Genomic DNA, 114,722 nt, shown 5'->3' on the forward strand with positions numbered 1-114,722 from the left:
GACGTGGTCAACATCTTCGGCGCCAGCATCACCAAGCTGCAGATCCTGATCGTGGTGATGTGCCTGGCCATCATGGCCGGCCTGCTGTTGATGGTGGAAAAGACCAAGCTGGGCCGCGCGATGCGCGCCACCAGCCAGAACCCGGCGGTGGCCGGCCTGATGGGGGTCAACGTCAACACCATCATCTCCGCCACCTTCGTCATCGGCTCCGCGCTGGGCGCGATCGCGGGGGTGATGGTCGCCACCAACTATGAACAGGCCCATTACTACATGGGCTTCATGATCGGCCTGAAAGCCTTCACCGCCGCGGTGCTGGGCGGCATCGGCAATCTGGGCGGCGCGGTGGCTGGCGGCATCCTGCTTGGCATCATCGAAAGCCTGGGCGCCGGCTACATCGGCACGCTGACCGGCGGTTTTCTCGGCTCCAACTACCAGGACATCATCGCCTTCATGGTGCTGATCGCGGTGTTGATCTTCCGTCCGTCCGGCCTGCTGGGCGAAAAAATGGCCGACCGCGCCTGATGCGAGGGAGAGACATCATGAATCTGGATACCAACAAGAAAATGGGCCTGTTCGCCCTCAGCGCCGTCGCGCTGCTGGTGCTGCCCTTTGTCGTCGGCGGCGCGCTGGGCAACTCCTGGGTGCGCATCGTCGACTTCGCCCTGCTGTACGTGATGCTGGCGCTGGGGCTGAACATCGTGGTGGGCTTCGCCGGCCTGCTCGACCTGGGCTTCATCGCCTTCTACGCGATCGGCGCCTACACCTACGCGCTGCTCAGCTCGCCGCATTTCGACATCCACTGGCTGTTCTTCCTGACCATTCCGCTGGGGGCGGCCTTCGCCTCGCTGGGCGGGGTGCTGCTGGGCACGCCGGTGCTGAGGCTGAAGGGCGACTATCTGGCCATCGTGACGCTGGGCTTCGGCGAGATCGTGCGCATCTTCATGAACAACCTGAACTCGCCGGTCAACATCACCAACGGCCCGCAAGGCGTCAACCTGATCGATCCGATCCATGTCGGCGGCGTCAGCCTGGGCCAGACCATAGAGCTGTTCGGCGTCAGCTTCCACAGCGTCTACCTGTACTACTACTTGTTCCTGGCGCTGACCATCGCGGTGGTGATCATGGTCTGGCGGCTGCAGCATTCCCGCATCGGCCGCGCCTGGGTGGCGCTGCGCGAGGACGACATCGCCGCCGCGGCGATGGGCATCAACATCCGCAACATCAAGCTGTTGGCCTTCGGCCTGGGCGCCTTGTCCGGCGGCGTGGCCGGCGGTCTGTTCGCCTCCTTCCAGGGCTTCGTGTCGCCGGAATCGTTCAGCCTGCTGGAGTCCATCATGATCCTGGCGATGATCGTGCTGGGCGGAATGGGCCACATTCCGGGCGTGATCCTCGGCGCGGTGGTGTTGACCATCGCCCCGGAAATCCTGCGCGACGTGATCGGCCCGCTGCAGATGAAAACCTTCGGCCGGATGCTGATCGATCCGGAAAACGCCCGCATGCTGCTGTTCGGCTTGGCCATGGTGGTGATGATGCTGGTCCGCCCGGAAGGGATGTGGCCGTCCAAGCGCCGCAAGGCTGAGTTCCAGCACGTCAAAGATGAAGCGGCTGCGCAGAAAGGTTAATGATGGCTGATGTTTTGCTGAAAATCGAAGGCATACACAAACGCTTTGGCGGCCTGCACGCGTTGAGCGACGTCGGGTTGACCATCAACAAGGGCGAGATCTACGGTCTGATCGGGCCGAACGGCGCTGGCAAGACCACACTGTTCAACGTGTTGACCGGCCTCTATGTGCCGGACGAAGGCAGATTCGAGTTCGCCGGCCACAATCTGTTCCAGCAGAAGCCGCACGTGGTGGTGGCGGCGGGTATCGCCCGCACCTTCCAGAACATCCGGCTGTTCGCCGAGATGACCGCGTTGGAAAACGTGATGGTAGGCCGCCATATCCGCTCCAAGGCGGGCGCGCTGGGCGCGGTGCTGCGCGACCCGGGCACCATGGCCGAGGAGCGTTCGATCGAGGCCAAGGCCTGGGAGCTGCTGGAGTACGTCGGCATCGCCGACGTGGCCCACGAACGCGCCCGCAACCTGTCCTACGGCCACCAGCGCCGGCTGGAGATCGCCCGCGCGCTGGCCACCGAACCCAAGCTGCTGGCACTGGACGAACCGGCGGCCGGCATGAACCCGCGCGAAACCGAAGAGCTCAAGCAACTGATGAGCAAGATCCGCGACGGCGGCGTCACGGTGCTGCTTATCGAGCACGACGTCAAGCTGATGATGGGGTTGTGCGACCGCATCGCGGTGCTGGACTATGGCAAGAAGATTGCCGAAGGCGTGCCGGAGGAAGTACGCAAAAACCCCAAAGTGATCGAAGCCTATCTGGGAGCGGCCCACGCATGAGCATTCTGGAAGTCAAAAACCTGCAAGTGGCCTACGGCGGCATTCAGGCGGTAAAAGGGATAGATTTTCACATTGAACAGGGCGAGCTGGTGACGCTGATCGGCGCCAACGGCGCCGGCAAGACCACCACGCTGAAAACCCTGGTGGGCATGGTGAAGAAGTCCGGTGGCAGCATCGTTTACGACGGCAAGGACGTGGCCTCCATCCCGTCCTACGACTTCGTCCGCCACGGCCTGGCGATGGTGCCGGAAGGCCGCGGCGTGTTCGCCAAGCTGACGGTGGAGGAAAACTTGCAGATGGGCGCCTACTACCGCGACGACAAGGTGGCCATCCAGAGCGAGATCGAGCACGTCTATGAGCTGTTCCCGCGCCTGAAGGAGCGCCGGCTGCAACTGGCCGGCACCTTGTCCGGCGGCGAGCAGCAGATGGTGGCGATGGGGCGGGCGATGCTGTCCAAGCCCAAGCTCTTGCTGCTGGACGAGCCTTCGATGGGTCTTGCGCCCATCATCGTCGAGAAGATCTTCGAGATCATCCAGATGGTGGCCAAGCAGGGCGTGACCATGCTCTTGGTGGAGCAGAACGCCAAGCTGGCGCTGGAGGTGTCGCAGCGCGGCTACGTGATGGAAAGCGGCCGCATCACCATGAGCGGCGACGCCAAGGAACTGCTCAACGACGAGAGGGTGCGCAACGCCTATCTGGGCGAGTAAGGCGTGCTGTGTTGCCATGCAATCCCCCGTCGGCTCTGGCCGACGGGGGATTTTTCTTGGCTGGATGGCAAGGAGAGGCGGCGCATCCGAACCGCGCGCGGTCGGATGCGAGCTTAGATCCCCAGCGGCTTCAGCATCTTTTCCAGCGTGCCGTCGCGTTGCATCGCATCCAGGCCGCGGTTGAAGGCCTGGATGCGCTTTTCTCCCTCCGCCTGGTTCCGGGCGATGCCCAGGCGCATCGGATAGGTGACGACCGCTGGCGGCAGCCATTCCAATTTTTCGGCCAGCGCGGCCAAGTTGCCGCGCAGCAGGTAGTTGGCGACGCCGTGGTCTATCAGCGCCAGGTCGATGTGGCGGGCGGCCAGCTTGGCGAGGTTGCTGGCGTCGCTCAAGGTTTCGTCGGTTTTCAGCCGCGCCTGTTCAAATGCCTCCGGATTGGCGTAGCCGCGCACCGTGCCTATGGTATAGGGCTTGAGGTCGCTCAGGCGCTGGTAGCGGATGGCGTCGCCGCTGCGTTTGAAGAGGCCGATATGGTTGTCGAGGAAAGGCTTGGAAAACAGGAAGCGCTGTTTGCGCTCAGCGGTTTCCCACAGGCCGATGATGCCGTCCAGCTGTCCGCTGCCGGCCTCGCTCATGGCGCGCGACCATGGCAGGTAGACGATTTTCGTTTGCAAGCCGGCGCGCTGGAAAGCCTCGCTGACGATGGCGACGGCCAGGCCGCCGCCGGGCAGGCGGGGAGACATATAGGGCGGGTATTCGGTGGCGCCCAGCACGATGGCGCCGGCGCGCGCCGCGCCGGCGCAGAAGGACAGCGAAATCACAAGCATGAGCGCGTATTTCCAGCTGGCCATTGCTTCTCCCATGGTCGCCGCCGCGCGGGCGGCCGCCGTCTGCCGTCATTCGAGTATAACGACAAACCTCCGCTGCGCGCACCGGGCCGGCTGGTCTTGTTCTGGGCGGCGCGCACCGCATCGCCCGCGAATTTCCGCCACTGGCGGCAAGTGCTGGGTTGCGGTGCTTGCAAATGGCGGGCCGTGCGGACACGCTTCCGATTTTGTTCGCAGCTGGTCGGCTGCATGGCGCCGCCAGGCGCTTCGCCGGACGCCGCGGACCCGCCGTGCAGGGTGTGGCGGCCGCGCATACGATGAAATGCTGATGCTTTCCGGCCGGCGTGGACGTTTGGCAAGCGTTTGACGAAAGGGCAGCCGCATGCGTTGCCGATTGAGTAAAGATGCTTCCTTCGCTAAATTCAAGACATACCCTCCTACAGCGCAGATCGCCATGAGTCGCTTGATCCTGCTGTTCGCCGCGCTGTTCGTCGTATGGATGCTACCGGCCGAGGCGGCGCGCTTGCCGGCGCTGGATATCCTGACCGAGGATGACCCGCCGCTTACCTTCAGCCAGAACGGCAAGCCATCCGGGCTGGTGGTCGAGGTGGTGCAGGAAATCCAGCGCCGCGTCGGCAGCCGCGATCCCATCTCCGTGATGCCCTGGGCTCGCGGCTACCGGCTGGCGCAAATTCAGGAAAACACCGCGCTGTTCAATACCAACCGGATAGGCGAGCGCGAGCATCTGTTCAAATGGGTGGGACCGGTCACCACGACCCTGGGCAGCTTCTTCGTCCGCAGCGACAGCAAGCTCAAGCTGGTTTCGCTGGACGATGCCAGAAAACTCAGCCAGATTCTGGTGGTGCGCGACTGGTATCTGCAGCTGATGTTGTCGGCGCAGGGATTTTCAAATCTCAGCGCCATCGCCACCCCCAACCAAATGGTGTCGATGCTGATGCACGGGCGGGCCGAGGTCATCGCCAGCGAGAACACCACCATGCCGACGCAATTGAGGCAGCTGGGCTATCAGCCCTCCGATGTGCACAAGGCTTACACCTTCGTCTACACCTCGGGCTATATCGCGTTTTCGCTCAAGACGTCGGATGCCGTGGTCAAGGCCTGGCAGCACGCGTTGGACGATATGAAACGGGATGGCAGCTTCGCCGCGATCTACCGCCGCTGGCTGCCCGGCGAACCTATGCCGGGCATGACCGCCAACCCGGACGAAAAAGTGAAGTAAGGGTTCGCCGTCGCTGCCGTTGCGCCGAGCGGGACGCCATTCCATTCGACAAGGGAGAAACATGTTCAGCCTCACTGTTTTGTGGCACCGCCTGCTGGGCGCGCTGTTGCTGCCGCCGCTGTTGAACCTACTGCCCATCGTGCTGGGCGCGGTGCTGGTGCGGCGCTGGCAGAGGATGGGCCGGCTGCTGCTGGCGTTCGGCGTGGTGCTGACTTACCTGCTTTCCATTCCGCAGACCGCCATCTGGCTGGCGCGGGATCTGGAGCGCTATCCAGTGATCCGCACCGCCGACTTGCAGGCGGTGGACGCCATCGTGGTGCTGGCCGGCGGCAAAAGGCCGGCGGCGGAGTATGGCGGCAATGCTCCGGGAAGCGACACGCTGGTCCGCTTGCGCTATGGCGCGTATCTGGCGCGCAATAGCGGCAAGCCGGTGCTGGTGACGGGAGGTTCTCCGGTGGGCGGGGAGTCGGAGGGCGCGGTGATGGCGAGCGCCATGCGTGACGATTACGGCATCCGGCCGCGCTGGGTGGAAAGCCGCTCCAACACCACGCTGGAGAACGCGCAATTTTCTGCCCAGATGCTGAAGGCGGCGGGCGTGCGGCGCATCGCCCTGGTCAGTCAAGGCTGGCATCTGGCGCGCGCGGTGCCTTTCTTCGAGCAGCAGGGCCTGCAGGTGCTGCCGGCCCCCACCAGCCTGATCCGCTATGATGGCGAGGGGGTATTTCTTTACATCCCCGCCAGCGGCGCCATGGCAGAGTGCCGCACCCTGCTGAGCGAACGGCTGAGCCGGCTGTTCTACCGCATCCGGCCGGCGGGTTGAGCTGCCGGGCGGCTTTGCCGCCATTGGCACAGCATGGCCAGCGCGGCGGCAAGCGCCAGCACCATCCCAAGTTGCTGCGCCAGACCGGCCAGCGCCAGGCCCAGGCTCAGCAGCAGGTAATAACCCAGGCCGAACAGCGCGCCGGCGCTGCCGGCCGCCGCGCGGTAGTTTTGCAGCGCCTGGCTCAGCACATTGGGAATGGCGATGCCGAAGGCGACCACCACGCCCATCATCGGCAGCAATAGCCACGCCGACCCGCCTATCGCCCAGACCGCGCAGCCGGACAAGAGCGCCAGCCGGCAGGCCATCCTGATCAGCCGTTGCGGCTGCCAGCCCTGTTGCAGCAAACGCCGGTTGAGCAGGCTGCCCAGCAGCGTGGCCAGCGCCAGCGTCGCGCCGGACCAGCCGAACTGCCGCGCGTTCCAGCCCAATTGGGCAAACAGGAAGGGCGCCAGACTGTAGTAGCTGAACAGCATGGTGTTGAACAGCGCCACCAAGCCGGCGTTGCGCCACAGGCTCGCATCGCGCAGCATTTGCCCCGCCAGCGGCAGCAGCGGGCTGTTATCGGTTTGCGCCGGGCGGGTTTCGCCCAGCTTGCGCCAGCATAGTCCCCACAGCAGCAGCGCCAGCATCAGCAGCGCGCAGAATACGCCCTGGTGGCCGTAGCGCTCGGCCAGCAGGCCGCCGCTGAAGAGGCCGAGCACCGGGCTGAGCGCCAGCGCCGCTCCCATCAGCGCAAACACCCGCGCCAAGGCTTGCTGCTTGTAGCTGTCGCGCAGCATGGTCTGGGTGACGACCGAGCCTACTGCCGCGCCCAGCGCGGAAACAACCCGCGCCAGCAGCAGCTGTTCGAAATCGGCGGCGCACATGGCCAGCGCGGCGCCGGCGCCGTAGCACAACAGGCCCAGCAGCATCGCCGGGCGGCGGCCCAGGATGTCGCTCAGCCGTCCCCACAACACCACGCCGCCGGCAAACGCCAGGAAGTAGATCGACAAGGTCTGCGCGGCGCGCGCCTCGCTTACCGAGAAATGGCTGGCGATGCCCGGCAGCGCCGGGCTGTAGATGGTTTCCACCAGCTGGGGAAACATCATCAGGGCGATCAGCAGCCACAATGGCGTGGATGGCTTGTTCATAAGATTTTCCTCTTCGATAGCTGATCGACAGTCTAGAGAGGAGGAATTTGTCTGATTACAATGTAAGAAACTTTAAATAGCAAAAATCGGACAAATGGCCCACATCCGCGCGGAGCATGAATTCAACGCCGACAGTCTGGAAGGCCCGGTGATCGGCATTGCCGCCGACATGGGCCGGCACGATTCCGGCCGCCATCTGCATCGCCGCCACCAACTGCTGTTCGCCGCCGCCGGCTGCATCATCATCGAGCTGGAGAAGACGCTGTGCCTGCTGCCGCCCACCCGCGCCGCCTGGATACCGGCCGGCACGCCCCACCGCGCGCTTATGCGCGGCGTGGTAGCCTACCGTTCCTTGTACTTCTCCGCTGATTTGCCGTTCTTTGCACCGCCCTTGCAGGTAGTGGCGGTGAATCCGCTGCTGCGTGAGGTGATAGAGCGGATGGCGTTCTGGGAGTGGGACCGGCCGGAACCGCAGCAGCGCAGCCTGCTGCAGGTGTTCGGCGAGGAAATGCAGGTGGCGCGGCGGGAAAGCTGGCAATTGCCGTTTCCCGTGGACGCGCGGCTGGGCGCGTGGCTGCGGGAGGTGAGGGATGGTGCCTTACCGCCTCGCTTGCGGCAGTTGACCGGCAGAATCGGCGCCTGCGAGCGCACCATCAGCCGGCTGTTTCTGCGCGAAACCGGCATGTCATACCAGGCCTGGCGCCAGCAGTGGCGTTTGTTGCGGGCGATGGAGCGGCTGGCGGAGGGCGGCGGCCTGAGCCGGGTGGCGCAGGAGCTGGAGTTCGCCAGCGACAGCGCCTTCATCGCCTTCTTCCGCCAGCACACCGGGCAGACCCCCTGGCGTTATCTGCAGGGCGGCGACGGATTGCCGCCGCCCGATCCTTGTCAATCCAGCGTGTCCAGGTAGTCGCGCGCCGGCCAGCCGGCGCTCTGCCGCCAGGGCAGCGGCGTGGATGGGGTCAGCGCCTGCGGCGTGACGCGTATGGTTTCACGCTGGCGGCTATCGGCCGAGCGTACTTCTATTTCCAGCGGCATCTGCCAGCGCCGGCTCCAGCGCAGCGTCTTGCCGCCCTCGGCGCTGGCCTTGCGGTATAGGGTGATGTCGGCGCTTTCCCGCCGGCGGGCAAAGCCCTTTAGCCGGGCGAGATCCACCAGCTGGCTGGCTTGCGGCCAGGAGCCGTTGAAGCCGACATCGCTCCATTCGCGCGGCGCCACCTGGATTCTCTCTTTCCTGCCGGAGTGGATGAATTCCAGTTGCGGCTGTCGCTTGCTGTCCAGCCAGACATGGCGAGGCGCGGCGGCGTAATCCAGATGCTGGTGGCCATCGTCGTCATGGCTTGCCTGGCCGGCGTTCAGGCGCTCGCGCCAGACATGTCCGCCCTGGCGTATCCATTTTTCGCTGTAGCGAGCGGTTTTTTCCACGCCGTCGGCGCCTAGGCTGACGGTTTCGTAACGCACCACCGCCTGCAGGTCGGGTGTCGCGGCCAGGGCTGCGGAGGCCAGCGCCGGCAGGGTGCAGATCAACAGGGTTTTCATTGGCGTTCCATTCGGCGAAAGGCAAAACCGCGCAGCCTGGCGGCCGCGCGGCGGCTGCGGGATGGCTTACAGGCCCAGCGCGCTCTTGAGCAGGCCGAATACCCGGGTATTGTCCATCACGCCCTTGAAGCCCTGGCTGCCGGCTCCGCCCGACATCAGCATCACGTCGCCGCCGCCATGGGTTTCGCTGGACAGGCGGATGCCGGTTTCCTGCTGATAGTCGTCGCCGGTGGCGGCGGCCGAGTCCACCGAAACGCGGCTGGGCTTGCGGTTGGGGCCATTGCCGAACACCAGGGTGGTGTAGACCGCGCCGTCGGCGTCCCTGGCCTCCTTGCCGTCCACATAGCTGCGCGAGACGTCGTGGATGGGATTGCCGCGCTTGGCGTAGCCGTTGATGGCGAGGGTGTGGTCGTGATCGGCGGTGACCACGATCAGGGTGTTGGACAGGTCCGCCTTGGCGAGCGCGGTCTTGATCGCCTCGTCGAAGGCGATGGTGTCGGCCAGCGCGCGCTTGGCGTTGGTGCCGTGCAGCGCGTGGTCGATGCGGCCGCCTTCCACCATCAGCACATAGCCCTTGCCGTTTTGCGACAGCAGGTCCATCGCCTTGGCGGTCATCTGGGCCAGGCTGGGCTGGTCAGCCTTGTTCCTCACCCGGTCCAGCTCGTATTCCAGATGGTCCTTGCCGAAGATGCCCACCAGCTTGCCGCCTGCCTTGGGGTTGAACGCCGCCAGTTCGCTGCCGGTCTGCGCCAGCTGGTAGCCCTGCCGCTGGAATTCCCGCAGCAGGTCGCGGCCGTCGGCGCGCTTGCCGCCCTGCGCTTTGGGCAGGAAGAACTTGGCGCCTCCGCCCATCAGCACGTCCAGGCCGCCGCCTAGCCGCGGGTTGTAGCCGGCGCCGCCCGGCACCGCCTGGGCGGCGATATCGGCTTCGGCGTCGCGGTGGCAGACGTGGGCGTAAGTGGCGGCCGGGGTGGCGTGGGTGACGCGGGTGGTGGTGACCGCGCCTATCGCCTTGCCCTGGGCCTTGGCCAGCTCCAGCAGGGTGGCGGCCGGCTGGCCGTTGAGCGCGCCGCAGTTGCCGCCGCCGTCGCTGTCGGGTTCGATGGCGCGGGTGTCGGCGCTCATGGATATCACTTCGTTGTTCATCTTGACGCCGGTCATATAGGCCGACATCGACGGCGCGCTGTCTGTGGTCTGGGCGTCGAGGGAGAAGGTCTTGACGCGCGCGGTGCGGCCAAGCGTCTCCATATTGAGCTTGCCGCCCTCGCCGTATTGGTAAATGCGCGCGGCGGTGACGGCGGCGGGACCCATGCCGTCGCCCAGAAAGAAGATCACGTTTTTCGCTTCGCCGGCGGCGCGCGCCGGAGCGGCTTGCAGCGCGGCCAGAAGGGCGGCTGCCAGCAGCGGTTTCATCACGGTTTGCATTGCTGTTTTCCTTGTTGTGCTTACAGGCCGGCGGCCTTCTTGACCAGGCCGAACACTTCTATGTTTTCCAGGAAGCCGTGGATGCTGTCGGCGCCCTGGCCGATGGCGCCGATGTAGACGTCGGCGCCGCCGTGGGTTTCGCCACCCGCCGGCATGCGTATCGCCGCCTCCTGGTGGTATTCATCGGCTGAAACGGCGTCGTCGGTCAGCGCCGCCGCGGCGCTGCGCTTGCCGGCGACGCGGTTTTCGCCGTTGCCGAAGCCGATGATGGTGTAGGGCATGCCGTCCAGGTCGGTCAGGCTCTTGCCGCTGACGTAGTCCTTGGCCAGGCCCAGCACGCCGGGATTGCCGGGCGCGGTCTTGCCGGTGCGCTTGGCGTAGCCGTTGAGCACCAGGGTGTGGTCGTGGTCGGCGGTGACGACGATCAGGGTGTTCTTCAGGCCGGGGTCGCGCTGCTGCATCGCGTCGATGGCGGCCTTGATCGCCTGGTCGAAAGCCACTGTGTCCTGCAAGGCTTTCTTGGCGATGGTTTCGTGCAACGCGTGGTCGATGCGGCCGCCTTCCACCATCAGGAAGAAGCCCTGCTTGCCCTGGCGGTTCGACAGCATGGCGATCGCCTTGCCGGTCATTTCGGCCAGGCTGGGCTCCTTGCGGCTGTCGCGGTCCAGGTCGTAGCTCATGTGGCTGCCGCTGAACAGGCCGACCGCGCGTTGCGTCTTGGCCGGGTCGATGGCGTCGAAGCCGGCCTTGTCTACGGCATAGCCGTAGCCGCTGGCTTTCAGTTCCGCCACCAGGTCGCGGCCGTCGGCGCGCTTGCCGCCGGCGGCCTTGGGCAGGAAGAACTGGCGGCCGCCGCCGAACACCACGTCCACGCCGTCCTTCAGGGCGCCGTTGTAGAGCGCGCCGCCGGGCACCAGCTGGGCGGCGATGTCGGCCTCGGCATCGCGGTGGCAGACATGGGCGTATGTGGCGGCAGGGGTGGCGTGGGTGACGCGGGTGGTGGTGACCACGCCGGTGGCCTTGTTGGCGGCCTTGGCCAGCTCCAGCAAGGTGGATGCCGGCTTGCCGTTGCCGGCGCCGCAATCGGAAACGAGGTCGGCGGTGGGGGGCTTGGCGACGGTGTCGGCGGACATCGAGATGACTTCGTTGTTCATCTTGACGCCGGTCATGTAGGCCGACATCGACGGCGCGCTGTCGGTGACCTGGGCGTCGTTGGAGAAGGTCTTGACGAAGCCGGATTCCGGCAGGGTGTCCATCGTCAGCTGGCCGTCTTCGCCCACGGCGTAGATGCGGGCGGCGGTGGTGGTGGCGATGCCCATGCCGTCGCCAAGGAAGAAGATCACGTTCTTGGCGGTGGCTGCGACGGGCGGGCGGTTTTCGGCGTTGTCCTGCGGACGGTTGAGGCCGCCTCCGCCGCCGCTATTGCAGGCGCTGACGCCCATTGCCATGAGCAGGCTGATGCTGAGACTGAAAGTGCGCATTTGAATAACCTTTTTTATTGAAAAATGCGCACAAATATTATTTTTTGAAGGTTTCTGCTCAAATACCTTAATATTAAGTTTTTTGGAATAAACAGTTAAATGTCATCTTGGCCGCGGTCAGCATTTCCACAGGTGGGCGAGGAAGGACACCCGCACCTTGGCATCGCCGGCGGGGCAGGGGGCGGTGACTTTCAGGCCGGGCTTGCCGGTGTCGCGCAGCAGCGGTTCGCCATAGGGCGGGCCGTCGGCGCGGCGGATGGCGGCGACTATCGGTTCGCTGGGCTTGGCGCCGGCGGAGATCACCACGCAGATCTCCTCGCTGGCGATGCGCACGAAGCTGCCGGGCGGGTAGATGCCCAGCATTTTGATCAGCATGGTGGTGAAGGATTGATCGAACTCGGTGTCCTTGCGCTGGAAGATGTGGCCCAGCGCTGCGGCGGGCAGCAAGGCCGAGCGGTAGCGTCGCGGCAGCAGCTTGGCGCAGGTGATGTCGGCCAGATGCAGCAGGTGGGCCGGCGGCAGGATCTGCTCCCTCGGCAGGCCGAAGGGGTAGCCGGTGCCTTGCCAGGACTCGTGATGGGTCTGCACCAGCGTGTGCCACAGCTGGTCTTCCACCCCGGCCTCGCGCAGGATGGCCGAACTCATGATGGGATGGTCGAGTATCGCCTGCCTCTGCGTGGTGTTGAGACGGTCCTGCTGGGAGAACAGCTCGTTCTGCAGCTCTATCTGGGAGATGTTCATCGTCAGCGCGGCGCAGATCAGCGTTTCGCGGTGGCGCGGCGGCAGCGGAATCTGGCGGGTGAGAATGGCCAGCAGCGCCGCGGTGTGCAATGAGTGGGCGACGCTGTATTCGGCGAACGGCACCAGGAAGATCGACGCGGTCAGCGCGTCAGGGTATTTTTCCGCCAGTTGGATCAGCGTCTGGGCGATCTCCATCACCTTGGCTTCCAGGCCGGGGGTGGCCAGCGCGTAATACAGCATGCTGCGCACCCGCTGCTGCAGGAAAGAGATGTCCTCGAACAGCGAGTGTTTCCGGCTGTCGTTGAGATTGGGCTTGTCTACCGGCTTGGCCGGGGAGCGGCCTTCGGCGAAACCCATGCTCAGCAGCTTCTGCTTCAGTTCCGGCGTCAGCACGTAATGGCCGCGCTTGAGCAGCAGAAAGCCGTTTTTGGAATAGACGTCCACCGGCAATTCCTTGCCGATGGACACCATGGCCGAATACACCTTGGCCGGTTTTTTGGTGGAGTCCACTGTCATGATGGTGGCCGCTTGCGGCGTCAATATTTACAGAATGATAATCTATTGTCATCGCAAGTTGGCAGTTTTCACCATCTATCTGGGCAACTCGCTCCAGACTTTCAACAGCCGCTTCACCGAGACCGGGTACGGTGTCTTCAATTCCTGGGCGAACAGGCCGACGCGCAGCTCCTCGAGCTGCCAGCGGAAGTCCAACAGCGCCTGGCTGGCTTCGCCGCTGTCCTGCTGTTCGGCGACGCGGGCTTCCCATTTCTGCCATAGGTCGCGGATCTCGGCGCCGCGCTGGCCGTCGCGTTGCGGGTTGGCCGGCTGCTTGTCCATGCGCAGGCTCATCGCGCGCATATAGCGCGGCAGGTTCGGCAACTGGCTCCACGGCGTGGCGGCGAGAAAGCCCTTGTAGACCAGGCGCTCCAGCTGCTGTTTCAGCTCGAAGCCCAGCTTGTGCTTTTGCAATTTGATGGTCAGCGGGCCGTACTCGCCGGCGATCTGGTTCAGGTATTGCGTCACCGCCTGGTTTACCGCCGGCAGCCGGGTGCGGGCGCGGTTCTTCTGCTCGTTGAACGCCTTTTCATTGCGCGGCAGCGCGTCCTCGCCGATGAAGGCGCGATCGCAGATGCAGGCGATGGCATCCAGCATCAGCTCGTCGACATTGGCCACCGCGCGCAGCTGCAGGCCGATCTGGGTGATGCCGGGCAGGCCCTTGCCCAATTGCTTCATCTGCTCCTTCAGCTGCAGCTGCAACAGCCGCACCACGCCCTGGCGGTGGTGGCGTTCCGCCGCCAGCTGGGTGTCGAACAGCCGGATCGCCACCTTGTCGTCCTCCAGCGTCAGCGCCGGATAGCCGGTGAGCTGCTGGCGACCGCGGGCGAACTGTATGCTTTCCGGCAGTTCGCCGAAGTCCCAGGCCTTGACGTCGTCGCGCTCGAAGTCGGCGCTGGTGTCGCGGAAGGTGAGCTGCGCCGCCTGGCCGAACTGCTTCTGCAGCGCGGCCAGATCCCGGCCCAGGCCGATTTCCTGCTTGCCGTCGTCTATCACGCGGAAGTTGAACTGCAGGTGTTCCGGCAACTCCTGCTTGTTGAAATCATCGACGTCCACCTTGACGCCGCCGGTTTCGCGCAGGATGAAGCGCGCCAGCTGCGGCGCGATCGGCTGCTGCATGTCCGGATTCGAGCTGAGGAAGCGGGTGACGAAGTCCGGCACCGGCACGCAACAGCGGCGGATCTGCTTGGGCAGGCCCTTGATCAGCTGCTGCAGCTTTTCGCGCGCCATGCCCGGCACCAGCCATTCGAACGGCGCCGGGGTCAGGCGGTTGAGAATGGCCAGCGGCACGTCCATGGTGACGCCGTCCAGCGGGTGCTTGGGCTCGAAGCGGTAGCGCAGCTTAAGCTTGCCGTCTTCCAGCTCCAGCCATTCCGGAAACTGGTTTTCCGTCACGTGCTGCGCGGCGTGGCGCATCAGCTCCTCGCGCGTCAGGTGCAAGAGCTTGGGTTCGGCCTTCTCCGCCTCTTTGCGCCAGGCTTCGAAGCTGGCGGCGTCCACCACCTCGGCCGGAATGCGCTCGCTGTAGAAGCCGTACAGCGCCTCCTCGTCCACCAGCACGTCCTGGCGGCGCGCCTTGTGCTCCAGCTGCTCCACTTCGCGGATCAGCTGCTGGTTGCGCTGGAAGAAGGGCGCGTTGCTGACGTAGTCCATATTCACCAGCGCGCCGCGGATGAACAGCTCGCGCGCCTCCTCCGGCGCGATGCGGCCATAGCTGACGGCGCGGCGCGGAATCAGCGTCAGTCCATACAGCGTCACGCGCTCGCTGGCGACGACTTCGCCGCGCGCCTTTTCCCAATGCGGTTCGAAGTAGTGATATTTGACCAGGTGCGGCGCCAGCTTCTCCACCCACTCCGGCTCGATCTTGGCCACGCAGCGCGCGTACAGCTTGGTGGTTTCCACCAGTTCCGCCGCCACCAGCCATTTTGGCTTGGCCTTTTTCAGGCCGGAGCCGGGGAAAACGTGGAAGTTGACGCCGCGGGTGCCCTGGTAGTCGTCGCCTTCCTGGTTCTTCATGCCGATGTTGCCGATCAGGCCGGTCACCAGCGCCTTGTGCAGATTCTCATACGCCACCGCGTCCAGCTGCAGGCGTTTTTTCTGCGTCATCTGCGCGTCCGGCTGCTCGGCGTCGGCGTGCGCCTGGTCGCGCTTGATCAGCCCCAGCTCGCTGGCGATCTCGGCCAGTTGCGCGTGCAGTTCGCGCCATTCGCGCAGCCGCAGGTAGGACAGGAAGTGCTCGTGGCAGGCGTTCACCAGCAGGCGGTTGGACTTCTTGTGCTTGAGCGCGTCGGAGAAGAAATCCCACAGGTGCAGGAAGGACAGGAAGTCGGACTTCTCGTCGTTGAAGCGCGCCTGGGCGCGTTCGGCGGCCTCGCGCGCTTCGAACGGCCGCTCGCGCGGGTCTTGTATCGACAGCGCGGCGGCGATGATCAGCACTTCGCGCACGCAGCCGAAGTCGCGGCCGGCGAGCAGCAGGCGGCCCACTTTCGGATCCACCGGGATGCGCGCCAGTTCCTTGCCGACGGCGGTGAGCTCGCCCTTGTCGTCCACCGCGCCCAGTTCGGTCAGCACCTGGTAGCCGTCGGCGATCAGGCGGCTGGACGGCGCTTCCAGGAAGGGGAAGGCATCAACTTTGCCCAGCCGCAGCGCGGCCATGCGCAAGATCACGGCCGCCAGGTTGGAGCGGACGATTTCGGGATCGGTGAACGGCGGGCGGGCGTTGAAGTCGTCCTCGGCGTACAGGCGCACGCAGATGCCTGCGGCCACCCGGCCGCAACGGCCGGAACGCTGGCGCGCGGCGGCCTGCGAAATCTTCTCGATCTGCAGCTGCTCCACTTTGGCGCGCGGGCTGTAGCGGTTCAGGCGCGCGAGGCCGGTGTCGATCACGTACTTGATGCCGGGCACCGTCAGCGAAGTCTCGGCCACGTTGGTGGCCAGCACGATGCGCCGTCCGCCGGACGGCTTGAAGATCTTTTGCTGGTCTTCGTTCGACAGGCGGGCGAACAAGGGCAGGATTTCATAGCCGCGGATGCCGGACTTGCGCAGCTTCTCCGCGGTTTCGCGGATTTCGCGCTCGCCGGGCAGGAACACCAGCATGTCGCCGGGGCCCTGGCGCGACAGCTCGTCCACCGCGTCGACGATGGCGTCCTCCATCTCCATCTCGCGCTCGTCCTCGTCGCGCTGCTTCAGCGGCCGGTAGCGCACTTCCACCGGGAAGGTGCGGCCGGATACCTCGATCACCGGCGCGCCGTCGAAATGGCGGGCGAAGCGGTCGGCGTCGATGGTGGCGGAGGTGATGATGACTTTCAGGTCAGGCCGGCGCGGCAACAGCTGCTTCAGATAGCCCAGCAGAAAGTCGATGTTGAGGCTGCGCTCGTGCGCCTCGTCGATGATGATGGTGTCGTAGGCTTCCAGATGGCGGTCGGTCTGCGTCTCCGCCAGCATGATGCCGTCGGTCATCAGCTTGATGACCGATTTCTCGGACAGCTTGTCGGTGAAGCGGATCTTGAAGCCGACGTGTTCGCCCAGTTGCGAACCCAGCTCCTGCGCGATGCGCGTCGCCACCGAGCGCGCCGCCAGCCTCCTGGGCTGGGTGTGGCCGATCAGGCCGAACACGCCGCGGCCCAATTCCAGGCAGATCTTGGGAATCTGCGTGGTTTTGCCTGAGCCGGTCTCGCCGCAGATGATCACCACCTGGTTTTTGTCTATCGCCTCTTTGATGTCGGGGAGCTTCTGATTGACCGGCAGCGCGTCGTCGAACTCGGGCTTGGGCAGATGGGCGCGGCGGGCGTCGGCGCGCGCGCGCGAGCGTTCCACCTGGGCGGAGATATCCTCCAGCAGCTTGTCGGCGGGCTGATTGCGCTTCAGGCGGTCGGCGGCGTCGGCCAGCTTGCGGCGCAGGATGTGGCGGTCGCGGATCAGACAGCAGGACAAGGCGGATTTGAGTTCGGCAAGGCGAGTGGCGGGTGTCATCGGCGAAAGAGCGAGGGATTGCAGGAAAGCGCAGATTATAGCAGAGCCGGCGGCGGCGGCTTGCAATCAGGCGTCCGCGTGAAAGTTATATATAACAAAATTCAAGTGGCTAGCCATTCAACATCGCCGGGGCGCTCGCCCCGGCATGTTCCATCAGAACGCGTAGGACAGGCCCACCCCGGCGCTCAGCCGGAAACGGGTGCCGCCCAGATCGTGGCCCAGCTTCTGCTGCGCGGCCGCCAGATCCTGAGCGTTGACGCCGGCTGCTGGATTCAGCGTCGCCTTGCCGCCAAACTGGAGCTGCGCGCCCAGGTCGGTGGTGACGCGCCAGGCCGATGCGCCCGGCACGGCGAAGTCCCAGCCGACGCCAAGATAAGCCCCCAGTTGCTGGTATTCCATCTTGCCGGTCAGCGGCCCGGTGGCGGACGCGGCATAACTATTGCCGCCTAGCGTGTAGTTGCCCGCGCCATTGGCGGCGAAGTTCAGATCTTCCCGGGGTTTGCCGGACAGCGTCAGGCCGCCGCTCAGTCTGAAGCCGCTGTCGCTGACCGGGCGCCAATCCAGGCTGGCCGCCAATCCGGGGTTGGGCTTGGACTTCAGCTGGTATGGCGTGCCGTCCAGCATCTTGTCTTGCTTGTAGCGAAAGGTGTCGGCAACGCCCAGGCGCAGCGTCAGGCCGTTGTCCAGGGAGCGGCCGACTCCTAGCTCCACGCCGGTGCCCAGTTTGGCGTAGCCGAAGGTGTCGTCGGCGCGCGCGGCTGTCAGGTGCAGCATGGCCAGCGCGCCGCAGGCCGTCATCGCGAATTTAGCTTTCATGGCAATCCTCATCGTTGATTGAAGGCTCAGGCGAGCCGGGTATTCGCATTGTCGCGGCAGGCCATGCTGTCCGCATGTGCCGAAAGATAGAGACGGCGGCCATGACTAACGGCACTCCCGGCGCGCTGCGGCGAGCGGCAGACTTCTTGCCAATACAAGCGGGAGAGCGGGATGCTGGAAGGGTTGAGATGGGCGGCGTGGCCGTTGGCGCATGGTTGGGCCAGGCCGGGATTCTGCATGAAGAGCGCATGCTGCATGACATATGCCTTGTGCTACGCTGGCGCATGTTGCGCGGCATGGGCCGCGCTTTTCATCTTGACGCGAAAAAACGTCTTCTCCATGCGACCTTATCTCCATGCCATCGGCTCCGGTCCCGCCTGGTTCAGGCGCGCGCTGCTGCTGGCTTGCGCGCTGATGCTGGCGGCTGGCGTAGCCGATTTATGGCCCCTGCCCGAAGCGGCGCTGCGCGAGCAGGCCGCTGCCTGGCTGTGGCCGGCCCGGCTGAGCCATGGCCTGCGGGCTTGGCTGAGCTTGCGCGACGCGGCTCTGCTGGCATTCGCGGCGCTGATGCTGCTATTCATGCTGGCGCTGTGGCGCTGCTTGTCCAAAGAGGCGCCGCCATGGCGATGGTGGCCATGGCTGGCCGCGCAGATGCTGATCGCGGCAGTGCTGGAACCGTGGACCGAACCTGGCCTCGGCTATCTGGTGGCGGCCGAATTGGCTTTCCTGTTGCCTTGGCGCGGAGCGGCTGCAGGCGCGCTGCTGCAGGCGGGCTTGATCGATGCGGCCTTGCTGCCGTACCTGGCGCGAGTGGGTGACGGCCATCCGGCCTGCAATATCGCCGGCGCGTTGCCGCCGCCGTTCTGGACGGTGGCCGCGCTGGACTGGCTGCAAGGATTGGTCTTCCAGGCTTTCGCCTTTTGCGTAGGTTACGGCTGGTCGGAAGCGCTGCGCGGCCGGCATCGGCAAGCGCAGGCCAATGCCGAGCTGCAGGCGACGCAATTGCTGCTGACCGAGGCGGTGCGCGAGGCCGAGCGCGCGCGCATTGCCGAAGGACTGGGGCGGCTGGCGGCGGATCAGTTGGCGGCCTTGCAGCTGCAGCTGAGATTGGCTGAGGCGAAGCTGGGCGGCGAGGCGGACGAGCGGATAGCCGCCGCGCGCGCGGGGGCGAACCGGCTGCTTGAGGAACTGCGGGGCGCCAGCCGCGTGGAAGCTGCGGCGAGCATGGATTTGCGGGCGGCGCTGAATACCTTGTGCCGCGGCATCCCCATGCCGCTGGTCAGATTGGATATGGAGGATAAGTTGACGCTGAACGAGCCGGCGCTGGCGCACGCGATTTTTCGCAGCGTACAGGAAGCCTTGAGCAATGCGCTGCGGCATTCCGGCGCCGCGCGCGCGGTGGTGAGGCTGGAGCGATCGGGCGCCGGCGTGGCGGTGACGGTCAGCGATAACGGCAAGGGGCTGGCTGCGCCGGAGGCGAACCAGGCGGGCAATGGGCTGACCGGCATGCGCGAACGGGTGGAGGAGCGGGGCGGCACGCTGGACATCCTGTCGCCGGCATCCGGCGGCTGTTGTCTGCGCATCTGGCTGCCGCTTTCGTCGGAGGCATCATGAGCGGGAAGATGACGCCGTCGCCGTTGGCCCTGTTCCGGGTGGTTGGCTTGGCCGCTTGTCTGGCTTTGGCGCTGCAGCAGATCGCCATCCTGCTGCCCATCAGCCAGGCCGGATTACTCCATTTGCGCGAACGACTGCCGCTGTTGGCGGGACCGGCCATCGGCCTGGGCGGGGTAGTGGCGGCCTACGGCTTGGGTTTTGCGCTGTTTGGCTGGGCCTTGTGGCGGGCTAATGCGGTCGGCCCGAGCGCGCCAGGGTCGAGGGCGAAAGCCGGCCTGGTGGTTTTGCAAATCGCGCTGGCCCTGCTGACGAGCGACAAGCTGCTGTTGCTGACCGCCGCCGAACTCGCGCTATTGTTTCCGCTGCGCGCTGCCTGGCTTGGCTTGGCCGGGCAGGTGGCGGCGGCGCTGCTGGCGTGCGCCTGGCAGATTCCGCGCCTGCCCGCGAATGAACTGATGTGCAATGTCAGCGGTTCCAATGTTCAAGCCTCGCCGTTGGAGCAGCGACGTTGGCTGCTTTGGCAGGATGCCGTCGTCGGCGGCGGTTTTCAGGTGCTGACCTTCGGCATTGGTTGCCTGGGCGCGGCGGAACGCCGCCGCCGCGCGCAACTGGAGGCGACTCGCGCCAGCCTGCTCGCCGTCCGGCAACTGCTGGCCGGCGCGGCCGGCAACGGCGAGCGGGTGAGGGTGGCCCGGGAATTGCATGATGGCATCGGCCATCATTTGTCCGCCTTGAATCTGCAACTCGAGCTGCTGTTGCGGCGGGGGGCTGGCGAGGCCGATGCGGCGCTGCGCGCGGCGCAGCAGGCTGCGCGGCAGATGCTGGCCGAGGTGAGGACGCTGGTGGGAGTGGAGCGGCGGCAACAGCAAGCGCCGTTGGCGGAGGCGCTGCGCTTGTTGTGCGCGGGCGTCCGGCCGCAAGCGGAGCTGGTACTGGAGCCGACGCCGGCGCTGACAGACGATGCGGCCTGGCGGGCACTCGCCGTGGCTCGCGAGGCGTTGGACCGCGCAGGCGGTCGGTCTTGCCGCTTGTGGCTGCGGGGGCTGGGCGAGGGCGGCGCGGAGTTGTGTTTGTCGATGGAGGGCGAAGGCGAGTGGACGACTGTGTGGCGGGAGGCTGCAAGATGATACGCGTCGGACTGGTTGACGATCAGATGCTGGTGCGCAGCGGCATCCGCGGTTTGCTGGAGCTGACCGGAGACATCCGCGTGGCGCTGGAGGCGGCGGATGGGATGGAGGCGCTGGGCTTGCTGCTGGAAGAGGTGCCCGATGTGCTGCTGCTGGACGTGCGGATGCCGGGCATGTCCGGCATCGAGCTATTGCAGGCCTTGCAGGCGCGCGGCGGCATGCCGCCGACCTTGCTGCTGACCACGTTCGACGACGACGAGGCGCTGTTGGCCGGCATGCGCTTGGGCGCGCGCGGCTTCCTGTTGAAGGATATTTCGCTGGAGCGGCTGGCGCAGGCGATCAGGAGGGTAGCGGCGGGGGAAACCTTGTTCCGCCCGGGGCTGACCGAACGGGTGCTGGATGGCGTGCGCGGCGGCGGCGCGGCCTTTCCGTCACTGGACCTGCCGGAGAGGCTGACCGGCCGCGAGGTGGAAGTGTTGGCGCTGATGGCGGGCGGCTTCAATAACCGGGAGATTGCCGAGGCGTTGGGGCCGAGCGAAGGCACGATCAAGAATCACGTCTCCAGCATCCTGTCCAAGCTCGGTGTCCGCGACCGGGTGCGCGCGGTGTTGCGCGCGCTGGAGCTGGGCTACATCTGAGCCCAGCCCGCCTTCCGTTTCAGCTCCAGCTCGGATCGCGCCGCTCTGAGGCCTGCGTGCTGGCCGGCTCCTGCCGGCTCACCGCCTGATGCAGCTTCTCCATCTGCGCGTCCAGCCGGCGGATGGCCTCGGCGATGTTCTGGGTTTCGCCGGACAGGCTGCGAGTGGATTCGCCGACGGCTACGATGTCGCCGGCGAATTGCGAGAAGCCCTGGTTCTGGCTGGCTTCCGCCTGCGACACCTGGCCCAGCAGGCCGGCCAGCTCGCCGGTTTCGCGGATGATGCCGGAGAGTTTGTGTTGCGCGTCCTGGGCGTTGTCGCGGCCGGCCTGCATCTGGCGGCTGCCGTCGCGCATCGCCACCAGCGCCTGGTTGGTGCCGTCGACTATCACCTTGATCTTGCTTTCGATGTCCTGGGTGGCGTTCTGAGTGCGCTCCGCGAGCTTTCTCACCTCGTCGGCCACCACCGCGAAGCCGCGGCCCAGCTCGCCGGCGCGCGCGGCCTCGATGGCCGCGTTCAGCGCCAATAGATTGGTCTGGTCGGCGATGTCGCGGATCAGCTGCACGATGCCGCTGACTTCGGCGCTGCGTTGGCCCAGTTCCTCCAGCCGGCCGGCGGCGCGGCCTATCACTTCGCCGGCTCGGCCCAGTTGCGTCACCGCCTGGTCCATCGCCTCGCCGCCGGCCAGCGCCGCGCTGCCGGCGGTTTGCGCCAGCTGGGTGGCGGTGGTGGACTGCTCGGCGTTCTGGCTGGTGACTACCGCCATCTGCTGCGCCACCACCACCATGTCTTCCGAGCGCCCGCGCTGCTCGGCCATGGTGAGAGCCATGCTGCCGGTGCTGTCGGCGATCTGGCGGCTGGCGCTGGAGGCGTCGCGGATGGAGCGGCTGATCTGCTCCATCATCCGCGACAGCGCCTGGCTGGCGCGTTCGGCGTCCTGGCGCGCGCTTTCCAGTTTTTCAAAGCTCTTGCTCTTGGCCTTGTCGAAGGCCAGCGCCAAGACCAGCACCACCAGCGACAGGCCGGCCAGCGACTTGGCCTGCAGCTTGGGCAACTCGTCGTGGGGCAGCGGGCTGGGCGGAATGCCGCCGGGCGTCGACGACAGCCACATCACGACGCCGACGGCGATCAGCGACATCGCCAGCCAGAACATGCCGGAGCGGCGGGTGCCGATGAATACTGCGGTGAAGGGGATGGCGGCGAACCACATCAGGCTGGTGGACAGGATGCCGCCGTTGACATACACCATCCAGCACACCATCGCGTACATGCAGCTGGTGATGAATTCGGCGGTGAAGCGCACCGCGCCGCTGAGCCTGAGCAGCAGCGGGCCGCACAAGAGGCCCAGCCCGCCCAGCGCGATGCCCTCGGCCATCGGGTAATGGCCCAGCATCAGGTATTCGACGGCAAACAAGGGCGCCATCAGGCCTGCGAGCAGGCCGACGCCCACTACGGTGCGGGCGCGTATCGCCTGCTCCGGTGCCTGGCGCACTGCGTCAGGCATGAACCATTCTGTGATGGCCTGTATCGACATGGATTCCCCTCCAAGGATGTCCCAGATTGAATCGCCCTGATTTGTAAGGTTTTATTGACCGGGCGTGATGGCAGCCACTTTAAAACAAATGTTTGATCAGCGGCAATATGCACATCGGGTCCGGCATGAGAAAAATTGCCGGGAGGCGCGGGACGGAGCGGGATGCCGGCGCAAAGTCCGGTTGCTGCAGGATATGAAAAATGCCGCTCGCGGCAAGCGCGAGCGGCATCGGCCAGCAGCAGGGGCGGGATCAGCCTTGCTGTTCGGCTTGCAGCGCGGTCAGGGCGATGGTGTAGACGATGTCGTCCACCAGCGCGCCGCGCGACAGATCGTTCACCGGCTTTCTCAGGCCCTGCAGCATCGGGCCCACCGACACTACGTTGGCGGAGCGCTGCACCGCCTTGTAGGTGGTATTGCCGGTGTTAAGATCCGGGAACACGAACACGGTGGCGCGGCCGGCCACCTGGCTGTCCGGCGCCTTCTGGCGGCCGACCGATTCAACCGACGCCGCGTCATACTGCATCGGGCCGTCTATCAGCAGGTCCGGACGCTTTTCGCGCGCGATGCGGGTGGCTTCGCGCACTTTTTCCACGTCGCTGCCGCTGCCGGAGGAGCCGGTGGAGTAGGAGATCATCGCCACGCGCGGGGTGATGCCGAAGGCAGTAGCCGAGTCCGCCGACTGGATGGCGATGTCGGCCAACTGTTCTGCGGTCGGGTCCGGGTTCACCGCGCAGTCGCCGTAGACGTACACCTGCTCCGGCATCAGCATGAAGAACACGCTGGAGACAATGCTGGAGCCCGGAGCGGTCTTGATCAGTTGCAGCGCCGGGCGGATGGTGTTGGCGGTGGTGTGCACCGCGCCCGACACCAGGCCGTCGACTTCGTTCAACGCCAGCATCATGGTGCCCAGCACCACGGTGTCTTCCAGTTGCGCCTGCGCCATCGGCGCGTTCAGGCCTTTGCCCTTGCGCAACTCCACCATCGGGTCGACGTACTGGCCGCGGATTTCGTTGGGGTCCAGAATCTCGACCGACGCCGGCAGAACTACGCCCTGGGCCTCGGCCACTTGCAGGATTTCGGCGCGGTTGCCCAGCAGCACGCAGCGGGCGATGCCCTTTTCCTGGCAGATGGCGGCGGCCTGGATGGTGCGCGGCTCGTTGCCTTCCGGCAGCACGATGCGCTTGTTGGCCTTGCGCGCCTTCTCCATAAGCTGGAAGCGGAAGGCCGGCGGCGGCAGGCGGATTTCGCGCGGCTCGCCTACGCGTTCTTTCAACGAGGACACGTCCAGATGCTCGGCGACGTGTTCGATCACCTTTTCCATCCGCTCCAGGTCGTCGGACGGCACTTGCGGGCTCATCGCGGTCAGCGCGCTGCTGGTGTCCATGGTATTCATCGCCGTGGCCATCACCGGCAGGCCGCCGGTGAAAGCCTGATGGCACAGTTGCTGGATGCGCGGATCGGGCTCGGAGTCGCAGGTGAGCAGCAGGCCGGCCAGCGGCACGCCGTTCATCGCCGCCATCGAGGTGGCCATCACCACGTCTTCGCGTTCTCCCGGGGTGATGATCAGCGCGCCCGGCTTCAGCAATGACACGATGTTCGGCGCGGTGCGGGCAGTCACCACCATGCTGCGCACGCGGCGGCTGGACTGCTGGCCGGCGTGCAGCACGCGGGCGTTCAGCTGGCGCGCCACGTCCAGCGCGCGCGGCGCCAGCAAGTCGGGCTGGTGCGGGATCACGCCCAGCAGCGGCAGGCCGGCCTTCTTCAGGCTGCCGACCTGCTGGATTTCTCCGGCCAGTTGCTTGCGGTCCGCGCCCTGCGGCGCGTGGTTGAGGATGTAGCCGGCGACGGCCTGGGCGCCGAATGCCTGGATGCTCATCTCCAGCTGTTCGGCGATCTCGGCGGCGCTGTGGCCGCTGGCGGAGCTGACCAGCACAGTCTGCGCCTGCAGGTTGCGCGCGATCTTGGTGTTGAGGAAGGTGGAGAAAACCTGCTTCTGGTCGGGTACCAGGCCCTCCACTATCACCACGTCGACATTCTGCGAAGCTTGCTGGTACAGGCTGACCACTTCTTCCATCAGTTGGTCCACCTGGCCTTGCGACAGCAGGTGCTCGACGCGCTCCATGCTGATCGGCTGCGGCGGATTCAGGCGGCAGATGGCGTGGGCGAAGTGGGTGGAGCGTTCCGCTTCGTCGCCATGGGTGCCCTGGGCGATGGGCTTGAGGAAGCCGACGCGCAGGCCGGCCTGCTCCAGCGAGCGGATCGCGCCCAGCGACACCGAGGTCAGGCCGGCGTTGAAGCCGGTCGGGGCAAGGAAAAACGTTTGCATCTTGATTACCTTCGTGCGGCTCAGGCGCCCAGGCCCACCAGGCGGGCGGTGTCCTGCGCGATCATCAGTTCTTCATCGGTGTTGATCACCAGCGCCGGCACGGAGTCTGCGGTGGTGATGCGGCCGGCGTTGCCGCGGATGCAGGCCCGGTTGGCGTCGTCGTCCAGTTTCAGGCCCAGGAAGCCCAGCTGCTTGATCACCGCTTCGCGCAGGAAGGACGAGTTCTCGCCGATGCCGCCGGTGAACAGCAACGCGTCCAGGCGGCCCAGCGCCACGGTCAGCGCGGCGATGTGCTTGGCCAGGCGGTAGGCGAACACTTCCAGCGCGACGATGGCGCCCTGATGGCCGTTCTGCGCGGCTTCTTCCAGCTCGCGGCAGTCGTTGGACAACTCGGACAGGCCCAGCAGGCCGGATTTCTTGTTCAACAGGTCGGTGACGCCGTTGATGTCCAGGCCCAGCTCGGAAGCCAGGTAGCTGAAGATGTTGCCGTCGATGTCGCCGGAGCGGGTGCCCATCACCAGGCCTTCCAGCGGGGTCAGGCCCATGGTGGTGTCCACGCCCTTGCCGCCCAGAATGGCGGTGGCCGAGGCGCCGTTGCCCAGGTGGGCGCAGACCATCGCGGTTTCTTCCAGCGGCTTGCCCAGCATCTTGGCGGCCTCGGCGGCCACGTAGCGGTAGCTGGTGCCGTGGAAGCCGTAGCGGCGCACGTTGTGCTCGCGGTACAGCGACATCGGCACCGCGTACAGATAGGCCTTGCGCGGCATGGTCTGGTGGAAGGAGGTGTCGAACACCACGGTCTGCGGCAGGCCGGGGAACTGTTCGATGGCGGTGCGGATGCCCAGCAGGTGGGCCGGGTTGTGCAGCGGCGCCAGTTTGGCGCAGCGTTCTATCTCGGCGATCACTTCATCGGTGATCAGCGCCGATTCCTTGAAGACCTCGCCGCCGTGCACCACGCGGTGGCCGATGGCCTTGACGCTGTCCAGCAGCGACAGCTGCTGCAGCTTTTCCAGGATGGCGTGCATGGCGCCGGAGTGGTTGCCTTCCTGCAACGCCAGGGTGTCCTTGGCGCCGTTGAACTTGAAGCTGATGTAGGCGTCGGCCAGGCCAAGCTTTTCCGCCAGGCCGGTCAGGCAGGCTTGGTGGTTCTGGCTGTCGATCAGCGCGAATTTCAGGGAAGAGCTACCGCAATTGATGACGAGGATGCTGGAATTCATAGGTTTGAACATGTAATTTGAAAAAAACGGATGAAATCGGTGAAAAAATCCATGGTGACGCGTTTGCGCTCAATTAACTGCCGCAGACTGCCGGCTTGCCAGAGGGCGCTCCGGCGGCGGCCTTCTTACCGTGTGGTAGCGTATCGTGGCCGGTTTGGCTAGCCTGACTTGTATGGACGCGCCATGGCGGCTTTGCGCCACCGGCCGCATCGCATCAAGGGCTTAGCCTGTCTGGCGCGGTGCGCGGACTCCGCCTTGCCGCTTGCCAGCCAGCTTGTGATGGAATTTTGACAGTCGATGGTGCGATGACATGGGCGGAGTATACCACCATAAATTAATGACTTCTAATGTTGCGGCGCACTCAAAGTGGCAAGTCTTTGATTTGCATTAACTGTCATGCGGATTGTTTGCAATAAGAGGGCTTGGCGGCGATATCCCCCCATCGGAGGGGGCTTGGCTCCGATTGTCACGAAGAATTAACGCTTGCCCCGGGGGAGGGGGGAGGGCATAATTCCGCCCTCGTAATGCAAGGTTCGGCCTTGTTTTGATTGATTGTTTTTGATAGTCCCGCAAACTCGTCTCAAGCGAGATTCGGCTGGTCTTATATCTTCTTCCACGGAGGTGTGGGAATAATGTCTGATCTGGCTTCCGCGCAGCTGCTTCAAGCATCTGCAGCTCAGCTACCCATTCATACCTATTTCGATCCCGCGTTCTACGCCAGGGAACAAGAGCTTTTGTTCGCCGATGCGCCCCAATACTACGGCCACGAGCTGATGGTGCCCAATGCCGGCGACTATCACACGCTGGATTGGCTGGGACACGGCAAGATGCTCAAGAACGTCGGCGGCGAGGTCAAGCTGATCTCCAATGTCTGCCGCCACCGTCAGGCCGTCATCTATAAGGGCCGCGGCAACGGCAACCATATCGTCTGCAATCTGCACGGCTGGACCTACGATGCCGAAGGCACGCTGGTGGGCGCGCCGCATTTTCCGGAAACGCCGTGCCTGAAGCTCAACCAGACCGAGCTGACGCGCTGGAACGGCCTGCTGTTCGACGCCCGCCGCAATGTGATGGAGGACCTGGCCAGGCTTGGCGTGGCCAAGCACATGACTTTCGACGGCTACGCCTTCCACTCGACGCAAAGCGCCGATTACGACTTCAACTGGAAGACCTTCATCGAAGTCTATTCGGAGGACTACCACGTCGATCCCTTCCACCCCGGCCTCGGCAATTTCGTCGATTGCGGCGACCTGAAGTGGGAGTGGGGCGAGAGCTACCATGTGCAGACTGTGGGGGTGAAAAATCGCCTGGCGCGCGCCGGCTCCAGGGTATACGGCAAGTGGCACGAGGAAGTGCGCCGCCGCTACGCCGAGATGCAGCCGGAGTTCGGCGCGATCTGGCTGACCTACTACCCCAACATCATGGTGGAGTGGTATCCGCACGTGCTGGTGGTGAGCGTGGTGATTCCGCGCGGCCCGGAGAAGTGCACGGTGATCACCGAGTTTTACTACCCGGAAGACGTGGTGTGGTTCGAACCGGAGTTCGTCGAAGCCGAGCAGGCCGCCTATTTCGAAACCGCCAAGGAAGACGACGAAATCTGCATCCGTATGCACGAGGGCCGCAAGGCGCTGTGGATGAGCGGCGTCAGCGAGGTGGGGCCGTATCAGTCGCCCACCGAGGAGGGCATGCAGCATTTCCACGAGTACTATCGCCGCAAGATGGGTTCGGCATTGGCTGGTTAAAGCGGCCAGTTGAATGCCATAATGCCGGGGCGCGGGATTCCGCGCCTTTTTTTATTCTCTCAACGGCCAAGGCGATGTCCGCAATTTCTCGCATGGTTCTTTTGGGCGTGCTGCTGCTGGGCAGTTCCACCGCGCTGGCGGCAAGCTATGCCGACCCGGTGAGCAAGGTGCGCTTCACCCTGCCGCCGGGCTGGAAAGTGCGCCCTAGCGTCACCGACGGCGTGCGCGCGCTGCGCGTGGTGCCGCCCAAGGCGGATCAGCGCGAGCGCGCCGCCATCGAGGTGCTGATCGGCGTGCGCAGGCCCAGGCGGAACGACACATTGCCCAGGTTGGCGGCGATGTTCCGCAGCGAGGACGGCGACCGCGAGGCGGCCAACTTCGTTCGCGTCAACAGCAAGGCGGGCCGGCTGGTGACCGAGTACCGCGATGGCCGTTTCGTCTCCAACCGGCTGTGGATCGTGCGGCATAATCTGCACGTGATCCAACTGGTGGACAAGAACCGGCTGCTGGAGGCGCGCTGCACCGCCAACGCGTCCGAATTCAAGACCTATCGCCGCCAGATGGAAGCCATCTGCCTGAGCGTGGCCTTGGCCAGGAAGTGAAGTCATCGATTTCCCCTCGCGGGATGTGAAGCAAAGGCAATGATGTGGTAACGCAGGATAGTCAGGGCGGGTTCCGGATGGGATCGGGCTGGATGGTGGTGGCGGCGGCGTTGTTCGCCTTGATGGGCTTGTTCGTCAAGCTGGGCGCGCGGCATTTCTCTTCGACCGAGCTGGTGTTCTGGCGTACGCTGATCGGCGCCGTGGCCTTGGGCGGGGCGGCCTTGTGGCGGCGCGAGCGCTTCCCCACGCCGCTGCTGCGCTACCACCTGCAGCGCGGAGTGATAGGCTATGTGTCGCTGCTGCTATCGTTTTACGCCATCGCCCATCTGCCGTTGGCGACGGCGACGACCTTGACCTACACCTCGCCGATGTTTCTGGCGCTGTTGTCGGTTCTGCTGCTGAAGGAGAAACTGCCGTCGCGCGCGGTGGCAGGCCTGGCGCTGGGCTTTGCCGGCGTGGCGTTGCTGCTGCGTCCCACGCTGTCCGGCGAGGTGTGGTTCGCCGGCTTGATGGGGCTGGCTTCCGGCTTTCTGGCCGGCTGGTCCTACCTGCATGTGCGGGAACTGGGCCGGCAGGGCGAGGCGGAGTGGCGGGTGGTCTTCTATTTCGCGCTGATCTCCACGCTGGGCGGCTTGTTGTTGATGCTGCTGGAGCGGTGGCATCCGGTAACCGCGGACAATGTCGGTCTGCTGCTGGGGCTGGGGGTGACCGCCACGTTGGCGCAGTTGGCGATGACTCGGGCTTACAAGGTTGGACGCAAGCTCACGGCTGCCAACCTGTCCTACCTTACCGTGGTGTTCTCCAGCCTGATCGGCGTCTGGATGTGGAATGATGCGCTGTCGCCGTCGTCTTTGCTGGCGATGGCCTTGATTGTAGTCAGCGGAATGTTGGCCGGCCGGCGCTAGAATACAGGCATGATGGACATAACAATCTGAAGGGAGAAGTGGATGATCTCGATTCGCGAGCAGGATTATGGCCTGGACGTGGCCTTGTTCAATGAATTCACCCTGGCGGATTTCCAGCTGCTGGAACAGGCGCTGCTCAAGCGGCTGGACGAGCGCGCCAAGCCCGATATCCTGCTGGACCTGTCCGAGCTGAAGGACTTCACGCTGGACATGGCGATGGAGGAGGTGAGGTTCATGCGCGCGCATGAGGAGAAAATGGGGCGCGTGGCGATCGTGGTGGGCGATGTCTGGATCAGGCTGGCCACCCATATCGCCAGCCTGCTGTCGCACACCCATGTCCAGTATTTCGACCTGATAGAAGAGGCGCAGGCCTGGCTGGCAAGGCCGGTTGCCGCTTGATTTTGGCGCGGATGGCGCTACAGTAGCGGTTTTTGTTCAACTCGAAAGAATAAGAACCGATGTTGAAAAGCCTTTCCAGCCGCCTGGCGGCTGAACTTGCCGTCCGCGAGGCCCAGGTGGCCGCCACCATCGAACTGATAGACGGCGGCGCCACCGTTCCCTTCATCGCCCGTTACCGCAAGGAAGTCACCGGCGGCCTGGACGATACCCAGTTGCGCAATCTGGCGGAACGCTTGGTCTACCTGCGCGAGCTGGACGACCGCCGTGTCAGCATTCTCAAGAGCATCGCCGAGCAGGGCAAGCTGACGCCCGAGCTGGAAGCGGCCCTCTACGCCAGCGACAACAAGACCACGCTGGAAGATATCTACCTCCCCTACAAGCCCAAACGCCGCACCAAGGCGCAGATCGCCCGCGAAGCTGGCCTGGAGCCTTTGGCCGACAGCCTGCTGGCCGACTCGTCGCAAGATCCGGCCGCGCTGGCCGAAGGCTACGTCAACGCCGAGGCCGGCATAGCGGACGTCAAGGCCGCGCAGGATGGCGCGCGCGCCATCCTGATGGAGCGCTTCGCCGAGGATGCCGAACTGCTGGGCCGTTTGCGCAAGAAGCTATGGAGCGAAGGCGAGCTGGCGGCGACGGTGGTCGCCGGAAAGGAAGCCGACGGCGCCAAGTTCTCCGATTATTTCGATCACCGCGAACATATCCAATCCATCCCCTCGCACCGCGCACTGGCATTGCTGCGGGGCCGCAACGAGGGTGTGTTGAACGTCGCGCTCAAATACCAGCCCGACGAAACTCCTATCACCGAGCGTTCCGGCTATGAGCTGCTGATCGCCGACCGCTTCAACATCAAGGACGCCGGCCGTGCCGCCGACAAGTGGCTGCTGGACGGCGTGCGCCTGGCCTGGCGCGCCAAGATCTTCCTGTCGCTGGAGCTGGAGCTGGTGTCGCGGCTGAAGGAAGCGGCGGACGCCGAGGCGATCAAGGTTTTCGCCGCCAATCTGCACGATTTGCTGCTGGCCGCGCCGGCTGGCCGGCGCGCTACCCTGGGTCTGGACCCGGGCCTGCGCACCGGCTGCAAGGTGGCGGTGGTGGACGATACCGGCAAGGTGCTGGACACCACCGCCATCTATCCGCACGAGCCGCGTCGCGAGTGGGACAAGTCCATCGCCATCCTCGGCGCGCTGTGCGTGCGCCACAAGGTGGACCTGATTGCCATCGGCAACGGCACCGCCAGCCGCGAAACCGACAAGCTGGCGCAGGACCTGATCAAGGCTTTTCCGCAGTTGGGGATGACCAAGATCGTGGTGTCGGAAGCCGGCGCGTCGGTTTACTCCGCGTCGGAGCTGGCCGCCAAGGAATTCCCGGACATGGACGTCAGCCTGCGCGGCGCGGTGTCCATCGCTCGCCGCCTGCAGGACCCGCTGGCCGAGCTGGTGAAGATCGATCCCAAATCCATCGGCGTCGGCCAGTACCAGCACGACGTCAACCAGAGCCAGCTGGCGCGCGCGCTGGACGGCGTGGTGGAAGATTGCGTCAACGCCGTCGGTGTGGACGTCAACACCGCCTCGGTGCCGCTGTTGGCCCGCATCTCGGGCCTCAACTCCACACTTGCCGCCAATATCGTGTCCTACCGCGACCAGAACGGCGCGTTCAAGAACCGCAAGCAACTATTGAAAGTGCCGCGACTGGGCGACAAGACGTATGAGCAGGCAGCCGGCTTCCTGCGCATCGCCGGCGGCGACAACCCGCTGGATGCGTCGTCGGTACACCCGGAAGCCTACCCGGTGGTGGAACAGATCGTCCTCAAGAGCGGCCGCGAGATGAAGTCGCTGATCGGCGACTCGGCCTTCCTCAAGTCGGTGCGGGCAACGGACTACACCGACGAGCGCTTCGGTCTGCCTACCGTGATGGATATCCTGAAAGAACTGGACAAGCCGGGCCGCGACCCGCGTCCGGAATTCAAGACCGCCACCTTCCAGGATGGTATCGAGGACATCAAGCATCTGCAGCCGGGCATGGTCCTGGAAGGAGTGGTGACCAACGTCGCCAATTTCGGCGCCTTCGTCGACATCGGCGTGCACCAGGACGGCCTGGTGCATATCTCGGCGTTGTCCAACAAGTTCATCGACGATCCGCGCAAGGTGGTCAAGGCCGGCGATGTGGTCAAGGTCAAAGTGCTGGAAGTGGATGTGGCGCGCAAGCGCATCGCACTGACCATGCGGCTGGATGACGAGGTGGGTGCGAGTTCGTCCCGCGGCCCGCGCAGCGATGCGCGCCCATCGGGAGGCCAGCGCCAACGCGGCCAGCAGGGCGCGCCGGCGGGCGATACCGCGATGGCGGCGGCGTTCGCTAGGCTTAAGAAGAACTGAGCGCGCATACTATATAGAGCGTTTGAAACAGGCCGGCGGCAACGCCGGCCTGTTTTTCATGGCACGGGCGGCAAGGTTTTGCGCCGGCGCGGGGTTGTTGTGGCCGGGTTGTAAAACACCCCGTCTTCATATCTTCTTTTTCATCAGTTGCTTGCGTGGTCTTGGCGGCTGGTCGGCCCGCCGTTGCTCGCTTTTTTGCGAAAAGGTGTTGACGAGGATAGGGCGCGGCGGTATAGTTCGCCTCCTCAGCTGACGCAGCGAACGAAACAAGCCGAACGAAACAGGTTCCGGCGGTGTTCGAAGCGGCCGGCACTGCTCTTTAACAGAACGAATAACCGATAGGTGTAAGTGCTTGGCGAAAGCCAAAAACTTGCACTGCAAGAGACAAGAAATACTTGTTTTATTTCTTTGAACTTGCGTGCCAGAAAATTTGCTATGAGATTGAACTGAAGAGTTTGATCCTGGCTCAGATTGAACGCTGGCGGCATGCTTTACACATGCAAGTCGAACGGTAACAGGGAGCTTGCTCCGCTGACGAGTGGCGAACGGGTGAGTAACGCATCGGAATGTACCGTGTAATGGGGGATAGCTCGGCGAAAGCCGGATTAATACCGCATACGCCCTGAGGGGGAAAGTGGGGGACCGTAAGGCCTCACGTTATACGAGCAGCCGATGTCTGATTAGCTAGTTGGTGAGGTAAGAGCTCACCAAGGCGACGATCAGTAGCGGGTCTGAGAGGATGATCCGCCACACTGGGACTGAGACACGGCCCAGACTCCTACGGGAGGCAGCAGTGGGGAATTTTGGACAATGGGCGCAAGCCTGATCCAGCCATGCCGCGTGTCTGAAGAAGGCCTTCGGGTTGTAAAGGACTTTTGTTCGGGAGGAAATCCCGCTGGTTAATACCTGGCGGGGATGACAGTACCGGAAGAATAAGCACCGGCTAACTACGTGCCAGCAGCCGCGGTAATACGTAGGGTGCAAGCGTTAATCGGAATTACTGGGCGTAAAGCGTGCGCAGGCGGTTTTGCAAGTCTGATGTGAAAGCCCCGGGCTCAACCTGGGAACGGCATTGGAGACTGCAAGACTAGAGTGCGTCAGAGGGGGGTAGAATTCCGCGTGTAGCAGTGAAATGCGTAGAGATGCGGAGGAATACCGATGGCGAAGGCAGCCCCCTGGGATGACACTGACGCTCATGCACGAAAGCGTGGGGAGCAAACAGGATTAGATACCCTGGTAGTCCACGCCCTAAACGATGTCAATTAGCTGTTGGGGGTTTGAATCCTTGGTAGCGTAGCTAACGCGTGAAATTGACCGCCTGGGGAGTACGGCCGCAAGGTTAAAACTCAAAGGAATTGACGGGGACCCGCACAAGCGGTGGATGATGTGGATTAATTCGATGCAACGCGAAAAACCTTACCTGCTCTTGACATGTACGGAACTTGCCAGAGATGGCTTGGTGCCCGAAAGGGAGCCGTAACACAGGTGCTGCATGGCTGTCGTCAGCTCGTGTCGTGAGATGTTGGGTTAAGTCCCGCAACGAGCGCAACCCTTGTCATTAGTTGCCATCATTAAGTTGGGCACTCTAATGAGACTGCCGGTGACAAACCGGAGGAAGGTGGGGATGACGTCAAGTCCTCATGGCCCTTATGAGCAGGGCTTCACACGTCATACAATGGTCGGTACAGAGGGTCGCTAAGCCGCGAGGTGGTGCCAATCTCATAAAACCGATCGTAGTCCGGATCGCACTCTGCAACTCGAGTGCGTGAAGTCGGAATCGCTAGTAATCGCAGATCAGCATGCTGCGGTGAATACGTTCCCGGGTCTTGTACACACCGCCCGTCACACCATGGGAGTGAGTTTCACCAGAAGTGGGTAGGCTAACCGTAAGGAGGCCGCTTACCACGGTGGGATTCATGACTGGGGTGAAGTCGTAACAAGGTAGCCGTAGGGGAACCTGCGGCTGGATCACCTCCTTTCTAGAGAAGGCGATCGTCAAGTACTTACAGCCTATCGGTTATTCTGTTAAGGGCAGCCAGCTCCTTGTGGGGCTGGCGTAGAAGTTTACTGGGTTTGTAGCTCAGCTGGTTAGAGCACTGTGTTGATAACGCAGGGGTCGTAGGTTCGAGTCCTACCAGACCCACCAGTTGGGGGATTAGCTCAGTTGGGAGAGCACCTGCTTTGCAAGCAGGGGGTCGTCGGTTCGATCCCGTCATCCTCCACCACAACTCAAACACAAGCGAACTCGGAAGAGTTTGGTTCTGTTTGCGTTGTAATTTTAACGCCCGATCTTTAACAAACTGAAGAAGCCGAATATATAAGACGGCGAAATGAAAGCGTAGAGTTAATTCTGTACGCAGACAAATCGTCATCTTGGGTATTTGATTGTATCTAAGGCTGCGTCGCCATATCAAAAGGGGCGGTGCAGTCGTCGCACAAACACGCTCTGTCATGAAGTGACGTAGGTTACTGAAATGATAGGGTCAAGCGACTAAGTGCATCTGGTGGATGCCTTGGCGATCACAGGCGATGAAGGACGTGTAAGCCTGCGAAAAGCGTGGGGGAGCTGGCAATAGAGCTTTGATCCCACGATATCCGAATGGGGAAACCCGGCCCTTAGGGGTCATCCCGTGCTGAATACATAGGCACGAGGAAGCGAACTCAGCGAACTGAAACATCTAAGTAGCTGAAGGAAAAGAAATCAACCGAGATTCCGTAAGTAGTGGCGAGCGAACGCGGAACAGCCTGTATGTGATAGAGATTGAGTTAGTGGAAGGTTCATGGAAAGGACCGCCGTAGTGGGTGATAGCCCCGTACACGAAAACGCATTCTTGGTACTAAGCATACGAAAAGTAGGGCGGGACACGCGAAATCCTGTTTGAAGATGGGGGGACCATCCTCCAAGGCTAAATACTCGTGATCGACCGATAGTGAACCAGTACCGTGAGGGAAAGGCGAAAAGAACCCCGGGAGGGGAGTGAAATAGAACCTGAAACCGGATGCATACAAACAGTGGGAGCGGACTTGTTCCGTGACTGCGTACCTTTTGTATAATGGGTCAGCGACTTACATTCAGTGGCAAGCTTAACCGAATAGGGGAGGCGTAGGGAAACCGAGTCCGAATAGGGCGAATCAGTCGCTGGGTGTAGACCCGAAACCGAGTGATCTATCCATGGCCAGGATGAAGGTGCGGTAACACGCACTGGAGGTCCGAACCCACTAGTGTTGCAAAACTAGGGGATGAGCTGTGGATAGGGGTGAAAGGCTAAACAAACTCGGAGATAGCTGGTTCTCCCCGAAAACTATTTAGGTAGTGCCTCATGTATCACTTCCGGGGGTAAAGCACTGTTATGGCTAGGGGGTCATTGCGATTTACCAAACCATGGCAAACTCTGAATACCGGAAAGTGCCAGCATGGGAGACAGACAGTGGGTGCTAACGTCCATTGTCAAGAGGGAAACAACCCAGACCGCCAGCTAAGGTCCCAAATGATCAGTTAAGTGGTAAACGAAGTGGGAAGGCATAGACAGCCAGGATGTTGGCTTAGAAGCAGCCATCATTTAAAGAAAGCGTAATAGCTCACTGGTCGAGTCGTCCTGCGCGGAAGATGTAACGGGGCTCAAACTGATAACCGAAGCTGCGGATGGGCACAGTCAAATGTGTCCGTGGTAGGGGAGCGTTCTGTAGGTCTGTGAAGGTGTGTCGAGAGGCATGCTGGAGATATCAGAAGTGCGAATGCTGACATGAGTAGCGATAAAGCGGGTGAAAAGCCCGCTCGCCGAAAGCCCAAGGTTTCCTACGCAACGTTCATCGGCGTAGGGTGAGTCGGCCCCTAAGGCGAGGCTGAAAAGCGTAGTCGATGGGAAACGGGTTAAAATTCCCGTACTTTTGTGTAGTGCGATGTGGGGACGGAGAAGGTTAGGTCAGCAGACTGTTGGAATAGTCTGTTCAAGCCGGTAGGTGTGAAGAGTAGGCAAATCCGCTCTTCTTTAACACCGAGACGTGATAACGAGGGTCTACGGACCTGAAGTGACTGATACCACGCTTCCAGGAAAAGCCACTAAGCTTCAGCTACACAAGAACCGTACCGCAAACCGACACAGGTGGGCAGGATGAGAATTCTAAGGCGCTTGAGAGAACTCAGGAGAAGGAACTCGGCAAATTGATACCGTAACTTCGGGAGAAGGTATGCCTGTTGTGGTGTAAGACTTCGCGTCTGAAGCTATGACAGGTCGCAGAGAATCGGTGGCTGCGACTGTTTAACAAAAACACAGCACTGTGCCAACACGAAAGTGGACGTATACGGTGTGACGCCTGCCCGGTGCCGGAAGGTTAAGTGATGGGGTGCAAGCTCTTGATCGAAGCCCCGGTAAACGGCGGCCGTAACTATAACGGTCCTAAGGTAGCGAAATTCCTTGTCGGGTAAGTTCCGACCCGCACGAATGGCGTAACGATGGCCACACTGTCTCCTCCTGAGACTCAGCGAAGTTGAAGTGTTTGTGAAGATGCAATCTACCCGCTGCTAGACGGAAAGACCCCGTGAACCTTTACTGTAGCTTTGCATTGGACTTTGAAGTGGTTTGTGTAGGATAGGTGGGAGGCTATGAAGCCTGGACGCTAGTTCAGGTGGAGCCAACCTTGAAATACCACCCTGACCCCTTTGAGGTTCTAACCTTGGTCCGTGATCCGGATTGGGGACAGTGCATGGTAGGCAGTTTGACTGGGGCGGTCTCCTCCCAAAGTGTAACGGAGGAGTTCGAAGGTTACCTAGGTACGGTCGGAAATCGTGCTGATAGTGCAATGGCAAAAGGTAGCTTAACTGCGAGACCGACAAGTCGAGCAGGTGCGAAAGCAGGACATAGTGATCCGGTGGTTCTGTATGGAAGGGCCATCGCTCAACGGATAAAAGGTACTCCGGGGATAACAGGCTGATACCGCCCAAGAGTTCACATCGACGGCGGTGTTTGGCACCTCGATGTCGGCTCATCACATCCTGGGGCTGTAGCCGGTCCCAAGGGTATGGCTGTTCGCCATTTAAAGTGGTACGTGAGCTGGGTTCAAAACGTCGTGAGACAGTTTGGTCCCTATCTGCAGTGGGCGTTGGAAGTTTGACGGGGGCTGCTCCTAGTACGAGAGGACCGGAGTGGACGAACCTCTGGTGTACCGGTTGTCACGCCAGTGGCATCGCCGGGTAGCTAAGTTCGGAAGAGATAACCGCTGAAAGCATCTAAGCGGGAAACTCGCCTGAAGATGAGACTTCCCTGGAGGCTAGACCTCCCTGAAGAGTCGTTCGAGACCAGGACGTTGATAGGTCGGGTGTGGAAGCGCTGTGAGGCGTGAAGCTAACCGATACTAATTGCTCGTGAGGCTTGATCCTATCATTTGAGTGGCTTGGGAAACTGAGTGACGAAGATGGAGTGTGAGTGCGACACAATTGAGTACCCGAAAAAATATTCAGAACGCGTTGAGAGACGAGTTCAGGCTTCTTGAGTTTGTACCAGTTTATGTCTGGTGGCCATAGCGAGGTGGTCCCACGCCTTCCCATCCCGAACAGGACCGTGAAACGCCTTAGCGCCGATGATAGTGTGGCATTCGCCATGTGAAAGTAGGACACCGCCAGACGCCCAATTTCTAACGCCAAGTCGATGACTTGGCGTTGCGCTTCGAAAGAAGCCGAAAGCATTACGCAGTAGCGTTACCGTTTTATCTGGTGACAATAGCGAGATGGTACCACGCCTTCCCATTCCGAACAGGACCGTGAAACATCTTAGCGCCGATGATAGTGTGGCATTCGCCATGTGAAAGTAGGACATCGCCAGATTCCCCATTCAAGCCCCAGGCAATCGCCTGGGGCTTTTGGCGTTTTTGTCGTTCCAGTGTCGGTTTGTCGCATTCTGCATGGCGGAAATTTTATGCTCAGACCAAATTGGCTAGGGCGGTTTGTCTTTTTCAGACAGTATTCATTCGCTATCAAATTTTCATACCTTACCTGGCGAAATGGCGAGGCAGGTCTCTGTACTCTGGCTGTACAGGCTTCTGTTGATTTCCATATGCGGCGGGGGTGAATAAGGCATGGTGGGGGTTAGGCTGCAGCCCTTGCGCACGCTGATTTTGATAGCGGTTAAGTGCTAAAGAATATTTTATATTGTCCAACAAGATTGATCGTCCTTGTATACAATAGTCCGCTCACCCGGACGCGAGGCCGGGACTGCAAACAATATTCGGAGAAACCCATGCAATTTGAAGCCTTTGCTCATCATCAGACAGCTTTGCGCGATGCGATCACCGCCGCCTATCGGCGCGACGAGCGCGAGTGCGTGCAAGCCTTGCTGTCGCAGGCGGCGATGAGTCCGGAACAGGTGAAGTCGGTGCAGGAGCTGGCGCGCCGTTTGGTGACCGAGGTGCGTCGCGAACGCACCCGAGCCAGCGGTGTGGATGCTTTGATGCACGAGTTCTCTCTGGACAGCAGCGAAGGAATTGCATTGATGTGCCTGGCCGAAGCCCTGCTGCGCATCCCCGACCGCGCCACCGCGGATAAGCTGATCCGCGACAAGATTTCCCGCGGCGACTGGAAAGCCCACCTGGGCAACAGCTCGTCGCTGTTCGTCAATGCCGCCGCCTGGGGCCTGCTGGTGACCGGCAAACTGGTCGCTTCGCATAGCGCCAACGGCCTGTCTTCGGCTATGACCCGCTTGATCGCCAAGGGCGGCGAACCGCTGATCCGCAAGGGCGTGGACATGGCGATGCGCATGCTGGGCAAGCAGTTCGTCACCGGCGAAACCATAGAGCAGGCCTTGGCCAACGGCCGCGAGCGCGAAGCGCGCGGCTACCGCTTCAGCTACGACATGCTGGGCGAGGCGGCGATGACCGAGGCCGACGCGCAGCGCTACTTGAAAGACTACGTCACAGCCATCCACGCCATCGGCAAGGAGTCCAGCGGCCGCGGCATCTACGAAGGCCCTGGCATTTCGGTGAAATTGTCGGCCATCCATCCACGCTACAGCCGCCTCAAGCACGAGCGGATGATGACCGAGCTGCTGCCGCGCCTGAAGGATCTATTCCTGCTGGCCAAGCAATACAATATCGGCCTGAATATCGACGCCGAAGAAGCCGACCGCCTGGAAATTTCGATGGACCTGGTGGAGGCGCTGGCCAATGATCCCGATTTGAAAGACTTCGAAGGCATAGGCATCGTGGTGCAGGCTTACCAGAAGCGCTGTCCGTTTGTGATCGATTTCCTGATCGATCTGGCGCGCCGCACCGGCCACCGCTTCATGGTGCGGCTGGTGAAGGGCGCTTATTGGGACGCCGAGATCAAGCGCGCCCAGGTGGACGGCCTGCCGGGCTACCCGGTATATACCCGCAAGGTGTATACCGACGTGTCCTACCTTGCCTGCGCCAAGAAGCTGCTGGCCGCGCAGGACGCCATTTACCCGCAGTTCGCCACCCACAATGCCTACAGCCTGTCCGCGATCTACAATTTGGCTACCGGCCTGGATTATGAGTTCCAGTGCCTGCACGGCATGGGCGAGACCCTGTACGACCAGGTGGTGGGCAAAGCCAAGCTGGGCAAGGCCTGCCGCATCTACGCGCCGGTGGGTTCGCACGAAACGCTGCTGGCCTACCTAGTGCGCCGCCTGCTGGAAAACGGCGCCAACTCCTCCTTCGTCAACCGCATCGTTGACGAGAGCGTGTCGATTGAGGAACTGGTGACCGACCCGGTGGCCGAGGCGGCCAGCCATGCCGGCATGCCGCACGGCAAGATCGCGCTGCCAGACGAACTGTACGGCGCCGGCCGCCACAACTCCAAGGGCCTGGACCTGTCCAGCGAGCATGTGCTGGCCACGTTGCAACTGGGCCTGCAGGCATCCGAGCAGCAACGCTGGGCAGCCTTCCCGATGCTGGGCGATGGCGACATTGCCGATGGCCAGCTTCAGGAAGTGCGCAACCCGGCCGACCACAGCGACATCGTCGGCAAGGTGATAGAAGCCACTGCCGCCGACGTGGAGCGCGCCCTTGCGCAATCGGCAAGCTATGCCTCTGTCTGGGCCGCGACTCCGGTGGCGGAGCGCGCCGCCTGCCTGAACCGCATGGCTGATCTGATGGAAAGCCATATGCCGGCTCTGATGGGCCTGGCGGTGCGCGAGGCCGGCAAGACGCTGAACAACGCCATCGCCGAAGTGCGCGAGGCGGTAGACTTTTGCCGCTATTACGCCGCGCAGATCATTGCTGAGTTCGACAACGCCAGCCACCAGCCGCTGGGTCCGGTGGTGTGCATCAGTCCATGGAACTTCCCGCTGGCGATCTTCATCGGCGAAGTGGCGGCGTCGCTGGCCGCCGGCAACACCGTGCTGGCCAAGCCTGCCGAGCAGACCAGCCTGATCGCCGCCTACGCCGTGCGCCTGCTGCACCAGGCCGGCGTGCCGCGCGCGGCGCTGCAGTTGTTGCCGGGCCGCGGCGAAGTGGTGGGAGCGGCGTTGACCGGCGATGCGCGCATCCAGGGCGTGATCTTCACCGGCTCCACCGAGGTGGCGCAGATCATCAACCGCACGCTGGCCAAGCGCGGCGAAGACACCGTGCTGGTGGCGGAAACCGGCGGCATGAACGCGATGATCATGGACAGCTCGGCGCTGCCGGAGCAGGTGGTGGCCGATGTGCTCAGTTCGGCGTTTGATTCCGCCGGCCAGCGCTGTTCGGCGCTGCGCGTGCTGTATCTGCAGCACGACATCGCCGACAAGGTGATCGCGATGATCAAGGGCGCGATGGACGAATTGACCGTGGGCAACCCGGCCAAGCTCACCACCGACGTCGGCCCGGTGATAGACGCCGAGGCGCAGGCCGGCCTGCTGGCGCACATCGACAAGATGAAGCAGAGCGCGCGAGCGGTGCACCAGACCCGGCTGTCCGCTGAATGCGAGGGCGGCACTTTCGTGGCGCCGACGCTGTTCGAGATCGACAACCTGTCCGAACTGAAGCGCGAAGTGTTCGGCCCGGTGCTGCACGTGTTGCGCTTCGCCGCCGGCGACATCGACAAGGTGGTGGCCGAGATCAACGCCACCGGCTATGGCCTGACCCATGGCATACACAGCCGCATCGACGAAACCATCGCCGATATCTGTGCGCGCATCAAGGTGGGCAATGTTTACGTCAACCGCAACATTGTCGGCGCGGTGGTGGGCGTGCAGCCGTTCGGCGGCGAAGGCAAGTCCGGCACCGGCCCCAAGGCCGGCGGCCCGTTCTACCTGTACCGCCTGAGCCGCGCCGCCTGGCAGCCCAGCCTGGCGGCCGACAAGCAGGATGCCAAGCTGGACGCCCTGGATGCATTGGCTGCCGCTGCCAAGGCGCAAGGCCTGGCGCTGGATGCGTTTATCGCCACAGTCCGCAAGGACAGTCCGCTGGCGCACGGCGTCAGCCTGCCGGGACCGACCGGCGAGAACAACACGCTGCAGTTCGCCGCGCGCGGCAAGGTGGGCTGCGTGGCGCCGGATGAGGCGGCTTTGGCCGAGCAGCTGGCGGCGGCGTTCGCCGGCGGCAACCGCGCGGTGGTGGCCAGGGGCGGCGCGGGCGACAAGCTGGCGTCGCTGCTTGCCGGCCATGTCGAGCTGGCGGCTGACGTGCTGGCGGCCGACGTCGACGCGGTGCTGTTTGCCGGAGAGGGCGAGCAGGATGCCCGCCGCAGGCTGGCGGACCGCGACGGCGCGCTGGTGCCGCTGATCCTGCGCGACGCGCGAGGCTACAATATTCACCGGCTGGTGGTGGAGCGCGCGGTCAGCGTCAACACCACGGCGGCGGGCGGCAACGCCAGCCTGATGAGCATGAGCGAATAATCAACTTGCCAGGCTCTGGCCGCGTTGAAATAATGCGGCCAGAGTTTTTACTTTAAGAGCAAGACTGGAGCCGGCCGTTGGCTGGTTGTGTTGAAGCAAGAGAGGAACTTAAAAGATGCAAGTATCCAAGCTGTCTACCCTGACTCTGGCGGTTGCCGCCGCTGTTGCCCTGTCCGCCTGCGGCAAGAAGGAAGAAGCCGCTCCGGCAGGCGCCGCTTCGGCTCCGGCCCAGGCGAGCGCTGGCGGCGACGTGATCAAGATCGGCTTCGCCGCGCCGTTGACCGGCCCGCAGTCGCACTACGGCGAGGAATACAAGAACGGCGTGACCCTGGCGATCGAAGACGCCAACGCCGACAAGCCGACCATCGCCGGCAAGCCGGTCACCTTCGAACTGGATGCCCAGGACGACCAGGCTGATCCGAAAACCGCCACCCAGCTGGCGCAGAAGTTCGTCGACGAGAAAGTCGCCGGCATCATCGGCCACTTCAATTCCGGCACCGCGATCCCGGCCTCCAAAATCTACTCCGACGCCGGCATCCCGATGATCGCGATGGCCACCTCGCCGGTATTCACTGCGCAAGGCTTCAAGAACACCTTCCGTTCGATGACCTCCGACACCCAGCAGGGCGGCGTGATGGGCAAGTTCGTGGTGCAGAACCTGAAGGCGAAGAAGATCGTCATCGTCGACGACCGCACCGCCTACGGCCAGGGCCTGGCCGACGAATTCGAGAAGTCGGCCCGCGCCGCCGGCGGCGAGGTGGTGAAGCGCGAATTCACCAATGACAAGGCCACCGACTTCACCGCCATCCTCACCTCGATCAAAGGCGTGAGCCCGGATGCGGTGTTCTACGGCGGCGCCGACGCGCAGTCCGCGCCGATGACCAAGCAGATGAAGCGCCTGGGCATCAAGGCTCCGCTGATCTCCGGCGAAATGACCAAGACCCCGACCTTCCTGCAGCTGGCGGGCAAAGAAGCCGACGGCACCATCGCTTCGCTGGCCGGCCTGCCGCTGGAGCAGATGCCAGGCGGCAAGGATTACGAATCGCGCTACAAGGCCCGCTTCAAGTCCGACGTGGCCACCTACTCGCCGTACGGCTACGACGCCACCCGCACGCTGATCCAGGCAATGAAGGACGCCAACTCGGCCGATCCCAAGGTCTACCTGCCGGTGCTGGCCAAGATCACCCACCATGGCGTGACCTCCGGCAATTGGACCTATGATGACAAGGGCGACCTGAAAGACGGCGGCATCACCGTCTACAAGGTGGAAAACGGCCAGTGGAAAGTGCTGGAAACCGTCGGCGGCGGCGCGGCCAAGGACGCATCCGCAGCCAAGTAATCCGGGTTTTGTCCGGCAAGGAAACGGCGCGAGAGCTCGCGCCGTTTTTGCGTCTGCCGCCGGCGGGCGCAAAGCCGCAGACAGATGGCTCGGGACGCGTTAGCATGCCGGCGTGAGCAATATTAGCCGGGAATGTTTGTGACTCAAGAAGCAAAACAAAGCGCGCTGCCTTCGCCCTGCATAGGCGTGTGCCGGCTGGACGACGGCGGGCAGGTCTGTACCGGCTGCCGCCGCACGCTGGGCGAGATCGCCGGCTGGTCGGCCTTCAGCGCGGATCAAAAGAAGCAGGTGTGGGAACGGCTGCTGGCCTTGCCTATGCCGGTGCAGGCCAAGACCTGTCCGCGCTGCGGCAACGGCTTTACCTGCGGCGCCGGCGGCGAGGCGGGCGGCTGCTGGTGCGCCGACCTGCCGCGGCAGCTGTCGCCCAGCGAGGCTGCCAGCGATTGTCTGTGCCCGGCGTGCCTGCAGAAGCAATTGCGCGCTGGCGTCTGATGGATGGCTTGCCTGCGGCTGAAGCCTGCTGCGGGCATTTTCCCCGGTTCCAAGCTTGATGCCGCAAGCGGCTGGACATGGCAGCGCGCGGTTTGGCGGGCTGGAGAGCATCGCCGGCGCGGCACCGGCCGCGCTGTCACTGGCAAAGGAGGCGACATGTTCGAGCAGGATGTGGTGCGTTACCAGGTGGAGGACGGCATTGTCCGGATTGTGCTGAACCGGCCGGATTGCCTGAATGCGATGAACCGGCCGCTGCTGCGCCAGTTGCTGGCCGCGCTGGAGTTGGCGGCGGTGGACGAGGCGGCCAGGGCGGTGATCATCACCGGCCATGGCCGGGCGTTTTCAGCCGGGGCGGATATCCGTTTTCTCAATCTGGCTGCGCCGGCCGAAGTGCGGGAGCTGGCGCGGCTGGCGGTGGCGGTGACCAGTCGGATCGAGACGCTGGGCAAGGTGGTGCTGGCCGCGGTCAATGGGGACGCGCTGGGCGGCGGGCTGGAGATCGCCGAGGCCTGCACGCTGCGGCTGGCGGCCGAGGATGCGCGCTTCGGCCACCCGGAGGTGAGCATAGGCGCGGTGGCCGGTTTTGGCGGCACCACCCGGCTGCCGCGGCTGATAGGCAAGGGCCGCGCGGCGGAGTTGCTGTTGACCGGCAGACTGATGGACGCCGAAGAGGCCTGCCGACTGGGCCTGGTCAACCGGGTGGTGGCGCCGCAGGATTTGCCGGCGGAGTCGGAAAAGCTGCTGCGCGGAATATTGGCCCAGTCGCCGACGGCGGTGCGGCTGAGCTGGGAGGCGATCCATCGCGGTCTCAGTCTGACGGAGGACGAGTCGGCGCGGCTGGGCGCCGATTACTTCGGCCTGGCGGCGCAGTCCGAAGACTTCCGCATCGGCACCCGCGCCTTTCTCGACAAGCAGACGCCAAGCTTCAAGGGCCGTTGAGCCCGAGGGGAGATGAAGCCAGGCGTCACGCTATTGACCCCGGGCGACGTCTATTTGGCCTGTTGCGTTTTTACCGCGAGGGGCTGGAGAGTGAAGGCATCGTGGGTACAGAGTTCGAGCATGGCGCAGCGGTGTTTTTCCAGCTGGCCGCCGGATTGCGGCTGACGCTGTATCCGAGGAGCCGAGTGGCGCACGATTGTGGATTGCCGCAGGATGCCGGCGGTGCTATAGAGGGCGCTTCCCGGAAAATACGCGCTAGGAGACCGCCATGACCGCTAAAACCATCATGATCCAAGGCACCACCTCGGACGCCGGCAAGAGCACGCTGGTCACCGGCCTGTGCCGCTTGCTGGCGCGACGAGGCGTGCGGGTGGCGCCGTTCAAGCCGCAGAACATGGCGCTCAATAGCGCAGTGACGGCGGACGGCGGCGAGATCGGCCGCTCGCAGGTGGTGCAGGCGTTGGCCTGCGGCGTGGAGCCGCATACCGACATGAACCCGGTGCTGCTCAAGCCCAATGGCAGCACCGGCTCGCAAATCGTCATCCAAGGCCGCGCCATCGGCAATATGGAGGCCAAAAGCTATCACGACTTCAAACCCAAAGCGATGCAGGCGGTGTTGGAGTCGCACCGGCGGCTGGCCGAACAGTACCAGTGCGTGGTGGCGGAGGGCGCCGGCAGCCCGGCCGAGATCAATCTGCGCGACGGCGACATCGCCAATATGGGTTTCGCCGAGGCGGTGGACTGCCCGGTGATCCTGGTGGCCGACATCGAGCGCGGCGGCGTGTTCGCCCACCTGGTGGGCACGCTGGAATTGTTGTCCGCCAGTGAGCAAGACCGGGTGGCAGGCCTGGTGATCAACCGCTTCCGCGGCGACGTCAAACTATTGCAGTCGGGCATCGATTGGCTGCAGCAGCGCACCGGCAAACCGGTGCTGGGCGTGCTGCCCTATCTGCACGGCCTGCATATCGAAGCCGAGGACAGCCTGCGCCTGGACCTGCCATCCCGCGCCAAGGCCGATGGCCGGAGCCTCAGGGTGGCGGTGCCCGCCATGCCGTGCATCAGCAACCATACCGATTTCGATCCGCTAAGGCTGCATCCGCAGGTGGAGCTGCTGCTGGTGAAGGCCGGCGAGCCGGTTCCGCCGGCCGACCTGATCATCCTGCCCGGCAGCAAAAGCGTGATGGCCGATCTGGCCTGGCTGCGCCATTACGGCTGGGAGGAGGCGATCCGCCGCCACCTGCGCTACGGCGGCAAGCTGCTGGGCATCTGCGGCGGCCTGCAGATGCTGGGCGAGAAGCTGCACGATCCGGACGGGCTGGAGGGCGAGGCCGGCAGCTGCGACGGCCTGGGATGGCTGCCGATGGAAACCACGCTGGCGGCGCAGAAGCGCCTCGCCCGCAGGCGCGGCAGGCTGGCATTGGACGGGGCCGCCGTCGCCGGCTACGAAATCCACATGGGGGTCACCCGCGGCCCGGCGTTGCAACGTCCGGCGCTGACGTTCGACGATTGCGTTGCGGATGGCGCGCTGTCCGACGACGGCCAGATCATGGCCAGCTATCTGCACGGCCTGTTCGACCATCCCGAAGCCTGCCGCGCCATCCTGCGCTGGGCCGGCCTGGCCGAGCCGGAAGCGCTGGACTACCCGGCGCTGCGCGAGGCGCACATCAACCAGCTGGCGGACATGCTGGAAAAACATCTGGACCTGGAGCCGCTCAAAGACTGTTTGCCGCCGCAAGCGCTGGGCTGAGCTGCGTCAGAAATACTCGATCCCGGCCTGGGGAGGCGAGTCCGGCCTTTGTCGGATGAAGTCCTCAAGCTGCTGCGCCGGCAGCGGCCGGCACAGCAGGTAGCCCTGCACCACGTCGACATGGATGCTGGTGAGGAAAGTCAGCTGCTGCTGGGTTTCCACGCCTTCGGCCACCACCTGCAGGCCCATGCGGTGGGCGAGGTAGGCGATGGTGTCGCACAGCGCGGTGTCCTTCTCGTCGCTGGAGATGTTCTTGATGAAGGACTGGTCTATCTTCAGCGTGTCCAGCGGGAGGCGGGTGAGGTAGGCCAGCGATGAGTGGCCGGTGCCGAAGTCGTCTATCGAGCTGTGTATGCCCATGGCGCGGAATTGCTGCATCATCCGGATCGATTGCTGCGGCGACAGCATGGTGCAGGACTCGGTGATTTCCAGTTCCAGCTTGTGCGCCGGCACGCCGGTCTCCTTCAGCACGCCGGCGACGAAGTCCGGCAGATCCTGATCGGTGAACTGGGCCACGCTCAGGTTCACCGCCATGCGCAGGTCGATGTTTTTTTCCTGCCAGATATTCAGCTGGCGGCAGGCTTCCTGCAGCACCCAGCGGCCCAGCGGCAGGATCAGGCCGGACTGTTCCGCGATGGGGATGAAGTTGGCCGGCGAAATCATGCCCTTTTGCGGGTGCTGCCAGCGCACCAGCGCTTCCACGCCCACCACCTGTCCGGTGGAGAGCGCTATCTGCGGCTGGTAGTGCAGCACCAGCTGATCTTTTGCTATGGCGTCGCGCAGCTCCTTTTCCAGTTCCACCCGCTCCCGCATTTGCTGGCCGAGCGCGGCTTCGTATATCTGCAGCCGGCGTATGCCGCGCTGCTTGGCCTGGAATAGGGCCATGTCGGCGTTGCACAGCAGCTCCTGGCCGGTGTCGCCATGCTCCGGACCCAGGCTGACGCCTATGCTGGCGCTGAGATTCAGCATCATTTCATCGATGGTGAAGGGTTCGGCCAGGACGGCCAGCATCCGGGCTGCGGAGTCCTCGGCCGTTTCGCGATCCTGGATGTCGGTGAGCAGCACCACGAATTCGATGCCGCCCTGGCGCGCGACATGGCCGCCGGCGCCCACCAGCCGCTTCAAGCGCTCGGCCACGTCGCACAGCAGCAGGTCGCCGACGCGGTTGCCGTAGACATCGTTGATGAATTTGAAATCGCCCAGATCGACCAGCAGCACGGCGAAGGCCGGCAGCCCGGCTTCCTTGTGGATGGCGGTCAGCGTGTCGAGCTTTTCCAACAAGCCGCTCTGGTTGAGCAGGCCGGTCAGCATGTCGAAATAGGCCAGATGGTTGATCTTTTCCTGCGCGGCGAGACGGGCGGAAATGTCGATGTAGCTGACTCGGAGCAGACGGCCGGTTTCGCTGGGCAGCTTGCTCAGCCTCACTTCGCAGGGAATGGTGGTGCCGTCGGGCCGGGCAATGATGCGTTCGAATATCTGCACTTCGCCCTGTATCGCCCGGGAGCCGTGCAGGCGCACGCTTTCCGGCGTGGGCAGGCCATCCGGCTGTTCCGTCGAGTACAAGGCCACCGGCGTCATGCCTATCAGGGTCTGCAGCGATCGTCCGGTCAGGATTTCCGCCTGGCGGTTGGCGTCGACGAACAGGCTGGTGTCCAGGTCGTACACCATGATGGCTTCCGGCGCCTGTTCGATCAGTGAGCGGAAGCGCTGCTCGCTCAGGCGCAGCGACTCGGTTTTTTCGTCCACCAGCTTGCTCAGGCGCTTTTTCAGCCGGGCCAGGTCCAGGTGGGTATTGACGCGCGCCAGCAGCTCGTTGCGTTCGAACGGCTTGATGATGAAGTCGACCGCGCCGGCGGCGAAACCGTCCACCTTGGTCTGGGTATCGGTTATCGAACTGAGGAACAGCACGGGGATATCCCGGGTGCGCGAGTTGACCTTGAGCTGGCGGCATACCTCCAGCCCATCCATGTCCGGCATGCTGAAGTCCAGCAGGATCAGGTCCGGAGGATGCTTGCGCACCGACTCCAGCGCCTCGGTCCCGCTTTGCGCGGAGCTGACCTGATAGCCCTCGGTGGATAACAATGCCAAGAGCATCATCAGGGTTGTCATGGTGTCGTCTACCACCAGAATTTCGCCTGGCACCGGCATCCGTCCCCTCCATTAATTGCGGTTCTTACCGCCTCCTCCAGTCTAGTTTGTTTTTGAGGTCTTAGTAGTTTCGCTAATTGTCTAAACTGCAACATCAATATCCAGTTGTCGGCTCCATTGGAGGGAAGGCATGAAACTCACTGTCGGCAAGAATATGGCGCTGTTGGTGGCCACGGCTCTGTTGGGGCTGGCCCTGTTGACCGGTTTGGAGCAGTTTCTGATGGAGCGGGTCTACGATGGCGCCAATTTCGGCAATGTCAACGCCGTGCCCAGCCTGAGGGTGCTTGGGAATTTGCGGCGCAGTTTTCAGGAGCTTTGCGTCCAGGCCAGCCGCCACGTCTATGCCACCGACAAGAAAGATCGGACTCAGGTCGAGCTGCAGATCCAGATCGCCAGGAACAATGTCAGCAAGGCAATCCGCAATTACGAAATCGATGGCTGTTTCGGCACCAACTGTTTCGCCGATGAAACCGACAAGACCGATCTGGAGAAGGAAAAGCCGGTGTGGGCGCAGTATCAGGCCAGGCTTGACGCCATGCTGGCTGAGGCTGGCAAGGACGGACAGGACATGGTCAAGGCGCGCGACATGGTATTGGCGATGGATCCGCTATCCGACCAGATGCTGAAGCTGATAGACGAGCATATCGACTACAACATTTTGATCGCCAAGAAATTTTCCGACGAGGCGGTGGCGACCAAGCGCAACGCCATCCAGCTGACGCTGGTGATCTGCGCCATCATGCTGGGGGTCATCGCGCTGCTGGGCTACTGGACCAGCCGCTCCATCCTGGGCCAATTGGGCGGCGAGCCCAGCGAGGCGGCCCTGATCGCCGCCAAGCTGGCGGAGGGCGATCTGTCCAGCGAGATCACGCTCAAGCCCGGCGATACCAACAGCCTGATGGCCAGGATCAAGATCCTGATGGAAACGCTGGAGCAACTGGCCAACCGCGCCTACGCCATCGGCCAGGGCGACCTGAGCGAGGAAGTGAAGCTGGTGTCGCAAAAGGACAGGCTGGGCATCGCCATCAACGAGATGATACGCATGCTGCGCGGCGCCCGCGCCGAGGACGAACGCCGCAACTGGCTGAAGGACGGCTACAGCCAGATATCCACCGCGCTGACCGGCGATCTGACCACCGAGCAGTTGGCCGATTCCGCCATCGGCATGATAGGCCGCTATCTGGATGCCGGCCGCGGCGTGTTCTACCTGTACCAGGAGGCCGAGCAGGCGCTGGTGCTGATCGGCAGCTATATGTATACCGAACGCAATCACATCGGCGCCAGCTTCGCGCTGGGCGAGGGCGCGGTGGGGCAGGTGGCGCGCGAGCGAAAGCCCATCATCCTGGAGGTGGCGGCGGAGGAGGTGGCCCCCATCATTACCGGCACCATGATGGCGCTGCCGCGCTACACCTATACCTATCCGCTGCTGCATGAAAAGGAGCTGGTCGGCGTGATCGAGCTGTCCAGTTTCGAGCGTTTCGACGACAAGAAGCAGGAATTCCTGGCCAATGTGGGCGGCATGCTGGCGTCTTTCCTGTTTGTCGCCGAGCAGCGCGTCCATATTCGCAAGCTGCTGGTCGCCAGCGAGGCGTCGGAGAAGGAAATGCGCCAGCAGAGCGAACAGCTGCGCGAGAGCAACGCCAGGATGGAGGAGCAGCAGCAGCAGTTGCAGCAGCAAGCCGAGGAGATGCAGCAGACCAACGCCCAGATGGAGGAGGCGCAGCAACTCTTGCGCCAGCAGACCGAGGAGCTGCAGCAGACCAATGCGCAGATGGAGGAGTCGCAGCAGCAGCTGGAGCAGCAGAATCTGGAGCTGGAGACCTCGCGCCGCCAGCAGGAAGCCAAGGCCAAGCAGCTGGATCAGGCCAGCCAGTACAAGTCGGAGTTCCTCGCCAATATGTCGCACGAGCTGCGCACGCCGCTCAACTCCATCATCCTGCTGTCGAAGATGATGGTCAGCGACGAAGACGGCAAGGTCGCAGGCGAGGCGCTGAAGTGGGCGCAGGTGATACACCGCTCCGGCGAGGACCTGCTGCGCCTGATCAACGACGTGCTGGACCTGTCCAAGGTGGAGGCGGGCCGCATGGATGTGCACCTGTCGCCGGTGCGCAGCAAAGACTTGTGCAGCGAACTGCAGGGCATGTTCGAGCATGTGGCTCGCGACAAGGGCCTGAGTTTCGTCGTCGAGGACGCGCTGCAGCGCGAATTCGTCTCCGATCCCGACAAGCTGTCGCAGATCCTGCGCAATCTGCTGACCAACGCCATCAAGTTCACCCGCAAGGGCAGCGTCACCTTCAGCCTGAGCCATCATCCGGACCAGCCGATGCCCATCCGGCTGAGCGTGCGCGACACCGGCATCGGCATACCGGAGGAAAAGCGCAACGTGATCTTCGAGGCCTTCCAGCAGGCGGACGGCTCCACCTCGCGCGAGTTCGGCGGCACCGGCCTGGGCCTGACCATCAGCCTGCGCTTCGCCCAAATGCTGGGCGGCACCATCGAGTTGCAGAGCGTGCCGGGCGAGGGCAGCGAATTCATCGTGCTGCTGCCAGACGCCGTAGAGGCCGCCGAAGCGCCGGCGCGCCGCCCGTCCGAAGCGCGCGCGTCCCTGGACGCGCCTAGGGACGATAGGGAGACGGTGCGCTCCGGCGACCGCATCATCTTGCTGATAGACGACGACCCAGTATTCGGCCAGATGCTGGTGAGCATGAACCGGAGGTTGGGCTACAAGACCCTGGTGGCCCATGACGGGGCCAGCGGGCTGGCGCTGGCCGGCCAGTACCGTCCGCACGGCATCCTGCTGGACCTGGGGCTGCCGGACATGGACGGCAGCCAGGTGCTGCACGAGATCAAGACCCGTCCCGCGCTAGCCAATCTGCCTGTGTACATCGTCTCCGCGCGCGACCGCGACGAGGCGCTGCTGCAACAGGGCGCCATCGGTTTCCTCAGCAAGCCCGCCGACGACCATCTGTTGGCGGCGGCGGAGGCGACGCTGATCCGCGCGGTGGGCAGCAAAGGCGGCGAGCGCATCCTGGTGGTGGAGAATGGCGGCATCGATGGCGCGGAAGTGCAGTCGCTGCTCGGCAAGGGCGGCGGCGCCGTCGTGGCTGCCGCGCCCGGCGCCGACTGGGCGTCGCTGTTGCGGCAGGAACCCTGCCAGCTGGCCATCGTCGATCTGGGAGCGGACCCGGTGGCCGACGCGCTGGCGATCGCGGCGGCGCTGCGCGAAGCCGATCCCGCCATTTCGCTGGTGTTCTACACCGGCAGCCATCCCAGCGACGAGGAGGAGGCGGCGCTGCGCGCCTATTCCGATTGCGTGATCGTCAAGACGCCGCAGGCCGGCCAGCGGTTGATGGAGAATGTGGAACGCTTTTTGCAGGACGTGCCCAGGCAGCATGCGGCGCTGAAGACGCCGCCGGCCAGCGGCGACGGCAAGTTGTTGTCCGGCCGGCAGATACTGGTGGTGGATGACGATCCGCGCAATCTGTTCGTGATCACCGCCGCGTTGGAGCGGCACGGCGCCAAGCTGTTTTCCGCTGTCAACGGTCGGCGCGCGCTGGAATTCCTGCCGCAGCAAAAGGTGGATCTGGTGCTGATGGACATCATGATGCCGGAAATGGACGGCTACCAGGCGATCGCCGCCATCCGCGCCGATCCTGCCCTGGCCGGCATTCCGGTGGTGGCGATCACCGCCAAGGCCTTGCCGGCGGAGCGGGAAAAGATACTGGCTACCGGCGCCGACGACTACCTGTCCAAACCGGTGGATTACGATGTGCTGGTCGCCAGGGTGGCGCAGTGGTGCGGGGGGCGGAAGGCATGAGCGTCAATGTTCAGCGGCAGGGGGAGCTGTGCCGGGTGGCCATCTTGGGCAAGCTGGGCGCCGCCGAGGACCGCGCCGCCTTGCTGGAGCTGCTGCGCGGCGCGCCGGAGGACATGCTGGAGCTGAGCTTCTACGATGCCGATCTGCTGGCGGCGGAGCTGATGGTGGCGTTTGCCGCCAGGCTGGACGCGGGAGGGCGCTTGAAGATCATCGCCTATCACGCGTTGCTGGCGCATAGCCTGATGCGGCTGGGCTTGCCGGTGAGCCAAGTGTCCAGCCAGCCGCCGGCCTCCGAGGAGAGGCCACCGCTGCGGGCGCTGGCCTTGGCCGGCTCCGCGTTGAGCCTGGAGCGCATCCTGAGCATCGTCGAGCATCTGCCGCTGTCGGACGCGGTGGTGTTCGTCGCCCAGCATGTGCAGGAAAACCAGATCAATCTGCTGGATCAGCTATTGAAGACACGCACCGAGTACAGCGTGCTGATGCCGCAGCACATGGAGCCGGTGCGGCCCGGCACGCTGTACGTGGCGCCGCCCGGCCACCACATGCGGGTGGCGCATGGTTTTGTCTACCTGACCCGCGACCGGCAGATCCAGTTTGCCCGTCCGTCGATAGACGCGTTGTTCGAATCGCTGGCCGGCGAGTACGGCGACGGCGTGCTGGCGGTGCTGCTGTGCGGCTATGGCCATGACGGTGTCGACGGCTGCGCCGCATTGCGCGCCGCCGGCTCCTGCGTGATCGTCGAGGACGGCGACGAATGCGCGCCGGCGCGGGTGATGCCGGATGCCGCCCGCAACGCCAGCCATTACGATTTCATCATGAAGCTGCCGGCCATCGCCAGCGCCGTGGTTGCGACGATGGCCGGCGATGAGGCCAGGCCGGAGGGGAAACTGCTGGAGCTGTTCCTGCAGGCGCTGGTCAGCCATTACGGCTACGATTTCCGCCATTACCAGCGCGAAAGCCTGCAACGGCGCATCCTCAACCTGATGACGCAGTTCAATCTGCGCAATTTCGCCGAGTTTCAGCGCGCGGTGCTGTCCGACGCCGCGCTGTTCGAGCGGCTGTGCGCCGAGCTACCGGTGGGCGTCACCAGTTTTTTCCGCCATCCGGCGCAGCTCAGGCAGCTGCGCGAGGAGGTTCTGCCTTATCTGGCCAGCTTCCCGATGATCAAGCTGTGGTCGGCCGGCTGCTCCACCGGCGAAGAGGCGTATTCGCTGGCCATCATACTGGACGAGCTGGGCCTGTTGGACCGCAGCCACCTGTTCGCCACCGACCTCAATCCCTATCTGCTGGAGCTGGGCTCCAGCGGCTTGTTCCCCAGCGGTCCGCTGGCTGTCAATCGCGAGCATTACCTGGCCAGCGGCGGTCCCCGCTTGTTCGATGCCTACCTGTCCGGCAACGGGCGGTTTCTGGCGATAGACGACAGATTGCGGCAGCGCATCCTGTTCCACCGCCATTCGCTGACGGACGAGGGCATCTTCAACGAATTTCAGCTGATCCTGTGCCGCAATGTATTGATCTATTTCGATGCAGAGCTGCAGCGCCAGGTGCTGCGCCGCTTCGCCCGCTCGCTGCACGCCGAGGGCTTCCTGGCGCTGGGGCCGCAGGACGGGTTGCACCGGCTGGCGCTGGACGAAGGTTTTGAGCCCTGCCGCAGCGGCAGCTACATCTACCGCGTCAGCCGGAGCGCCGCGGCATGAGCGGGCCATTTGCCATCCTGGTGGTGGACGACAATGAAAGCAACCGGGTCACGCTTCGGGCGCTGCTGTCCCGCCTGCGCGATTGCGAAGTGTTGGAGGCGGGCTCGGGCGAGGAGGCGCTGCTCAGGACGCTGGAACACGATATCGATCTGATTCTGCTGGATGTGCAGATGCCGGGCATGGACGGCTTCGAGACCGCCAGCCATTTGCAGATGACCGAGCGCACCCGCGGCATTCCCATCGTCTTCGTCACCGCCATCTTCAAGGCTGAGGAGTTCATCGGCCGCGGCTATGGCCTGGGGGCGGTGGATTACTTGATGAAGCCGTTGGACGACAACCTGCTGCTGAACCGGGTGCGGCTGTACCAGACCCTGCACGACCGCGAGGCCGCGCTGCAGAAGCGCAGCCAGGCGCTGCAGGAGGCCAACGGGCAGCTGCAGCTGGCGCTGGACGAACTGCAACGGCAATCGGTGGCGCTGGCCGAAACGCGCGACGCGGCCGAGGCCGCCAACCGGGCCAAGAGCGAATTCCTGGCGGTGATGAGCCATGAAATCCGCACGCCGCTCAATGGCGTGATAGGCATGGCCGACCTGCTGCTGAGCACCAGGCTGGACCAGCGCCAGCTGCACTATGTCAATGTGGTGCACCGTTCCGGCGAAAGCCTGCTCAGCATCATCAGCGACATCCTGGATTTTTCCAAGATAGAGGCCGGCAAGTTCGAGCTGGACCGGCAGCCGTTCAGCCTGAGCCTGCTGGTGGAGGAGATTGTCGAACGGTTGGCGCCGGTGGCTTACGGCAAGGGGCTGGAACTGTTGTGCGCGCAGCCGACGGCATCGGTGGACGTGATAGGAGACAGCAAACGGCTGGGGCAGGTGCTGACCAACCTGATCGGCAACGCGATCAAGTTCACCGCGTCGGGACAGGTGGTGGTCCGGGTGGAACTGGCGGCGGAGGATGAACAGGAAACGGTTTGCCGGATCAGCGTGGAGGATACCGGCATAGGCATCACGCCGGAGCAGCAGTGCCGGTTGTTCCAGCCCTTCACTCAGGCCGACAGCTCCACCACGCGCCGCTTTGGCGGCACCGGCCTGGGCCTGGTGATCTCGCAGCGCCTGATCGGCATGATGGGCAGCCGCATCGATCTTTCCAGCCAGCCGGGCGTGGGCACCGAGTTTCATTTCCAACTGCGCCTGCCGCGCGGTCCGCAGACCCAGCCCCACCAGCCGGCGGAGCGGCTGAGTCGGCTGCATGTGCTGATCGTCGACGACAACGCCACCAATCTGGAAATACTGGAACGGCAGCTGGCGGACTGGCATTGCCGGGTGTGCGCCGTGCTCAGCCCGCTGCTTGCGTTGGAGCGGTTGGCGGAGAGGGAGGGCGGGCAGGCGTTCGATCTGATCCTGTCCGACATGATGATGCCCGAGATGGATGGCCTGATGTTCCTGTCCCGCGCCCGCCAGCAATTGGGCGAGGCGATGCCGCCCGCCATCATCCTCAGCTCGGCGGCCGACGATTTCCAGCAATTGAACGACGCCGCCAGCCTGGCGCGGCAGGTGCTGACCAAGCCGGTGCGGCGCTCCGACCTGTACAACGCGCTGATCCAGGCGCACGAGCCCGGCGCCAGGCCCGCCGGCAGCGAGCTTGCTAGCGAGCAGCGGATGGCCAGGGCTTTGAATGGGCATGTGCTGCTGGTGGAGGACAATCTGGTCAACCAGGAAATGGCGCTGGCGATGCTGCAGAACATGGGTTGCAGCGCCAGGCTGGCCGGCAACGGCGAGGAGGCGCTCAGGCTGCTTGACGAAGAAAGCTTCGACCTGGCGCTGATGGACTGCGAGATGCCGGTGATGGACGGTTGGCAGACTACCCAGGCCATACGCCTCAGCGAGCAGGGAGGGGATGCGCATCTGGTCATCGTGGCGCTGACCGCCAACGCCGGTCTGGGCGACAAGGAGCGTTGCCTGCAGGCCGGCATGGACGATTATCTGGCCAAGCCTTTCACCCAGCGGGAATTGGCGGCGACGCTGAAACGCTGGCTCGCGCCGGGAGGCGAGCCGGAGCCGGAAGGGAGCTCGGGCGAGGCCCATGGGGCCAATGGCGACTGGATCGATCCGCAAGTGTTGGCGTCCATCCGCGACATCCGCGCCGGGCTGCTGCCCAGAATGCTGGAAGCCTGGCTGCAGGAGTGCCCGGGCATTCATGTCTCGGTCCACGAGGCGGTGAAGAGCGGCGATGGCGGAGCCTTGTTCCGCACCGCGCATTCGCTGAAGAACAGCGCCAGCAGCGTGGGCGCCTTGCCGCTGGCGTCGCTGTGCGCCACGCTGGAGCAACTGGGGCGGGCGGCGGATCTATCGACGGCGGCCAGCCTGATCGATCAGTTCGACCAGGCTTTCTACTATTCGATGGAGGCGCTGAAGAAGCTGCTGGCTGCCAATCCGCCGGCGTCCGGCTGACTCATGGTTCGAGCGATTCGCGCAAGGCCTGGGCGATGGCCGACAGCAGCGTCGGCGCCAGCTCGCGCCGGCAGATCAGCAGGTCCGGCATGAACGGGTCGGCCTGGTTGTAGCGGCAGGGGCCGCCGTCCAGGCGCGAGGCGTGCAGGCCGGCGGCCAGCGCCACGCCGACCGGCGCGCAGGAGTCCCATTCGTATTGCCCGCCGCTGTGCAGATAGGCGTGGGCCTCGCCGCGCAGCACGGCCATCGCCTTGGCGCCGGCCGAGCCCATGGGAATCAGTTCCGCATCCAGTATCTGAGCTACGCGCCCGGCAATGGCCGGCGGCCGGCTGCGGCTGACCAGAATCCTGACTGGTTCCGGCGGTGCATCCGCCAGCGCCGCAGCCGCGGTGGAGAACAGTAGCCCCAGGGCGGGTAGCGCCACGGCGCAGGCCGTCGGCCGGCCGTCTTCGGTCAGCGCCACATGCACCGCCCAATCGCTGCGGTCGCGGTCCTGTTCGCTGTATTCGCGGGTGCCGTCCAGCGGATCGATGATCCAGACCCGCCGCTGGTCCAGCCTGCGATTGTCCGGCGCCGACTCTTCCGACAGCAGGCCGTCGTCGGGCCGGGCCTCGCGCAGCAGGTGCGATATCAGCGCGTCGGACTTGGCGTCGGCCAGCGCGCCCAGCGCCTGGTCGCCGGCGGTGTTTCCTTGCCGCAGCAGGTTCAGCAGCGTGGCCGCCCGGGCGGCGATGTCGGCGGCAAGCTGGTGGTCGTCGGGCATGTATGGAGTCTTGTCGGGTGGTTTGGGGGGCGGGTTTAGTGATACACCGGATTTCGCGCCGCGGCAATCTGGCCGCTGCCGGCAACGGCTATCATGAGGCTGTGGCGATGCCGGCAATCGTCGGCAGGCTACTCGCACAGGAGGCAGAGCATGCTGCAAGGCCACCGGGAGCGGCACCGCACCAGCCGGATAGGCTGGCTGCGCGCCGCAGTGTTGGGCGCCAATGACGGCATCGTTTCCATTTCCAGCCTGATTGTCGGAGTCGCCGCCGCGAATGGCAGCCACGGCAATGTATTGATCGCCGGAGCGGCCGGTCTGGTGGCCGGGGCGATGTCGATGGCCACCGGCGAATACGTATCGGTGCATTCGCAGGCGGATATCGAGCAGGCCGAACTGGAAGTGGAACGGAAAGAGCTGAAGGCGAACGAAGAGGCCGAACATAATGAGCTGGCGGCGATCTACGTCCGCCGCGGCCTGGATCCGGAGTTGGCGCGGCAGGTCGCCGTGCAATTGATGGCGCATGACGCGCTGGACGCGCATGCCCGCGACGAGCTGGGGATCGTGGAGGCGTTCAGCGCGCGTCCGCTGCAGGCCGCGCTGGCCTCGGCGGCCAGCTTCACCGTCGGGGCATCCTTGCCCATCGCGGCGGCGGCATGGTCTTCTTCGGCAAGCCTGGTGCCCTGTGTCGCAGGGGCATCGTTGTTGTTTCTGGCTCTGCTGGGCGGCCTGGCCGCCTGGTTTGGCGGCGCGGATGTTTGGACGGGCGCCATGCGCGTCACGTTCTGGGGCGCGCTGGCGATGGTCTTGACCGCAGGCGCGGGCGGCTTGTTCGGGCCGGTTGCCTGAGGCTGAGCGCGGCCTCCATATTCCTTATCGCGGCGGGTTTCGCGCCGCGGATTCGCCAGCCGCCGGAGCGGAAGCGGACAGCGACTCGCCAATCCGTTTTTTGACCCACTCTCTTTCGGCGATGCCCCGGGTTTGCACGATCAGCACCGCGTCGCCTGTCCGCACGGCATCCATCATCAATTCGGAAAACCGGCCCTGCGCGCGCTGCGGGCCATTCAGCGGGGCGTTGCTCTCGGCTCCGGTGACGGCTCTCAGCAGACCGCCCAGGCTGGAGAACCAACCCAGCGCCGCGAGCGGGGCCACTGCCTGGCTGGTGACGAACAGAGCGAGGTCCGGCGCCCACAGCACGATGGTGCCGGCGATGCCTGCGCCGCTTCCCAGCATCGTGTCGCCGACATGAGCGGCCAGCATGCTTCTGATGGCCTGATGGTCGGGGCCGGCGACGCCTGCCGGCGGCGGAGAATGCACGATATCGACCTGGCTGGCGGCAATCCCGTCGGCGATCAGCTGCCGGCGGATGTCGTCCGCTTCTTCCCTGCCGGGGTAAATCGCCGCGATTCTGCAACTGGCGCTCAGCGGATGCCCGCTGGCGCTGCTGTGGACGCCGCCTTGTCCGGTGGCGGCCTGCTGTTCAATCAGCGTGGTCATGATGATCTCCGGTGCGCCGGTCGGCCTGTTGCGGCCAGGCTTCTTGCGAAGGGTGGGAGTCGAGGCATGCGGCTATCGTTGACGGCTGCGTTTTTGCGTTTTTGCGAGATGCGTCCGCGTCCCCTTTCCGGGCCTTGCGCGCGAGGCGGCTATGCCTCGGCCTGGCATGTCCGTTTGGGGCCTTCGCGCAGAAAGCCGACGACATCTTTGATCAGCCTGTCCTTGTGGCTGAAGAGCACCCCGTGCGGCGCATTGTCGTATTCGATCAAGGTGGCCTGGGCGATCTCGTTGGCGGTCCGGCGGCTGCTCTTGTCGAAGGGAACGATCTTGTCGGCGTTGCCGTGGATGATCAGCGTCGGCATGGTGAAGTCGGCCAGGTCGCGGCGGAAGTCGGTGCTGGAAAAGGCCTGGATGCAGGCGAGGGCGGGCCGTAGGCCGGCCTGCATCGCCATACTGCGGCACCAGTCGATCAGTTCCCTGCTTACCAGGTGGGACACCAGGCCGATGCCGAAGAAATCCTTGAAGAAGCCGCTCCAGAATTGGGTGCGGTCGGCCTCGATATCGGCGGACATCTGATCGAACACATATTGTTCGACGCCATGGGGGTTATCGTCGGTTTTCAGCAGGAAGGGCAGGATGGAGGAAATCAGCACTGCCTGCGTAATCCGCCGGTCGCCATGGCGCGCCAGGTAGCGGGCCACCTCACCGCCGCCCATCGAGAAGCCCAGCAATGCGGCGTCCTGCGCGGACATTTGTTCTACCACCGCCGCCAAGTCGTCGGCGAGGGTGTCGTAGTCGTATCCGCTCCAGGGCTGGTCCGAGCGACCGAAGCCGCGGCGGTCGTAAAAGATCGCGCGCATGCCGGCATCGGCGATGGCCATGGCCAGGTCGTCAAAGCTGTCCGCGGACAGCGGCCAGCCATGCGCCATGATCACGGGCCGCCCTTCGCCCCAGGTTTTGACATGCAGGCGGACGCCATCTGTGGTGGTGATGTGGTTCATGATCTTCCTTCTTGTGGTGGAGGGGGCGGTGCATGCGTGCCGGCTGCGCCCCAGTGTCGGCATGTGCCGTTTTAGCGGCGGTCGTCGTCTAGGGTCTGTACGTTGTCGCACTCAAACGCGCAGGAAGGGTGTTTCACTACGGCAAAGCGCGCTACCGCACAGACGCCAGATGCCTGGCCTGGTTAGCGTGGTCTTGACGCCGAAGGCGGCATTGGCGAGGCGGCGGCAGCAAGGAGGCAGACATGGACTACACGGAGCGGGATGTTTATGGCATATGCCGGCCAAGGGGCAAGTCCGGCGCCGTGACCGCGCCCGAGCTGGTGGGCGCCGATGCGCTGATCGGCAGCGATATCTACAGCCAGCAGAACGAACTCGTGGGCGTGATCAAGGAGATCATGCTGGACAGGCAAAGCGGCCGCGTCGCGCATGCGGTGCTGTCGATAGGCAATCCGGATATTGGCGAGACGCTGTTCAACGCGCCATGGCGCGCCTTCATGTTCGATGCGGCGCGTAAGCGTTGGGTGTTGAACGTGGAGCAGATGGGTCTCGAATCCAAGCAGAAACCGTCGCCTGGCGCAAGCCAGGCTATCGATGGCGACAGCGGCGGCGGGTACGACTGAACATGCCGCCGGACACGTAAACGGAGCCTCCCGCTCCAAATCAGGCAAAGATACGCACCGGCTGGCGGGCAGATTGATCGGTTTGCGCGCGTTTCCCTGGTCAGGCCGATGCAGGCAGCGGGCAGGCCGCGATTCAACCGGCAGCGATCAGGTGAGCGAATATGAGCAAACAGATACCCTCGGCGGAGGTCTCGCCGGACGGATACCAGGGCGATGGCGGCGAACTGCATCAATATGCGCAAAGGGCGCATCCGGTGCTGAAGACCAATCAGGGGCTGCCGGTTTCCGACAATCAGAACTCGCTGCGCGCCAATCTGCGCGGTCCCTCGCTATTGGAGGACTTCATCCTGCGCGAGAAGATCAGCCATTTCGACCATGAGCGCATCCCGGAGCGCATCGTGCACGCGCGGGGTTCCGGCGCCCATGGCTATTTCGAGCTGAGCCATTCGCTCAAGCCCTATACCACGGCAAAGATCCTGACCGAGGTGGGGGAGAGGACGCCGCTGTTCGCCCGCATGTCCACCGTGGCCGGCGGCTCCGGCTCCGCCGACACTCCCCGCGATGTGCGCGGCTTCGCCATCAAGTTCTATACCCGGCAAGGCAACTGGGATCTGGTTGGCAATAATATTCCCGTTTTCTTCATTCAGGACGCGATCAAGTTCCCCGACCTCATCCACGCCGTCAAAATGGAGCCGGATCGCGGTTTCCCGCAGGCGGCCACCGCGCATGACACCTTCTGGGACTTCATTTCCCTGACGCCGGAGGCCATGCATATGGTGATGTGGATCATGTCGGACCGCACATTGCCGCGCTCGCTGCGCATGATGGAAGGCTTCGGCATCCACAGCTTCAGGCTGATCAACGCCGCCGGCCAGTCCACCTTCGTCAAGTTCCATTGGCGGCCCAAACTCGGCTTGCAATCGACAACCTGGGACGAGGCCTGCAAGATCGCCGGCGCCGACCCCGACTTCCATCGCCGCGATCTGTTCGAGGCGATCTCCGCCGGCCATTTCCCGGAGTGGGAGTTTTCGGTGCAGTTGTTTAGCCAGGAGGAGGCCGACCAGTTTCCCTTCGACCACCTCGACGCCACCAAATTGATTCCCGAGGAGCTGGTTCCGCTGCAGCCGGTCGGCCGCCTGGTGCTGGACCGCTGGCCCGACAATTTCTTCGCGGAAACCGAGCAGATCGCCTTCTGTCCATCGCATCTGGTGCCGGGAATCGACTTCTCCAACGATCCCCTGCTGCAGGGCAGGCTGTTCTCCTATCTGGATACCCAATTGTCGCGGCTGGGCTCGGTCAATTTCCATCAGATTCCGGTCAATGCGCCGCAGTGCCCGTTTGCCAATCAACAGCGCGACGGCCGCATGCAGGCGTCGGTGCCGCGCGGCAGGGTGGCGTATGAGCCCAGCACGTTGGAAGGCGACTCGGCGCGTGAGTCGTTCTCCAGGGGATTCCAGACCGCGGAGGTCAGCGAGAGCGGCGACAAAGGGCGGATCCGCGCTGGCAGCTTTGCCGATCACTATAGCCAGGCCCGCCAGTTCTATCGCAGCCAGATGTGCTACGAGCAGGCCCACATCGCCTCTGCGCTGGTGTTTGAACTGTCCAAGGTCGGGCACGCGCATGTGCGGCAGGCGGTAGTGGGCCATTTGCGCCATATCGATGAGGAACTGGCGCGGCGGGTGGCCAGCGGCCTGGGCTTCGTGGTGTTGCCGATGCTGCCCCATGCTACCGAGCCGGTGCGCGACTACCCGCCGTCGCCGGCCTTGCAGACCATAGGCAAGATGAAGGACAGCCTTGAGGGGAGGCGGGTCGGAATCTTGGCGGCGGACGGAAGCGATGGCCGGACGATCGAAGCGCTGCGCCTGGCGGCGAGCGAGTCCGGAGCCGAAGTCAGGGTGGTGGCGGCCAGGATCGGCGAAATCAGATTGTCCGATGGCTCCTTGCTGAGGATTGATGGCCCGCTGGCCGGCATGCCGTCGGCGTTTTTCGACGCGGTGGCGCTCGTGCTGGCGGAGGACGCCGCGGAGCGGCTGTCTTGCGAAGCGGCCGCCATCGACTTTGCGCGCGACGCTTTCGCCCATCTGAAAGCGTTGGCGGTCGATGGCGGCGGTTTGCTGTTATTACAGAGGGCGGGTATCCAGCCCGATGCCGGGGTTGTCGCGGCCGACAATGTCGCCGCCTTTGTCGAGCAGGCCAAAACCCGGCAATGGGAGCGTGAGCGGACGCTACGAAACCTGGCCTGACGCGGTGCGATTCCGGCCTGCGCGGCGTGGCGCCGGCAATGTTGGGGAGATGCCCCGCCATTCGCCGGCCAACGCGTCGCCCGCCGCACCCGCTCGGGTGGCTTGACGCGCTTGAGCCCGCGCGTCCATTGATCCGATCTATCATACCTCAAGACTTGCAGGTATGATATCTATGCAGGGCTGGCTTATAATTGTAAAGCGAGCTACAAACACACCATCCTTCAGGGCCGGGGTAGCCAAATCCCCGCATGGTCCATGCTGGGCAGGCCTCCTGTAGCGCATGTTTTCAACGGCCGCCGCATTTCCTCGACCACCGGGCAACATGTTCACGTCCATCTCCAGACGGATTTGGCTGGCTCTCATTCATGCATGATTTTCAAAGGCATATCCATTCAATGAGCAATTCATCGAGCTGGATGAAAAAACGGACATTGCAGCGGGAAAATGCCGAAGCGATGGTAGCGGGTTTGTTTTCTGAGAGTTCCACTGCCGAGCCCGCTGGGTTCCTGATGCATGAGCTTCTGGTTCATAAGATCGAATTGGAGGCGCAGATCATCGAACTGCAAAACAACAACGCATTGGTGGAATTCATGCGTGACCAGTATGCCGATCTTTACGAAGCCGCTGCCGCCGGTTTCATTTCGACAGACTCGAAAGGGATAATCACCGAGATCAACAAGCCAGCCTGCGATATTCTTGGCGCCGACAAGATCAATCTCATTGGCATGTCGGTCAACCGTCTGATATCAGGCGCTGATCAAAAGCGCTGGCTGCTGTTTTTCGAAAGCGCGCTCTATGCCAAGGAGCATGCAGGGAAAAGCATCATCCTGGCACTGAACTCACCGCGGCCGTCTCCGCGGATGGTGCATGTGGACTGCGAAAGAAAGTACTTGGTCGGAACCGGCGTGGCCTTGCGCCTGATCTTGACCGATTACGACAAGATCAAGCATGCCGAAGCCGAGATGCTTAGCCACTCGATTGAACAATAACAGGTACATAGTATTGATGATGGTGGATCGATGAGTTCCATTCCGCAGGTAGTATCGCCACAGTCCACCCCGGAGCCGAGTGCGGGTTTGGGTTCGATTGGTTTCCCGATTGTCGGCATCGGATGCTCTGCCGGAGGACTGGAGGCGCTGAAGAAATTCCTGGCCCACGTTCCGGAAAAGAGCGGGCTGGCATTCATCGTTGTCCAGCATCTGGCCCCCACGCCGACGCATATCAGCATGCTGGCGGATATCCTGCAACACAACACCCCGATGCTTGTGCTGGAGGCGGCGGACAATTTGCAAATCCTGCCCGACCATGTTTACGTTGCGCCGCCGCGGCAAAACGTTTCCGTGGCGAACGGCCGTTTGAGTCTGAGCGCCGAGCAGAGCGTGGGACTGCGGCTGCCCATCGACTATTTCTTTCAGACGCTGTCGGAAGCGCTGCGGGAACAGGCAGTTGGCATTGTTCTTTCCGGCATGGGAGGCGATGGCACTCAGGGATTGTTCTCCATTCGCAAGAAAGGCGGCTTGTGCCTTGCCCAGGAGCCTGCCACTGCCGGGTTCGACAGCATGCCGCTTTCGGCCATCGCCACCGGAGCCGTGCAGATCATCGCTCCGCCGGAGCAACTGCCGGCGCTGCTCATTCATTGGCTGAAATATTCAATGAACAAGACTGAATACCCATTAGGCATCGTGCTGGACAATCAGGAATACTTTCGCAAGATCATCGCGCTGCTGCATGAACACTGCCATGCCGATTTTTCGCTTTACAAGATCAATACCCTGACAAGACGAATTGAAAGACGGATTGCCCTGCATAAAATGGATGACATTGCCGATTATGCGCGCTATCTGAATGCCAATCCTCAAGAGCTTGCCCTGCTTTACAAGGAATTGCTGATAGGGGTAACCAATTTTTTCCGCGATCCTGAAATCTGGAAGTGCTTGCACGACGATGCTTTCCCCGCATTTTTCTCCCGCTATCCCGAGGGGAGGAAGCTGCGCGCCTGGGTGGCGGGTTGCTCAAGCGGCGAAGAGGCCTATTCTCTGGTCATTTCTTTCAAAGAGGCGGCAAGGCTGCTCGATTCGGATGCGGAGTTTTCACTGCAAGTGTATGCGACCGATCTGGATCCCGACGCCATTCACCGAGCCAGAAAAGGGTTTTTCAGCAAGAAAATAAAAAGCGATATTCCTTTGGAGTATCTGGAGCGATACTTCATAGAGGAAGATGATGGATATCGGATAAAGAAGGAAATTCGCGACTGCATCGTATTCGCCACGCAAAATGTCATTTCGGATCCACCATTCACCAAGCTGGATATTCTGTCTTGCAGAAACCTTTTGATATATTTCGACGCAAAACTGCAGAAAAGACTGCTGTTGCTGTTTCATTATGCCTTGAATCCGGACGGGATCCTGATGCTTGGCAATGCAGAGTCTCCCGGGCAGCTATCCCAGCTCTTCTCTCCGATAAAAAGCAAGTGTCGATTATTTCTGCGTCTAGATCAAATGCTGTCCTCGTCGGAATTGACATTCCCGAGCAAATCGTTGGAGAAAAACAATATGAATGCCACGCCTACGCCCTCCAAGGAAACTTCTGAGGCTGAAAGCATAGGTCCGCAGATAGATCAACTGATCCAGCAGAATTATGCGCCGGCGGCTGTTCTGGTCAATCCTGACGGAGACATCATGTACATCAGCGGCCGCACCGGCTCCTACCTGGAGCCGGCGGCAGGGAAGGTCAATATCAATATCCACGCAATGGCCCGGCCAGGCTTGCGGGAAGCCTTGACCGGAGTGGTGAAAAGAGCCTTGCAGAGTCCGCTGCCCCTTCAGGTCAAAGGCATTACGATTGAAGAAGGCAATAGCAGCAAGGTGGTGGATGTGACCGTGCATGCGATCCAGGCGCCGGAAACGCTGCGCGGCCAAGTGTTGATCGTGTTCCACGATGTTGTGCAGAACAAGTCGAAAAGAAGAAGGAGCGCAACCGTTTCCCGAGATGAGCATCAGCAACTGGAACGGGATCTTTTGCAGGCTCGCGAAGCATTGCAGTCAATGGATGAGGAGATGCGTTGCTCGATGGAGGAGTTGAAGTCGGCCAATGAGGAATTGCAATCGATGAACGAGGAGCTGCAATCGACCAATGAGGAGCTGACGACCTCGAAAGAAGAAATGCAATCGATGAATGAAGAGCTGCAGACGGTGAATGCCGAACTGCAGTCCAAAATGGAAGATTTGTCCGAGGCCAGAAACGACCTGATGAATTTGTTGAACAGCACCGAAATTGCAACCATTTTCCTCGATGGCGAGCTGAAGATCAGGCGCTTTACCTCACATGTCACCACGCTGTTCAAGCTGATCCAAAGCGATATTGGCCGGCCGTTGTCGGATATTGCCAATAGCCTTGATTATCCCGGGCTGAGCCAGGATGCCCAGGCGGTGATTTGTACGCTGGCCTTCCAGGACAAGCTGATCCGCGCAACGGATGGCCAATGGTACCGCGCGCGAATCATGCCTTACCGCACCCAGGAAAATGTGATAGACGGCATTGTAATAACCTTTACCAATATCAGCGAAATTCGCGAGTTGGAGGCCAGAAATTAACTGTCGAGCCAATCCATCGTTTCCGCCATGGCGAAACACGGCTGCCATATGAATTTGCAGGTTTTATTCTTTATGGGTGCGATGGCGTACATACTCTGCGCCGACGGGGATTCACTCTTTCACGGTGCGACAGCTTTTGGGGCGTCGCCGTGTTCGGGGAGTCATCACCATGGTCAATTCCGTTGAGGGAATCCAAGCCGATGCCAGTCCTCATCCGATATCCAAGGAGATTGTGCCCGCCAGCGCCAAAAGCGATTTCCATGGACTGATCAGCCTGGTGCAGATGCGCTATGGCCTCACTCGCGATGAGGCGGAGAAGCAAGTCCGGATATTTCTGGAAACCTGCGAATCGGGACCTGCGGATTTGACAGACGTTTGACACGCCCTCGGCCAGACGGCAAGTCCGAGCCGAAAGCTCCCGGCGCAAACCAAAAAGCCCCGGAGGCGTCCGGGGCTTTTGATCGGGAATACGGTCTGCCGGCAGTGGAAGCCGGGCGCAAATCCGCCGCTGGACAAATTATTCCGGCACGTTCAGCGCGTTGACGCTGTAGCCGGCGTCGACGTAGGTGATTTCGCCGGTGATGCCGGACGACAGGTCGGACAGCATGAAGGCCGCGGCGTTGCCCACCTCTTCGGTGGTCACGTTGCGGCGCAGACAGGCCTGGCTCGACGCCATGTTCAGCAGCTTCGAGAAGCCGGAGATGCCGGAAGCGGCCAGGGTCTTGATAGGGCCGGCGGAGATGCCGTTGACGCGGATGCCTTCCTTGCCCAGGCTGGCGGCCATGAAACGCACCGACGCCTCCAGGCTGGCCTTGGCCAGGCCCATCACGTTGTAGTTGGGGATGGCCCGCACCGCGCCCAAGTAGGACAGGGTGAGCAGCGAGGCTTTGCGGCCCTGCATCATCGGTCGCGCGGCCTTGGCCAGCGCCGGGAAGCTGTAGGACGATACATCGTGGGCGATCTGGAAAGCTTCGCGGCTGAGCGAATCCAGAAAGTCTCCTTCCAGCGCTTCGCGCGGCGCGAAGCCGATCGAATGCACCAGGCCGTCCAGGCCGTCCCATTCCTTGGCCAGGTTGACGAACAACTGGTTGATCTCGTCGTCGTTCTGCACATCGCAGCGGAATACCAGCTTGGAGCCGAAGTCGGCCGCCATTTCACGCACACGATCCTCCAGCTTGTCCACCACATAGGTGAACGCCAGTTCGGCGCCTTGCCGGTGACAGGCTTGGGCAATGCCGTAGGCGATGGAGCGATTGGAGATCATGCCGGTGATCAGAATTTTTTTGCCTTGCAGAAAGCCCATTTGGAGTCCTTCTCATGTAAACAGTGGGGCATTATACCGAATGATGGCGATTTTCCGCGCATGTCGATTGGGGCCGCGGCGCGGCCGGCCCCGATGGCCGGCTGAAAACCCCTTCGGGCGCGGGGATGCCAATCTTGGCCTATCCGGTTGCCGGAGGCGCTGCCGCTTGTTACCATCGGGAATTAAGCAGGCTTGAATCCATAAGCGAGGAAATCATGAGCGATCTCATCCACCATGTAAGCGATAACTCTTTCGAACAGGAAGTTCTGCAATCCGATCTGCCGGTGCTGGTTGACTACTGGGCTGAGTGGTGCGGCCCGTGCAAGATGATCGCCCCGATCCTGGACGAAGTCTCCAAGCTGTACGAAGGCCGTCTGAAAGTGGCCAAGCTCGACATCGACCAGAATCAGCAGACGCCGCCGAAATTCGGCATCCGCGGCATCCCCACCCTGATGATCTTCAAGGACGGCCAGGTCGTGTCCACCAAGGTAGGCGCGCTCACCAAGAGCCAGCTGACAGCCTTCGTTGACAGCAACATCTAAAGCGTCTATTCTCCACGCACAATCTTCAAGACGGGTGGCATAAAAAGCCGCCCGTTTCGTTCCCACTTCCACACCCTCAAATTAGCGTTCCGCCTAATTGTTACCGAGTCGACCTCACGACCGCTATGCACTTATCTGATCTCAAACATCTTCACGTTTCCGAACTCGTTGAAATGGCAATTTCCAACGAGATAGACGGGGCCAGTCGGCTGCGCAAGCAGGATCTGATTTTCGCGCTTTTGAAAAACCAGGCCAAGAAAGGCGAGAGCATCTTCGGCGAGGGTACGCTGGAAGTGTTGCCGGACGGCTTTGGCTTTCTGCGCAGTCCGGATACTTCGTATCTGGCGGGGCCGGACGACATCTATGTCAGCCCTTCGCAGATTCGCCGTTTCAACCTGCACACCGGCGATTCCATCGAGGGCGAAATCCGCACCCCGAAGGATGGCGAGCGATACTTCGCGCTGGTCAAGGTGGACAAGGTAAACGGCGAGGCGCCCGAGAATTCCAAACACAAGATCCTGTTTGAAAACCTCACCCCGCTTTTCCCCACCGAACAATTCAAGCTTGAACGCGATATCCGCGCCGAGGAAAACATCACCGGCCGCATCATCGATCTGATCGCGCCGATCGGCCGCGGCCAGCGCGCCTTGCTGGTGGCGCCGCCGAAGTCCGGCAAGACCGTGATGCTGCAGCATATCGCCCACGCCATCACCGCCAATCACCCCGACGCGGTGCTGATTGTGCTGCTGATCGACGAGCGTCCGGAAGAAGTGACCGAAATGCAGCGCTCGGTGCGCGGCGAAGTGGTGTCTTCCACCTTCGACGAGCCGGCGACCCGCCACGTGCAGGTAGCCGAGATGGTGATCGAGAAGGCCAAGCGCCTGGTCGAGCACAAGAAGGACGTGGTGATCCTGCTGGACTCGGTCACCCGTCTGGCTCGCGCCTACAACACCGTGGTGCCGGCTTCCGGCAAGGTGCTGACCGGCGGCGTGGACGCCAACGCGCTGCAGCGCCCGAAGCGCTTCTTCGGCGCCGCCCGCAACGTGGAGGAAGGCGGCAGCCTGACCATCATCGCCACCGCGCTGATCGACACCGGCAGCCGCATGGACGACGTGATCTACGAAGAGTTCAAGGGCACCGGCAACTGCGAAATCCATCTGGACCGCAAGATGGCGGAAAAACGCATCTTCCCGGCGATGAACATCAACCGCTCCGGCACCCGCCGCGAAGAGCTGCTGATCCCGCAGGACCAGCTGCAGCGGATCTGGGTGCTGCGCAAGCTGCTGTACCCGATGGACGATCTGGAGGCGATGGAGTTCCTGCAGGACAAGATCAAGGCCACCAAGTCCAACCAGGCCTTCTTCGACTCGATGCGCCGCTGAGAATAGATAATCAAAAGCAATGCCAGACCATGCCGGTCTGGCATTTTTTTTGGTACATTGAGTCATGGAATGGACTGGCCGGATTTTCCAGATGGAGTGGTTTTCCGCGATAGGCACCGCGGCTTTCGCCTTTTCCGGATATCTGGTCGGCTTCCGCAAGCGGCTGGATCTGCTGGGCATCTGCATCATCGCCCTGGTCACCGCCATCGGCGGCGGCGTGATCCGCGATCTCCTGGTGGGGCGGGTGCCGCTGGTGTTCTACGATTACACCAATCTGATCATCATCGTCTTCGCCCTGCTGGCGGCCTGGCTGTCCAGCCTGCACAAACGCAAGAGCCGCACGCTAGAGCGCCTGTTCATCGTCGCCGACTCGCTGGGCCTGGTGGCTTTCAGCTTGGCCGGCGCCCAGGTGGGCCTGTTGTCGGGTCTGAACGCCTTCGGCGTGGTTTCGTTGGGTTTTGTCACCGCGGTGGGTGGCGGGGTGGTGCGCGACATGATGGTCAACGATGTGCCTTTCATCCTGCATCGGGACTTCTACGGCACGGTGTCCATTTTGATGGCGGGCGGGTTGTTTCTCGCCGACCGGTTGGGCTGGGTGGGCGCATTGTCCTTGCAGGTGCTGTTCTGGCTTGGGCTGGCGTTGCGCCTGTTGGCGCATCGCCACGAATTGACCTTGCCTAGGATGGGCGGGAGCGGGCGGTAAAAGGATAAGGATATGTGGTCGATGGAGGCAAACGCCGCCGCCGCGCTGATTGCCCGGCGGCTTGAGAGGTACGATTTTACCGGCAAGGTGGCGGATCTGCCTCGCCGGCAGGCGGGGCCGGATCTGCGGCCGGCGGCGGTGCTGCTGCCGCTGGTGTGGCATGACGACGGCGCGACGGTGTTGTTTACCCGCCGCACCGAGCACTTGTCCAGCCATCCCGGCCAGATCAGCTTTCCGGGCGGCAAGGTGGAGAGCAGCGACGCTTCGGCGCTGGCTGCCGCCTTGCGCGAGGCGCAGGAGGAGACTGGGCTGGATGCCGGCAGCGTGCGGGTGCTGGGTTGTCTGCCCGACTATGCGACGGTGACCGGCTACGTGGTGACCCCGGTGGTGGGGTTGCTGATGCCGCCGTTGGCGCTGTCCCCGGCGCCGGACGAGGTGGCCGAGGTGTTCGAGGTTCCGCTGCGTCTGCTGCTGGATCGAGCGGCCTATAGCGGCCACGACTATGTGCGCGACGGCGTGGCCGGCCGCTACCTGTCTTTCGAATGGCGGCGCTACACCATCTGGGGCGCAACCGCCGCCATGATGTGGATGCTGGCCGACGCGCTGGCTGAGGAGGGCGGCACCTAGCGCCCACCGCTCAAGGCGTTTCCTGGTCGCACAATATGATGTTGCGGCCCGCCAGCTTGGCCTCGTACAGCAGCTTGTCGGCGCGCGACGCCATCAGCGCTGGCGTGTCGCCGGGACGCCAGTCGGTGACGCCGCCGCTGAAGGTGATGCGCTGCTCGACGAAGGGGAAGGTGGTGTGGGTCAGGGCCATCTGCATTCTGCTCATCACCTTGTGCGCGTCGCGCAGCCGGGTGTAGGGGAAGATCACCATGAATTCCTCGCCGCCGATGCGGGCGTTGATGTCGGTGTTGCGGGTGGTGTCGCGCAGCGCGTTGGCCACAGCCACCAGCACGTCGTCGCCGGCCTGGTGGCCGTATTGGTCGTTGAATTTCTTGAAGTGGTCGATATCGAACACCGCTATCGCCATGGTCTGGCCATAGCGTTCGCAGCGGCTGATCTCGTCGCGCAGCACCATGTCGGCGTGGCGGCGGTTGTACAGGCGGGTTAGCGGGTCGGTCACCGCCATCTCGGCCAGCTGCAGATTGCTTTGATGCAGCTGCTGCTCCAGCAGCTTGCGGCCGGAGATGTCGTACAGCGCGATCAGCGAGGACGGGAAGCTGTCCCGGCTCAGCTTCTGCAGCGAGACGATGGCCCACAGCCGGCTCTGGTCCTCCAACTCCAGTTCCACCTCGCGCTGCATCACGTCCTCGTCCTCCGCCAGCCATTGCTCCACCGGCTGCAGTTTCAGCGGCAGATTCAGTTCGTGGCTCGCCGCTTCTTCCGGCGTTCTGGGCGGCAGGCGCAGTAACTCCCGCGCCGGCGCATTGGCGTGCTGGATGCGGCTGGTGCGCGGATTGACCAGCAGCAGCGCCAGCGGCGCGGTGTCCAGTATCAGCCGCGCCTGCTCCTCGCTGTTGCGGATGCGCTCATTGCCGCGCAGCAGCAACTGGTGCTGATGCAGGTTCGACAGATGCTTGCGCAGCGCCAGCAGGGTCAGCGCCGCGACGAACAGCCAGCCGGGCAGGGCCAGCCAGGCCTTGTCCCACACGTAGCGGGTGAAGTCCTGCCGCGAAATGCCCACCGCCACCTGGAACGGATAATTGCCGGTCTGGCGCACGCTGTACAAGCGCATCGAGCCGTCGAAGCTGGAGGGCGCGCTGAACAGCGTCTGGTTGGCGTCGTGCGACAAGATGATGTGCGCTTGCAGCGGACGGTAGCTTTGCGGGTCGTGGCCGGCTACCTGCGGCCAGCGCGCCACGGTGAGTTGGCGCTGATCCAGCACCAGGATTTCGCCGTGCTCGCCGACGGTCAGTCGGCTGACTTCGTCCTGGAAGAAATTGTGGTTGATCAGGCCGGTGGCCATGCCTATCAGGTTGCCGTCGGCGTCATGCAGTTTGTTGGCCAGAATGATGCCGCCTTCAGTGGGGCTGTGCATCACCGCGGTGTAATTGTTTTCTTGCGGGTCGATGCGATGCAGCCAGCGGCAGAACTCGTTGTGGCGGGCGTGGGGCGCGCCGCTGCGGTTGCTGCTGCTGCTGAATGTGGTCTGGCAGGCGGTGTCGACGATTTCTATCTGGCTGAGATAGGGCGCCAGTTGCAGCTGCTGCTGCAGCTTCTGTTGCAGGTTCTGTTGCGACTCGGGGCTAAGGTTGCCGTTGCGCAGCAGGCGCTGGACTTCCGGCATCTGGTTGCTGCTTTGCAGGATCAGCCCGGCTTCATGGATGCCCGAGCTCAGCCGTTCGGCCAGCAGCTGGCTCAATCCGCTGGCCTGGTGGCCGGCCTCGCTCTCCACTTGGCGGTAGCTGACGGCCAGATCCACCAGTACTAGTCCTATGGTGACCAGCAGGAATAGCGCTGCGCCCCATTTGGCATGGCGGGCGGAGCGCGAGCTGAATTTGCTGGGCGTCATGTCCATAGGCAGAGGCGGGCGTATGCTTGGCTTGTGATCGGCATGCCATTAGTATGACAGCTAACGCCGCCACTGCGTAGTCGCTTACAGGGTGAAGCGCATGGACAGATCGACGGCGCGGATGTCCTTGGTCAGCTTGCCGACCGAGATACGGTCGACGCCGGTGGCGGCGATGGCGCGCACGCTGTCCATATCTACGCCGCCGGAGGCTTCCAGCTGGGCGCGGCCGGCGCCGAGCGCCACCGCTGCGCGCATCTGCTCCAGCGACATATTGTCCAGCAGCACCAGCGTTGCGCCGTGCTCCAGCGCTTCGGCCAGTTGCTCCAGCGTTTCCACCTCGATCTGCAGCGTCACGCCGGGCGGCAGGTCTTGCTGCGCCTGTCGCAGCGCCGCCGCCACGCCGCCGGCGGCCATGACATGGTTTTCCTTGATCAGGATGCCGTCGAACAGGCCGATGCGCTGGTTGTCGCCGCCGCCCACCTTCACCGCGTATTTCTGCGCCAGGCGCAGGCCGGGAAGGGTTTTGCGGGTGTCGAGGATGCGAGCGCGGCTGCCGGCGGCGGCGTCCACGTAGCGGCGGGTTTCGCTGGCCACGGCGGACAGCAGCTGCAGGAAGTTGAGCGCGCTGCGCTCGGCGGTGAGCAGGGCCCGCGCCGGGCCGCTGATCCGGCACAGCTCGCTGCCGGCGGCGACCTTGTCGCCCTCGGCGACCAGCCATTGCACCGAGCAGCGCGCGTCCACCTGGCGGAAGCATTCGTCAAACCAGGCCTGGCCGCAGATCACGGCGTCTTCGCGCGCGACCACCCGCGCCGCGCCGGTCTTGTCCGCGTGGATCAGACGCGCGGTCCAGTCGCATTGGCCGATGTCTTCGGCCAGGGCTTGGCCAACTTGCTGGGCAATCAGGTGCTGAGCGGGTAGGGCGGGCATATGGGTCTCCATCCAAAAGCATATTGTACCGGGGCGCGCGGCAAAAGTGAGGGCTTTGCCATGACGAAGCGCGCCTGTTGGTCCGGCGGCTCTGTTATGCTGATGGCAGTCTGATTTGCAAGTTTCATGTCATGGATCTATCCGCACTGCAGTTTGGCGCATGGTTGTCTTGGCTGGCCGGCGCCCTGGCCGTGGCGCTCCTCGCCCTGGCGGCCTGCAAGGTGTCCTGGCGCAAGCTCGACGCCAGCGCGCTCAATGCTTGGATGGGCGCCTGCGTGCTCGATCTGGCGCTGTGGCTGCTGCGGGGAGGATTGCAGCCCGGCTTGTCGTTCCACCTGTTGGGCGCCGCCTTGTTTGCTCTATTGATGGGGCCATGGCTGGCTTTGCTGGCGTTGGCCATGGTGCAGCTGGCGCTGGCGGCGGGAGGGCAGGCGGAGTGGCTGGCGCTGGGAGTCAATTGGCTGTTGACGGCGCTGCCGGCGGTGGCGGTGACGACCGGGATGCTGGCGCTGGCCCGCCGCTTCCTGCCGGCGCATTTCTTCGTGTATGTGTTCGTCAACGGTTTTCTGGCAGGCGGCGCCAGCCTGTTCGCCGCCGCTTTGTGCGGCATGCTGGCGCTGGCCATGGCCGGGGCGTATCCGTGGGAGGCGTTGCTGGACGATGCCTTGCCTTACTATTTTCTGCTGTCGTGGTCCGAGGCCTTCACTACCGGGCTCTTGCTGGCGGTATTGATCGTGTACAAGCCGCAGTGGGTGGCCACGTTCGACGATGGCTATTATCTCGGCGACAAGCCGGGCAATCGTTGAGGAGAGTTGCGATGCCGTTCGTGCTATGGAGTCTGTTGTTGGTGGCCGTGTTGCCGTTGATCTGGGCCGGGGTGTCCAAGGCGGGAGTGAAGTACGACAACCACAAGCCGCGCGAGGAGGCGGCGCGGGCTAGCGGTTACCGCTTGCGCGCCGGCTGGGCGCAGCAGAACGCCTGGGAGGCGTTGCCCACTTATCTGGCCGCGGTGGTGGCGGCCTGGCTGATGAAGGTGCCGCTGCCCGAAATGAACGCGGCGGCCGCGGTGTTCGCGCTGGCGCGGGTGGCGCATGGCCTGCTGTATGTGGCGGACCAGGCGTCGTTGCGTTCGCTGGCCTGGCTGATCGGCTTGCTGGCGGTGTTGTATCTGTTTCTGCGCGCCGGCGGCGTGGTCGGCTGAGCCGGTTTCCGGGCAAGGCGGGGCGTTGGTCCCGCCTGTGGCGCTATAGCCAGCCCTGTTCGCGCAGCGTGGCGCGCAGCTTGTCGAGGCCCACGGTGTGGAAGGCCTGCCAGCCTTCGGCGCGGGCGGCTTCCACGCATTCGATATTGTCGTCGAAGAAGGCGATCTCAGCCGCGGGCACCGCCAGCGCGTTCTGCACGTGGCGGTAGATGGCCGGTTCCGGCTTGCGCAGCCGCAGCTGGAACGAGGCGAAGGTCTGGTCGAAGACGTCCAGCAGATGGAATTCCTCGCTGATCTGCCGCCAGTGCAGGCTGTTGGTATTGCTGAGCGCCGCTATTTTGAAACGGCCGGACAGCGTTTCCAGCATGGCGCGCGCTCCGGGGAAGGCGCCATGGTTCCAGCTGCGCAGCTGCGCCTGCATTTCTTCCGCGGAGAGCTTGAGTTGCAGCTCGTCGGCCATCGCCGCGCTGAATTCCAGCGGGGAGCACAGGCCGAGGTCCAATTGCTCGGTCCAATGGAAATTCATCCAGAACAGCCTGGCCTCTTCGCGGCTCAGCCGGCCGTCGCTCAGCCGGATCAGCGGGTCTATGCCGTTCCAGTCGACCAGCACTCCGCCCAGGTCAAACACCAAAACACTCGGCTTCTTGATCATTGCGTGTTGCTCTCCATCATGCGCGTTCACGGGATGTACTGCCTGTTATCAATGGAGCGGGGCGGCGGCGAAGAGTTTCCGGCCGCTCAGAGTATCAGCGGCTCCGGTTCCAGCCTCACGCCGAAGCGCTGCGCCACGGCATCCTGCACCTGGCGCGCCAGCGCGTGGATTTCTTCGCCGCGCGCCTGGCCGTAGTTGACCAGCACCAGCGCCTGTTTCTGGTGCACGCCGGCGTCGCCGTTGCGGTAGCCCTTCAGTCCGCATTGGTCTATCAGCCAACCAGCGGCCAGCTTCACCTGGCCATCGGCGGTCGGATAGTGGGGCAGTTTGGGATGGGCGGCCAACAGTGCCTCGGCCCGCGCCCGGGACACCACCGGGTTCTTGAAGAAACTGCCGGCGTTGCCCAGCGCGGCCGGGTCCGGCAGTTTGCTCCGGCGGATGGCGATGACGGCGCGACTGACGTCTTGCGGCGTCGGTTCGCTGACGCCCTGCCGTTCGAGTTGCTGCTGGATATCGCCGTAGCCGGTACGCAGGCTGGCGCGGCGCGACAGGCGGAAGCGCACTGCGGTGACCAGCAGCTTGCCGGCGGCCTCATGCTTGAACACGCTGTCGCGGTAGCCAAAACGGCAATCGGCGTTGCTGAGGACCAGCGCTTCGCCGCCATGGTCGAGCCGGGCGCACACCACTTCCTGCAGATGGTCCTTCACCTCCACGCCGTAGGCGCCGATGTTCTGCACCGGGCAGGCGCCTACGGTGCCGGGTATCAGGCTGAGGTTTTCCAGGCCGTACCAGCCCTGTTCCAGCGCGTGCAGCACGAAGTCGTGCCAGTTTTCGCCGGCGGCGGCTTCGACGACGACATCGTCGCCGTCCTCCTCCAGTAGACGAATGCCGGCAAGTCCCACCTTCGCCACCAGGCCGGGGTAGTCGCGGGTCAGCAGCAGGTTGCTGCCGCCGCCCAGCCACAGCACCGGGCCTTGCAGATAGAGCGGGTGGGTCAGCAGGTCGGGCAGGTCGGCTAGATTGTCCAGCCGGCAGAAATGGGCGGCGCGCGCCGCCATGCCGAAGGTGTTGAGGGGGCGCAGATCGTGATCGGCGCAGAACTGCAGGCTCATAGCAGGATTCCTTGGTCGCGGCGCAGCCGCTTGCGGCTGGCGCGGGCCAGATAACGGGTGAGAAGCAGGGCGGCCACCGACAGGCTGATCACCAGCGCGGTCCAGAAACCGTACACCCCCATGTGCGGCACGATCCAGTCGGTCAGCCCCAGCATGATGCCCAGTCCCAGCCCCACCACCCAGAACGATGCGATGTGTATCAGCATTGGAATGGTGGTCAGCTTGTAGCCGCGCAGCGCGCCGGAGGCGATGGTCTGGGCGGCGTCGGTCAACTGGTATACGGCGGCGAACAGCAACAGCGAGGTGCCCATGGCGACCACCCGCGGATCGGGGCTGTACATGCGCATGATGGGTTCTCGCAGCAGCAGCACCAGCAGCATCGCGGCGCCGGCCATGCACAGGCCCATCATCAGGCCGACGCCGGAGGTGAAGCGGGCGGCCTGGTAGTCGGCGGCGCCGGCATGGTGGCCGACGCGCACCGACAGCGCGGTGGCCACGCTCTGCGGCAACATATAGATGATGCTGGAGAAGTTGAGCACCGATTGGTGGGTGGCGACCACCACGGTGCCCAGCTCGGCGATCAACAGCGCGATGAAGGAAAACAGGCTCACTTCGACGAAGAAGGACAGGCCGATAGGCAGGCCCAGCTTGAAGAAGGCGCCGAAGCGTTGCCAGTCGGGCGCGGCTAGGCCGGCCAGAATGCGGGTCTGGCCAAACTTGCGGTGCCAGCTGACATAGGCCAGCAGCGTCAGGCAGTTGAACCAGAACACGATGCCGGTGGCCCAGCCGCAGCCGGCGCCCCCCAGTTTGGGCAGGCCGAACAGGCCGTGGATCAGGATGTAGTTGAGCGGGATGTTGAGCGCCAGCGCCAGCAGGCTGACCACCATGATGGCCTTGGGATGGCCCAGGCTGGACGCATAGGCGTGCAGCGCGCGGTGCGCCATCGCCGCCGGCATGCCGATGGCGGCGCCGGTGATGAACAGCATCACTTTGTCGGTGACCTGAGGCGGCAGGTGCAGCCAATGGCGCAGCGCCGGTTCCAGGCACAGCATCAGCAGCGCGCCCAATGTGCCTAGCAGCAAGCCGAACCACAGCCCCTGGGCGGCGTCATGGCCGAACTCGCGCAGCCTGCCCGATCCCAGGTGGTGGGACAGGATGGGGTTGAGCGCGGCGACCATCCCCATCAGGGTGACGTAGACGGTGATGAAGACGCTGGCGCCCAGGGAGACGGCGGCCAGATCGTCGGTGCTGACGCGGCCGGCCATCACCGTATCGACAAAACCGGTGGCGACCTGGGCGATCTGCGCCACCATCATCGGCAGAGCGAGGCGGGCGATCTGGCGCGCTTCGCGCACGACATCCGCGCGCGAAGCATGGTTGAGTTCGAACAGCATGCGGACCTGCTGGCTTTGATGCGGAAACCGCCGATTATAACCGGCGGGGCCGCTTACTGTCTGCGTGCGGACGGCTCAGAAGCGCACCGGAGGGTCGCGGCGCAGGTCGCAGCTGATGATCAGGGTCTGGCCAAAGCGGGTGTTGACGGCCAGCGCGTCGGCCAGGCTGATGTCGTGAACGATGAGCTGCTGCGCGCAGTGGTCGAAACGGTAGCCCTGGTCGCGGGCGAAAGCGGCAAGGTCGTGCAGGGCGCTGTCGTCGCTGGACGGCAGCGGTGTGGCGCTCAGGCTGCCACAGAGAGGGCGAGGTCTTCCCACGGCATCGTAAGTCGCAAAAGAAAAATCGGCATAGCTGTCTTGCAGGCAGTCGTACATGTTTGGCTCTCCCAAGTTCGGTCGCGCTGTGCGTGCCGGGCTTGAGTCCGCCGGCGACGCTTTAGCAGGATTTTTTGGCGCCCTGCAAGTTGTCATTAACGCGGCGCCTGCATGCCGGCCGGGTGGCGTGGCATGCCGCGTCGATTCGCGACGGCTTGCGGGGGAGAGCGGTACGATGCCGGCGATGTGTTTCAGCCATGAAAAAACCCGCTGGCCACTTTACATCAGGAGCGCAAGCGGGTTCACCGTATACGCTTTAGCTGGCATTTGTATCGCGCCCGCAAGCTGTGTCAAATCGGCGCGTGAGTGTCAGAATATGCCGCTGGCAGGCGACTGTCAACATTTGCTTCGGTTCAGGCTTCCTCCAGCGAAAAACGCTCGTCCGGCATGATTTCGTCTGAAATGGGCAGGCTGGAAGGGGGGATGATCTCCGGGCTTTTCAGCAAGCACGATAGCGCCAGGCCGCCGACGCTGCCGCCCAGCGCGACGCGCAGGATGGCGGGCAGGCCGTAATGTGTGGCGACGAAGCCCGCCAGCGCTGGCGATGCGCCGCCGCCCAGTATCTCGCCCAGTCCTACGACGATTCCGGTGGCCGCCGGCAGCAGGGCGGGCGGAACCGATTCGCTGGTGAGCGGGCCGACTGCCAGACAGGTCAGGCTGCAATTGAAGAAGGAGATGCCGAACAGCAGGCAGAACAGCAGCCAGGGCTGGGGCGGAGCCATCGAAAGAATGGCGACGAGAGCGGCGCTGGCGGCGAAGGACAGCATGACGACGGGTTTGCGTCCATAGAGGTCTGACAGTCCCGGGATGATCAGTTGTCCTACGCAACCGCCTACCCCGATGGCCGAAATGACAAAGGCCATGGCCATGGTTGAAAGCCGGAGATGGTCGGTCAGGTAATTGGGCAGCATGGCGCACAGCACGAATTGGCAGCTGAGGATGCAGAACATGATAAGGATGTTGAGCCGGATATTGCCATGTCGCAGCGCCAGCAGCCAGGTGCTGAATGTGCCGGCGCGGCGATGCGGACGAGCGCGGCCTGCGACCGGGGTGTAGTGTCGGGCGATCAGCCAGGCCAGCAGGAAGCCGGGTAAGGCGACAATGGCGAATACGCCGCGCCAAGAGTGCAGGGTTTCCAGCAGCGAGGCGGCGATCAGAGGCCCCAGCGCCAACCCCAGGATGGGGAACAAGGCCTGCTGTATGCCAAGATTGAAGCCGCGGCGGCTGGGGTGGGACACCTCGATGGTGACGGTGATGCCGGTAGGGGTGAACATGCCTTCGCATATGCCCATCAGCGCACGCAGCAGCAGCAGGGTGACCAGCCCGGCCGCCAGCGCGGATAAGCCGGACAGCGCCGAGACCAGCAGCAGGGAGCCGACCAGAACGTTCTTGCGTCCCAATTTGTCGACCAGGCCGCCGATGCCTAGGGCGGCGAAACCCCAGGCCATGGCCAGGGCTGCGGATAAATTGCCAAGATCCTGGTAGTTCATCCCCAGATCGCGCATGATCGCCGGAAACAGGGGCAGAATGATGAAACGGTCCAGTCCGATCAGGCCAAAGCCCAGCGATAGCAGCACCACCATGTTCTTTTCGTGACGACCGGCGCGGGGGCTGGTCAGGCTTGCTTGGTTCATCAAATTTTCCTGATGCGTTGCTACGTCTGTTGGGCAAGGCAGCGCGGCGCGTTGACAGGGCGGACGATGTGCGGCAAGGGCAGGGACGGGACTGGCGGCTTAGGCGAAACGCCGGCCGCCGCGTCTCCTGTCTGGGCGGTTTCAGGCCGCCCACTGACCAACGGCCATTTCCGCCGTGAAGCCGGGGCCGAAGGCCGCCAGCAGTCCAACCGAGCCGGTCTTGGGTTTGGACTCGAAGCGGCGGCGCAGCACGTCGAATACGACTACGCTGGCAATGTTGCCGGCTTCCGACAGGCTGTGGCGGGAGGGGGCAACCTTGTCCGCCGGCAATGACAGCTTGTTCACCAACTCGTCCAGAATCTTGCGGCCGCCGGTGTGGAAGATGAAAAAGTCGTTTTCAGCGCACTGCTGGCTGTAGGTGTCCTGATTAAGTTTTTCCATTACCGGGGCCACATCCTTGATCGAATTCATCACCGCTTTGTCCAGCGTGAAGTGGAAGCCGGTGTCCTTGACGTCGTAGCGGATGAAGTGCTCGCTCTTGGGCAGGAAGAAAGACTTGGTAGATTTGATGTTGAAGCCTGGAGCTTCGTCGTTGGCGCGCAGCACGCACGCAGATACCGCATCGCCGAACAACGCGGCCGAGATGAAGGCGTGCAGCTTGGTATCGTCCGGCTGGTAGCACAGCGAGGAGAATTCCAGCGATACGATCAGCACATGGTTGCGGTTATTGAGCGAGGCGAAGTCGTGGGCGCGGTTGATGGCGGCGGCGCCGGCCACGCAACCCAGTTGGGCGATGGGCAGTTGCACCGTTGACGCCGGCAGTTCCAGATCATTGATCAGGTGGGCGGTGAGCGAAGGCATCATGAAGCCGGTGCACGATGTTACGATCACCATGCGGATGTCGCTGGGCTTTAGATTGGCGTTGCTGATGGCCTGGCGCGCGGCAGTGGAGGACATGGCGCGGGCTTCGCGTTCATAGACGATGCTGCGGTGGGTGAAGCCGGTGTGCACCGACAGTTCGTCGATCGGCAGAACCAGATGGCGCGAGTTGACCTCGGTGTTCTGGATCATGCGCTTGGCCAACGACATACGCGGGTGGTCGCCGTGCAGGTTTTCCAGGTGCTCGATCATTTGTTCCTGGGTGATTTTGTATTGCGGGAACAGAACGTTGGGTTGGCAGAGTGTGGACATGGTTTAGGCCTCGGTTGTTTGGTTTGATTGGGGGCGGTTCAAAAGTAATCTTCGGTGCGCGCTGCCGGGCGCCCAGCCAGGCTGGGCGCGGCAGCCTCAGTCTTCCAGTACGAATTTGTAGGCGTATTGCCAAGCCAGATTGCTTTCACGGACGTGCTTGCGGATCACCATCTTGACGCGGGCGCCGATTTTGAGCTTGGCCGGATCAAGGATGTCGACCACCTCGGACGCGATGCCGATGCCGTCGTCCAGCCGCAGCATCACCATGTGGCGCGGCACCGCTTCGCCATAACCCATGCCTGCCAGGATCGGGTTTTCCGCTCTGGACAGGGCCACGATGGTGCCGTGGCGCTTGCAGCCGTAAGGCTCAATCTTCAGCGAGTTGCAGGCACCGCACACGCTGCGGCGCGGGAAGAAGATAGCTTCGCACTCCTGGCAGCGGCTGCCTTCCAGCCGGTACTTGCCGCCATGTTCGCGCCATTCGCGCAGCATGCTGGCGGTGGTCATGCGATGGATATGTTCGGGATACAGGGACATGGTGGCGCTCCTTATTCGTTGGTCAGGACAATGACCGAGTTGTGTGCGGCGTATCCGCCCAGATTTTGCGACACGGCGATGCGCGCGTTTTTCACCTGGTTGTCGGCTTCCCCCCTGAGCTGGCGGAATAGTTCGGTGATATGCAGGATGCCGTCGCAGCCGGATGCGTGGCCGCGGCCGATATTGCCGCCGTCGGTATTGAGCGGAACTTGGCCATCAAGCGCGATGCCACCCTCCATTACGAAGTGGCCGGCTTGACCGGGCTGGCAAATGCCCATCGATTCCATCTGGATTAGGCCCGCTCCCAGAAGGTCGTATACCTGGGCCACGTCGATGTCCTTGGCGGTAATGCCGGCCTTCTTGTAGGCCATCTCTGCGCAGGCGATGGAGTTGGCGGACAGCGCCATGCCGACATCCTGCGGCAGGCCCGGGTATTGCAGCGTCGGGTTGTGATAACGGGTGCCGAAGTAGTGGGACACGCCGGTGTAGGCGCAGCCCTTGATGAACACCGGCTTGTCGGTGTACTTGTGCGCCAGGTGCTCCGCTACCAGGATGGCGCAACCGCTGGCCTCGCCCCAGGCCAGCATGGAGCCGTGGGCCTCGCTTGCTTTCAGGGCTTCCAGCGACGGGATGGCCTGGCCGTAGCGGGTGGCGCTGGGGGTGTTCTGCGCGTAGATGCGCATTTGGCGTCCGAAGTGGGCCAGCGCATCGGCTTCTCGGCCGGCGTAGCCGTACTTGTGGAAATACTCAGATGTGGCCAGGGCGAAGGCATCCGTGTGGGAGATGCCCAGAAAGTAGTCATACTCGCACTCGGTGCTGGAGCCAATGTATTCCGCGTAGTTGAAGTGGTCGGTCATCTTTTCGAAGCCGCCGCACAGCACGATGTCGTACTCGCCCGAGGCGACCATCTGATGGCCCATCTGGAACGACACCGAGCTGCTGGTACAGTTGGAGCTGGTGATGAAGGTGGGAGCCGGGCTGATGCCCAGCGCATCGGAAATAGTGGGGCCAAGGCCGCCATATTCGGAGATGCCTTCCCCATGGTAACCGTATGCCACGCCCTGAATTTCGCGCGGGTGCATCTTGGCGTCGCGGATGGCCTTGTAGGCTGACTCCACGATCATTTCCTTGAAGGTCTGGCGGACCCGGCTGCTGCCCGGTTTCGGGGTGTAGGCTGCCGAGACGATGGCAACGCGACGTGCACTCATGTTTTGCTCCTTTGGCTGGCTCAGAGATAGGCGGTCAAGGCGTAGTCGGGGCGCAGATACTTGAATTCGTATTTGATCGCCGTGCCGTAGTCGACGTACTGCTTCTGGCCTAGCTGGGTCTTGAGCGTGGTGGCGCGCTGTTGATGCGCGGCGATGTTATCGGTGACGGTCAGGGCGATGGCGTCGCTGCCTGCGCCGAAGCCGTAGGAAACCAACAGGATGCGGTCGCCCGGTTTGGCCTGGTCCAAAACCTGGATCAGGCCGAGCAGAGGGCTGGCGGCGCCGGTGTCGCCGATGGTGTCGGCGAACAGCGCCGGCTCCAGTTGTTCCGCAGTGAAGCCTAGTAGTTTCCCCAGCGAGCGTGGCGTGGAGACGACGTTTTGTTGAAATACCACGTAGTCGAAATCGGAGGCCGAGGTTTTGAGCTTGCCCATCAGGCCTTCTGCCGCGCGGCGGGTCTGGTCTTCCAGGCCTATGCTGTTCTTGTCCGAGCCCAGACCCATGCCGGAGCGTATGTAGCGTTCGCCTTGCGGGCGAATATTGTCGGCGATGTCCGCCGCGCAGGAGAACGTGCCGTCGATTTCTGCGATCAGGTTCTCGCTGCCTACCAACATGGCGGCAGCGCCGGCGCCGGCATAGGATTCGGTCAGGTCGCCCGGCGCAGTGTGGCGGTTGATCGCGTCGGCGGCGATGGCCAGTGCGTGGCCAGCCATGCCGGAGGCTACCAGGGCCTGGCTGATCTGCAGTGCGGAAGTGCCAGACTTGCCGGAAAACTGGACGTCGGCGCAGTACATGTCGTAGCCCTGGCCCAGCATTTCCAGGATGATGGCCGCGGAGGAGCGGGAGTCGTACGGATTCGTGCATGTGCCCAGATGCAAGGCGTCCAGCGTTGGCGAGCCGGCATGCTCCAAGGCACGCTGGGCGGCTTGAACGCCCAGCGTGATCACATCCTCATCGGGTTGCAGCACGGCTCTTTCGCAGACGCCAAGATGGTTTTTCACCAGATCGAGGTCAGTGTTCTTCCACACGTCGATGACATCGTTGATCTTGAGCCGGCAAGTCGGAATGCTGCTGCCGTAGCTCACTATGCCTATTTTCTTCATGGTCTTCCTTTCCAGTGGACGAGTGCTCTCTACTCGCATGACCCGATCATGTTCCGCTCCTGGCGGCGGTGTTTGCCGGCGCGCTCGGAGGGATGGATTCGATCCGGCCTGCTGCAAAAATACGAAACGTTCCGTTTCCTTTTTTTAGATTGAATGCCATCGTCATTTCATGTCAATAGTAAATTCCGGATATTTATATTTTCAGAGTGGGGACTATTTTTTGCGTGTGCCGAAAAGCGCACAGGCGACAGGTTGGAGGTAGACAGTTTGAGCGGTGGCGGAGTCGGGAATGGGAGATTGGTTGGCAGCGGTCTGAGGGATGCCGGCTGAAAGTCCATGACGCCGGATTTGATTTTCGTTAAATCATGATAAATATTTTGTTGCGCTGGAGGAGGTTTAGTAATTCCGGTGAGATTTTTGTGGGTTATTTTATTTCACATTAAATATTTTGTTAATGAAAAATGATTAATTTTGAATGAGAAGTTGTTTGTGTGGCAGTTTTTATAAATTCTGAATTTTCTATTTGATTGCACTTGATAATGATATTATCTACATGATTTTTCAATTTAAAAATTGTCTATATTTTGAATGTCACTTTTCTTTCTGCTTTTCTTCGTGCGGAAACGTCTTGAGAAGTGTTGTTTTTTTGTCGAACTTGTTGTTGTATTGCTGGCTTGAATATTTTCCAGGAATGGAAATGGTATTGTAGAAAATCAGTAAATCAGTGCCTGTTTTGAGTTGCAGCCTGCTTTGCAGGCGGGGGCTGAGGTGTGCGGTCTCCGGCATGATAGGCGTGCTGCGATCTGCGGGCCGGATGCTTTGCCTGATGGCCATTTTGTCTTAGTACAAAAACGAAACGTTTCGTTTTTATTTTTTCATTCGATTCTGCGGCAGGCCACCGCCGTCTTCCGTTGAGCAGGGCCGGATGAGATGAGCAATACGTAGTTATGCGGCGGCCGGATTGTGGATCGGTCGCTTATTTTCGAGTTTGGTATCTGCAGACGATATAGTTTGGAGGATCGTTTCCCATGTCCAGTAGTTCTGCACGCAGTTCCACCGGCGCATTGCGCAATCCGCAGACGCATCAGGCTATCCTTGAGTCGACGATAGAAATCCTCAAGGAAAGCGGTTATTGCGGGGTAAGCATAGAGTCGGTGGCCAGAAGGGCCGGTGCCAGCAAGCCGACCATCTATCGTTGGTGGCCAAATAAGGCGGCCTTGATCGCCGAGGTGTATGAGAGCGAGAGCGATAGGGTCCGGCAGATGCCCGATCTGGGATCGTTGCAAGAGGATCTGTCCTTCCTGCTGCACAATCTGTGGGGCGCCTGGCGGGAAACGATATGCGGCGAGGCATTCCGCAGCGTGATTGCCGAGGCGCAACTAGACCCTATCATGTTAGCGCAGCTGAAGGATGAATTTATGGCCCGCCGCCGCGATATGCCGCGACGTTTGTTGCAGAATGCCGCCAACCGCGGCGAGCTGGCTGAGCACGTCAATCCCGAATTGCTGCTGGATCTGATTTTCGGTTTTTGCTGGTATCGTTTGCTGACCGAACAACTGACGGCGGTGCAGGACATTGATGTCTTCATCGACATGCTGCTGCTGGGCGTGACCGCTCGGCATGCCTGATCCGGCTCTGGATGGCCTTGTCAGGCTGCGCGTCTGAGTAGTGCCTTAGCTCGGCGTCCGGTTCTGCTCCTGCTCCACCAGCCGGTAGCCGACGCCGGTTTCTGTGACGATGTGGCGCGGCATCGCCGGGTTGTCTTCCAGCTTCTGCCGCAGGTGGCCCATGTAGACGCGCAGGTATTGATTGTGTTCGGAGAACGACGGACCCCATACCGCCAGCAGCAGCTCGCGGTGGGTGATCACCTTGCCGGCGTTGCGGATCAGCGTGGACAGCAGCCGGTATTCTATCGGGGTCAGGTGGACCGGGGTTTCTCCCTTGTGCACCAAGCGGTTGACCAGGTCGATCTTGATGTCGCCGAAGTGGAAATTCTGCTGCGCGGCCGCGCTGCCCTGGATGCGGCGGCGCAGCAGCACGCGGATGCGCGCCAGGCATTCGGCCACGCCGAAGGGCTTGGTCAGGTAGTCGTCGGCGCCGGCGTCCAGCGCCGCCACCTTTTCCGTCTCTTGGGTGCGGGCCGACAGCACCAGAATGGGGATGTCGGTCCATTCGCGCAGGCTCTTGATCACGTCTATGCCATTCATGTCCGGCAGACCCAGGTCCAGTATCACCATGTCCGGCTTGCGGGTGGCCACTTCTATCTGGCCCTGCTTGCCGGTTTCCGCCTCGTAGACAGTCAGTTTTTCTTCATCTAGCGCCGAGGACAGGAAGCGTCGGATCGGTTTCTCGTCTTCGATGATCACGATGGAAATAGGTGCGTCGTTCATGGTTGCTCGCTCTTATGGTTTCAGGCGTCTTCCGGCGGCAGCTGGGGCGGCGCGCCGGCGGGCAGGGTGAAGGAGAAGCGGGCGCCGTGCGGATGGACGTTGCCGGCTTCTATGCTGCCGCCGTGGTTTTCTATGATGGCGCGGCAGATCGCCAGTCCCAGCCCCACTCCGGGAGTGGTGGACTCGGGCGCGCCGCGCGAGAACTTGTCGAAGGCCTTCTGTTCCATATTGGCTGGCAGGCCGGGGCCGTCATCGCTGACGCTGACGCGCACCCTGGCGCCGTCGTGCCGGGCCGCCAACTCGATATGCGAGCCGGCCGGCGTGTATTTCGCGGCGTTTTCCAGCAGATTGACCAGCACCCGCTCGATCAGCACCGCGTCGTATTCCAGTACCGGCAGGTCGTGGCTCAGCTTCAGCTCCAGATGGTGCTGGCGCAGGCTGTGCTCGCAGGCGCGCACCGCGCTGCCCACCACCTCGTCCAGTAGTTGCCATTCCTTGTTCAGCTTGACGCCGGACTGCAGCTTGGCCATGTCCAGCAGATTGGTGACCAGCTTGTTCATCCGCATCGCCTCCTCCTGGATGGACAGGGCGATGTCTGCCTGCTGCGCCGGCGGCAGCGCGGGCGTGTTCAGCATATTGGCCATGCCCAGCATATTGGTCAGCGGCGTGCGCAGGTCGTGCGATACCACCGACAGCACGCTGTTGCGCAGCCGTTCCGATTCCATCGCCACGATGGCGTCCTGCGCCACTTCCACGTAGTGCACTCGCTCCAGCGCCAGCGCGATCTGCGCGGCGCAGGTTTCCAGCAGGCGCTGCTGCTCCGGCAGGAAAGCCTGGATGGTTTTCTCCGGCAGCAGCGCGATCACGCCGCGGGTGCGCATCGGCGCGCGCAGCGGCACGTACAGCGAGGGGTTGGAGGGCAGGGTGTTGGTGCCGAGGCCGGCCGGCTGCAGGTTGTCGAACACCCACTGCGCGACGCCGGTGTCGGCGTTGTTGCCGGTTTCGGTGGCGGCGCGCAGCTGGTCCTCGCTATTGGGCACGAACAGCATCACCTTGGCGTGGAACAGCGGCTCCAGCCGGCCGACCGCGGTTTCTATGATCTGCGAGGCGGTCAGCGCGCCGGCCAGTTCGCGTCCCAGGTCGTACAGCGCGCGGGTGCGGCGTTCGCGGTAGGTGGCGATGGTGGCTTCGAAGCGGAAGCGGGCGGTCAACTGGCTGATGATCAGCGCCACCACCAGCATCACGATGAAGGTCAGCAGGTATTGGGTGTCGGACACAGCGAACGACAGCTGCGGCGGCACGAAGAAGAAGTCGAAGGCAGCCACCGACAGGAAGGACGCCAGCACGCCGGGGCCGCGGCCGTAGCGGGTGGCGATCAGCACTACCGCCAGCAGGTGCACCATGATCACGTTGGATAGCGCGAAGTAGGGCACCAACAAGTGGTTGACCGCTGTGGTGGCGGCGCAGGCGGCGGCGGCGGCCAGGTAGCCGCGCTGCGGCCTGCCGGATTCGCCGTCGCTGAACAGCAGGCTGTGCACGCGCTTGCCGCCCTTTTCCTCGCGGTCGTCGAGTTCGTGCGCCACTACGTAGACGTCCACGTCGCCGGACTGGCGGGTGAGCTCCTCCACCAGCGAGCCGCGCCACAGCCGCGCCAGCGGGCTGCTGGCGGACTTGCCGACCACCAGCTTGGACACGTTGCGGGTGCGGGCGTAGGCCAGCAGGGTGGCGGCCAGCGAGCTGCCGCCCAGCACAGTGGTTTCCGCGCCCAATTCCTGCGCCAGCTTCAGGCCCTTGAGGATGCGCGCGCGCTTGTCTTCCGGCAGCCGCTGCAGATTGGGGGTTTCGACGTAGACGGCGATCCAGTCGGCGTCGAGGTTGGCCGCCAGCCGTTTGGTGCTGCGGATCAGCTTGTCGGTGCCGGGGCCGGGGCCGACGCAGACCAGCAGCCGTTCGCGGGCGTGCCATACCGGGTTGATGGACTGATCGGCGCGGTAGGCGCGCATCTGGGCGTCCACCCGGTCGGCGGTGCGCCTGAGCGCCAGTTCGCGCAGCGCCAGCAGATTGCCCTTGCGGAAGAAGTTCTTCACCGCGCGTTCGGCCTGGTGCGGCAGGTAGACCTTGCCGGCGGCGAGGCGCGATAGCAGCTCGTCCGGCGGCAGGTCCACCAGCGACACTTCGTCGGCCATGTCGAACACGTGGTCGGGCAGCGTTTCCCTGACGATGATGCCGGTGATCTGGCCGACAACATCGTTAAGGCTCTCCAGGTGCTGCACATTGAGAGTGGTGTAGACGTCTATGCCAGCCGCCAGCAGCTCCTCCACGTCCTGCCAGCGCTTGGGGTGGCGCGAGCCGGGCGCGTTGGAGTGGGCGAACTCGTCGATCAGGATCAGCGGCGGCTTGCGCTCCAGCGCGGCGTCGATGTCGAATTCGGCCAGGCCGCGGCCCTTGTATTCGATCTGGCTGGGCGGGAGGACTTCCAGCCCGTCCAGTTGCGCCGCGGTCTCCTTGCGGCCGTGGGTTTCCACCACGCCGACCAGCACCCCCACCCCTTCCTGCTGTTTCACCCTGGCCGCAGCCAGCATGGCGAAGGTTTTTCCGACCCCGGCGCAGGCGCCGAAGAAGATCTTCAGGCGTCCGCGCTGGGCATCCAGCTCTTCGCGTTTGAGTTCGTCCAGCAAGGCATCCGGGTCGGGGCGCAGATCGGTCATGCGGTTTTAGGCTTTCTTGGTCAGTTCGTCCAGCGCCAGATTCAGCTCCAGCACATTGATGCGCGGTTCGCCGAGCAGGCCGAAGGTTTCGCCGATGACATGGTCTTCAACCAGCTTGCGCACGGTGCTTGCCGGCAGTTTACGCGCGGCGGCGATGCGGTCAACCTGATAGTAAGCGGAGGCCACCGAGATTTCCGGGTCCAGGCCGCTGGCCGAGGCGGTCACCAGGTCCACCGGCACCGGGCCGGTCTGGGTCGGGTGCGCCTTGCGGATGTTGTCGACATTGCCTTTCACCGCGTCCAGCTGGGCCTTGTTGGTGGGGCCGAGGTTGGAGCCGGACGAGTTGCCGGCGTTGTACGGCATCGGGCTGGTGGCCGACGGGCGGCCCCAGAAGTATTTGTCGCTGGAGAAGTTCTGGCCGATCAGGCGCGAACCCACCACCTTGCCGTCTTTTTCGATCAGGCTGCCGTTGGCCTGGGACGGGAATGCCGCCTGGGCGATGCCGGTGGTGAGCAGCGGGTAGGCCAGGCCGGTAATCAGCGACAGGCCGCCAAAGATCACCAGCAGGGGACGTATGAGTTTCACGATAATCCTTTCAATTCTTGCGGGCGGGTAGCCCGGATACGCACAGCGCATCCATGCATAAAGTCGGATGCCATCCCGGATGCGCCTGGCGGCGTATCCGGGCTACCAGTGTCACACCAGGCCCATCGCGCCCAGCGCCATGTCGATCAGCTTGATGCCGGCGAACGGCACCAGGAGGCCGCCCAGGCCATAGACCAGCAGGTTGCTGCGCAGCAGTTCGGCCGCGCTCTTGGCGTGGTACTTCACGCCCTTCAGCGCCAGCGGAATCAGGAACACGATGATCACGGCGTTGAAGATCACCGCGGACATGATGGCCGAGGACGGGCTGTTCAGGCCCATTACGTTCAGCGCGTTCAGCTGCGGATAGGTGCTGGCGAACGCTGCCGGGATGATGGCGAAGTACTTGGCCACATCGTTGGCGATGGAGAAGGTGGTCAGCGACCCGCGGGTCATCAGCATCTGCTTGCCGATTTCCACGATCTCGATCAGCTTGGTCGGGTTGGAATCCAGGTCCACCATATTGCCGGCTTCCTTGGCCGCCTGGGTGCCGGTGTTCATCGCAACGGCTACGTCGGCTTGGGCCAGCGCCGGGGCGTCGTTGGTGCCGTCGCCGGTCATCGCCACCAGCTTGCCTTCGGCCTGATGGCTGCGGATCAGCTTGAGCTTGGCTTCCGGGGTGGCTTCGGCCAGGAAGTCGTCGACGCCGGCTTCGGCCGCGATGGCGGCGGCGGTCAGCGGGTTGTCGCCGGTGATCATCACCGTCTTGATGCCCATCTGGCGCAGCTCGGCGAAACGCTCCTTGATGCCGCCCTTGACGATGTCTTTCAGCTCGATCACGCCCAGCGCGCGGTTGCCTTCGGCCACCAAGAGCGGGGTGGAGCCGCGGCGGGCCACTTCGTCGGCGCTCTTGGAGAGCGCGTCCGGGAACTGGCCCCCTTGCTCGGCGATGTGGCGGCGGATGGCGTCGATGGCGCCCTTGCGGATCTGGCGGCCGTCGTAGTCGATGCCGCTCATCCGGGTTTGCGCGCTGAAGGCGATAAAGCTGGCTTCATGGCTGGCCAGTTGGCGCTCGCGCAGGTTGAACTTCTGCTTGGCCAGCACCACGATGCTGCGGCCTTCCGGCGTTTCGTCGGCCAGCGACGCCAGCTGGGCGGCGTCGGCCAGGTCCTTCTCGCTCACGCCCGGAGCCGGGATGAAGGTGGATGCCTGGCGGTTGCCCAGCGTGATGGTGCCGGTCTTGTCTAGGAGCAGCACGTCCACGTCGCCGGCGGCTTCCACCGCGCGGCCGGAGGTGGCGATCACGTTGGCGCCCATCATCCGGCTCATGCCGGCCACGCCGATGGCGGACAACAGGCCGCCGATGGTGGTCGGTATCAGGCAGACCAGCAGCGCCACCAGGGTGGTGATGCTGATCGGCGAGCCGGCCTTGGCCGCGTCCACACTGAACAGCGAGAAGGGAAGCAGGGTGACGGTGACGATCAGGAACACGATGGTCAGCGCCACCAGCAGAATGGTCAGCGCGATCTCGTTCGGCGTTTTCTGGCGCTTGGCGCCTTCCACCATCGCGATCATGCGGTCGAGGAAGGTTTCGCCCGGATTGGCGGTGATCTTCACCACGATCCAGTCAGACAGCACGCGGGTGCCGCCGGTGACCGAGGAGAAGTCGCCGCCGGACTCGCGGATCACCGGCGCGGATTCGCCGGTGATCGCCGATTCGTCCACCGAGGCCACGCCTTCGACCACTTCGCCGTCCACTGGGATCACGTCGCCGGCTTCCACCAGCACGTAGTCGCTCTTTTTCAGGCTGGCGCCGTCGACGACGGTCTTGGCTGCGTCATAACGCGGGCCGGCCAGCTTCTTGGCCACCACGTTCTTCTTGGCGGAGCGCAGGCTGGCGGCCTGGGCCTTGCTGCGGCCTTCCGCCAGCGCTTCGGCGAAGTTGGCGAACAGCACGGTGAACCACAACCACAGCGCCACGCCCAGGATGAAGCCGGAGGAGGCTTCGCCCTTGCCGGCCAGCGACTGCAGCCACAGCGCGGTGGTGAGGATGCTGCCCACGTAAACCACGAACATCACCGGGTTGCGCCATTGGGTGCGCGGCGACAACTTCTTGAAGGAGTCGACGATGGCCGGTTTGACCAGCGCCGGGTCGAACATCGACGTGTTGCCGTTCTTGTGGCCTGCGGCGGCCGGGGTATGGTCCGGCGCCAGTGTCTTGGAATGATTCTTGTCGTTCATGTCAGTTTCCTTGCCTGCGGACGGGCTTAGCGGCCTGCAATCATCTGCAGGTGTTCAACCACCGGACCCAGGGCCAGAGCCGGAACATAGTTCAGGGCGCCGACCAGCAGCACGGTGCCAACCAGCAGCACCACGAACAGCGGGCCGTGGGTCGGCAGTGTGCCGCTGGTGACGGCCAGGCGCTTCTTCGCTGCCAAGGATCCGGCAATCGCCAGGATGGGCACGATCATGAAGAAGCGGCCGAAGAACATCGCGATAGCGGTGCTAACGTTGTAGAACACGGTGTTGGCGGACAGGCCTGCGAAGGCGCTGCCGTTGTTGTTGGCGGCCGAGGTGAAGGCGTACAGGATTTCGCTGAAGCCGTGCGCGCCGGGGTTGGCGATGCCGGCCTTGCCCGCCGCCGCGCTCACGGCGATGGCAGTCAGCGCCAGCACCAGGGTCGGGGTCACCAGAATGGTGATCGCGGTCATCTTCATCTCGTAGGTTTCGATCTTCTTGCCCAGGTATTCCGGGGTGCGGCCCACCATCAGGCCGGCGATGAACACCGCCAGAATCGCGAAGATCAGCATGCCGTACAGGCCGGAACCTACGCCGCCGAACACCACTTCGCCCAGCTGCATCAGGAACATCGGCACCAGTCCGCCGATCGGCGTCAAGGAATCGTGCATGGCGTTGACCGCGCCGCAGGAGGCGGAAGTGGTCACGGCGATGAACAGCGAGGTGTCGATGATGCCGAAGCGCGCTTCCTTGCCTTCCATATTGCCGCCGGATTGCAGGCTGCTGGCTTGCTGGTCGATGTGCAGCGCACGGTACTGTGGCACGCCGGCTTGCTCGGCGCTGGTTTCCACCACCACGGCGGTGGCGAACATGATGGTCATCGCGGCGATGATGGCCCAGCCCTGGCGGCGGTCGCCCACCATGCGGCCGAACAGGAAGCACAAGGCGGCCGGGATCAGGAAGATCGCGATGTCCTGCAGGAAGTTGGCCAGCGGGGTCGGGTTTTCAAACGGGTGGGCGGAGTTGGCGTTGAAGAAGCCGCCGCCGTTGGTGCCCAGCATCTTGATGGCTTCTTGCGAGGCGACAGGGCCCATCGGCAGGGTTTGCGTCTGGGTGGTCTTGTCTTCCATCGCAGGCTTGCCGTCCTTGCCGTTGACCGGGTTGCCCTTGGCGTCCACCTTGGGCTGCTGGTACTTGGTGACTTCGACGGTGTGCACGTCCTTGTAGGCGGCCAGGTTCTGGATCGCGCCCTGCTGGGTGAACACCAGCGCCAGCACCAGCGACAGCGGCAGCAGGATGTAGAGGGTCAGGCGGGTGACGTCGACCCAGAAGTTGCCGATCTTGCTGCTGCTGTGGCGGATGAAGCCGCGGATCAGCGCGATCACCACTGCGGCGCCGGTGGCGGCCGACAGGAAGTTCTGCACGGTCAGACCCAGCATCTGGGTCAGGTAGCTCATCGTGGTTTCGCCGCCGTAACCTTGCCAGTTGGTGTTGGTGATGAAGGAGACGGCGGTGTTGAACGAGGAGTCCGGCGATACCGCTGCCATCGCCTGCGGATTGAACGGCAGCATGCCTTGCAGGCGTTGCAGCGCGTAGACGGCCAGCGCGCCCAGCACGTTGAACAGGATCAGGGCCACGGTGTAGCCGCGCCAGCCCATTTCCTCATCCTGCTGGATGCCGGCCAGGCGGTAGAAGGCGCGCTCCAGCGGCGCGAATAAGCGCACCGCGCCCGGATTTTCCCCTTGCATGATGCGTGTCATGTACGCGCCAAGAGGCCAGGCCAATGCCAGCAGCACGGCCAGAAACAGCCCCAGTTGGAGCATGGCGGGTGTTGTCATGTCAGAAATTCTCCGGCTTAACCAATGCGTAGATCAGATAAACGAACAGCCCCAGCGCCAATAAGGCGCTGATCAGGTACCAGGCAGTCATGGTTTGCTCCCCAGTCGGTCGCAGGCTGCGATCAGCAGCAGGGTCAGGGCGGCGAAGCCGGCCAAGAGACCCATGTAAAGCAGATCCATAGTGAAAATCTCCATGCGTAATGTGCAATCTGGAAGGTACGCAAACGGGTGTCAAAAACCTGATAAAAGCGCGAGCATGGGTGTAAAGAAAGTATAAAAATACTGATAGATGCCATATTTTTGGGAAAATAATTTCTTTGTGAATGGAATATTTCAATTTTTTTTAGGCGTGGAGGCTGGGGGCGGCAGTATCGTGTCGCTTGCCGCATCGGCATCGCGGACGGATGGGCGGCGTTTAGGCAGTGTAAAGAAAAAAAACGGGAAGGGGAGGCCTTCTGCACTGGCGGAAAGGCGGGGCGGGGGCCGTGGCCCCCGTGTCGACTTAGAACAGGTCGTCGCAGCGATCGGCCAGGAAGCGGGCGTCGTCGCGGTCATGCGCGCGCTGCCTTACCTTCTGCTGGCGCGATCTTTCCTCATCGCTCAATTGCGGCTTGGCCACCGCGTAGAGGAAGCTTTCATGTTGGTCACGGGCTTGTTTTCTGCGAACGCTCAGTGGGATACGAGAAATCATCCTGCACCTTTCGATCTCGAAACGTGGGCTTCTCAGGGAGCCTGGCGGCTGGCGCGCGATCTGGTGTCGCTAGCTGTCAGGCGTGCCCTGACGGTATCAAATTGACGCTATTTGCCTGGTTTGTAAAGCACTTGCGTGATAAAGCCGCCGCGGATGTGGTGTTCCTTGTCGTTTTGTTCTGATTGAAAACATAGGCGTTTGTTGTTACCACGACGTGATGGCGTGATGAATTCTGCTTGTGAAGACAGATATAGGTTTTGTGAGAATAATGTTGTATCAAAACGATCTAAATTGTTATAAGCAAAGCGCGTAGCATCGGGTGGATCTTGCAGCATGAATGGGGATGCCTATGGATTTGGGATACACGGTTGCGGGCTTGGCGGTGGGTTTCATCGTCGGGCTGACCGGCGTGGGCGGCGGTTCGCTGATGACGCCCATCCTGCTGTGGTTCGGTATCTCGCCGGCCACGGCGGTGGGCACCGACTTGCTGTACGCGGCTGTGACCAAGGCTGGCGGCGTGGCGGTGCACCATAGGCAGAAACATATCGACTGGCGGATCACGCTGCACTTGTCGCTGGGCAGCGTGCCGGCGGCGATGCTGACGCTGGGCTTGCTGTCCTGGATGCACGTGCCGGCGCAGGTGATGGACGCGCTGTTCCGTTTCGTGCTGGGCGTGGCTTTGCTGCTGACCGCCGGCGCCATCCTGTGCAAACCCTGGCTGATCCGGCTGGGGCAAAAACATTTTGGCGGTCTTGGCGTAGGCGAGCGCTGGTGGCCGACGGCGCTGGTCGGCGTGATGCTGGGGGTGCTGGTGACGCTCAGCTCCATCGGCGCAGGCGCCCTGGGCACGCTGGCGCTGTTCCTGCTGTATCCGGCTTTGCCGACCTCCCGATTGATAGGCACGGAAATCGCCCATGCGGTGCCGTTGACGCTGGTCGCCGGGCTGGGTCACGCCAGCATGGGCCACCTGGACTGGCTGCTGCTGCTCAAGCTGCTCAGCGGCTCGCTGCCCGGCATCTGGCTGGGCAGCAAGCTGACCGGCAAGCTGTCGGACCACTGGTTGCGGCCGGCTTTGGCGGTGATGCTGGCGTTGGCGGGCGTCAAGCTGGTGTTGTGAGTCAGGGGTGGTTGTAACGCTTGAGCAATGAGGCGTAGCGGCCATCCTGCTTGATCTTGTCCAGCGCCGCCTGCAAGCGGGAGATGTATTCCGGATTGCTGTCTTTTTGCATCGCGAAATAGAACTGGGTGCTGTCGTCCAGCACCTGCACCGAATCCAGCCGTTCCGGATTCTGCCCCTGCTGTTTCGCCGCGTAGCGCTGGAACAGCGCCACGCCGGCGCTGTACTGCACGCGGTGGGCGTACAGCAGCCGGGCCGACTGCGCCTCGTCATTGGTCAGCACCAGGTTCTGGTTGTCGACGAAGCCCAGCTTTTCCATCATTTTCTGTCCGGGGGTGTCGCGTGCCACCGCCACTGCCGCGCGCCTGGCGTCGTCCATTGAGGTGTACGGTTGCGCGCGGGGGCCCCCCAGGCGGAACAGTTCTATCGGCAGCGGCAGTGCCGGGCCTATCCATTTGAACATTTCTTCCCGTTCCGGCGTGCGCACGGTCAGATAAAGCATGGTGTTGGGCGTCTGCTGCGCTTCGCGCAGCGCCCGGCTCCATGGCCGGATCTGGATGACGGCGCGCAAGCCGCTGTCGTGCAGCATCATCAACAGCAGCTCGTTGGAAAAGCCCTTGTGGGCGCCATCCTCGTCGTAGCTAAGCGGCGGCAGGGTTTCGGTCAGCGCGAGGATTTCGGCCGGCGGCGGTTCGGCAGGGGCGGGCAGCGGACTCAAGGCGCAGGCGAGAAGGGCGGCGAGGAGCAGGCGCATGATGCTCTCCGGGATCGGTTGCGTAATCACACTATAAGCATTGTCTGCCCGAGGGCAAAAAAAAGCCCCGGACGGACCGGGGACATCAAGCAAACAACAAAGGAGAAGCCATAAGAAGCCTGTTCATATTAGCGATTGGTGATTTATTGGGTCTTGATCTGAAGCAAGTTTGCCCGGATGGCGGCGAAATCCGCCCAGTGCGGTTCAGGCAGCCAGCTCGGACAGGGCTTTGCTCAGCGTGATGCGCTCGTCGTCCACTCCTTCGGGATAGGGTTGCTTCTCCGCCAGCTGGTAGCCCAAGCGCTGGTAGAACTGCAGATTGCCGGGCAGCCGACGCCGGGTGGACAGCTGGATCTGCTGAACGCCTTGCAGGCGCAGTTGCTGTTCGGCGTGGCGCAGCAGCGCCGAGCCCAGGCCATTGCCCTGGAAGTCCGGATGGGTGCACACGCGTTTGACTTCGGCGCTGCCGTCTTCGGGAGGCAGCACCAGCAGGCAGGCGATGAGCCGGCTCTCCCTGGCCGCGACAAAGATTTGGCTGCCGCTGGCCAGATGGCCGGTAAGGCTGGCGACGGTTTCGTCCAGCGCGGTGGGGCGGCTGGGCAGGCTGGAGGCCAGCGGGGTGAAGGCCTCTTGCAGCAGCAGGCGGACGGCGGGCAGATCGTCCCAATCGGCGAGGCGGAATTCGGTGGCGGTCATGGCGTGCTCCGGTATGGGCCTGCGGTTTATTGTGCTGATTGATTATTACCATATGAAAAACGGCCACATGAAATTCATGTGGCCGTTTTGACGGTAGGACGATGGATGATCCGAACTTACAGCTTGCCGCCCACCCAGGCTTCCACGCCCTTCAGCGCGGCAGCCAGGTTTTCCGGCTGGGTGCCGCCGGCCTGCGCCATGTCCGGACGACCGCCGCCCTTGCCGCCCACTTGCTGGGCGACGAAGTTGACCAGCTCGCCGGCCTTGACCTTGGAGGTGAGGTCGGCGGTGACGCCGGCCACCAGGGTTACCTTGCCGTCGGCCTTGGCTGCCAGCACGATGGCGGCGGAGCCCAGCTTGTCTTTCAGCTTGTCCAGCGTTTCGCGCAGCGCGCTGTTGTCGGCGCCTTCCAGCTCGGCGGCCAGCACCTTGACGCCGTTGACGACGGCGGCGTTGTCGGCCAGCGAGTCGCCTGCCGAGGCGGCCAGTTGGCCCTTCAGCTTGGCCAGTTCTTTCTCCAGCGCCTTGACGCTGTCCTGCAGCGAGCCGATCTTGGCGACGACTTCGTCGCTGGTCTGCGCTTTCAGCGCGCCGGCGGCCTCTTTCAGCAGCGCGTCCTGCGCCTGCACGTGGGCTACCGCGGCTTCGCCGGTGACGGCTTCGATGCGGCGCACGCCGGCGGCCACGCCGCTTTCGGCGACGATCTTGAACAGGCCGATGTCGCCGCTGCGCTTGACGTGGGTGCCGCCGCACAGTTCGGCGGAGAAGTCACCCATGCTCAGCACGCGCACCTCATCGCCGTACTTTTCGCCGAACAGCATCATCGCGCCGGATTTCTGCGCGTCTTCCATGCTCATCAATTCGGCCTTCACTTCCACGTTGTGGCAGATCACGCGGTTGACCACCCGTTCCAGCTCGGCGATCTGCGCCGCGCTGACGGCCTCGCCGTGGGCGAAGTCGAAGCGGGTGCGCTCCGGGTTGACCAGCGAGCCCTTCTGCACCACGTGGCCGCCCAGCACGTGGCGCAGCGCGGCGTGCAGCAGGTGGGTGGCGGAGTGGTTGCGCGCGCTGGCGGCGCGGGCGTGCAGGTCGATGGTGGCGGTGACGGCGTCGCCCACCTTCAGCGCGCCGCGCGCAAGCCGGCCCTTGTGGCCGAAGGCCGCGGACTGGATCTTCTGGGTGTCGACGACGTCGAACAGCGCGTCGATGCCGGCGGTGGCGGAGATTTCGCCGACATCGCCCACCTGGCCGCCGCCTTCGGCGTAGAAGGCGGTGTTGTCCAGCACCACGATGCCTTCTTCGCCGGCCTGCAGCGAATCAACCGCCTCCATACCCTTGAACAGCGCGAGAACCTTGGCTTCCACGCTGTTCTTGTCGTAGCCGTGGAAGGCGGTGTCGGCGCCGCTGTAGGCGATCTTGCCGGTCATCTTGAAGTTGGAGCCGGCGCGACCGCGCTCGCGCTGCGCTTCCATCGCGCGCTCGAAGCCTTCGAGGTCGGCGTGGATGTCGCGTTCGCGGCAGATGTCGGCGGTAAGGTCCACCGGGAAGCCGAAGGTGTCGTACAGCTTGAAGATGGTGTCGCCGTCCAGCGCCTTCTTGCCGCCTTCCAGCGCGGAGTCGACCAGGCCCATGCCGATTTCCAGCGTCTCGGCGAACTTGATTTCCTCGGCGCGCAGCGCGTCTTCGATGTGGGCCTGCTTCTCGCGCAGTTCCGGATAGGCGTCGCCCATCTCGGCCGCCAGGTCGGCCACGATCTTGTGGAAGAACAGGCCCTTCTGGCCCAGCTTGTAGCCATGGCGGATGGCGCGGCGGGCGATGCGGCGCAGCACGTAGCCGCGGCCCTCGTTGGAGGGCAGGATGCCGTCGGCGATCATGAAGGAGCAGGCGCGGATGTGGTCGGCGATCACTTTCAGCGACGGTACGTCCTGGCTGTACGCCACGCCGGTTTCGCGGGCGGCGGCGCGCACCAGACAGGCCAGCGCGTCGGTCTCGTAGTTGGACTTGACGTGCTGCAGCACGGTGGACAGGCGTTCCAGGCCCATGCCGGTGTCTACCGACGGCTTGGGCAGCGGATGCAGTACGCCGGCCTCGTCGCGGTTGAACTGCATGAAGACGTTGTTCCAGATCTCCATGAAGCGGTCGCCGTCCTCGTCCGGGCTGCCCGGAGGGCCGCCGGCGACCGAGGGGCCGTGGTCGTAGAAAATCTCGGTGCAGGGGCCGCAGGGGCCGGTGTCGCCCATGGTCCAGAAGTTGTCGGACGCGTAAGGCGCGCCCTTGTTGTCGCCGATGCGGACGATCTTGTCGGCCGGCACGCCGACTGTCTTGTGCCAGATGTCGTAGGCCTCGTCGTCGGAGGCGTACACCGTCACCATCAGCTTGTCCTTGGGCAGGTTCAGCCATTGCTCGCCGGTGAGGAATTCCCAGGCGAAGCTGATGGCGTCGCGCTTGAAGTAGTCGCCGAAGCTGAAGTTGCCCAGCATTTCGAAGAAGGTGTGGTGGCGCGCGGTGTAGCCGACGTTTTCCAGGTCGTTGTGCTTGCCGCCTGCGCGCAGGCATTTCTGGCTGGTGGTGGCGCGGCTGTAGTCGCGCTTTTCAAAGCCGAGGAAAGTGTCCTTGAACTGCACCATGCCTGCGACGGTGAACATCAGCGTCGGGTCGTTGCCGGGGACCAGGCTGCTGGAGGGAACGACCTGGTGGCCTTTGGCGGCGAAGAAGTCCAGGAACTTCTTGCGGATTTCGGAGGTTTTCATGATTGTCTGATCTATTTCAAAATTTTGCCCCGGACTGGCAGTCGGGGCGAATCCGTCGATTGTGTCAAGCCGTGGCGGCGCTGGCAAGGGTTTCGCAGCGCTGTTTCAATGCCCGGTTCATCAGCAGGAACCCCTGGCGGGCGCTTTCCAGGCCTTTTGCGCCGAACAGCGGCAGCAGCAGGCCGCTGAGGGCGCCGCGGTGATGCAGCCGGGCGCCGCCGCCGTTCAGCGCCTCCAGCCGGAAGTGGTGGGCGCCGTCGAGCAGGCCGGGCAGGAGCAGTGAGCCGCGCCAGGCCAGCGCCTGCGGCGGGCAAAGTTCGGTGACGATCGGGCGGAAGGTCGTCCGCCTGCCGCCGGGAGGATGGAGGGTGGCCACCAGCCGGGCGCCCAAGAGGTGGCGTCCATGCAGGCCGACGATGAACGGGTTCCACTCCGGATAGCGCGGCCAGTCGCTCAGCACCTGCCAGACCAGCTCCGGGCCTGCGGCGATGTCGATTTTGGTGGCGATGCCGCGCGCGCTCATGGCTCAGTCCTCGTGAAAGTCGTCATCTCCGCCGCCGGCCAATACCTGGCGGATCACCTCGCCGGGAAAGCCGCGCTGGGCCAGGAAACGGTACTGCTTGGCCTTTTCCGCCGCGTCGGCCGGCAGGCGGCCGAACTTCTTCTGCCACTGCGCGCGGGCGCTGGCCAGGTCGTCCTGGCCGGACAATGCCTCGCGTATGGTGTCGTCGGCTACGCCGCGCTGGCGCATTTCCTGCTGCAGCCGGCGACTGCCGAACTTGCCGCCGCGGCTGCTGGCGAACTGCTGGGCGAAGCGCTGATCGGACTGCCAGTCGCTGCCGGCCAGTTCGTCCAGCACCGCGTTGAGCTCATCCTCGCTGTCGGCAAAAGGCGCGAGCCGCCGAACCAGTTCCCGCCGGGAGTACTCCCGGCGGGCCAGCAGTTCGACGGCCCGCGCCTTCAGGCTTTTTTCGCTTGCCGCCATCAGGCGTCGAAGGCGTCGTCGGCCAGTTCTTCCTCGTCGTCCTTGCCTTCGCTGATTTCGATCTTGATGCCGACCGCGTCGCGGATCTTGCGTTCGATCTCCTCGGCGATGGCCGGATTGGCTTTCAGCCATTCGCGGGTGTTGTCCTTGCCCTGGCCGATCTTCTGGCCGTTGTACGCGTACCAGGCGCCGGACTTGTCGATGAAGCCGTGCTTGACGCCCAGCTCGATGATTTCGCCGGCGCGCGAGATGCCCTCGCCGTAGAGGATTTCGAAATCGGCCTGGCGGAACGGCGGCGAAACCTTGTTCTTCACCACTTTGACGCGGGTATCGTTGCCGACCACTTCCTCGCCCTTCTTGATGCCGCCGGTGCGGCGGATGTCCAGGCGCACCGAGGCGTAGAACTTCAGCGCGTTGCCGCCGGTGGTGGTTTCCGGGTTGCCGAACATCACGCCGATCTTCATGCGGATCTGGTTGATGAAGATCACCAGGGTGTTGGTGCGCTTGATGTTGCCGGTCAGCTTGCGCAGCGCCTGGCTCATCAGGCGGGCCTGCAGGCCGACGTGGCTGTCGCCCATCTCGCCTTCGATTTCCGCCTTGGGCACCAGCGCGGCGACGGAGTCCACCACGATGATGTCGACACCGCTGGAGCGCACCAGCATGTCGCAGATTTCCAGCGCCTGCTCGCCGGTGTCCGGCTGCGAGATCAGCAAGTCTTCCACGTTGACGCCCAGCTTCTGCGCGTATTGCGGGTCCAGCGCGTTTTCCGCGTCGATGTAGGCGCAGGTGCCGCCCAGCTTCTGCGCCTCGGCCACCACCTGCAGACACAGGGTGGTTTTGCCGGACGATTCCGGGCCGTAGATTTCGACCACGCGGCCGCGCGGCAGGCCGCCGACGCCCAGCGCCAGGTCCAGCGTCAGCGAGCCGGTGGAGATCACTTGCAGGTTTTCGGTGATCTGGTTGTCGCTCATGCGCATGATCGAACCCTTGCCGAACTGCTTTTCAATCTGGGCGAGGGCGGCGGCGAGCGCCTTGCTCTTGTCTTCGGAAGCCATGCTGTCTCCAAATGGGGTAGGTCGGACCAATAATGGGGCGATTATCGCAGAAAACCAGAGCCCTAACAGCAGCTTGCCGGGGAACAAAAGCGCCTACCCGGCGCAAAGTCTTGCTGCTGGCCCTTTTGGCGCGGTTCAGGATGTGTACAATGGGGAACATGATGAACGAACGCGCCCAACGCTTGCTCAAGGTCCTGATCGAACGCTATATCGCCGACGGTCAGCCGGTAGCATCCAAAGCCCTGTCGCTGCTGCCGGGGGTGGAGCTGTCCTCCGCGTCCATCCGCAATGTGCTGGCCGAGCTGGAAAACATGGGGCTGATCGCTTCGCCGCACACCTCGGCCGGGCGAGTGCCCACCGCGCGCGGCTACCGGCTGTTCGTCGACCGTCTGCTGACGATACGGCCGCTGGACGCGCTGGCGCGCCACGAGTTGGAAGCCAGCCTGCAGCCGGACAGTCCGCAGCGCATCGTGCAGGCGGCGTCGTCGCTGCTGTCGGAGCTGACCAGCTTCGCCGGCGTGGTGATGACGCCGCAGCGCAGCGACGTCGCTTTCCGCCAGATCGAATTCCTGCGCCTGTCCGAGCGCCGCATCCTGATGATACTGGTGACGCTGGACGGCGACGTGCAGAACCACCTGCTGCTGACCGAGCGCGACTACACCCCGTCGGAGCTGGTGGAGGCGGGCAACTTCATCAACCAGCATTACAGCGGCCAAGCGCTGGACGCGGTCACCAGCCGGGTGGAGGGCGAGCTGCGCGAGCTGCAGGGCGACATTGCCGAACTGATGGCGGCAGCGGTGCGGCTGGGGCAGCAGACGCTGGCCAATAGCGGCGAGGACGTGGTGGTCAGCGGCGGCTCGCGCCTGCTGCAGGTGAACGACCTGTCCGACGACCTGTCGCGGCTGCGCGAGCTGTTCGGCGTGTTCGAGCGCAAGACTGAGCTGTTGAAACTGTTGTCGCAAAGCCGCGCGGCGCAGGGGGTGAACATTTTCATCGGCGAGGAGTCTGGACTGGTGACGCTGGACGAATGCTCGGTGGTGACCGCGCCCTATCGCGTCAACGGCCAGGTGGTCGGCACCCTGGGCGTGGTCGGCCCCACCCGCATGGCTTACGAAAGGGTGATACCCATCGTCGACATTACCGCGCGGCTGGTGGGCAGCGCCTTGTCGTTCCGCGATTGAGTCCGCGCCTTCGCCATCCACAGACATAATCAATAACGGACGAACACAATATGAATCCGATGCAGAAACTGGCCGGCACGGCCGCCGTGATAGCCGCCGCGCTGGCCGCCGCGCCGGCCTGGGCCGACGCCGCCTTCCTGGCCCGCCCCGACGTGCAGCGCTATATCGACGAACAAGTCGCCGGCGGCCAGTTCAACCGGCCCGAGCTGGAGGCGGTGTTCGCCAATGTCGAGCCCAAGCCCAACATCATCCGGATCCTGGACAAGCCGTCCACTTCGCGGCCGTGGTACCAGTTTCGCGCCTCCACCGTCAACGACAGGTTGATCGTCGACGGCGCGGCGTTCTGGCAGGCCAACGCCGATACGCTGGCGCGCGCCGAGCGGCAGTACCAGGTGGCGCCGGAAGTGATCGTCGCCATCCTGGGCGTGGAGTCGCATTACGGCCGCAATACCGGCACTTTCCGCCTGGCCGACTCGCTGTCCACCATCGGTTTCGACTACCCCCGCCGCGCCGATTTCTTCCGCAAGGAGCTGACCCAGTTCCTGCTGCTGGCCAAGGAGGAGGGCAAGGACCCGCTGACGCTGAAGGGTTCTTACGCCGGCGCGATGGGCTGGCCGCAGTTCATGCCGTCCAGCTACCGCAAGTGGGCGGTGGATTTCGACGGCAACGGCCACCGCGACATCTGGAACAACCCGCACGACGCTATCGGCAGCGTCGCCAACTACTTCCAGCTGCACGGCTGGCGCCATGGCGACGACGTGGTGGTGCCGGCCAGCGTGGTGCCGGGGCCGCAGGTGGACAAGCTGCTGGCCGACAAATTCAACCTGCACTACACGGTGGGCGACTTGCGCAGGATGGGCATCGCGCCGCAGGCGCCGCTGGCTGACGACGTGCCGGCGGTGCTGTTTTCGCTGGAAACCGCGCCCGGCGTCACCGAGTACTGGCTGGGCCTGAACAACTTCTACGCCATCACCCGCTACAACCGCAGCGCGCTGTACGCCAAGGCGGTGCAGGAAATCGCCGACCAGGTGCGCCAGCGTTATTACGCCGCGCTGGCGCAGAAGTCGTCCGAGCCGGCGTCATCCGCGCAGTAAGGCCGTTTCCTCCCGGCGCGGCCCAGGCGGCCGCGCCGGTAAAATCAGTCGCCTTGCGCGGCAATTGCCATTAAAATCCGCCCCCATGAGCTATCAAGTCCTTGCCAGAAAATGGCGTCCCAAGCGCTTTGCCGACCTGGTCGGCCAGGAGCACGTGGTGCGCGCCCTCAGCAACGCCCTCAAGGAGGCGCGGCTGCATCACGCCTACCTGCTGACCGGCACCCGGGGCGTAGGCAAGACCACCATCGCCCGCATCCTGGCGAAAAGCCTGAACTGCGAAACTGGCACCACCGCCGACCCGTGCGGCGAGTGTTCCGCCTGCCGCCAGATCGACAGCGGCCGTTTCGTCGACCTGCTGGAAATCGACGCCGCGTCCAACACCGGCATCGACAATATCCGTGAAGTGCTGGAAAACGCCCAGTACGCGCCGACCATGGGCCGCTTCAAGGTCTACATCATCGACGAAGTGCACATGCTGTCGAAAAGCGCCTTCAATGCGATGCTGAAGACGCTGGAAGAGCCGCCGGCGCACGTCAAGTTCATCCTCGCCACCACCGACCCGCAGAAGGTGCCGGTGACGGTATTGAGCCGCTGCCTGCAATTTTCGCTGCGCAATATGACGCCGCAGCAGGTGTCCAGCCATCTGGCGCACATGCTGGAAGTGGAACAGATCGCCTACGAGCCGGCCGCGCTGGCGCTGCTGGGCCGCGCCGCGGCGGGTTCGATGCGCGACGCGCAGTCGCTGCTGGACCAGGCCATCGCCTATGGGCTGGGCGAGGTGAAGGAAGACGGCGTGCGCGCGATGCTGGGCGCGGTGGACCGCCGCTACCTGTTTACCCTGCTGCAGGCGTTGTCGGTCGCCGACGGCGCGGCGCTGATGGCCGAGGCCGACAATCTGGCCGAGCGCGGCATCAGCTTCGATTCCGCGCTGACCGAGCTGGCGGTGCTGCTGCAGCAGCTGGCGCTGGCGCAGACGGTGCCGGCGGCGCTGGCCGCCGACGAGCCAGAGCGGGATACGCTGTTCGCGCTGGCCGACGCCATCGCGCCGCAGGACGTGCAGCTGTACTATCAGATCGCCATCCACGGCCGCAAGGACCTGGCGCTGGCGCCGGACGAGCACGCCGGCTTCAATATGACGCTGCTGCGGATGCTGGCCTTCCATCCAGTGAATGCGCCGGCTGAGGCCGCCGCGCCGCCTCGGCCAGCCGCCGCGCCACAGGCCAGGCCCGGCGCCGTGGCCAGCGCCGCGGCGCCGGTCGAGCGCGGCATGTCGCCGGCTGCGCGCGCCTTGCAGGCCGCCGGCCTGGCATCGCAAACCCAGGCGAAATCGGCCCCGCGCGCGGCGAGCGAAGAGAATGCCCCGGCGGCCGAGCCGGAACCCGAGCCCGCGCCCAGGCCGCAGCCGCCCGCGGCGCAGCTTAGGCCCGCGCTGGCTCCGACCCCGGCTCCCGAGCCTGCGGCCGAAGCCGTCGCGCCGCGGCAATCCGCCGTTGTGGCGGTGCCGCAAGCGGTGCCCGCGGTCGAGGCCGATGCCGAAGAGGACGACGAGCGCGACGAGGACGAAATCGACGACATGCCGTGGCAGGCCGACGACGGCGAAGCCATCCCGGACTACGCGCAGGCGCCGCCGCTGGACGACGAGCCGGTCAACTACCAGTTCGACGGCGACTGGCAGGCGCTGGTGGTGGATCTGGGCGGCAAGCTGGGCGCGGCGCGGATGTTGGCGCACAATGCGGTATTGAAGGGCTGGAGCCAGCAGCGGCTGGAGTTGGCGGTGCCGGAAAGCTTCCGCCACATGAGCGGGCGCGACTACCAGGACAAGCTGAAGGCTGCGCTGTGCGAACGCTTCGGCCACGCGGTGGAGTTGACGGTGACGGTGGAGGAACTGGGGATGGAAACCCCGGCCATGGTCGACGCCCGCCAGCGCCAGGAGCAACTGGCCATCGCTCGAGAATGCATGAAAAACGATCCGGTGGTGCAGCAGATGGTGCGCGAAATGGGCGCCACGCTGATCATCGAGACCATTCAACCCGTACAGGAGTGAACCGCAATGTTCGGTAAAGCTGGAATCGCCGGCCTGATGAAACAGGCCCAGCAAATGCAGGATAATATGAAGAAGGCCCAGGAAGAGCTGGCGCTGGTGGAAGTGGAAGGCCAGTCCGGCGCCGGCATGGTGAAGGTCGTGATGACCTGCGCCCACGGCGTCAAGCGCGTGGCCATCGACGACAGCGTGCTGGACGACAAGGAAATGCTGGAAGACCTGATCGCCGCCGCCTTCAACGACGCCGTGCGCAAGGTGGAAAGCACCACCCAGGAGCGGATGTCCGGCTTCACCAATGGCCTGAACCTGCCGGCCGGCATGAAGCTGCCGTTCTGATTGCGCCAGCCGGCCCGGCGACGGGCCGGTTTGATGTCGGCCAGACGCCCCGTCCCGCGCGGGGCGTCGTGTCGTGAAGCTTTGTGCTTTTCCCTATCGGCGGCCTGTGGCCGCTAGTCTGATTAGGTTGCCTGCTTGTGTCGATGAAGAATCCACCCGCGCTGGAGCATTTGATCTCCGCGCTGAAAGTCCTGCCCGGCGTCGGTCCCAAAACCGCCCAGCGCATGGCCTTTCATTTGCTGCAGCGCGACAAGAAGGGCGCAGACAAGCTGGCGCGCGCGCTGGACAGGGCGCTGACCCAGCTTACCCATTGCCAGCGCTGCAATACCTTCAGCGAAACCGAGCTGTGCCATCTGTGCGCGGACGAAGCGCGCCGCCAGGACCAGCTGTGCATCGTGGAGATGCCGGCCGACCTGATGATGCTGGAGCAGGCCAAGTGTTTCGAGGGCCTGTATTTCGTGCTGATGGGGCGGATTTCGCCGCTGGACAACATCGGCCCGCGCGACCTGAACCTGGACAAGCTGATGGCGCGCGCGCTGGACGACCAGGTGAGCGAGGTGGTGATCGCCACCAATTTCACCGCCGAAGGCGAGGTCACCGCCCACATGCTGAGCGAGCTGTTCAAGGAGCGTGGCCTGGCCGTCACCCGCATCGCGCGCGGCATGCCGGTGGGCGGCGAGCTGGAGTACGTGGATCTGGGCACGCTGGCGCAGGCGGTGTACGAGCGGCGCGGCGTCTGATGGATGGCCCTGCGTTTGCCGGCATGGCCTCGAATGCCGTTTGAATGAAACGGCGGCGGCGCTTATAATCGCCGCTTCCCTATCTGTTTTCCTTCGGGAGAGCGCTGTCGAAATGAACCAGTAATGCCCGGATGCCGCCGGCGTCCCGATTTTCCGCCGCCATCCGGCGCGCGGGCAAGCGTATTGCTGTTTGTTTCATCCATCCGTTCGGCGCGCCGCCGGTTTTCCCGCCGGCTGACGCCCGGTCCGCTGCCCGCGGGCTGGCTGGACCAGGTGCTGGGCCTGGATATCCTGTGCCTGGCTTCCGGCGGCGGCCAACAAGCGCCGATCCTGGCGGCGGCGGGCGCGCGCGTGACCGTGCTGGACGCGTCCGCCGAGCAGCTGGCGCGCGACCGGATGGTGGCCGAGCGCGATGGCCTGAACCTGCGAGTCGAGCATGGCGATATGCGCGACCTGTCGCGCTTCGCCGACGCCGGCTTCGACTGCGTGTTCCACCCGATTTCCAATCTGTATGTGCCGTACGTGCGGCCGGTATGGCGCGAGTGCTTCCGCGTATTGCGGCCGGGCGGCCGCCTGCTCAGCAGCTTTTACAACCCGGTGGCGTTTGTGGCGGACCGCGATCCGCAGTACGCCGCCCTGGGCCTGATCCGGCCGCGCTTCGCGGTGCCGTATTCCGATCTGGCGGATCTTGAGCCGGAGGCGCTGCAGCGAAAACGGGAAGGGGGTGAGGCGCTGGTGTTCGGCCACAGCCCGACGCAACAGATAGGCGGCCAGACCGAGGCCGGCTTCGTGATCCGCGGTTTCCATGAAGACTGGCAGCCGCGGCCGCGTTTCGTCATCGACAGCTATGTGCCGACCTTTATCGCCACCTGGGCGCAAAAGCCGGAGTGGTGATGCAAAAAGCCCGGCGGATGGCCGGGCTTTTCATTGGGCGGGCGGCTCAGTCGCCGCTAACCACGTCCACGCCCTTGGGCGGGACGAAGGCGAAGCGGCCGGATGGCAGTACTACGTTCTGCTGCGGTTTGGCGAAGTTGATGCGGGTGTCATTGCCGAAGCTGTCGGTCAACTGCATCTCCACCAGCATATTGCCCTTGAAGCCCATGCGCACGCTGCTGAAGGTGTTGTCCTGCTTTTTCGGGCTGGCGGTCAGCCACTCCACATCGCCCTGCTTGCCGGCTTCATTGAGCTTGTAGCTGCGCTCGATCTCGTTGCTGCCGGCGAGCAGCGCCGCCGGGCTGGAGCCCAGCGCCGCGCCCTGGGCCTTGCGCGTCACCTGGGCCAGGTCCTGGTCGTAAATCCACAGCGTCTTGCCGTCGCCGACGATCAGCTGCGAGTAAGGCTGGTTGTATTCCCAGCGGAATTTGCCGGGACGGGCGATTTCCAGCCGACCGCTGGCTTCTTCGCGCTTGCCCTTGTTGGTGACCAGCTGGGTGAAGTCCGCGGTCAGCGTCTTGCTGCCGGCGACAAAGGCCTTCAGCTGGGCGACGGCGGAGGCGTGCGCCGGCGCGGCCAGGCAGGCCAGGGTGGCGGCGATCAGCGTCAGGGAATGCGGTTTCATCGGATAGGGTCCTTGCGGGCGGCCGCGCCGCCGTGAAAACAGGTATGACAGTCAGGCGGCCCGGCCAGTTCTGCCTCGCGGGAGAGCGGCCGGGCCAAAGTGTTGGCGACTATTGCGCGCTGGCCTTGGTTTTCTTCTTCCCGGACTTGGCGGCGGAGGGCGCAGGCTGCTGTGGTTGCGGCGCAGGGGCCGCGGCGTCGGCGATGGGCTGTTCACCGGCGTCGGCCTTGCCCGCCAGCCAGCCGGGCAATTCGAGCTTGTTGAAGTCGATGATGTCGTTTTCGGCTGGCTGGTAGACGAACTGCGGCTTGCCGTGGTGGCTGTAGCGCAAGTTGAAGTAAGCGTCGGCGCTGAATTCGGCGCTGGCCATGTGGATGGTCTGACGGATGGCCTCCATCTCGCCGCTGCGGCTGACATAGACGTCGCTGACGGTTTGGCCGTCGAGTTCGCCGGCGGGGCTGAGTTTGACCAGGTCGCGCACCAGCTTGAGCATGGATTCCGCGTCGAACTTGTCATTCGGCTGGGCGACTTGCTGGCGGGCGGCTTTGGCCAGGCCGTCCAGGATCAGCAGTGTCATCTTTTGCTCCTGTTCCTTGCTGAGGGTAAGGCGCAGCTTGTATTTGGCGCCGACTTCGTCGGCGTAGGCGTCCAGCGGCTCGAAGCTGAAGGCTTTCTTGTCCAACTGGCCGTAGGCCTGGTCGAGAATCTGCGGCATCGCCTGGTACATTTCCTTAAGCGGGATCCTGGCGGCGATGTCGGCCGGCAGCTTGGCGCGGACGAACTTTCCGGGGTTCCTGCGCAGGGCGGGCACGGCCAGGTCGATGGCGGACGGGTCCACCAGCAGCGACATGTCCTGGGCGCGGAACTGCATCGGCAGCTTGACGCTGGCCAGCAGGTTGCGGCGTTCGAAACGCAGTTCCGGAATCAGTTCCAGCTTGCCGGCCGGCGCGTCGATGGCGCCGCTGACATTCATTTTGATGGAGCTGCCGACCTGGTCGATGGCGTCGGCGAGTTCGGGCTGTCCCAGTTTGCCCCCGCTGTCGGCGAAGCGCAGTTGGCTGAAGCCGAACTGGCCGTCGAAATTGTAGCTGGCGTTCTGCCAGTTTAGCGCCATTACCTTGCGGGCGGCCTCGTCGGCCGGTTTGCCGGCTAGCGGGGTGGCGCAGCCGGTCAGCAGCGCGAGGGCGGAGAACGCCGCGGCGGCGGTCAGTTTCAAGCGAGTCATGGTTTTTTGCGTCCTGTGTGAATCCGGTGGCCCGCGCTCGATGTGGGGCGTCTGGGCAATCCGCCATTGTATCTGAAGCAGGAAGGGTTATGCCCTTGACCTGTTTTCTGTGCGATGGGCAGATGGGCGGCATGCCGCCGCCCGCCGGGGGTCAACTGAAGCGGTTGGTGATCGGGTAGCGCCAATCCTTGCCGAAGCCGCGCTGGGTGACGCGCGGGCCCACCGGCGCCTGGCGGCGCTTGTATTCGTTGATCTTTAACAGCCGCACCACCCGGTCGACGTCGGCCTTGGCGAAGCCGGCGGCGATGATGTCGGCGGCGGACTGGTTGCCTTCGACATAGCGCGCCATGATGGCGTCCAGCACTTCGTACGGCGGCAGGCTGTCCTGGTCCTTCTGGTCCGGGCGCAGCTCGGCCGACGGCGGGCGGGTGATGATGCGCTCCGGAATCACGTCGCTGACGGTATTGCGCCAGCGGCACAGCTCGAACACCAGGGTCTTGGCCACGTCCTTCAGCACCGCGAAGCCGCCGGCCATGTCGCCGTACAGCGTGCAGTAGCCGGTGGTCATCTCCGACTTGTTGCCGGTGGTGAGCACCAGCTTGCCGCTCTTGTTGGACAGCGCCATCAGCAGCGTGCCGCGGATGCGCGCCTGCAGGTTTTCCTCGGTGGTGTCCATTTCCAGCCCGGCGAACGACGGCGCGAGGCCCGCCATGAAGCTTTCGTACATCGGCCAGATTTCGATTTCGTCGTACTTCACGCCCAGGCGGGCGATCATGTCGCGGCTGTCGGTTACGGAGATGTCGGCGGTATAGCGCGACGGCATCATCACCGCGTGCACTTTGTCTGCGCCCAGCGCGTCCACCGCCACCGCCAGCGTCAGCGCGGAGTCTATGCCGCCGGACAGGCCCAGCAGCGTGCCGGGGAAGCCATTTTTGCCGATATAGTCGCGCACGCCGACCACCAGGGTGCGGTAGACGCTTTCCAGCGGTCCGGGCAGCGCGGTCTGCTTGCCCTGCTGCAAGTCGCCGTCGGCGAAGTCGACCAGCAATAGCTCGTCGTCGTAGGCCGCGGCCTGGGCGACCACCCGCCCCGATTTGTCGACGGCGAACGAGGCGCCGTCGAACACCAGCTCGTCCTGGCCGCCGGCGAGGTTGACGTAGGCGAAGGGCAGGCCGGTTTCCTCTACGCGATAGCGCAGCGCCTCGTGGCGGGCTTCTATCTTGTTGCGGTGGAAGGGCGAGGCATTGAGCGCCAACACCACTTCGGCGCCGGCGTCGGCGGTTTCCGCCGCCGGCTCTAGCGACCACACGTCCTCGCAGATCAGCACGCCGACCTTGACGCCGTTCTGCTCGAACACCAGCGGCGCGGCGCCGGGCGTGAAGTAGCGGCATTCGTCGAAGACTTCATTATTGGGCAACAGCATCTTGTGATACTGGCCCAGGCGGTGGCCGTCGCGCAGCACGGTGGCGGCGTTGAAGCGCTCGTTGCCCAGCTTGACCGGGTGGCCGATCACCAGCGTGATGCCGTCCAACTGCTCCAGCGTGTCGAGCCCCTTGGCGACTTCGCGGTAGAAGCTGTCGCGCAGCAGCAGGTCTTCCGGGCTGTAGCCGGTGAGCGCAAGCTCGGGCGTGACCAGCACATCGGCCCCCTGGACGATGGCGGCGTGGGCGAGGGACAGGATTTTTTCGGCATTGCCGGCGATGTCGCCGACAATGGGGTTGAACTGGGCGAGTGCGATACGCATCTTGAGAGGGCACCGATGTTTCTTGATCCCGCAATTTTACCTGAAGATGGACCGTTGCCTGAAAGGAAAAGCATTGCGCTTGCAACTGTATGACGGCGTGGCATCCGTGCCGCAGCCCGGCTGGCCGGCGGCGGCGGGCGGCGGCCTGTTCGTGGACCGCGCCTGGCTGGCCGCGCTGGAGGAGACCGGCTGCGTCGGCGGCGGCACCGGCTGGCAGCCGCTGCCCTTGGCGCTGGAGCGCGAGGGCCGGGCGGTGGCGGTGGCGCCGGCCTATCTCAAGCAGCACAACCGCGGCGAATACGTGTTCGACTGGTCCTGGGCCGAGGCCTATGCCCGAGCCGGCATCGACTACTACCCCAAGCTGGTGGTGGCTTCGCCGTTTTCGCCGGTGAGCGGCAGCCGCCTGCTGGGCGCGGCGGAGGACAAGGCTGCGCTGATCGCCGGGCTGCAACAGCTGGCGGACGACAACGGCTTGTCGTCGGTGCATGTGCTGTTCCCGATGGTGGACGAGGCTCGCCAGTTGGCGGATGCCGGCTGGCTGTTGCGTGAAGGCGTGCAGTTTCACTGGAACAACCATAATTACGCCGATTTCGACGCTTTTCTGGCCACGCTCAGCCGCGACAAGCGCAAGAAGATCCGCCAAGAGCGGCGCCGGGTGGCGGATGCGGAAGTGGCGGTGAAGGCGTTGGCCGGCGAGGAGATCAGCGACGCGGATTGGCAGCTGTTCTACCGTTGCTATCGCCAGACCTATCTGGAGCACCGCTCCGCGCCCTATCTCAACCTGGAATTCTTCCGGCTGATAGGGCGCCGTCTGGCCGGCCATTGCGTGATGTTCGTCGCCAGCCGCGGCGGGCAGCCCATTGCCGCCAGCCTGTGCATTGTCCAGAATGGCGTGTTGTACGGTCGCTACTGGGGCGCGCTGGAGGAGGTGGCCTGCCTGCATTTCGAACTGTGCTACTACCAGGGGCTGGAATATGCGATCCGGCGGGGTCTGCGGTGCTTCGAGGGCGGAGCGCAGGGTGAACACAAGCTGGCGCGCGGTTTCGAGCCGGTGGTCACGTATTCCGCCCACTATATTGCCGACGCCCGTTTCCGCGCCGCCATCGCCGCTTGGCTGGAACGCGAACGGCAGGGGGTGGAGGATTATGTGGACGAGCTTTTTTCGCATTCCGCTTATAAAACGCTTGCGCCGGATGTGTAGGACTTATATACTGCGCAGCCTCTGTCGGCGAAACGCCAAAGCGTAACAGCGGCAGGGTCTGGAGAGGTGGATGAGTGGTTTAAGTCGCACGCCTGGAAAGCGTGTTTAGGGTAATACCCTAACGGGGGTTCGAATCCCCCTCTCTCCGCCAGAATTCAAAAAAATCCGCCGATATGCGGGTTTTGTTTTTGTAGTGAACACCTCACGGAGAGGTGGATGAGTGGTTTAAGTCGCACGCCTGGAAAGCGTGTTTAGGGTAATACCCTAACGGGGGTTCGAATCCCCCCCTCTCCGCCAGTACGATCCGAAAAGCCCCGGTTATCCGGGGCTTTTCTGTTTTCGGCATTGCCTGGCGCCTTTCCTCTTCGCCGGACGTTATTCATCGCGGCGTATTTCCCGCTTTGGCATGGGTGCGGTTTTTTGCCGGCAATTGGCGGAAAACGTCATCTTATTGCCCGATGGGCTGAGCGCGGTCTCCCGCCAGCAGCATCTGCATCACCTGGCTGAAACGCCAGACATTGCTCCCCTCGTCCTGATCCAGCACCCAGACCACGTCGAAACGATCGTCATGCCATTGTTGCGGGCAGGCGGCGCTGTTGCCGACTATGGCGTTGACTATGCCGGGAATATCCTCGTGCTCCCAGGCGATGAGAGTCGGCCCGATGCGGTCGGCCACCGCCTTGGCCATATTGGCCGCGTCCTCCTTCGCATATTCCAGATTGATGTTCAGCTGCAGCAGTTGGGATAGCGGGAGCGCTGTATGCTGCGGGCGCAGGCTTTGGCTGTGCTTGGCGACCGCCGACGCGTAAATGGCGTTCGGCACCGCAAGGCCGGGCGCCGGCTGTCCATTCAGGGGGGCGAAAAAGCGGGCCAGCGCGCCGGCGCGCTGCCATCCCTGCACAATCAGGTCCTCGTCGCTCTGATTGCCGTCGGGATCCACTCCGGCGACGGCGGGCGTGGTGGTGGGTTTTTCCGCATGGCGGATGATCATGATCTTGCGTGAGCGCATGGCTATTCCTTTACGGGCGGCGGGCAGGGCCGGCTGGCGCGCAGGCGGTGTTCAGTCAGGCGCGTGCGGCCGGGGGGGGGGTTAAAGATGGCCGGCCCGAGCGCGTCCGTCATTTCGGATACGCTATCGGGCTGCCGGAATGGCGTTCCGATGGTAATGCCGCGCGGCAAGCCTGGGGCATTGCGGTTTCGCGCAGCGTCTTAAAATGTTAGAGGGCCGAAGGGCTGGTGAGTCGCTTGGCCGACTGGACTCAAACCGCAGGCGGGGTGTTGTCGCGGTATCGCCGGCATATTTCAATGATCGGTTTGCCGCAGCGGTTTGGCCGTCGCTGCCCTTACCTTTTAACTCATGCCGCCGTTAATTTAACCCGGTGTAAATACCTATTGCCGCGACCTCCGGGCGGAATAAGCCGGTTCCATTGAATCGGGCGGCAAGCGCGGGCCCAAAGATAGCCTGAAAGTGGATGGCGGCGGCGTTTGCCCGCGCAGACAGCATGGCCGGCGGGGCGGGCCGTGTTTTTGCCGGGCGCAGGTATTTGCAGCGCTTTGCGTTTGCGCGGGTTTCCCCTTGCCCTGCCATGTGATACCGTGTAAATAGTAAGCTACTATATGATATTTCATGTTATGAAAATACGGATTGCAGAGCGGTTTGGCTTCCTGGTCAGCGACACTGGTCGGCTCTATGGCCGAGTTTTCGATCAGCGGGCGCGGCAGCGGCTTGGA

At 63.5% G+C, this 114,722-nt stretch carries 92 protein-coding genes, 4 tRNA genes and 4 rRNA genes (2 of these 100 running past the window's edge); 54 read left to right on the top strand and 46 right to left on the bottom strand.

Annotation, left to right across the window (positions count from 1 at the left end; genetic code table 11):
* The 4 genes in view from BI347_RS13175 to BI347_RS13190 are tightly spaced (at most 17 nt apart) and all read left to right on the top strand, a layout consistent with a single transcriptional unit that may run on beyond the window.
* Positions 1-522, top strand: partial view of a branched-chain amino acid ABC transporter permease gene (locus BI347_RS13175; RefSeq protein ID WP_071114904.1) — the 3' portion only. The gene continues 408 nt to the left of window position 1, outside the view; the window shows 522 of its 930 coding nt (coding positions 409-930); its start codon lies off the left edge, out of view; the stop codon is at positions 520-522.
* 17 nt (positions 523-539) lie between these two features.
* Entirely contained in the window at positions 540-1,622 is a 1,083-nt protein-coding gene (locus BI347_RS13180) for an ABC transporter permease subunit (RefSeq protein WP_193431020.1), read from the top strand.
* A 2-nt stretch (positions 1,623-1,624) separates the two neighbouring features.
* Positions 1,625-2,395: an ABC transporter ATP-binding protein gene (locus BI347_RS13185; protein WP_071114909.1), complete on the top strand. Its 771-nt coding sequence runs from the start codon at positions 1,625-1,627 to the stop codon at positions 2,393-2,395.
* Positions 2,392-3,102: an ABC transporter ATP-binding protein gene (locus BI347_RS13190; RefSeq protein ID WP_071114906.1), complete on the top strand. Its 711-nt coding sequence runs from the start codon at positions 2,392-2,394 to the stop codon at positions 3,100-3,102. The genes BI347_RS13185 and BI347_RS13190 overlap by 4 nt, the downstream gene beginning before the upstream one ends.
* A 113-nt stretch (positions 3,103-3,215) precedes the next feature.
* Here BI347_RS13190 and BI347_RS13195 read toward each other — a convergent pair whose 3' ends face one another.
* The gene (locus BI347_RS13195; RefSeq protein WP_158020787.1) at positions 3,216-3,929 is read right to left on the bottom strand and encodes a substrate-binding periplasmic protein; all 714 of its coding nucleotides are present in this window, start codon (positions 3,927-3,929) and stop codon (positions 3,216-3,218) included.
* 454 nt (positions 3,930-4,383) lie between these two features.
* Here BI347_RS13195 and BI347_RS13200 point away from each other — a divergent pair, with 454 nt between their 5' ends.
* Positions 4,384-5,169, top strand: coding sequence for a substrate-binding periplasmic protein (locus tag BI347_RS13200; RefSeq protein ID WP_071116051.1), 786 nt, complete (start codon positions 4,384-4,386; stop codon positions 5,167-5,169).
* 61 nt (positions 5,170-5,230) lie between these two features.
* Complete coding sequence (locus BI347_RS13205) at positions 5,231-5,989, top strand: YdcF family protein (protein ID WP_071114908.1); 759 nt, start codon at positions 5,231-5,233, stop codon at positions 5,987-5,989.
* Here BI347_RS13205 and BI347_RS13210 read toward each other — a convergent pair.
* Complete coding sequence (locus BI347_RS13210; protein ID WP_071116052.1) at positions 5,965-7,122, bottom strand: multidrug effflux MFS transporter; 1,158 nt, start codon at positions 7,120-7,122, stop codon at positions 5,965-5,967. The two genes, BI347_RS13205 and BI347_RS13210, sit on opposite strands and share 25 nt — an antisense overlap.
* Before the next feature lie 94 nt (positions 7,123-7,216).
* Here BI347_RS13210 and BI347_RS13215 point away from each other — a divergent pair, with 94 nt between their 5' ends.
* Positions 7,217-8,029, top strand: coding sequence for an AraC family transcriptional regulator (locus BI347_RS13215; RefSeq protein ID WP_071116053.1), 813 nt, complete (start codon positions 7,217-7,219; stop codon positions 8,027-8,029).
* Here BI347_RS13215 and BI347_RS13220 read toward each other — a convergent pair.
* The 7 genes from BI347_RS13220 to BI347_RS23980 all read right to left on the bottom strand — a co-directional run bounded on the left by BI347_RS13220 (position 8,008) and on the right by BI347_RS23980 (position 17,905).
* Positions 8,008-8,658, bottom strand: a complete 651-nt coding sequence (locus BI347_RS13220) for a hypothetical protein (protein ID WP_071116054.1) — start codon at positions 8,656-8,658, stop codon at positions 8,008-8,010. The genes BI347_RS13215 and BI347_RS13220 overlap by 22 nt on opposite strands.
* A gap of 66 nt (positions 8,659-8,724) precedes the next feature.
* Entirely contained in the window at positions 8,725-10,083 is a 1,359-nt protein-coding gene (locus BI347_RS13225) for an alkaline phosphatase (protein ID WP_071116055.1), read from the bottom strand.
* A gap of 20 nt (positions 10,084-10,103) precedes the next feature.
* Complete coding sequence (locus tag BI347_RS13230) at positions 10,104-11,564, bottom strand: alkaline phosphatase (protein ID WP_071116056.1); 1,461 nt, start codon at positions 11,562-11,564, stop codon at positions 10,104-10,106.
* A gap of 117 nt (positions 11,565-11,681) precedes the next feature.
* The gene (locus BI347_RS13235) at positions 11,682-12,821 is read right to left on the bottom strand and encodes an HD-GYP domain-containing protein (RefSeq protein ID WP_071116420.1); all 1,140 of its coding nucleotides are present in this window, start codon (positions 12,819-12,821) and stop codon (positions 11,682-11,684) included.
* A gap of 75 nt (positions 12,822-12,896) precedes the next feature.
* Entirely contained in the window at positions 12,897-16,832 is a 3,936-nt protein-coding gene (gene hrpA, locus BI347_RS13240; protein ID WP_071116057.1) for an ATP-dependent RNA helicase HrpA, read from the bottom strand.
* A 153-nt stretch (positions 16,833-16,985) separates the two neighbouring features.
* Positions 16,986-17,648: a hypothetical protein gene (locus BI347_RS13245; RefSeq protein WP_139167216.1), complete on the bottom strand. Its 663-nt coding sequence runs from the start codon at positions 17,646-17,648 to the stop codon at positions 16,986-16,988.
* A 26-nt stretch (positions 17,649-17,674) separates the two neighbouring features.
* Positions 17,675-17,905, bottom strand: a complete 231-nt coding sequence (locus BI347_RS23980; RefSeq protein WP_158020788.1) for a hypothetical protein — start codon at positions 17,903-17,905, stop codon at positions 17,675-17,677.
* Positions 17,906-17,987: 82 nt separating this feature from the next.
* On the opposite strand from BI347_RS23980, the gene BI347_RS13250 reads away from it, so the two are divergent.
* The 3 genes from BI347_RS13250 to BI347_RS13260 are packed head-to-tail and all read left to right on the top strand — an operon-like array spanning position 17,988 to position 21,027.
* Entirely contained in the window at positions 17,988-19,262 is a 1,275-nt protein-coding gene (locus tag BI347_RS13250) for a sensor histidine kinase (protein WP_071116059.1), read from the top strand.
* Positions 19,259-20,389, top strand: coding sequence for a histidine kinase (locus tag BI347_RS13255; protein WP_071116060.1), 1,131 nt, complete (start codon positions 19,259-19,261; stop codon positions 20,387-20,389). Before BI347_RS13250 ends, BI347_RS13255 begins: the two co-directional genes overlap by 4 nt.
* Entirely contained in the window at positions 20,386-21,027 is a 642-nt protein-coding gene (locus tag BI347_RS13260) for a response regulator (protein WP_071114969.1), read from the top strand. Before BI347_RS13255 ends, BI347_RS13260 begins: the two co-directional genes overlap by 4 nt.
* Positions 21,028-21,046: 19 nt before the next feature.
* On the opposite strand, the gene BI347_RS13265 is transcribed toward BI347_RS13260, so the two are convergent.
* The 3 genes from BI347_RS13265 to BI347_RS13275 all read right to left on the bottom strand — a co-directional run bounded on the left by BI347_RS13265 (position 21,047) and on the right by BI347_RS13275 (position 26,101).
* Positions 21,047-22,561: a methyl-accepting chemotaxis protein gene (locus tag BI347_RS13265; protein WP_071116061.1), complete on the bottom strand. Its 1,515-nt coding sequence runs from the start codon at positions 22,559-22,561 to the stop codon at positions 21,047-21,049.
* A 250-nt stretch (positions 22,562-22,811) separates the two neighbouring features.
* Positions 22,812-24,887, bottom strand: coding sequence for a phosphate acetyltransferase (gene pta, locus BI347_RS13270; protein WP_071114971.1), 2,076 nt, complete (start codon positions 24,885-24,887; stop codon positions 22,812-22,814).
* A 20-nt stretch (positions 24,888-24,907) separates the two neighbouring features.
* Entirely contained in the window at positions 24,908-26,101 is a 1,194-nt protein-coding gene (locus tag BI347_RS13275) for an acetate kinase (protein WP_071114978.1), read from the bottom strand.
* A gap of 632 nt (positions 26,102-26,733) precedes the next feature.
* Between BI347_RS13275 and BI347_RS13280 the strand changes: the two genes are divergently transcribed.
* The 16 genes from BI347_RS13280 to BI347_RS13355 all read left to right on the top strand — a co-directional run bounded on the left by BI347_RS13280 (position 26,734) and on the right by BI347_RS13355 (position 46,462).
* On the top strand, positions 26,734-27,843 hold the full coding sequence (locus tag BI347_RS13280; RefSeq protein ID WP_071116062.1) for an aromatic ring-hydroxylating oxygenase subunit alpha: 1,110 nt from the start codon (positions 26,734-26,736) through the stop codon (positions 27,841-27,843).
* Positions 27,844-27,935: 92 nt separating this feature from the next.
* Complete coding sequence (locus BI347_RS13285) at positions 27,936-28,445, top strand: hypothetical protein (protein ID WP_239690879.1); 510 nt, start codon at positions 27,936-27,938, stop codon at positions 28,443-28,445.
* Between the two features lie 77 nt (positions 28,446-28,522).
* Positions 28,523-29,350 carry a DMT family transporter gene (locus tag BI347_RS13290; protein WP_071116064.1) on the top strand — a complete coding sequence of 276 codons (828 nt, stop codon included), beginning with the start codon at positions 28,523-28,525 and terminating at the stop codon, positions 29,348-29,350.
* Between the two features lie 42 nt (positions 29,351-29,392).
* Positions 29,393-29,749: a SpoIIAA family protein gene (locus BI347_RS13295; protein WP_071114975.1), complete on the top strand. Its 357-nt coding sequence runs from the start codon at positions 29,393-29,395 to the stop codon at positions 29,747-29,749.
* A gap of 59 nt (positions 29,750-29,808) precedes the next feature.
* On the top strand, positions 29,809-32,118 hold the full coding sequence (locus tag BI347_RS13300; RefSeq protein ID WP_071116065.1) for a Tex family protein: 2,310 nt from the start codon (positions 29,809-29,811) through the stop codon (positions 32,116-32,118).
* Positions 32,119-32,561: 443 nt separating this feature from the next.
* Positions 32,562-34,097: ribosomal RNA gene (locus BI347_RS13305) — 16S ribosomal RNA — on the top strand.
* Positions 34,098-34,187: 90 nt separating this feature from the next.
* Positions 34,188-34,264: transfer RNA gene (locus BI347_RS13310), tRNA-Ile, on the top strand.
* A 3-nt stretch (positions 34,265-34,267) separates the two neighbouring features.
* Positions 34,268-34,343 (top strand) — tRNA-Ala (locus tag BI347_RS13315).
* 256 nt (positions 34,344-34,599) lie between these two features.
* Positions 34,600-37,495 (top strand): 23S ribosomal RNA (locus BI347_RS13320).
* A 130-nt stretch (positions 37,496-37,625) separates the two neighbouring features.
* Positions 37,626-37,740 (top strand): 5S ribosomal RNA (gene rrf / locus BI347_RS13325).
* A gap of 84 nt (positions 37,741-37,824) precedes the next feature.
* Positions 37,825-37,939: ribosomal RNA gene (gene rrf, locus BI347_RS13330) — 5S ribosomal RNA — on the top strand.
* The 16S, 23S and 5S rRNA genes sit together here with 2 tRNA genes alongside, the layout of an rRNA operon.
* A 412-nt stretch (positions 37,940-38,351) precedes the next feature.
* On the top strand, positions 38,352-41,945 hold the full coding sequence (gene putA, locus BI347_RS13335) for a trifunctional transcriptional regulator/proline dehydrogenase/L-glutamate gamma-semialdehyde dehydrogenase (protein ID WP_071116066.1): 3,594 nt from the start codon (positions 38,352-38,354) through the stop codon (positions 41,943-41,945).
* A gap of 115 nt (positions 41,946-42,060) precedes the next feature.
* On the top strand, positions 42,061-43,284 hold the full coding sequence (locus tag BI347_RS13340; RefSeq protein ID WP_071112284.1) for a branched-chain amino acid ABC transporter substrate-binding protein: 1,224 nt from the start codon (positions 42,061-42,063) through the stop codon (positions 43,282-43,284).
* Positions 43,285-43,422: 138 nt separating this feature from the next.
* Positions 43,423-43,776, top strand: coding sequence for a DUF1289 domain-containing protein (locus BI347_RS13345; protein ID WP_239690880.1), 354 nt, complete (start codon positions 43,423-43,425; stop codon positions 43,774-43,776).
* A gap of 156 nt (positions 43,777-43,932) precedes the next feature.
* Complete coding sequence (locus BI347_RS13350) at positions 43,933-44,715, top strand: enoyl-CoA hydratase/isomerase family protein (protein ID WP_071116068.1); 783 nt, start codon at positions 43,933-43,935, stop codon at positions 44,713-44,715.
* 268 nt (positions 44,716-44,983) lie between these two features.
* Positions 44,984-46,462 (top strand): cobyric acid synthase, encoded by a 1,479-nt coding sequence (locus BI347_RS13355; RefSeq protein ID WP_071116069.1) that lies wholly within the window; start codon positions 44,984-44,986, stop codon positions 46,460-46,462.
* Between the two features lie 6 nt (positions 46,463-46,468).
* Here BI347_RS13355 and BI347_RS13360 read toward each other — a convergent pair whose 3' ends face one another.
* Complete coding sequence (locus tag BI347_RS13360; RefSeq protein ID WP_071116070.1) at positions 46,469-48,610, bottom strand: GGDEF/EAL domain-containing response regulator; 2,142 nt, start codon at positions 48,608-48,610, stop codon at positions 46,469-46,471.
* Positions 48,611-48,740: 130 nt separating this feature from the next.
* Between BI347_RS13360 and BI347_RS13365 the strand changes: the two genes are divergently transcribed.
* The 3 genes from BI347_RS13365 to BI347_RS13375 are packed head-to-tail and all read left to right on the top strand — an operon-like array spanning position 48,741 to position 56,574.
* Positions 48,741-52,427: a response regulator gene (locus BI347_RS13365; RefSeq protein WP_071116071.1), complete on the top strand. Its 3,687-nt coding sequence runs from the start codon at positions 48,741-48,743 to the stop codon at positions 52,425-52,427.
* A complete protein-coding gene (locus BI347_RS22715; RefSeq protein ID WP_083338866.1) occupies positions 52,424-54,124 on the top strand; it encodes a chemotaxis protein CheB in 1,701 nt (566 codons plus the stop codon). The genes BI347_RS13365 and BI347_RS22715 overlap by 4 nt, the downstream gene beginning before the upstream one ends.
* Positions 54,121-56,574 (top strand): response regulator, encoded by a 2,454-nt coding sequence (locus BI347_RS13375; protein ID WP_071116072.1) that lies wholly within the window; start codon positions 54,121-54,123, stop codon positions 56,572-56,574. The genes BI347_RS22715 and BI347_RS13375 overlap by 4 nt, the downstream gene beginning before the upstream one ends.
* Position 56,575: 1 nt before the next feature.
* Here BI347_RS13375 and BI347_RS13380 read toward each other — a convergent pair whose 3' ends face one another.
* Positions 56,576-57,337, bottom strand: a complete 762-nt coding sequence (locus BI347_RS13380; RefSeq protein WP_071112292.1) for a 3'(2'),5'-bisphosphate nucleotidase CysQ — start codon at positions 57,335-57,337, stop codon at positions 56,576-56,578.
* Positions 57,338-57,487: 150 nt separating this feature from the next.
* Here BI347_RS13380 and BI347_RS13385 point away from each other — a divergent pair, with 150 nt between their 5' ends.
* The gene (locus tag BI347_RS13385; protein ID WP_071116073.1) at positions 57,488-58,183 is read left to right on the top strand and encodes a VIT1/CCC1 transporter family protein; all 696 of its coding nucleotides are present in this window, start codon (positions 57,488-57,490) and stop codon (positions 58,181-58,183) included.
* A 24-nt stretch (positions 58,184-58,207) separates the two neighbouring features.
* Here the strand turns inward: BI347_RS13385 and BI347_RS13390 are convergent, their stop codons facing one another.
* Together BI347_RS13390 and BI347_RS13395 are read right to left on the bottom strand one after the other, a co-directional pair.
* Positions 58,208-58,831 carry a hypothetical protein gene (locus BI347_RS13390; protein ID WP_071112294.1) on the bottom strand — a complete coding sequence of 208 codons (624 nt, stop codon included), beginning with the start codon at positions 58,829-58,831 and terminating at the stop codon, positions 58,208-58,210.
* 149 nt (positions 58,832-58,980) lie between these two features.
* Entirely contained in the window at positions 58,981-59,832 is an 852-nt protein-coding gene (locus BI347_RS13395; RefSeq protein ID WP_071116074.1) for an alpha/beta fold hydrolase, read from the bottom strand.
* A gap of 242 nt (positions 59,833-60,074) precedes the next feature.
* Here BI347_RS13395 and BI347_RS13400 point away from each other — a divergent pair, with 242 nt between their 5' ends.
* The 5 genes from BI347_RS13400 (at position 60,075) to BI347_RS13420 (ending at position 66,667) form a co-directional block, all read left to right on the top strand.
* Positions 60,075-60,452: a PRC-barrel domain-containing protein gene (locus tag BI347_RS13400; protein ID WP_071112296.1), complete on the top strand. Its 378-nt coding sequence runs from the start codon at positions 60,075-60,077 to the stop codon at positions 60,450-60,452.
* A 161-nt stretch (positions 60,453-60,613) separates the two neighbouring features.
* Positions 60,614-62,695, top strand: coding sequence for a catalase (locus BI347_RS13405; protein WP_071116075.1), 2,082 nt, complete (start codon positions 60,614-60,616; stop codon positions 62,693-62,695).
* A 365-nt stretch (positions 62,696-63,060) separates the two neighbouring features.
* On the top strand, positions 63,061-63,684 hold the full coding sequence (locus BI347_RS22720) for a PAS domain S-box protein (RefSeq protein WP_158020789.1): 624 nt from the start codon (positions 63,061-63,063) through the stop codon (positions 63,682-63,684).
* 30 nt (positions 63,685-63,714) lie between these two features.
* Positions 63,715-66,288, top strand: coding sequence for a chemotaxis protein CheB (locus tag BI347_RS13415; RefSeq protein WP_071112299.1), 2,574 nt, complete (start codon positions 63,715-63,717; stop codon positions 66,286-66,288).
* A gap of 169 nt (positions 66,289-66,457) precedes the next feature.
* Positions 66,458-66,667 carry a hypothetical protein gene (locus tag BI347_RS13420; RefSeq protein WP_071112300.1) on the top strand — a complete coding sequence of 70 codons (210 nt, stop codon included), beginning with the start codon at positions 66,458-66,460 and terminating at the stop codon, positions 66,665-66,667.
* Between the two features lie 138 nt (positions 66,668-66,805).
* On the opposite strand, the gene fabI is transcribed toward BI347_RS13420, so the two are convergent.
* A complete protein-coding gene (fabI, locus tag BI347_RS13425) occupies positions 66,806-67,591 on the bottom strand; it encodes an enoyl-ACP reductase FabI (protein ID WP_071112301.1) in 786 nt (261 codons plus the stop codon).
* 215 nt (positions 67,592-67,806) lie between these two features.
* Between fabI and trxA the strand changes: the two genes are divergently transcribed.
* The 4 genes from trxA to BI347_RS13445 all read left to right on the top strand — a co-directional run bounded on the left by trxA (position 67,807) and on the right by BI347_RS13445 (position 70,845).
* Positions 67,807-68,133: a thioredoxin TrxA gene (gene trxA / locus BI347_RS13430; RefSeq protein WP_071112302.1), complete on the top strand. Its 327-nt coding sequence runs from the start codon at positions 67,807-67,809 to the stop codon at positions 68,131-68,133.
* A 125-nt stretch (positions 68,134-68,258) separates the two neighbouring features.
* The gene (gene rho / locus BI347_RS13435) at positions 68,259-69,515 is read left to right on the top strand and encodes a transcription termination factor Rho (protein ID WP_043574056.1); all 1,257 of its coding nucleotides are present in this window, start codon (positions 68,259-68,261) and stop codon (positions 69,513-69,515) included.
* 91 nt (positions 69,516-69,606) lie between these two features.
* On the top strand, positions 69,607-70,218 hold the full coding sequence (locus tag BI347_RS13440) for a trimeric intracellular cation channel family protein (protein ID WP_095210791.1): 612 nt from the start codon (positions 69,607-69,609) through the stop codon (positions 70,216-70,218).
* A gap of 21 nt (positions 70,219-70,239) precedes the next feature.
* Positions 70,240-70,845 (top strand): CoA pyrophosphatase, encoded by a 606-nt coding sequence (locus tag BI347_RS13445; RefSeq protein ID WP_239690881.1) that lies wholly within the window; start codon positions 70,240-70,242, stop codon positions 70,843-70,845.
* 10 nt (positions 70,846-70,855) lie between these two features.
* Here BI347_RS13445 and BI347_RS13450 read toward each other — a convergent pair whose 3' ends face one another.
* Both BI347_RS13450 and nadC read right to left on the bottom strand, forming a co-directional pair.
* The gene (locus BI347_RS13450; protein ID WP_158020790.1) at positions 70,856-72,733 is read right to left on the bottom strand and encodes a sensor domain-containing diguanylate cyclase; all 1,878 of its coding nucleotides are present in this window, start codon (positions 72,731-72,733) and stop codon (positions 70,856-70,858) included.
* 84 nt (positions 72,734-72,817) lie between these two features.
* Positions 72,818-73,660, bottom strand: coding sequence for a carboxylating nicotinate-nucleotide diphosphorylase (gene nadC / locus BI347_RS13455; RefSeq protein ID WP_071116078.1), 843 nt, complete (start codon positions 73,658-73,660; stop codon positions 72,818-72,820).
* Positions 73,661-73,791: 131 nt separating this feature from the next.
* On the opposite strand from nadC, the gene BI347_RS13460 reads away from it, so the two are divergent.
* Positions 73,792-74,466 (top strand): energy-coupling factor ABC transporter permease, encoded by a 675-nt coding sequence (locus BI347_RS13460; RefSeq protein ID WP_071112180.1) that lies wholly within the window; start codon positions 73,792-73,794, stop codon positions 74,464-74,466.
* An 11-nt stretch (positions 74,467-74,477) separates the two neighbouring features.
* Positions 74,478-74,861, top strand: coding sequence for an MAPEG family protein (locus BI347_RS13465; RefSeq protein ID WP_071116079.1), 384 nt, complete (start codon positions 74,478-74,480; stop codon positions 74,859-74,861).
* Between the two features lie 43 nt (positions 74,862-74,904).
* Here the strand turns inward: BI347_RS13465 and BI347_RS13470 are convergent, their stop codons facing one another.
* From BI347_RS13470 to BI347_RS13515, 10 genes are all read right to left on the bottom strand, one after another.
* Entirely contained in the window at positions 74,905-75,513 is a 609-nt protein-coding gene (locus BI347_RS13470) for an HAD family hydrolase (RefSeq protein ID WP_071116080.1), read from the bottom strand.
* Positions 75,514-75,599: 86 nt separating this feature from the next.
* The gene (gene murB / locus BI347_RS13475) at positions 75,600-76,625 is read right to left on the bottom strand and encodes a UDP-N-acetylmuramate dehydrogenase (protein ID WP_071113601.1); all 1,026 of its coding nucleotides are present in this window, start codon (positions 76,623-76,625) and stop codon (positions 75,600-75,602) included.
* Entirely contained in the window at positions 76,622-78,019 is a 1,398-nt protein-coding gene (locus BI347_RS13480; protein ID WP_071113602.1) for an MATE family efflux transporter, read from the bottom strand. The genes murB and BI347_RS13480 overlap by 4 nt, the downstream gene beginning before the upstream one ends.
* Positions 78,020-78,094: 75 nt before the next feature.
* Positions 78,095-78,394, bottom strand: a complete 300-nt coding sequence (locus BI347_RS13485) for a hypothetical protein (RefSeq protein ID WP_071113603.1) — start codon at positions 78,392-78,394, stop codon at positions 78,095-78,097.
* A gap of 353 nt (positions 78,395-78,747) precedes the next feature.
* Positions 78,748-80,028 carry an MFS transporter gene (locus BI347_RS13490; RefSeq protein WP_071116081.1) on the bottom strand — a complete coding sequence of 427 codons (1,281 nt, stop codon included), beginning with the start codon at positions 80,026-80,028 and terminating at the stop codon, positions 78,748-78,750.
* Positions 80,029-80,169: 141 nt separating this feature from the next.
* Positions 80,170-81,219, bottom strand: coding sequence for a type III polyketide synthase (locus BI347_RS13495; RefSeq protein WP_071116082.1), 1,050 nt, complete (start codon positions 81,217-81,219; stop codon positions 80,170-80,172).
* A gap of 96 nt (positions 81,220-81,315) precedes the next feature.
* Positions 81,316-81,756: a Zn-ribbon domain-containing OB-fold protein gene (locus BI347_RS13500; protein WP_071113606.1), complete on the bottom strand. Its 441-nt coding sequence runs from the start codon at positions 81,754-81,756 to the stop codon at positions 81,316-81,318.
* A gap of 11 nt (positions 81,757-81,767) precedes the next feature.
* The gene (locus tag BI347_RS13505) at positions 81,768-82,964 is read right to left on the bottom strand and encodes a thiolase family protein (protein ID WP_071116083.1); all 1,197 of its coding nucleotides are present in this window, start codon (positions 82,962-82,964) and stop codon (positions 81,768-81,770) included.
* 20 nt (positions 82,965-82,984) lie between these two features.
* Positions 82,985-84,067, bottom strand: a complete 1,083-nt coding sequence (locus BI347_RS13510) for a hydroxymethylglutaryl-CoA synthase (RefSeq protein ID WP_071113608.1) — start codon at positions 84,065-84,067, stop codon at positions 82,985-82,987.
* 591 nt (positions 84,068-84,658) lie between these two features.
* Positions 84,659-84,901, bottom strand: a complete 243-nt coding sequence (locus BI347_RS13515; protein ID WP_071116084.1) for a hypothetical protein — start codon at positions 84,899-84,901, stop codon at positions 84,659-84,661.
* 230 nt (positions 84,902-85,131) lie between these two features.
* On the opposite strand from BI347_RS13515, the gene BI347_RS13520 reads away from it, so the two are divergent.
* The gene (locus BI347_RS13520; RefSeq protein ID WP_204378042.1) at positions 85,132-85,695 is read left to right on the top strand and encodes a TetR/AcrR family transcriptional regulator; all 564 of its coding nucleotides are present in this window, start codon (positions 85,132-85,134) and stop codon (positions 85,693-85,695) included.
* Positions 85,696-85,740: 45 nt separating this feature from the next.
* Here BI347_RS13520 and kdpE read toward each other — a convergent pair whose 3' ends face one another.
* From kdpE to kdpF, 6 genes are all read right to left on the bottom strand, one after another.
* A complete protein-coding gene (gene kdpE / locus BI347_RS13525; RefSeq protein ID WP_071113611.1) occupies positions 85,741-86,457 on the bottom strand; it encodes a two-component system response regulator KdpE in 717 nt (238 codons plus the stop codon).
* 20 nt (positions 86,458-86,477) lie between these two features.
* Positions 86,478-89,165 carry a DUF4118 domain-containing protein gene (locus tag BI347_RS13530; RefSeq protein WP_071113612.1) on the bottom strand — a complete coding sequence of 896 codons (2,688 nt, stop codon included), beginning with the start codon at positions 89,163-89,165 and terminating at the stop codon, positions 86,478-86,480.
* Between the two features lie 6 nt (positions 89,166-89,171).
* A complete protein-coding gene (gene kdpC, locus BI347_RS13535) occupies positions 89,172-89,750 on the bottom strand; it encodes a potassium-transporting ATPase subunit KdpC (RefSeq protein WP_239690882.1) in 579 nt (192 codons plus the stop codon).
* 111 nt (positions 89,751-89,861) lie between these two features.
* Positions 89,862-91,988: a potassium-transporting ATPase subunit KdpB gene (gene kdpB / locus BI347_RS13540; protein WP_420837168.1), complete on the bottom strand. Its 2,127-nt coding sequence runs from the start codon at positions 91,986-91,988 to the stop codon at positions 89,862-89,864.
* A gap of 26 nt (positions 91,989-92,014) precedes the next feature.
* A complete protein-coding gene (gene kdpA / locus BI347_RS13545; protein WP_071113245.1) occupies positions 92,015-93,823 on the bottom strand; it encodes a potassium-transporting ATPase subunit KdpA in 1,809 nt (602 codons plus the stop codon).
* 1 nt (position 93,824) lies between these two features.
* Complete coding sequence (gene kdpF, locus BI347_RS13550; protein ID WP_021476355.1) at positions 93,825-93,914, bottom strand: K(+)-transporting ATPase subunit F; 90 nt, start codon at positions 93,912-93,914, stop codon at positions 93,825-93,827.
* Positions 93,915-94,112: 198 nt separating this feature from the next.
* Between kdpF and BI347_RS23600 the strand changes: the two genes are divergently transcribed.
* Positions 94,113-94,619, top strand: coding sequence for a hypothetical protein (locus BI347_RS23600; RefSeq protein WP_139167218.1), 507 nt, complete (start codon positions 94,113-94,115; stop codon positions 94,617-94,619).
* Between the two features lie 2 nt (positions 94,620-94,621).
* Here the strand turns inward: BI347_RS23600 and BI347_RS23605 are convergent, their stop codons facing one another.
* Positions 94,622-94,849 carry a hypothetical protein gene (locus tag BI347_RS23605; protein ID WP_139167219.1) on the bottom strand — a complete coding sequence of 76 codons (228 nt, stop codon included), beginning with the start codon at positions 94,847-94,849 and terminating at the stop codon, positions 94,622-94,624.
* Positions 94,850-94,863: 14 nt separating this feature from the next.
* Here BI347_RS23605 and BI347_RS13555 point away from each other — a divergent pair, with 14 nt between their 5' ends.
* Positions 94,864-95,631, top strand: coding sequence for a sulfite exporter TauE/SafE family protein (locus BI347_RS13555; RefSeq protein ID WP_071113244.1), 768 nt, complete (start codon positions 94,864-94,866; stop codon positions 95,629-95,631).
* A gap of 1 nt (position 95,632) precedes the next feature.
* Here BI347_RS13555 and BI347_RS13560 read toward each other — a convergent pair whose 3' ends face one another.
* The 6 genes from BI347_RS13560 to recA form a co-directional block, all read right to left on the bottom strand.
* On the bottom strand, positions 95,633-96,385 hold the full coding sequence (locus BI347_RS13560) for a substrate-binding periplasmic protein (RefSeq protein WP_071113243.1): 753 nt from the start codon (positions 96,383-96,385) through the stop codon (positions 95,633-95,635).
* A gap of 204 nt (positions 96,386-96,589) precedes the next feature.
* Positions 96,590-97,081: a GNAT family N-acetyltransferase gene (locus BI347_RS13565; RefSeq protein WP_071113242.1), complete on the bottom strand. Its 492-nt coding sequence runs from the start codon at positions 97,079-97,081 to the stop codon at positions 96,590-96,592.
* Between the two features lie 116 nt (positions 97,082-97,197).
* Entirely contained in the window at positions 97,198-99,831 is a 2,634-nt protein-coding gene (gene alaS / locus BI347_RS13570; RefSeq protein WP_071116086.1) for an alanine--tRNA ligase, read from the bottom strand.
* A 64-nt stretch (positions 99,832-99,895) separates the two neighbouring features.
* Positions 99,896-100,354 (bottom strand): SRPBCC domain-containing protein, encoded by a 459-nt coding sequence (locus BI347_RS13575; RefSeq protein ID WP_071116087.1) that lies wholly within the window; start codon positions 100,352-100,354, stop codon positions 99,896-99,898.
* Between the two features lie 3 nt (positions 100,355-100,357).
* Positions 100,358-100,816 (bottom strand): recombination regulator RecX, encoded by a 459-nt coding sequence (recX, locus tag BI347_RS13580; RefSeq protein ID WP_071113239.1) that lies wholly within the window; start codon positions 100,814-100,816, stop codon positions 100,358-100,360.
* A complete protein-coding gene (gene recA / locus BI347_RS13585) occupies positions 100,816-101,871 on the bottom strand; it encodes a recombinase RecA (RefSeq protein ID WP_071113238.1) in 1,056 nt (351 codons plus the stop codon). Before recA ends, recX begins: the two co-directional genes overlap by 1 nt.
* 161 nt (positions 101,872-102,032) lie before the next feature.
* On the opposite strand from recA, the gene hrcA reads away from it, so the two are divergent.
* The 6 genes from hrcA (at position 102,033) to BI347_RS13615 (ending at position 108,157) form a co-directional block, all read left to right on the top strand.
* Entirely contained in the window at positions 102,033-103,052 is a 1,020-nt protein-coding gene (hrcA, locus tag BI347_RS13590) for a heat-inducible transcriptional repressor HrcA (protein ID WP_239690883.1), read from the top strand.
* 50 nt (positions 103,053-103,102) lie between these two features.
* Positions 103,103-104,146, top strand: coding sequence for a lytic murein transglycosylase B (mltB, locus tag BI347_RS13595; RefSeq protein WP_083338868.1), 1,044 nt, complete (start codon positions 103,103-103,105; stop codon positions 104,144-104,146).
* A gap of 85 nt (positions 104,147-104,231) precedes the next feature.
* Positions 104,232-106,190 (top strand): DNA polymerase III subunit gamma/tau, encoded by a 1,959-nt coding sequence (dnaX, locus tag BI347_RS13600; RefSeq protein WP_071116089.1) that lies wholly within the window; start codon positions 104,232-104,234, stop codon positions 106,188-106,190.
* A 6-nt stretch (positions 106,191-106,196) separates the two neighbouring features.
* Positions 106,197-106,523 (top strand): YbaB/EbfC family nucleoid-associated protein, encoded by a 327-nt coding sequence (locus BI347_RS13605; protein WP_071113235.1) that lies wholly within the window; start codon positions 106,197-106,199, stop codon positions 106,521-106,523.
* Positions 106,524-106,666: 143 nt separating this feature from the next.
* Positions 106,667-107,263, top strand: a complete 597-nt coding sequence (recR, locus tag BI347_RS13610) for a recombination mediator RecR (RefSeq protein ID WP_071113234.1) — start codon at positions 106,667-106,669, stop codon at positions 107,261-107,263.
* Positions 107,264-107,446: 183 nt separating this feature from the next.
* Entirely contained in the window at positions 107,447-108,157 is a 711-nt protein-coding gene (locus BI347_RS13615) for a class I SAM-dependent methyltransferase (RefSeq protein ID WP_239690884.1), read from the top strand.
* A 46-nt stretch (positions 108,158-108,203) separates the two neighbouring features.
* On the opposite strand, the gene lolA is transcribed toward BI347_RS13615, so the two are convergent.
* The 3 genes from lolA to BI347_RS13630 form a co-directional block, all read right to left on the bottom strand.
* Complete coding sequence (lolA, locus tag BI347_RS13620) at positions 108,204-108,821, bottom strand: outer membrane lipoprotein periplasmic chaperone LolA (protein WP_071113232.1); 618 nt, start codon at positions 108,819-108,821, stop codon at positions 108,204-108,206.
* 109 nt (positions 108,822-108,930) lie between these two features.
* On the bottom strand, positions 108,931-110,046 hold the full coding sequence (locus BI347_RS13625) for a hypothetical protein (RefSeq protein WP_071113231.1): 1,116 nt from the start codon (positions 110,044-110,046) through the stop codon (positions 108,931-108,933).
* Positions 110,047-110,197: 151 nt separating this feature from the next.
* Positions 110,198-111,790, bottom strand: a complete 1,593-nt coding sequence (locus BI347_RS13630) for an NAD+ synthase (RefSeq protein ID WP_071113230.1) — start codon at positions 111,788-111,790, stop codon at positions 110,198-110,200.
* A gap of 73 nt (positions 111,791-111,863) precedes the next feature.
* Here BI347_RS13630 and BI347_RS13635 point away from each other — a divergent pair, with 73 nt between their 5' ends.
* The 3 genes from BI347_RS13635 (at position 111,864) to BI347_RS13645 (ending at position 113,288) form a co-directional block, all read left to right on the top strand.
* On the top strand, positions 111,864-112,991 hold the full coding sequence (locus BI347_RS13635) for a GNAT family N-acetyltransferase (protein ID WP_239690885.1): 1,128 nt from the start codon (positions 111,864-111,866) through the stop codon (positions 112,989-112,991).
* Positions 112,992-113,051: 60 nt separating this feature from the next.
* Positions 113,052-113,142, top strand: a tRNA-Ser gene (locus BI347_RS13640).
* A 55-nt stretch (positions 113,143-113,197) separates the two neighbouring features.
* Positions 113,198-113,288 (top strand) — tRNA-Ser (locus BI347_RS13645).
* Positions 113,289-113,439: 151 nt separating this feature from the next.
* On the opposite strand, the gene BI347_RS13650 is transcribed toward BI347_RS13645, so the two are convergent.
* Positions 113,440-114,000 (bottom strand): histidine phosphatase family protein, encoded by a 561-nt coding sequence (locus BI347_RS13650; RefSeq protein ID WP_071113229.1) that lies wholly within the window; start codon positions 113,998-114,000, stop codon positions 113,440-113,442.
* 623 nt (positions 114,001-114,623) lie between these two features.
* On the opposite strand from BI347_RS13650, the gene BI347_RS13655 reads away from it, so the two are divergent.
* Positions 114,624-114,722 carry the start of a MarR family winged helix-turn-helix transcriptional regulator gene (locus BI347_RS13655; RefSeq protein WP_071113228.1) on the top strand. Its footprint extends 354 nt past the window's final position, so 99 of the gene's 453 nt are visible here — the first part of the coding sequence; it begins with the start codon at positions 114,624-114,626; the stop codon falls past the right edge of the window.

Source organism: Chromobacterium sphagni, from assembly GCF_001855575.1.
GTDB lineage: Bacteria > Pseudomonadota > Gammaproteobacteria > Burkholderiales > Chromobacteriaceae > Chromobacterium > Chromobacterium sphagni.

What these genes read in the sequence shown, in the direction of transcription:
- BI347_RS13555 (WP_071113244.1), top strand. Translation starts at nt 94,864, where the DNA reads ATGGATTTGGGATACACGGTTGCGGGCTTGGCGGTGGGTTTCATCGTC.
- BI347_RS13265 (WP_071116061.1), bottom strand. Translation starts at nt 22,561, where the DNA reads ATGTCGATACAGGCCATCACAGAATGGTTCATGCCTGACGCAGTGCGC.
- pta (WP_071114971.1), bottom strand. Translation starts at nt 24,887, where the DNA reads ATGCAAACGTTTTTCCTTGCCCCGACCGGCTTCAACGCCGGCCTGACC.
- BI347_RS13395 (WP_071116074.1), bottom strand. Translation starts at nt 59,832, where the DNA reads ATGAACCACATCACCACCACAGATGGCGTCCGCCTGCATGTCAAAACC.
- rho (WP_043574056.1), top strand. Translation starts at nt 68,259, where the DNA reads ATGCACTTATCTGATCTCAAACATCTTCACGTTTCCGAACTCGTTGAA.
- kdpF (WP_021476355.1), bottom strand. Translation starts at nt 93,914, where the DNA reads ATGACTGCCTGGTACCTGATCAGCGCCTTATTGGCGCTGGGGCTGTTC.
- BI347_RS13340 (WP_071112284.1), top strand. Translation starts at nt 42,061, where the DNA reads ATGCAAGTATCCAAGCTGTCTACCCTGACTCTGGCGGTTGCCGCCGCT.
- kdpE (WP_071113611.1), bottom strand. Translation starts at nt 86,457, where the DNA reads ATGAACGACGCACCTATTTCCATCGTGATCATCGAAGACGAGAAACCG.
- BI347_RS13215 (WP_071116053.1), top strand. Translation starts at nt 7,217, where the DNA reads ATGGCCCACATCCGCGCGGAGCATGAATTCAACGCCGACAGTCTGGAA.
- nadC (WP_071116078.1), bottom strand. Translation starts at nt 73,660, where the DNA reads ATGCCCGCCCTACCCGCTCAGCACCTGATTGCCCAGCAAGTTGGCCAA.
- recX (WP_071113239.1), bottom strand. Translation starts at nt 100,816, where the DNA reads ATGGCGGCAAGCGAAAAAAGCCTGAAGGCGCGGGCCGTCGAACTGCTG.
- putA (WP_071116066.1), top strand. Translation starts at nt 38,352, where the DNA reads ATGCAATTTGAAGCCTTTGCTCATCATCAGACAGCTTTGCGCGATGCG.
- BI347_RS13530 (WP_071113612.1), bottom strand. Translation starts at nt 89,165, where the DNA reads ATGACCGATCTGCGCCCCGACCCGGATGCCTTGCTGGACGAACTCAAA.
- BI347_RS13220 (WP_071116054.1), bottom strand. Translation starts at nt 8,658, where the DNA reads ATGAAAACCCTGTTGATCTGCACCCTGCCGGCGCTGGCCTCCGCAGCC.
- BI347_RS22715 (WP_083338866.1), top strand. Translation starts at nt 52,424, where the DNA reads ATGAGCGTCAATGTTCAGCGGCAGGGGGAGCTGTGCCGGGTGGCCATC.
- kdpA (WP_071113245.1), bottom strand. Translation starts at nt 93,823, where the DNA reads ATGACAACACCCGCCATGCTCCAACTGGGGCTGTTTCTGGCCGTGCTG.
- murB (WP_071113601.1), bottom strand. Translation starts at nt 76,625, where the DNA reads ATGAGCCTGCAGTTCTGCGCCGATCACGATCTGCGCCCCCTCAACACC.
- hrpA (WP_071116057.1), bottom strand. Translation starts at nt 16,832, where the DNA reads ATGACACCCGCCACTCGCCTTGCCGAACTCAAATCCGCCTTGTCCTGC.
- BI347_RS13405 (WP_071116075.1), top strand. Translation starts at nt 60,614, where the DNA reads ATGAGCAAACAGATACCCTCGGCGGAGGTCTCGCCGGACGGATACCAG.
- BI347_RS13380 (WP_071112292.1), bottom strand. Translation starts at nt 57,337, where the DNA reads ATGCCCGACGACCACCAGCTTGCCGCCGACATCGCCGCCCGGGCGGCC.
- BI347_RS13190 (WP_071114906.1), top strand. Translation starts at nt 2,392, where the DNA reads ATGAGCATTCTGGAAGTCAAAAACCTGCAAGTGGCCTACGGCGGCATT.
- BI347_RS13510 (WP_071113608.1), bottom strand. Translation starts at nt 84,067, where the DNA reads ATGAAGAAAATAGGCATAGTGAGCTACGGCAGCAGCATTCCGACTTGC.
- BI347_RS13185 (WP_071114909.1), top strand. Translation starts at nt 1,625, where the DNA reads ATGGCTGATGTTTTGCTGAAAATCGAAGGCATACACAAACGCTTTGGC.
- BI347_RS13460 (WP_071112180.1), top strand. Translation starts at nt 73,792, where the DNA reads ATGGATCTATCCGCACTGCAGTTTGGCGCATGGTTGTCTTGGCTGGCC.
- BI347_RS13290 (WP_071116064.1), top strand. Translation starts at nt 28,523, where the DNA reads ATGGGATCGGGCTGGATGGTGGTGGCGGCGGCGTTGTTCGCCTTGATG.
- BI347_RS13420 (WP_071112300.1), top strand. Translation starts at nt 66,458, where the DNA reads ATGGTCAATTCCGTTGAGGGAATCCAAGCCGATGCCAGTCCTCATCCG.
- BI347_RS13400 (WP_071112296.1), top strand. Translation starts at nt 60,075, where the DNA reads ATGGACTACACGGAGCGGGATGTTTATGGCATATGCCGGCCAAGGGGC.
- BI347_RS13465 (WP_071116079.1), top strand. Translation starts at nt 74,478, where the DNA reads ATGCCGTTCGTGCTATGGAGTCTGTTGTTGGTGGCCGTGTTGCCGTTG.
- BI347_RS13500 (WP_071113606.1), bottom strand. Translation starts at nt 81,756, where the DNA reads ATGTCCCTGTATCCCGAACATATCCATCGCATGACCACCGCCAGCATG.
- BI347_RS13575 (WP_071116087.1), bottom strand. Translation starts at nt 100,354, where the DNA reads ATGAGCGCGCGCGGCATCGCCACCAAAATCGACATCGCCGCAGGCCCG.
- BI347_RS13605 (WP_071113235.1), top strand. Translation starts at nt 106,197, where the DNA reads ATGTTCGGTAAAGCTGGAATCGCCGGCCTGATGAAACAGGCCCAGCAA.
- recA (WP_071113238.1), bottom strand. Translation starts at nt 101,871, where the DNA reads ATGGCTTCCGAAGACAAGAGCAAGGCGCTCGCCGCCGCCCTCGCCCAG.
- BI347_RS13560 (WP_071113243.1), bottom strand. Translation starts at nt 96,385, where the DNA reads ATGCGCCTGCTCCTCGCCGCCCTTCTCGCCTGCGCCTTGAGTCCGCTG.
- BI347_RS13300 (WP_071116065.1), top strand. Translation starts at nt 29,809, where the DNA reads ATGTTGAAAAGCCTTTCCAGCCGCCTGGCGGCTGAACTTGCCGTCCGC.
- BI347_RS13210 (WP_071116052.1), bottom strand. Translation starts at nt 7,122, where the DNA reads ATGAACAAGCCATCCACGCCATTGTGGCTGCTGATCGCCCTGATGATG.
- BI347_RS13255 (WP_071116060.1), top strand. Translation starts at nt 19,259, where the DNA reads ATGAGCGGGAAGATGACGCCGTCGCCGTTGGCCCTGTTCCGGGTGGTT.
- BI347_RS13390 (WP_071112294.1), bottom strand. Translation starts at nt 58,831, where the DNA reads ATGACCACGCTGATTGAACAGCAGGCCGCCACCGGACAAGGCGGCGTC.
- BI347_RS13495 (WP_071116082.1), bottom strand. Translation starts at nt 81,219, where the DNA reads ATGTCCACACTCTGCCAACCCAACGTTCTGTTCCCGCAATACAAAATC.
- BI347_RS13485 (WP_071113603.1), bottom strand. Translation starts at nt 78,394, where the DNA reads ATGTACGACTGCCTGCAAGACAGCTATGCCGATTTTTCTTTTGCGACT.
- alaS (WP_071116086.1), bottom strand. Translation starts at nt 99,831, where the DNA reads ATGAAAACCTCCGAAATCCGCAAGAAGTTCCTGGACTTCTTCGCCGCC.
- mltB (WP_083338868.1), top strand. Translation starts at nt 103,103, where the DNA reads ATGAATCCGATGCAGAAACTGGCCGGCACGGCCGCCGTGATAGCCGCC.
- BI347_RS13480 (WP_071113602.1), bottom strand. Translation starts at nt 78,019, where the DNA reads ATGCTGTTCGAACTCAACCATGCTTCGCGCGCGGATGTCGTGCGCGAA.
- recR (WP_071113234.1), top strand. Translation starts at nt 106,667, where the DNA reads ATGAAGAATCCACCCGCGCTGGAGCATTTGATCTCCGCGCTGAAAGTC.
- BI347_RS13250 (WP_071116059.1), top strand. Translation starts at nt 17,988, where the DNA reads ATGCGACCTTATCTCCATGCCATCGGCTCCGGTCCCGCCTGGTTCAGG.
- BI347_RS13285 (WP_239690879.1), top strand. Translation starts at nt 27,936, where the DNA reads ATGGTTCTTTTGGGCGTGCTGCTGCTGGGCAGTTCCACCGCGCTGGCG.
- BI347_RS13565 (WP_071113242.1), bottom strand. Translation starts at nt 97,081, where the DNA reads ATGACCGCCACCGAATTCCGCCTCGCCGATTGGGACGATCTGCCCGCC.
- BI347_RS13225 (WP_071116055.1), bottom strand. Translation starts at nt 10,083, where the DNA reads ATGCAAACCGTGATGAAACCGCTGCTGGCAGCCGCCCTTCTGGCCGCG.
- BI347_RS13245 (WP_139167216.1), bottom strand. Translation starts at nt 17,648, where the DNA reads ATGAAAGCTAAATTCGCGATGACGGCCTGCGGCGCGCTGGCCATGCTG.
- BI347_RS13385 (WP_071116073.1), top strand. Translation starts at nt 57,488, where the DNA reads ATGCTGCAAGGCCACCGGGAGCGGCACCGCACCAGCCGGATAGGCTGG.
- BI347_RS13375 (WP_071116072.1), top strand. Translation starts at nt 54,121, where the DNA reads ATGAGCGGGCCATTTGCCATCCTGGTGGTGGACGACAATGAAAGCAAC.
- BI347_RS23980 (WP_158020788.1), bottom strand. Translation starts at nt 17,905, where the DNA reads ATGCAGCATGCGCTCTTCATGCAGAATCCCGGCCTGGCCCAACCATGC.
- BI347_RS13280 (WP_071116062.1), top strand. Translation starts at nt 26,734, where the DNA reads ATGTCTGATCTGGCTTCCGCGCAGCTGCTTCAAGCATCTGCAGCTCAG.
- lolA (WP_071113232.1), bottom strand. Translation starts at nt 108,821, where the DNA reads ATGAAACCGCATTCCCTGACGCTGATCGCCGCCACCCTGGCCTGCCTG.
- kdpB (WP_420837168.1), bottom strand. Translation starts at nt 91,988, where the DNA reads ATGAACGACAAGAATCATTCCAAGACACTGGCGCCGGACCATACCCCG.
- BI347_RS23605 (WP_139167219.1), bottom strand. Translation starts at nt 94,849, where the DNA reads ATGCTGCAAGATCCACCCGATGCTACGCGCTTTGCTTATAACAATTTA.
- trxA (WP_071112302.1), top strand. Translation starts at nt 67,807, where the DNA reads ATGAGCGATCTCATCCACCATGTAAGCGATAACTCTTTCGAACAGGAA.
- BI347_RS13445 (WP_239690881.1), top strand. Translation starts at nt 70,240, where the DNA reads ATGGAGGCAAACGCCGCCGCCGCGCTGATTGCCCGGCGGCTTGAGAGG.
- BI347_RS13200 (WP_071116051.1), top strand. Translation starts at nt 4,384, where the DNA reads ATGAGTCGCTTGATCCTGCTGTTCGCCGCGCTGTTCGTCGTATGGATG.
- BI347_RS13440 (WP_095210791.1), top strand. Translation starts at nt 69,607, where the DNA reads ATGGAGTGGTTTTCCGCGATAGGCACCGCGGCTTTCGCCTTTTCCGGA.
- BI347_RS13230 (WP_071116056.1), bottom strand. Translation starts at nt 11,564, where the DNA reads ATGCGCACTTTCAGTCTCAGCATCAGCCTGCTCATGGCAATGGGCGTC.
- BI347_RS13260 (WP_071114969.1), top strand. Translation starts at nt 20,386, where the DNA reads ATGATACGCGTCGGACTGGTTGACGATCAGATGCTGGTGCGCAGCGGC.
- BI347_RS22720 (WP_158020789.1), top strand. Translation starts at nt 63,061, where the DNA reads ATGCATGATTTTCAAAGGCATATCCATTCAATGAGCAATTCATCGAGC.
- BI347_RS13450 (WP_158020790.1), bottom strand. Translation starts at nt 72,733, where the DNA reads ATGACGCCCAGCAAATTCAGCTCGCGCTCCGCCCGCCATGCCAAATGG.
- BI347_RS13650 (WP_071113229.1), bottom strand. Translation starts at nt 114,000, where the DNA reads ATGCGCTCACGCAAGATCATGATCATCCGCCATGCGGAAAAACCCACC.
- BI347_RS13630 (WP_071113230.1), bottom strand. Translation starts at nt 111,790, where the DNA reads ATGCGTATCGCACTCGCCCAGTTCAACCCCATTGTCGGCGACATCGCC.
- BI347_RS13490 (WP_071116081.1), bottom strand. Translation starts at nt 80,028, where the DNA reads ATGAACCAAGCAAGCCTGACCAGCCCCCGCGCCGGTCGTCACGAAAAG.
- BI347_RS13295 (WP_071114975.1), top strand. Translation starts at nt 29,393, where the DNA reads ATGATCTCGATTCGCGAGCAGGATTATGGCCTGGACGTGGCCTTGTTC.
- BI347_RS13360 (WP_071116070.1), bottom strand. Translation starts at nt 48,610, where the DNA reads ATGCCGGTGCCAGGCGAAATTCTGGTGGTAGACGACACCATGACAACC.
- BI347_RS13275 (WP_071114978.1), bottom strand. Translation starts at nt 26,101, where the DNA reads ATGAATTCCAGCATCCTCGTCATCAATTGCGGTAGCTCTTCCCTGAAA.
- BI347_RS13415 (WP_071112299.1), top strand. Translation starts at nt 63,715, where the DNA reads ATGAGTTCCATTCCGCAGGTAGTATCGCCACAGTCCACCCCGGAGCCG.
- hrcA (WP_239690883.1), top strand. Translation starts at nt 102,033, where the DNA reads ATGAACGAACGCGCCCAACGCTTGCTCAAGGTCCTGATCGAACGCTAT.
- dnaX (WP_071116089.1), top strand. Translation starts at nt 104,232, where the DNA reads ATGAGCTATCAAGTCCTTGCCAGAAAATGGCGTCCCAAGCGCTTTGCC.
- BI347_RS13625 (WP_071113231.1), bottom strand. Translation starts at nt 110,046, where the DNA reads ATGACTCGCTTGAAACTGACCGCCGCCGCGGCGTTCTCCGCCCTCGCG.
- BI347_RS13235 (WP_071116420.1), bottom strand. Translation starts at nt 12,821, where the DNA reads ATGACAGTGGACTCCACCAAAAAACCGGCCAAGGTGTATTCGGCCATG.
- BI347_RS13470 (WP_071116080.1), bottom strand. Translation starts at nt 75,513, where the DNA reads ATGATCAAGAAGCCGAGTGTTTTGGTGTTTGACCTGGGCGGAGTGCTG.
- BI347_RS13355 (WP_071116069.1), top strand. Translation starts at nt 44,984, where the DNA reads ATGACCGCTAAAACCATCATGATCCAAGGCACCACCTCGGACGCCGGC.
- BI347_RS13205 (WP_071114908.1), top strand. Translation starts at nt 5,231, where the DNA reads ATGTTCAGCCTCACTGTTTTGTGGCACCGCCTGCTGGGCGCGCTGTTG.
- BI347_RS13180 (WP_193431020.1), top strand. Translation starts at nt 540, where the DNA reads ATGAATCTGGATACCAACAAGAAAATGGGCCTGTTCGCCCTCAGCGCC.
- BI347_RS13365 (WP_071116071.1), top strand. Translation starts at nt 48,741, where the DNA reads ATGAAACTCACTGTCGGCAAGAATATGGCGCTGTTGGTGGCCACGGCT.
- BI347_RS13515 (WP_071116084.1), bottom strand. Translation starts at nt 84,901, where the DNA reads ATGGCCATCAGGCAAAGCATCCGGCCCGCAGATCGCAGCACGCCTATC.
- BI347_RS23600 (WP_139167218.1), top strand. Translation starts at nt 94,113, where the DNA reads ATGCCATATTTTTGGGAAAATAATTTCTTTGTGAATGGAATATTTCAA.
- BI347_RS13350 (WP_071116068.1), top strand. Translation starts at nt 43,933, where the DNA reads ATGTTCGAGCAGGATGTGGTGCGTTACCAGGTGGAGGACGGCATTGTC.
- BI347_RS13195 (WP_158020787.1), bottom strand. Translation starts at nt 3,929, where the DNA reads ATGCTTGTGATTTCGCTGTCCTTCTGCGCCGGCGCGGCGCGCGCCGGC.
- fabI (WP_071112301.1), bottom strand. Translation starts at nt 67,591, where the DNA reads ATGGGCTTTCTGCAAGGCAAAAAAATTCTGATCACCGGCATGATCTCC.
- BI347_RS13505 (WP_071116083.1), bottom strand. Translation starts at nt 82,964, where the DNA reads ATGAGTGCACGTCGCGTTGCCATCGTCTCGGCAGCCTACACCCCGAAA.